Source organism: Thermomicrobiales bacterium, from assembly GCA_041390825.1.
Taxonomy (GTDB): Bacteria; Chloroflexota; Chloroflexia; order Thermomicrobiales; family UBA6265; genus JAMLHN01.
Window position 1 is genome coordinate 171,277 of the sequence record JAWKPF010000005.1, and the last position, 92,875, is coordinate 264,151.

Consider the following 92,875-nt stretch of genomic DNA (forward strand, 5'->3'; position numbering starts at 1 on the left):
ACATCTCGTTGCCCGGCGTACTGCTTGCCGGAGCGATGGTTGGCGCGCTGATCGATCTGGGGTTGCGGGCGAAGGATCGCAATGTGGAGGAGGCCGCCGGCCAGTGGACCATACTCGGCTTGACCCTCCGGGATTGGGCGCTTACGGCGGGCCTGCTTGTGATCGGCGGGGCGTTCGTCTGGATTGCTGCGCCGTTGACCTACGGTGAGTTCCTCGACGTTCCGGATGACTCGATCACACGCCTTCGCCGGGTGGTAACAGAGTCGGCCGCCGATCATTGGTGGTGGCTGGCGGTGCCGTTCCTGCTCTCGGCAGCGTTGATCGTCGGTTGGGTGGTCTGGAGAGGCATCCAGCGCACCGCGCTCGCGGTGGTCGCCGCGGTCGTGATCGGGCTTTCGCTGCTGCAAGTGCACGCCGGTTGGCACCTGAGCATGCATGACGGCGATGTGCCCCAGGACATGCTGATCTATACCCAGACGTCGCCCGATGTTACCCGGGTCATGGACGAAATCGGCGCGCTGTCCGAGGAACTGACAGGCGGAAAGGGATTGGAAATCTGGTACGACAGCGAAGTCTCCTGGCCGTTCCAGTGGTACTTGCGCAATTACGACAACGCCCGCTTCATCGGAGCGTCGCTCACCCAGGATCCCGGGAATGCGCCGGTTCTTCTGCTGGACGGGAACAGCGGGATGTCGTCGCAGTTCCTCTCCAACTACACCGCGACCGACTATGTCTTGCGCTGGTGGTTCCCGGAGGAAATCTACCGAGGGTTTGCTCTTGCTCCCGAGCTTCCGCCTGGGCGAAGCGCTTGGGAGTCCAGCGATCAGCCACACGGACCGTTCGATGTTCTGAGCTCGATCTTCGACACCATCGAAGGCGAGGAGCAGATCGACAATCAACTGCGACTCTACCGGTTGCTGATGTATCGGGATCTCGACTGGCAGATCGGAACCACCGGGTTCCAACTCTATGTGCGGAACGACCTGATTCCGCTCTTCAATTCGATTCGCTATTCGCAATAGCCTCCCCGCCGAGAAAGGTTTCGCGTGGCCGAAGCAACTGCTGACATCACATACGAACGGGACGCCGGGCGATCGATCGATCTCACCTCGGTCTCCTGGTGGAAGGCGAGCGCTGTTGTCCTGACGCTGGTCAGCTTCGCGTTGCGGATGTTCCACCTGGGCAATGTGCCGCTTTCCTCTGGCGAAGCGAACCGGGCGTTCCAGGCGCTCTCGTTCCTCGATGGTCGCCCGCTGGCGCCGGGAGAGCATCTCACCCGTCTCGAACCTGCCATGCTGCTCGCAAGCTGGCTCGATGTTCCTCTTCGGCGCGACCGATAGCGTGGCTCGGTTTGTAGCAGCGCTGGCAGGAGCCGGCATTGTCTTGCTCGCGCTGGCGCTTTGCCCATTTGTTGGCCGCGCGCAAGCGATGGGCATGGCCGTGCTGGCGACCTTCTCGCCGACCATGCTCTACGCCTCGCGTGTCGCGGAAGCTCCTGTCCTGATCGCGTTTTTCGCGATGCTCTTGCTCGTCAGCCTGCTCTACCATGGGCGAAACCCATCTGGTTGGTGGGCCGCCGGCATCGGGTTGGGGCTGGGTGGCATGTTCGCTTCGGGACCCGCCTCGATTTCGGTGCTCTTGTGCATGGTCGTCGGGTTCGTGGCCGCGTGGTTGGTCGACTCCAAAGGCGAAGGCGCCGCGCGAACCGCTGTCGATGGGCTGCGTTCGGGGATGCATGATCTGTTGATCCTCGGCCTGACCTTCCTTGGAACACTGCTCATCTTCTTTACCCACGGGTTCAGTTCGCTCAGCGCGCTGCAAGGCATTCCGGAAACGATCTCGAGCTGGGGACGCATGGTCGTCACCAGCGAGAGCTCGATTCCGACCCAGTACTTCCTGCTCGTGATCTTGCTCTACGAGATACTGGCGCTGGTTTGCGCTCTCGTTGGATTCGCAGTCGAAGGTAAGGAGGGCCCGGGGCGCTTGAGCTCGCTCTTCCTCGGTTGGTTCGTTGCCTCGCTCGTCCTCTTCAGCTTCTCGTCCGGCCGATCGGCCTCGCAGGCGGTCCTGGTGGTCCTGCCGTTGGTGCTGTGGGGCGGTTATGGCGCGGGCGCATTGCTGGAAGCCGTCGACTGGCGGGAGATTTCCGGCCGCAAGGCGGCGATGCTGGTCCTCACCATCTTTGGATGGTTGCTGGCGGTGCTGGCCTTGATCGCCGCGCTCGGCCGGATCGGGAGCAGCAGCGACTCGACGCGCGCCAGTCGAAGCGCTCATGATCGCTGCCATTGCGGTCGCGCCGTTGACATATCTCGTCTTCATCCAGTTACCCCGCGCGGACAAGGACACCGGAACGCGTTCACGGCGGGCATGGCGCACGCCGCTCCTGGCGCTGGCTGGCGCTGTCATCCTGCTCTTGGCGTGCTACACCATTCGCTCGACCGTCATGCTGAACTACTACCGGGCGGATGGAAGCTCGGAACTGCTGGCGGAGCGAACTTCGACACAGGCAGTGGCCGCATTCGCGAACAGGATGACGAATCTTTCGCGTGATCTGGCGGTGACCGGCGGTTCGCCGGAGGATCCCACCAGCGGGCATTCGCTCACGATCGATATCGAACAGAGCGTGAAGAATCCCTTCCGCTGGTACTTCCGCGACTTCCCGCACGTCACCATCGTTCCCAATGGTTCAGCCGGTCAGACCGGCGCCGATCTCGTCATTGTTCAAGACCAGGCAGCAATCGATCAGGCGCTCTACACGCCGCAAGCGATTCCCTATCGCAACCGCGTCCCGCCGCAGTATTCGACGCCGTCGATCGGCAACGTACTCAAGGGGATCTTCCTTCCCAGTCACTGGGAAGATGGCGTGCGATATCTGCTCTTCCGCGAGGGGATTACGCTCCCCGATCCGGAATCGGCGGTCGCCGGCTATGGACCGCGCATTTCCAATCAGCTGTCTCCGAGTTCTGGACCGTATAGCCTGAGCGACCGGCCTGGACCGGGAGCGGGACGCGGCCAGTTCGACGATCCGCGCGGAATTGCCGCCGATATCACCACTGGCAACACCTATGTCGTCGACATGGGCAATGATCGTGTCGAGAGCTTCAGCATCGACGGCTCGTTTGCCGGCAGCTGGGGCGGTCTGGACAGTTCGGTCAATTTCGGAACCACGGAGGACGGTCTCGGCCCCACTGGCATTGCGGTCGGATACGACGGGTTGATCTATGTCGCCGATACGTGGAACCATCGCGTGGTCGTGCTCAACAGCAATGGCGACGCTGTCCGCGAGTTTGGATCGTTCGGAGACACGGCCGATTCGCCCGACGCCCTGCTCGATCCGGGTCTCTTCTTCGGTCCACGCTCGATTGCGGTGACCGGCGATGAGATCTTCGTAGTGGATACCGGCAACGAGCGCGTGCAGGTCTTCTCGCCGGACGGCACCTTCCTGCGCTCGTGGGGCGGTGCTGGCAATGCACCCAATCAGTTCGTCGAACCGGTTGGCATCGTCATTGGGCCAGATGGACGGGTGTACGTGGCCGACTCTGGCAATGGCCGCATCAGCGTCTTCCAGCGGGATGGCACCCCGATCGAGCAATGGCCCGTCGATGCCTGGCAGGGACAGGCGTACTTCGAGCCTTACCTGGCCTTCGACAACAACGGTCTGCTCTACGCGACCTCGTCAGCCACGGGCACGGTCGAGGTCTTCGATATCGAAGGCAACCACCTTGCCAGCCTGGACGGCACCGGATTGGAGCAGTTCCAGCGCCCGATTGGCATCACACAGGGCGCCAACGGGCAGATGATGGTGACCGACGCCAGCGCGAACGCGGTTCTGCAGTTCGCGCCGATTGCCCCGCCGGCCATCGAAGACGTGCCCGCGGCCACTCCCGAGGCATCACCAATCGCATCGCCGGTAGCAGAGGGTTCGCCCTCCGTCGCGGAGCCGACGCCGACCGCTGTCGGGTAGACGGAACGAACCACCTCTCAGAATCGACGAGCCCGCGCGCGATCGCGTCCGGGCTCAATTCGTCATGCGTAATGCAGGAAGGGCGTCACGACTCTGGCTCCGGAGTGCCTTCCGGTGAAAGAATCCACTCCTCGAATTCCACGGTGAGGCGTTCTTCGTACTCCGCCCAGTAGCTCCAGTTCTCGACGAACTGCAACGGTTTGTTGCCGGGAGCGCTCGGCAGGATGGCGAGCCGATCGTTGCGGATCAGCGGGAAGGAATCGATATTGACCGGCCCGTATGGCACCAGTAACGAGAAGTTCGCTTGCGGAATGGCGCGCGTCGCGTAGTTGATGAAGTCGAAGGCGACGTCGGGGTTGGGCGCGCCGCGTGGCACGATCCATGCGTCTGCCGAAAGCATCCCCTGGTACCAATTGATGCGCACGACATCGGTCAGATCGAGCTGAGGAATGCGCACGTTCCAACAACTGGCCGCTCCAACCGCATCCGCCGCCACGAGTTCGGCCGGCTCCTTGCTTTCCTGCCACCACACCAAAACGTTATCGCGGATCTTGTCCAGCGACGCGAAGGCGCGGTCGGTGTCCAGCGGATAGAGTTCCTCGATCGGCACACCATCGGCCAGGAGCGCGAACTCCAATGTGCCGATGGGGTAGCGCCGCAGGCACCGCAGTTCGGATAGTGGCAAGTCTTCCCCTTCGGTCGCTGCGGTGACATCCCAGAATCCCGCCCAGTCCTGAGGGATATCCGTCGAATCGAAGGAGTAGATCATCGTCGTCGAAAAATACGCGACGCCGACGCCGTACTCGAGCGCAATGTCAGGATAGAGCGGGGTGCGGTCGACCACATCGTAGTTCATGGGTTCGATGACACTGTCACGCGCAAGTCGAACCATCTGCTCCATGGGTACGGTCATGACGTCCCAGATGACATCTTCCGATTCGACCTGATCGCGCAGCGCGCCGATATCGGCAACCTTCTCTTCGATCGAGGCGCCAGTTGCAGCGGCGAATGGCTTGAAGAATGCCTCGTTCTGGGCGTTCTGGTAATCACCGCCCCAGGCGGCAATGTTAAGTGTGCGGCCCTGCCAGCGAGTAGGATCGGCGTATCCGGGAACGGGCGAGGCAACGGGCGGTTGGGTGGGCGTCGGGGAAAGCTCGGCTGTTGGAGTCGGCTCAGGGGTATTGGTCGGCGCTCCTGGCGATTCCGAATCATCCAGGGTGCAGCCGGCAAGCCCGGTGACGATCCCCGCAGCTCCGAGTGACATAACCGAACGTCGGGAAAGCCTCACGAATCGACCGCCATCTCCACAAACGGCAGATGCAACAATGCATCCGGATCCATAGACGGACACATCGGTCCGCGTTCCGAGCGATCATAGCGGATCGTGGGGTGGAAAGTATCCCTGATTCGCGTGAAATCTGGAGCTGGCAAAATGCCGCCGGAGAGCATTTTGGCCGATCAGGCCTGATTGAACGAAAAGGTGCGACTCAACGATGCGAGTGTTACTGGCGGGAATCGTCCACGAAACCAATACCTTCGCCGACAAGCCGACGGATCTCGACGAGTTCGAAGCGAACGGATTGTTTCGCGGTGACGAATTGCTCGGTCTGGCAGGGACGAACACGGTCATCGGCGGGGCGGTAGCGGCTGCAAAGGAACTGGGTATCGAGTTGATCCCGGTCATAGCGACGAGCGCGATTCCGGGTGGCCTGGTGACCGATCGTGTGTTCGAGCTCGTGGTCGGCGCCATCGAGGAGTCGATGAGCACGAGCAGACCCGATGCCATTGTGCTCGATCTGCACGGCGCCATGGTGACGGAATCGTTCGACGATGGCGACGGCGCAGTTCTGGAGCGGGTGCGGCGTGCAGCCGGTCCCGACATGCCGATCTTCGCCACGCTCGATCTGCACGCAAATGTCGGTCCGCAGATGCTGAGCAACCCTACGGCGCTGATTCCATTCGATACGTATCCGCATATCGACAACGCCGAGCGCGGCAAGGAGGCGATGCAGCTCGCAGCGCGCACGGCTGCCGGCGAGATCGCCCCGATAATGGCATCGCGTAAGCTGCCCGTGCTTCCCGATGGTCCGCGCCAGTTCTCGGGAGTCGAGCCGACCAGATCGATCATGGCGCTGGCGCACGACATCGAGACACGACCTGGAGTGCTGACTGCTGGCGTCTGTTTCGCATTTCCATGGGCCGATTGTCCGTTTCCAGGCATGACAGTGACCGTGGTAACCGACGGTGACGTGACGCTCGCGGATGCGTATGCCCAGGAAATCGCCGACTACATTTGGAGCCGCCACAAAGAGTTCAAGACCGAGCTTTGGACGGTCGAAGAAGCAATCCATGAGGCGATGTCGACCGAGCTTGGCCCGGTGGTGCTCGCCGACCTTGGCGACAACCCCGGTGGCGGGACCGCCGCGGACGGAACGTCGCTTCTCTGGGGACTGATGGACCTGGGCGCCGAGGGAGCGGTCGTGTCGACGATCCGCGACCCAGCCGTGGTCGCGCTGGCGTTCGAGGCGGGCGAAGGCGCAACCATCGAAACGATGCTCGGCGGCAAGACGGATGAGCGGCATGGTTACCCAATTCCCATCGTCGCAACGGTTGATCGTCTGAGCAACGGGGATTTCGTCTATGACGGTCCAATGGAAGCGGGTGTGCATGACACGCTGGGGCGTACAGCCGTGCTGCGCGTGCAGGGACGCTATGGGCATACGGTGACTGTCATCGTTTGCGAGCGTAGGGTGCAGTCGCTCGACACGGCGATTCTGCGCTCGCAAGGGATCGAGCCAGCTGACTGCAAGATCATCGCGCTCAAGTCAGCTGTGCATTTCCGCGGTGCGTTCATGCCGATCGCTTCACGAATTCTGGAAGTCGATACCCCTGGGCTGACCTCGCTCGACTACACTCGCTTTCCGTATCAGCGGCTGACACGGCCGATCTGGCCAATGGATGAGATCTAGCCTCCCAACAGAAAGGCCTCAACCGTGGAAACGTTCAATCTCTACATGGACGAACTGTCGGGCGATCTGAACGGCGATGCCGATCGGTTCGTCGAGGTGCAGTTCCGCATCGTTCCGGCCAGCGCCGATGAGGGTGATCCCGAAGTCGACGCAGTGCTTGCCGGACTCGATATCTTCGATCTGATCGACCTGCGTGACGAGATTCAGGGCGTGATCGACGCGCTTGCTACTGCCGGGTTCGAAAGCGACGATGACGGCGGGATCGATCTGCCCGCATAGTCCGCTAGCGCAAGCCGGATACAAGTGAAATGAGCGCCATCACAAGAATGATGACGCCAGCCGCCAGGTCGACGCGGGTGATCCAGGTCGGGGTGAGCCGGTGCCGAACGCGCGAGAGCACTCCACAGAGAAAGAGCCACCAGAGCATCGAACCGGCGAACACGCTTGCGACCAGCAGAGCCGAGTCGGCGGTGCTCGACCCTAGAGAGAGCCCCAACCCCCCAAAGATCGCGGCGAACGAGAGAATAGTGGTCGGATTGGAGAGCGTCAGGAGGAACATCGACCCGACGATGCGCCCCAGGCTCTGCGAGGCCGCTGTCTCCGTGCGAGCCTCCACTGGTGAGCGTGCATTCTGCAGAATGCGCCAGGCGATCAAGAGCAACGCGATGCCGCCGGCAATCCGAATGATCCGCTGGTGGTCGATCAACAGGTCGGAAAGCGACGTCAACCCGAACGCGGCAATGGCCCCATAGGTTGCATCGGCCAACGCAATACCGAGACCGGAAACAAGACCAGCGGCGAGACCGCGCTCGATTGCGCGACGCATGGTGAGCATCGACATGGGGCCGATCGGTGCGGCCACCGAGAGCCCGATGAGCACTCCTTTGAGCGCAAGGGAGAGATCCATGCAGATTCCTGGATTCGAGTTACGTGCTAGTGGGTCAAGGGTTGGGCCGCCAGTCCAGACCGAGTGTAGAGTTGCACCATCTCGGCCTGGACGTCATGTTGGGACTCGACCCCCATCGTTCGGAGCATTGTCCAGGCGCCATCGTTGCCCAAGGTCCAGGAATCCTCGACATCTGTCAGATAGAGCGGAATGACTGTATCCCGCAAGTATGCGACCAGGCGCGGGTCTTCGACCGGAAACACCACCTCGATGCGCCGATCGAGATTGCGTTCCATGAGATCAGCGCTGCCGAGATAGATCTCATCGTTTCCACCATTGCCAAAGTAGTACAGGCGGCTATGTTCGAGGAAGCGGCCGATCACGCTGCGAACCCGGATGTTCTCGCTCCAGCCCTTCACGCCCGGACGCAAGCAGCATGCCCCGCGAATGATGAGGTCGATCTGCACGCCTTCTTTCGACGCCAAGTAGAGCGCGCGGATGAGCTCCCGATCGACCAACGAGTTCATCTTGAAGATGAGGCGTCCATTGCCGTTCGCGCGGTGCGCGACGATCTCACGTTCGATGGCGCGCAAGAAGTGATCACGCAACGATCGCGGCGCGACCCAAATCTTGCGGTATTCCTCTTGCTCGGAATAACCAGTCAGCACATTGAAGAGCTCAGAAACATCGCTGGTAATGTCGGCATCTGACGTGAAGATGCTCAAGTCCTCGTAGAGCCGCGCGGTACCGGCGTTGTAGTTGCCAGTCGAAAGATGCACGTAGCGGCGGAGCCCATCGGCCTCGCGACGCACGACGAGCGTCACTTTGCAGTGCGTCTTGAGCCCGGCGATGCCATAGGCGACATGGACGCCATGATGCTCGAGCTGCTGCGCCCAGCTGATGTTGTTTTCCTCGTCGAAGCGCGCTTTGAGCTCGACGAGCACGGCGACCTGCGTGTCGTCGTCACGCGCCTCGATCAGCGCAGGGATCAAGGGAGAGTCTCGGCCGATCCGATAGAGGGTCTGCTTGATCGCGACTACCTCGGAATCGGTCGATGCCGCTTTCAAGAAGTCGGTGAAGATGGCAAAGCTCTGATACGGATGGTGGACGAGGATGTCCTGCTCGCGAATCGCCGCGAAGATATCCGGAACGCCCCATGCGCCCAGATCAGGGTTGCCGCCGAGTGTCGCGGGCGTCGCCGGAGGGTCCTTCAGATCGGGGCGCTCGATGCGCAGCAGCTCCATCATGTCTTCGAGCGCGAGCGGTCCTTCGGTGACATAGAGCTCGCGTTCGGTCGCGCCGAGCTGGGAAAGGAGCCAGTTCACGACCGATGCGGGCATGCGCGTATCCACCATCAGGCGGACGACCGATCCGAATGTTCGCTCGGACAGCAGCTCTCGCATGGCCGCCAGAAGGTCGTGCGCGTCCTCGTCGTCGTCGATTTCGATATCCGAATCACGCGTGAGATGGAATGGATACGCCTCGATTGCCTGGTGTCCCGGGAAGAGCGAGTGGAGATGGGCGGTGATGAGATCTTCCAGCCAGACAAAGCGAATGGTGTTCGAATCGGCCTGATCCGGGATTCGCACCAGACGCGGGAGCACTTTCGGCAGCTTGACGCGCGCCAGCTTGTCCGCGCCGCCCGATCGAAGCAGCACGATCAAGCTCATGCTGTCGTTGGAGATATGCGGGAACCGGCGGGCGTGGTCGATCGCCTGTGGCGTCAAGACCGGAAAGACTTCGCGGTGGAAGAAGTCATTCAGTGACGCGCGCTCGGCTTCGGTGACGTCAGCGAAAGTCGAGATCTCGATGCCGTTGCGCCGGAGCTCTGGCAAGAGCTCTTTCAACAGAATGTTCGTTTGCTCGTATTGCAACCGGCGGGTGCGCTCACGGATGGCGAGGTAAAGCGCAGTTGGCGTTCGACCGTCGACCGTTGGCTCGGTCACGCCGGCATTGATCTTGCGCAGCACCCCGGCCACGCGAATCATGAAGAACTCGTCCAGATTCGACGAGAAGATGGCGATGAACTTGGCGCGTTCGAGGAGCGGAACCAGGGGGTCGCGTGCCTCGGCCAGCACGCGGGCATTGAAATCGAGCCAGCTCAGCTCGCGGTTGATGAACAGCTCGGAGGACAGCGCGGGGAGCGAGTCGGGCGTGAGCACGTGTAACCGATGAGCCGGATTTGCACCGTTGACGTCCGGCACGCTCACCGTGGAAACGGAGGGACGCTCCCGGTCTTTCTTGTTCGAGCGTCGCGCGGTCACGGATGGGTACCCCCCAGAACCGAAACCGCCGCTGAATGGTCAGGCGGCTTCCGACGAGACGTGCCGATTGGCGATTTCGCGGATGTCACGCATTGCCAGGACATGCACGAATTGTGTCACACGCGTCTGCTCTGTGAGGAGTCGTCCGAGCACCAAACTCACCCATGATTGGATGGTGAGATCGTCGGCCACTGCGCCATAGGTTCGGCGGCATTCCGCCAGCACGCGGGCCCGGATCGCTTGCGCGTTCTTGCTGTTGGCTGCTACCGGCTGTTCCGACATCGAAGGTACTCCTGACTGCGTGCGAGCAATGCGCATCGGAGCGCTTCTGGCCGCTATCCACCTACGCCGGCGTAGCGAATACATCAATTCTGCATCAGACATTTCTCGCGCAGCTACCTCATTCGTGTTAACCGCGGGTTAATTTTCAGGTGGAAGGGCCCTGCATACGGTGGAAAGCGCAAACAAGGTTCGTGAAACGAGTTGACATTGACACAAACCCCCGCTTCGCGTAGAACAGGGGCGCAACCGAACCAGTCACGGGGTGCTGTCCAATGCAAGGAGGCTCTATGCGGCGTAACCGGCTCTCGATGCTTTTCGCGGCGTTCGCGCTCATGTTGGCTCCGATAGTGGCCAGCGGCCATGTCGTTGCCCAGGACGACGATCCGATCATCATTGGCGCTCCGATCAACTTGACCGGCTGGATGGCAGCGTATGACCAGCCGCCGTTGGACGGCGCGCAGCTGGCGGTCGAACAGATCAACGCAGCCGGTGGTGTGCTCGGTCGTCCACTCGAAATCAAGGTGGTCGATGGCAAGACCGACCCGGCCACGGTCGGCAATGCCGCGATCGAAGTGATCGAGGGGGGCGCAGAGGTCCTGGTGACCCCATGCGACTTCGACAATGGCGCGCCAGCAGGGCAGGCCGCGCAGGAAGCTGGCCTGGTGGGCGTGTCGTTCTGCGCGTCGTCGCCGTTGTATGGCTCGGCCACGCTGGGAGACAAGCAGTTCACTGTTTCGATGTGGAACCAAACCATGGCTGCGGCCGCGGCGGAGTTCGGGCACACGGTGAAGGGTTGGCAGACGGCAGCGATCATCGCCGACCAGGGGAATGAGTACACCAAGTCGTTGGGCGAGTACTTCGCGGACACATGGGAGCACCTCGGAGGCGAAGTCGTCAGCGAGGATACCTACCAGACGAACGATATGCAGGCGTCGGCGCAAGCGCAGCGCATCATGGAGCTCGAAACGCCGCCCGATGTCATCTTCGTTTCCGCGCTCATGCCGGACTACTCGGCTATCATCCGCGATCTGCGCTCCGCTGGGATCGAGGCGCCGCTGATGGGTGGCGACTCGATGGATACGGCCGATTTCTATACCGCGCTCGGCAGCGAGCTCGGTCATGACATCTATATCTCGACCCACTCGTTCATCGGCCCGGAGGCCGGCCCAGCGATGGAGCAGTTCATCGCCGATTTCACCGCCAAGTACGGCAACCCGCCGGAAGTCTCGTTCAACGCGATGGGCTATGACACGATCCAGATCATCGCCGATTCGATCGAGCGCGCAGGCACAACCGACGGTGAAGCGCTGGCGCAGGCAATGGTGAATCACGAATTCGATCTGCTGAGCGGCAAGCTCACCTGGTCGGACGCGGAGTCGGGCCATATTCCGCAGAAGGAAGCATTCATCGTCGAGGTCGTCGACGGGAAGCCGACCTTTGTGCAGACACTGGCGCCGTCCTGGACGCCAGACCTCTAGCAATCAGTTTCGGGACGCCGGGCTGGCCCGGCGTCCCGTTGTGTGTTCGTGACATTGTGTCGCTCGAGGCAGGAACAGCATGACTGATTCGGTGGGCGGTGATTCTGGAGCACTGATCGTTCGCGATCTGACGAAGGATTTCGCCGGGCTGCGCGCGGTCGATGGCGTCAGCTTCACCGTGCAGCCAGGGGAGATCATGGGGCTGATCGGTCCAAACGGATCGGGCAAGACCACCACGATCAATGTCATCACTGGATTGCTGCATATCACCAGCGGTTCGGTGCATCTCGGAACGCTCGACATGACCGGGTGGCCGCCGCACAAGATCGCGCGCGCCGGCCTGGCGCGTACCTTCCAGATCGTACGACTGTTCAAGGATTTCACCGTTCGTGAGAACGTCGAGGTAGCGGTGGTGGCTTCGGGCGGAGCCCGAGGCGGCGTGGCCGCCGACCGCGCGACCCGCGCGATGCGCCAACTCGGCATTCTGCATTTGGCGGACCTTCCCGCCAGGGTCCTGCCGCAAGGAGAGGAACGTTTGGTCGAGATCGCGCGGGCGATCGCGACCCAGCCAAAATTCCTGCTCCTCGACGAGCCTGGGGCGGGACTCAATGACGCGGAGATCGAGACCCTTCTCCCCACGCTCTTGCGGCTTCGCGAGGCGATTGGCTGCGGAATCGCGATCGTCGATCATGACATGCGGTTGATCATGAATCTGTGCGACCGAATTCACGTCCTGAACTATGGAAAGACGATTGGCGACGGCACCCCCGAACAGATTCGCAACGAGCCGGCCGTAATCGAAGCCTATCTGGGCGCAGAGGAAGCCGCGTGACGCTGCTCTATCTCTCCCAGGTGAATGTCTTTTACGGTGCGAACCATGCGGTGCGCGATCTCGACCTCCAGGTCGAGCAGGGCGAGATCGTTGGTTTGATCGGCGCGAACGGCGCAGGGAAGTCGACCACCATGATGAGCATCATGGGGGCGGTCAAACCCCGCTCCGGCGCGGTGGTCTTCGATGGCCGGAACATCACCGGGTTGCCACCCGAGCAAGTGCTGCGAATGGGAATCGCTCCCGTGATGGAGGGCCGGCGCATTTTCCCGTCCCTCACCGTTGGCGAAAACCTGCGAATGGGAGCGGCCACGATGTCCGACAAGGCGCAGGTTGCCCAGGACATCGAGCGCTGGTGCAACTTCTTCCCGATTCTGGGCGAGCGGTTCGATCGTCCTGCCGGGAACCTCTCGGGTGGCCAACAACAGATGCTGGCTGTGGCGCGCGCGCTCATGTCACGGCCGCGGTTGCTGTTGATGGACGAACCGTCGCTCGGCCTGGCTCCGTTGCTGGTGTCGGAAATCTTCAAGCTCACGGCTGAGTTGAGGGACATGGGGATGACCATTCTGATCGTCGAGCAGAACGTCCGCATGACACTGAACATCGCCGATCGGGCATATCTCCTGAATCTCGGGCGCGTCGAATTCACCGGTACGCCGGATCAGATTCGGGCCGAGGCGGATATCGAGCGAACCTATCTGGGCGGCGGTCAGGTGGGCACACCGGCTGCCGCGCCGACAGCGAGTTGACCATGGATTCCCTCAGCGATTTCGTGCAATACCTCGTCAGCTCTCTTTCGGTGGGAGGGCTCTACGCGCTCATGGCGCTCGGTTTGGTGATCGTCTACGGGATCTCCCAGTTGGTGAACTTCGCCTATGGCGAACTCATCATGGTGGCGGGCTACGGGCTGTTGATCTTCGGGCGAAGCTGGTTGCCGTGGCTGATCGTGGCGGTCCTGAGCGTGATCTGCGCGATCGTGGTGGCGCTCGGAATGGATCAGATCGCCTTTCGGCCGGTCAGGAACGCGAGCCCGACCACGATGCTGATAACGTCGTTCGCGGTCAGTACGTTGTTGCAAGCGATTGCATTACTCGTCATCTCACCGAGACCACGCGCGCCACGATTGCCGTCGATCTTTGTCGAGAGCGCGCAGATCGCAGGAATTCGTGTCAAGGTGGTCGATATCATCGCGCTGATCGTGAGCATCGTTGCGCTGATCGCGTTGCAAGTCTTCTTGAGAAAATCGATCGTCGGCTTGTCGCTCCGCGCGGCCGCCGATGACTTCACGATGACACGGCTGGTGGGTGTCAACGCGAACAAGGTCATTGCGACGGCGTTCGCGATCAGCGGGTTGCTGGCCGGTATCGTTGCGCTCTTCTGGATTGGACGTATCGGCCAGGTATTGCCCACGGTCGGGTTCCAGCCGGTGCTCATCGCGTTCATTGCCTCGGTAGTGGGCGGGTTGTCGTCGATCAAGGGGGCGGTTCTGGGTGGATACATCCTTGGCTTCCTGACGATCGGGCTGCAAACCTGGCTGCCACAGGATGTCAATGCCTATCGTGACGCGATCATGTTCGGCATCGTCATCCTGATGTTGCTGGTGCGGCCAGAAGGTTTGATCAAGCCGGCCTTCTCACGGGAGACCCGCTGATGGGCAACGCCTCGACGCGCGCGCTCGTCTCCAAGTGGTCCACGCCAGTCATCCTGATCGGGCTCTGCGTGCTGATTGCGCTTTTCGCCGTCGTGCGGGATGACGCGGTCTTCCTGCGGGTCGTCACGGTCATGTTCATCAGTGTGCTGTTGACCGTGGCGCTGCAAGTGTTCATGGGCAACTCTGGGCTCGGCTCGTTTGGCCAGTATGCGTTCGCCTCGATCGGCGCGTACGCCTCGCTCTGGTTCGGGTTGACCCAGCAACAGAAGAACATGACCTTGCCGGACATGCCGGAAAACTGGTGGATCCATGGCCAGCACTACCCGTTCGAGGTAGCCCTGCTCATCGCGGCCCTGTTGACCGCGGTGGTGGGCGGTTTGATCGGCGTCGCGTTTGTCCGATTGCGTGGGGCGTCGTTTACGATCGCGACTTTTGCGTTCCTGATCGTCATCAATCGCATCGCGCTGCAATGGGAAGAGATGACGCGCGGATCGCGCGTCGTGATCGGGGTGCCAAAACAGACCACGCTTTGGGTCACCGTTGCCTGGGCCTGTCTCGCGATTCTGGTTGCATTCGTCTTCAAGGAGTCTTCGATCGGGCTCAAGCTGCGCGCCAGCCGCGAAGACGAGGACGCCGCCGCGAGCATTGGCATCAATGTGAAGCTGATGCGCTGGATTGCCTGGACCCTGAGCTGCGGCATGTCGGCAATCGGAGGCGCGCTCTGGGCGTACTTCATCGTCCAGTTCACGCCGAACAACTTCTACCTGCACGAGACATTCCTGATCGTGGCCATGCTGGTGATCGGTGGGGCAGCGAGCGTCAGTGGCGCGGTGATCGGTGCGATCACCGTTGCGCTGTCTTCCGAGATGCTCCGCCAAACCGAGAACTGGTTGAACACCCAGCGCACCGATGGAACGACGATCGGCAATCTGCTGCCGTTTCAACTGATCGGTTTCACGGAAATCGTGCTAGCCGTCGTGATGATCGCGGTGCTGATCCTGCGGCCGTCCGGGTTGCTGAGCGGACGAGAGCTGCGCTGGCCGAGAGGAAAGCCACAGCCCGGAATGACAGACCTGGCGGAGAACATCGATGAGCCGTAGCCTGGTCGAACGCGATGCTCGCTCGGTGGCGGACGCCATCAAGATTCGCTACACGCCATTCGTTGCGGCCCGTGGTGAAGGCGCATACCTCTACGACGAGTCAGACCGGCGATTCATCGACTTCGGAGCGGGTTGGGCGGCCGCGGGGCTGGGATATTCGAACCAACGCGTGAAGGACGCGGTCGCCGCCCAAATGGATCGAGCGACCATGTCCGGGTTGCTTTCCAGCATCAACCAGCCGGCGGTCGAGCTGGCGGAGCGGCTGATCGATCTGGCGCCGGGCCAGATCGAGAAGAAAGCGTGGTTCGGATTGGCTGGCTCGGATGCAGCCGAAGCGACGCAGCGCATGATTCTGCGCGCGACCGGAAAACCACGTATCGTCTCATTCATCGGCGGTTGGCATGGAACGCACGACGCCACCATGGCGTTGAGCGCGCATCCGGCGCTCGGTGCGACGCTTGGCGGCGCGCATGTCACCAAGATTCCCTATCCCAATCCGTACCGCGATCCGTTTGGGGGCGACGGCGCCGATCTGACCGATCGGTGTCTCGGCTATCTGGAACACTATCTCTTCAAAACAATTTGCCCCGCAGATCAGGTTGCAGCCATCTTTGTCGAGGCCGTGCAGAGCGATGGCGGGGATATCGTGCCGCCAGACGATTTCATGCCGAAGCTGCGCGCCCTGTGTGACCGGCACGGCATTTACCTGGTGGTCGACGAAATCAAGGTCGGTCTCGGGCGGACCGGCGAATGGTTCGCCTTCGAGCACGGCGGCATCGAACCGGATTTCGTATTGCTCGGCAAGTCGCTTGGCGGCGGGTTGCCGTTGAGCGCCATCGTCGGCCGGCGCGAAGTGCTCGATTTCGAACCGGGAAGCGCGTTGTTCACTCTGGCCGGCAACGGCGCCAGTTGCGCGGCTGGTTTGGCTGTGCTGGACGAGATCCAGCGGCTCGATCTGGTGCGCGCATCTGCGGTAAACGGGGAACTGATGAAACAGCTCCTGACGAACCGGCTGATGGAGTACGACATCGTCGGCGATGTGCGCGGCAAAGGGATGATCTGCGGTGTCGAGCTGGTCGAAGACCGCGCCGGCAAGGAACCGAACACCTCCCTGCCCGCAAAGATCGTCTATCGCGCCTGGGAACTCGGTATGATCGTGTACTACGCTGGCAATTGGGGCAACGTGCTGGAGATCACTCCGCCATTGGTCATCGAGCAAGAGGCGATCGAGCAGGGGGTCGAGATCCTCGACCGCGCGATTGCCGATGTGCTGGACGGCGCGGTCTCGGATGAAGCGGTTGCCGCCTACGCAGGCTGGTAGCGAGCAAGGAACGCAAGCATGAGCGAACCGATCGTCAGTTGGCTCGAGTCACAAGCCGGGCAGTTCATCGACGATCTGCGATACCTCTCGGGAATCGATTCGGGCAGCTACGACAAAGCCGGCATCGACCAGGTGCAAGACTGGTTTCAGGCGCAGCTGACCGATCTCGGGTTCGAGGTACAGCGCCTGGCCGAGGCAACCGCCGGAGATGACATCCTGGCGGTGCGCAACGGTACTGGCACGCGCAAAGTGATGCTGCTCGGTCATGCCGATACCGTCTTTCCCCTGGGAACCGCCGCGGAACGTCCGGTACGCATCGAAGGCGACAAGTTGCTCGGGCCTGGCACGTGTGACATGAAAGCGGGACTGCTCACTGGACTCTATGCCATCCGCGCGCTCGATCATGCCGGCTGGAATGGGCTCGGAGAGTTGAGTTTCTTCATCGTCTCGGCGGAAGAGATCGACGACCGGCATTCCAATCCGCTTTTGGAAAGCCTCGGGCCGCAGATGGACGCGGTGCTCACCCTCGAAGCCGCTCGTGAGAATGGCGATATCGTCACCTCGCGCAAGGCTGGAAAATGGGTCAACGTCGAGGTGTTCGGCAAGTCGGCGCATGCCGGGGTCGAGCCCGACAAAGGCGCGAGCGCCACGTTGGCGCTTGCGCACATCATCGTGAATGCCGTTTCGCTCAACGCGATGGCGCCGGGTGTGACGGTCAATCCGGGCGCGATCTGCGGTGGAAGTCGTCCGAACGTGGTGGCCGACTACGCGAAGGTCGAGTTCGATGTGCGCGCCTGGTCGAACGCCGAGCTGGATGCGGCCATCGAAGCCATCAGCCGGGTGGCAAGTCAGGCGTACGTGCCGGGCACCAGCGTGAAGGTGTCCATCGACGAAAACTCGGGTTGTCCCGCCATGGAGTACACGCAGGGCACGAGCCGCTTGGAAACCGCCGCCATCGGGATTGCCAACGACCTCGGATTCTCATTGAGTGGAGCCGCCACGGGCGGAGGTTCCGATGTGAGCTTCGCCTGCCATGCCGGCACGCCCGGACTGGATGGGCTCGGTCCCGTCGGCGGACTCGACCACAGCCCGGATGAGTACATACTGGTGAGCAGCATCGTTCCCCGCACTGCGCTGCTCGCGAAACTGCTGCAACGCATTGGAGAAGGAGAGGAATTCGACTATGCCGAGCGCACCGGTTGACGCTGACGAGTTGTTGACCCGCCTGCGGGACGACGAGATCGAGAACTTCTGGGTCACGTATCACGACTACAGCGGCGTGGGCGCGGCCAAGACGATTCCGCCGAGCGGTTTCCGCAGCGCCGTGCACGACGGTCTGGTGTTCGCCAAAGCGAACCTGGAGATGGACATCCTCGATCATTTCGCGCCGACCGCGACCTGGCTTGGCGATTCCGGCGATATCCTGGTCGTCCCCGATCCCGGCAGCTATTCCGTTTTGCCACGCTTTCCGAAGACGGCGATTGCCAATGGCTGGATGCGCGCCACCGATGGGTCGGTGTGGGACGGTTGCCCGCGCACGCGATTGCAGAAGGCGGTCGAAGAATTGGCCAATGAAGGCTTTTCCGCCATGGCCGCGCTGGAACCCGAGTTCTATCTCCTCAAACCCGACGAAAACGGCGCATGGTCACCGATCAACAGCACGCGCATGTTTACGGTCGCCGGATTGCAGGAAGCACAGCAGTTCTGCTCAGATGTGGTGGCTGAGCTGGAAGCCATGAACGTGCCGGTGGGGCAGCTGGGCAAGGAGTACGGTCCGGGGCAGTACGAGATGTCGGTCAAGCATGGCACGCCGATGGAAGCCATCGACCGGTATTGGGCGCTCAAGATGACGGTGCGCGATCTCGCGCGCGCCAACGGATGGGTCGCCACCTTCATGCCCAAGGTCTACTCAGAATGGGCCGGCAACAGTCTGCACGTTCATCTCAGTATCTGGGACAAGGATGGTGAGACCGATCTGACGCTCGGGGCAACCGACAACGAAGGTCTTTCGGAGACCGGACGGTGGTTCCTCGGCGGCCTGCTGGCGCATGCTCCCGCGCTTACCGGTCTCGGCTCACCGACCGTCAATAGCTACAAACGTCTCCTTCCCGGCTCCTGGGCCCCCGCGAATGTCTACTGGGGCTATGGCAATCGCTCGGGGGTGGCGCGCATTCCGGGAGTGGGTGACCGGCGGCATATCGAGTACCGCTCGGGCGACAATTCCTGCAACCCGGCGCTCTTCCTCGCAGGACTGCTCGCGGCCGGGTTGGACGGGATTCGCAAGCAGACCGACCCCGGGCCTCCATTTCAGGGTGATGTCGGCGTCATGTCGGTGGAGGAAATGCTGGACGCCGGCCTGACATTCTTGCCACGCACGTTGCCAGAAGCGCTCGATGCGCTGGAAAACGACGAGGTCGTGGCCGGGGCCGTCGGCGAAGAGCTCTTGCCGCACTTCCTTGGCGTGAAGCGGTCGGAGCTGGCCGCGTATGAGCTGCATGTACATCCGTGGGAACGGGCAACATATCTGGAGGTCATCTAGTCGTCATGGTCGATGTCAGTGGTTTGCCGGTTCTCGATGTTCATGCGCATCCGTTCCTGAACAAAGGCGCGGTTTCGGCCGATCAGTTTGCCGATCTCACCTCGTTCGGGACCGGTTTCGGCGGGTCCTCCGGTGGATCGCAGCTCTACATGGAGCAAGGCGGATTCGCATGGACGTCCGAAATGTCGGACGAGTTCCAGCGAACCAAACGGTCGACGCTTTACTTCACCCGCATGATCAATGATCTGGCCAGGTTCCTGGGCACGTCCCCTGATGTCGAATCGGTCCTGAATGAGCGCAATGCACAGGTAGCCGTGGACTATCGCGCCTATACGCAGCGGCTGTGGGCCGATGCTGGGTTGGAGACGGTGGTGTTCGATTTCGGGGTGCCGCTGCCGATGCTCGATATCGACGAGGTCAGCGCCGAGCTGCCGATCGAGGTGGTTCCGATCTACCGCATCGAGCCGTTGATCGCCGACCTACTGAAGCAGGATCTGAGCTGGTCCGAGTTCAAGGACGCATATGACACCGCGCTCTCTGAAGGGCTGAGCTCCGGTCGGTACAAGGGCGTGAAATCGATCATCGCCTATCGTACGGGGCTCGATGTCTCGCCGCTTTCGCGCACACCCGATCAGGGGTACCAGGCGCTCGACGCCATCAAGCGCGGACTCGGTGGTGGCAGCATGAAGAAGCTGCGCGATCATCTGCTCTGCCGGGCAATCGAGCTCTGCATGGAGTACGACGTTCCAATGCAGATTCACACCGGTATGGGCGATGTCGAAGTCAACCTCGTCATGTGCCGTCCGGCTTATCTGATGGAGCTCCTGCGCTTCCCCATCTATCGCGGCTGCCGGGTGTTGCTCGTGCACACAGGCTATCCGTATCATCGCGAAGCCGCGTACATGGCGAATGTGCTTCCCCGGGTCTATCTCGATGTCTCGGAGGGGATTCCCTTCGCATCCTCGGGCGCCTGGGAAATCTACGAGGGCGTCATGGCGATGGCGCCGCTGAACAAGATTTGCTATGGCTCTGACGGGTATCAGGTGCCGGAGATCATGTACACCAGCGCAAAGCTCGGCAAGCAAGCACTCCAGGAAACACTGAACAGCCTGGTGGCCAAGGGGATGATTGCCGAACCGGACGCGCAGCGCGCAGCGGCGGCCATTCTTGCCGACAACGCCCGGGAGCTTTACAAGCTTGTCTGATGCGATCCTGCTGGAGGGGCTGCGCTTCTTCGGCTATCACGGGCTCCATCCGGAGGAACGCACGCTCGGCCAGCGTTTTCTCGTCGACGTGGTGGTGGAGCTCGATCTCCGCGCCGCGGGGCAGCTCGACGAACTCGATGAGACGGTCAACTACAACAGTATCTACTCCGTCGTGCGTGCGATCGTCGAAGGCGAGCCGATGATGCTCGTGGAAGCCGTCGCAGACCGAACCGCGCGATCGATTCTCGAGAGCTTTTCCCGGGTGACGGCGGCCGAGGTCACCGTGCGAAAACCGTCAGCCACGATTCGCGGCGCGCATCTCGATGCCGTCGGCGCGCGCGTTCGCCGCGTACGCGCTCATGTCGACGCGACACAGCCGGTTTCACCCCCGAAGCCGCCCTTCCTCGGCACACGAACCCAGACGTAACCCGGCAGCCACTCCCGCTCAGTCATTTCCCCTGTGTCGAACAACACAGTTCTCTGGTGTCTCACGAAACAGCTATTGAGAAGCCTGCACTCCATGCTGGTTGGTGTCGAACGTGACACCGCGTCAGGAACTGCAGTGCTTGCGTTCCTGAAACATGGAGGAACTTGCAATGAATCGTCGTACGCTCCTGAAGGGCGCTGCCGTTGGCGCAGGAATGATGTTGCCCTCGCTGCCCGCTGTTCATCGAGTTGGTGCCCAGGGTCCGTCTTACGTGGGAGAAGTGATCTATCAGTTCACGGAGTTCACGGGGACTAAGTACAGCTTGACTAGCGATGGCTTCTTCTCGGGCGTTTCTCGCGACGGTGTGATCGCTGGCCGTGATGTCGTCGGAGGAGTGGCAGTACCGGTCACTTGGGATCTGGCGGGTGAACGCACACTCCTGGACACGACAGGTGTTCTCGTCGCCAAGGCAGGAAGCGTTTACGCGGCAACGAATGGATACGTTGCCGGAACTGTCTACGAAACAACTGGCGCCGACGCGCCAGGCATCGGCGTCCTGTGGACCAATGGCGTGCTGTCCAGACTCGTAGATGAGGACGGGCTGGGCGTGAGAGTGAACGTCGTCAACGAACAGGGCACCGTGGCTGGTTCGATGAACTCTTCACCATGCAGATGGGCTGATGGCAGTGTGGAGCGGTTGCCGCTGCCCGAAGGCGCAACCAGTGCGGAGGTGGTCGACCTATCCGACGCTGGCGATGGGTATGTGGTTGCGCGTGGTTCAGAGGGAATCATTGGGAGTCCGAGTATTTGGAGGAGAGACGGGACGCTCGACGAGATTCAGCTGCCAGCGGAGCTGGTAGCCCCCGAGATCGACACGATCGCCTTCATCTCCTTCCCCGGAGTCTTCCCGGACGGTTCCTTTGTGCTTAGGTCAAGTTGGTCGTCAGGGGATGCTCACCCAAGTGGTAGTTGGCTATACGAGGGTGGTGTCCCGACTCCGATTGCCAACAATGGTGGGACCACGATGGCGGCTGTTAACTCGGCGCTGACTGCTGGCAACATGATCGGCAGCATCTACGCTGGCGACGAGCCACGCGAACTCGCCGGTCCTGCGCAGTGGATTGACGGTGTGCCCTATCTCATCGAACCGGCAACCGCCGGGCTGGGTGAATTGGAGATCGACTCACTGACGGGAATGACGGCTGACGGAGCGCTGGTCGGATGGACGGGCCTTGATCTTGATCCTCTCACACCGCCCAGTATCCTGGTGCTTCGACCGACAACATAGGCCGCAATGCTCGTTGGATCAGATTCTTCAGGGGAGCGTGACTGGTCTCCCACGGCAGAAACCAATCCATCCTGAGCAATCCGGGTTGGGGAGGATCGAGAGATCGATTCGGTCCTCCTCGAGCTTGGCTTTGCGCAAGCCGTTGGGGGCGCATTTTTCGTTTGTGCTTTGATCGTTGCGAAGCCTGAGTTTTGCTTGCCTTGTGGCTTGTGGAACTCGCGCGCTGCGCTACTCATTTCGTTCCAGCGGGTGGAGCGCCCGATCTACCAATCCACGTCGATATCGATTGGCCAAATCGGTCTTGCGACATGCTCGAATGGGAGCCGGGAGAGATCGGCCCCGGTGATGCCGGGGCCTTCGACGAGAACGACCTCTGACGCGATTGGCTCGAAGGCGGCGCGGAAGTGACCCTTGCCTTTGAGCGCGATCAGCGAGCGGGTGGTTGGATCGATCCCATGCGCGCGGAAGACATTCAGGTCGATCGGGGTTTCTGCGCGGCTGGTGACCAGCACTTCGACTCCGCCACCGACTACAACGGCGGTCGGACCAAGATCTACCGAGACTCCCGCCATCATCGGACCGTCGTTGACATAGTGGCCGTCCGATAGCAATCGCACAGAGGCGTCGACCTCGATGGGCGTACCGTGCAGCCGGTCGGTTTTCGCGCCCAGCGTGAGGCGGACCGTGTTGCCAACGCCAGCCGCGATGCATGCCTGAACCGACTCAGGATCCCGTATCAGGGCAAGCGCCGCGTTGCTCACATGCTGGTCCAGCAGGAAGCGCAGCAGTTCGACGCTATCGCCTGGTCCGCCGGTCCACGGGTTGTCGCCGATATCGACGAGCACCAGCGGCATCGTGCCCGGCTCCATGGCCTGAATGGCTTCGCTGGCTTCGGCGAAGCTCGCCACGCCGCCGAGGAATTGGTCCTTGATCGTCCATGCGAGATCGGCGATCTCTTCGGCGGCATCGATGGCAAGTTGGGGATCGTCGTCCGCATAGGCGAGCACGCTCAGGCCGGCTTCCTCGACATCGGCTGGGGGGAACCCGCCGGCGACCGTGACCGCGATCATGCCTGGTTTGGCTTCCCATTCGTGCGCCAGGGCAATCAGGTCGCCCATGGGGGAGCGGTCGGTCGTCATGCGCTGGGAGGTTGGGAGCATGGGTGGCTTGACGAGCGCCGCGGCCGGAAGAATCTCTCCCCGGACCAGCTGGACGATGCGCGCGCATGCCTCCTCCGCACGGGCGGCCATGTCGACGTGCGGGTAGGTGTCGTAACCGATCAGCAGCGTGGCGGCGTCTACCATGCGGGGGGAAATGTTGGCGTGCAGGTCGAGCGTGGCGACCAGCGGGCGATCGTTGCCAATCACCTCGCGCACTGCTTCGAGGATCAGCGCATCGGCGTCGCGGTCCAGATCGGACACCATCGCCCCATGCAGGCCGAGCAGAACACCGTCGATTGGTTCGGCAGCCTGGATGCCCTGCGTCAGTTCCGCGACGAGTGTGGCAAGCGCTTCGCCATCGACCATGCCCGAAGGGGTGGCCCAGACGGAGAGGATCGGGACGAGTTCGACATCCGCTCCTTCTGCCCCGGCCAAGGCTCCGCCGAAAAACGAATTGGTGGCGCGTTCTTCGGCGAGAATCTGGTCTCCACGCAGAATGCTGGATGCCTCGAACGCGGCCATGTCGGTGCGCACCGCGCTGAAGGCATTCGTCTCATGCGAGAGTTGCGCGGCCACGATGCGCATCGGTCAACCCAGTTGCGGAATACCCAGGATGGCGCGCGCTTCGCTGGGTGTGGCGACCGGGCGTCCCAGTTCTCCCGCGATGCGGACGAGCCGGGCGACGAGTTGCGCGTTGCTCTGCGCCAGCTCGCCCTTGTGGTACCAGAGATTGTCCTCCAAGCCGGTGCGCACATGGCCGCCCATGGACATGGCGGCGATTCCCAGCGGCAATTGCGACCGGCCAATGCCGCACGCGGACCAGATCGCTCCCGGTGGGAGCATCTGCACCATGTTGACGAGTTGCTGGATGGTTCCCGGTGAACCACCGCGCACTCCGAGCACCATCTGAAACCAATAGGGCGGCTCGATGGCGCTGTCCTGAATGAATCGCAGTCCGTTCGCGACGTGACCCGGCTCGAAGCATTCGATTTCCGGACGCACGCCGAACTCGATCATCGATGCCGCAAGCTTGCCCAGAAAGCTCGGCGAGTTGACGAAAACACCCGCGCCAAAGTTGAGCGAACCGCAATCGAAGGAAGCAATCTCCGGGGAGAGCGTGACGGGTTCGGCTCGTTGCTCATCGGTCGTTTGGCCGGCTCCGCCACCGGTGCTCATATTGATGATGACATCGGAGCCCGCGGCACGAATGAGGTCGCGCGCTTTCGCGTAGCGCGCCGGATCGCACGTGACTTTGCCATGCTCGTTGCGGACGTGCAGGTGGACGATCGCGGCTCCGGCCGCGGCCGCCTCGACCGCAGCTTCGGCAATCTCTTCCTCGGTAACTGGCAGGTTCGGATTCTGCTCTTTGGTTGGCCAGGAACCGGTGAGCGCGGCCGAGATGATGAGCGGCTGGTTGAGGGCGGGAGGATCGAGCGGTGGAAGCATCAGCCGATCGTCCGTCGTGAGGTGATGACACCGGTGTTCATGCCGACCAGATTGAGCCCTCCAAAGAAACGCGCGTGCTCGATCTTGACGCAACGGTTCATGACGACGTCCATGCCAGCCGCTGGCCCGGTCTGCAGCGTCTTCGTTGACGATGCCGAGCTGCATCCAGAAGACCGGAGCGCCGATCTGGATCGCCTCATCGAGCACCGCAGGCACATCTTCGGGTTTCCGGAAGACGTCGACGATATCGACTTTGCGGTCCTTGGGAATATCGAGCAACGAGGCATAGACGGTTTGCCCCAGGATCTCTTGTCCAGCAAACCGCGGATTCACCGGAATGATGTCGTAGCCCTCGGATTGCATGTAGATCGCCGCGAAATGGCTCGGGCGCATGGGATCGGCGGAAAGCCCGACCATGGCGATCGTCCTGGCGTTCTGCAGGAGCCGCAACCGCTCGTATGCGCCCGCGGTGGCGACGTGCGGATTGGCATTGGTATCGATCATCGTGCGGCTCCCACGCTGTTGAGGTTGGCGGCCTGCGACCTGCGCAACGCGCGGTCGAGATCCCAGACGATGTCGTCGGTGTCCTCGATCCCAACCGAGAACCGAATGAGGTCAGGACTGACTCCGGCAGAGATCTGCTGCTCGTCCGTCAATTGCTGGTGGGTGGTGCTCCCTGGGTGGATGATGAGCGATTTGGCGTCCCCAACATTCGCCAGATGCGAGATGAGCGTCAGCGATTCGATGAAACGGGCTCCGGCGGCGCGTCCGCCTTCGATGCCAAAGGTCATCATCCCGCCACATCCCTTTGGGAGGTACTTCTCTGCGAGCGCGCGATACGGGCTATCTGGCAACCCTGGGTAGCTGACCCAATTGACCAACGGATGCTCTTGCAGCCAGGCGGCCACGACTTCGGCATTGCGAGAATGGCGTTCCATGCGCAACGGGAGGGTCTCCAGTCCCTGCAGGAACATCCAGGAGTTGAATGGACTGAGCGCGGGTCCGAGATCGCGCAAGTTCTCGACTCGGGCTTTCATGAGGTAGCCGTACTCGCCGAACGTCTCGGCGAACATGATGCCGTGGTAGCCGGGTGACGGTTCGGTCATACCGGGGAAGTTGCCATTGCTCCAGGGGAAGCGGCCTGACTCCACGATGACCCCGCCAATCGAGGTTCCGTGGCCACCGATGTACTTGGTGGCGGAATGGACCACGATATCGGCGCCATGATCGAGTGGCCGGCAGAGCGCGGGACTGGCAAAGGTGTTGTCGATGATGAGCGGCAACCCGAATTCATGCGCGATTTCGGCCACCGCGCTGATATCGAACACGTCGATGCGTGGATTGCCGATGGTCTCCCCATAGAGCGCCTTCGTCTTTGGCGTGATTGCCTTGCGGAAGTTCTCCGGGTCGGACGGATCGACAAAAACGACATCGATTCCCCAATGGCGCAGGGTGATATCGAACTGGGTGTAGGTGCCGCCGTAGAGCGCCGACGATGAGACCACCTGGTCACCGGGCGCGAGGATGGTCGTCAGGGCGGTGAACTGGGCCGCCTGACCGGACGCGACCGCAAGCGCGCCGACTCCGCCTTCCAGCGCCGCGACGCGTTCTTCGAACGCGGCTGTGGTCGGATTCATGATTCGGCTGTAGATATTGCCAAACCGCTGTAAAGCGAAGAGCTCCGCGGCGTGATCGGTGTCCTCGAAAACGTACGATGTCGTCTGATAGAGCGGCATGGCGCGCGCGCCGGTGGTGGGGTCGGGCCGTTGGCCGGCATGCACCGCCAGGGTGTCGAACCCAAAGATGTGGTCGTCCTCGGTGCGGGCTTCGTGCGCGGCATTGGCCGGATTGGATACGCGGCCATTGCTGGAGGGATGGGTCTGGTCCACGGTGATCATCCTGCGAAAGCCGTCAGAGCGCGGCGTCGTACAGCAGTTGCTATTGTGCACGACAGCGACAAGCGCGGTAGAGACGACGTCATGGTCCCAGGCTCGAATCTCTTCGCCCGGACGGGCTCGACATTGACCGGAGGGGCGCCAGATTGGTACTATTCGGTCCGCTCAATTTTGGGACCGTGGCGCGTTCGTCTAGCGGCCCAGGACACCGCCCTCTCAAGGCGGAGATCACGGGTTCGAATCCCGTACGCGCTACCAGACGTCAGCCCGGTTCCGCTCGGAACCGGGCTTTTGCGTTCGCAACGCCCCGTTCCCGAGCCAACGACCGCACGGAAGCGACATCGCCGCCGGCCAAGCATCGGCCTCCTCTTCGTGCGTGCTCGATTGGCTTTCCCGTTCGAGTCAAGACTCGATGTTGGATGGGATCAGACGCGTTAGCTGGGCAACTTGGGGCCAGTAGCGTTGCCGCAGTGCATCGAACTGCTCCCAGGCCTGATCCAGATCCGTCGCCACCGCAATTCCAGCCGCGGAGAGTTCCTGCGCGCAGGAGTCGAACTGGAGGCGATCGATGGCCGGGCGTTCCTTGTGCATGCGGAGCGAAATGACGCGATGCCGATAGTGCTTGGCGAGATGAGCGAATGCGATCGAGCCCAATGCGAGGCAACTCGCTGCCTTGTCATCGGGATCTCCTGCAACCAGCGAGTTCCGAAGCGCTGCCGCATCGAGCACCATCGGGCTATCCGCTGACCAGTGGTGGCTCATGTTCGGAGCAAAGAGGAGCAGGTATCCGTCGACCGAGTGATAGGTGCGTTCCAGGTCCTTGAACTCGTCGATCCACAACGACCAAATGGCATCGAGTGAATCGAGACCGCCGGCACGCATCGACGACACGAGCAAGTCAGCGCCGTTCTCGTTGCCAGCCAGAAGCTCGTCTCCCTTGTCGAGCCGGTCTCGGTGCTTGGAATAGGCGGAGAAGACCGAGACCATGTACGCCACCAGGAGAGCGACGAATGTGGGCCCTGTAAACGCTTCGATGCCGCCGATGGTGGCTTCCAGAAGCGTCTTCGGTTCCCCTGCAATGCCAAGCGTTGACATAGAGGAGACGCTGTTCTCATATGCGGTCGAAATCGAGTTCTCCGTCACACCGTACAGCAGCAGCGTGTATCCCAGCGTTGCGAGAACGATCGACCAAGCGAGGATTGCCAGCAGCGACACGGGAATGTAGAGCGACCAAAGCTCGTGGCGCTTGTTCGGATCCGACATCAAGTTGCCAGTGAAATGAAGAGCGTTGCGGCAGGTGCGAACGATGAGCCGCGCGAAATAGGGTGGGTCGGCGCCTTTCACCATCATGATCCGGGCAGCCCAATAGAAGGACACTACGACGATCAGCAGGCCAACAACTGCCAACGCAATCCTGGTGATATCCATCGAGACGCGCTCCGGATTTGGTCAGGCTTTTCTTAGGTTTGGAGCAGGAACGCCGAACAACATCCGCCGAGCCGCGTCCCAGGCGATGGTCCGGGCTCGCTCGACGGCATATGCGCTGACGCCCAATATGCGCACTGAGGCGCCGGCATCGTTGGGCAATGTGCTCACCCCGCTGATGGTTGACTCGTGCTCGTCCAGTGCGTTGCGTAAGGCATTGACCAGCGCGGCACCGGGGATCTTGCGGGTGAAGATGTAGAGCACACCGACTGCGTCCATCTCGCCGAGGACGGCCGGACTCTTGGGCGAACATCGGGATGGCTCCAGCTTGATCGTGTCGGCTACCAGCAGTTTGCCGTGCAAATCGGTAACCTCCAGTTGGGAAAGAAAGAGCGCGTACTGATGTTGCTCATCGTTATGGGCCGTCCGCCCGGGCGCCAGAATGTCACCGACGATGACTGTTGCTGAGGGCTCGACACGTATGGCCATGTGCTGAAAGAACCGCGCGTCACGATAGGGAATCATGGTGTCGGGCAAGAATTCGAGGAAACTCCCGGCCTCGGCGGTGATGCCCACGAATTGAGTGACGAAATTCTCTTCGCACTTGTAAAGCTTGCCATGCGATTGGGTTGTGATATGCGCCGCGGCTCCTGGCTTGCAGTGGATGTCGATCCGGTAGCGATCGCCTTGCAACATGCCGCCGCCGTTTTGCAAGAGCATGGCGAAAGGCATATCCGGCCGATGCGGATCGAGATAGATCGGCTGAAACATCTGGAGCGGCGGATGATAGCTATACCGGGACCGGACGGTGCGCTCACCGCGGCGCTCGAACTCGAGATCCATCAGTCCGCGTTTGCCATGCCCTCCCGCGCCGGCGCCGTAGACCACCGTGTCGTACTGGGCGAACTCGCGCGGTACCGGAACTGGCAAGAAGTACCGGGGATCGTCCCGGGTCAGGCTATTGTTTGTATCCGTCATGGAACTGATTCGATCCCCACTCGACTGCGTCAAGCGTGCGAATGAGCGTGTTCGTGCGTGTGATGATGGTCGTGCTCGTGGCTGTGGTCATGCGGTGGCAGCGCATCCAACAACTGGCGGACTTCTTCAGAACGGCCGCTCTTGCTGGTCTCGACAATGAAGGCCAGCACCTCGTCCAGACCATCGCCAGTCAGGCTGTTGGTCATCACCCATGGTTGACCATCAGGGCGGGCGGCTTCCGCTCCAGAGCGCATCACATCGAGGTTCACACGGACGTAGGGTGCCAAGTCGACCTTGTTGATGACGAGCAGATCGGAGTGGGTGATCCCCGGGCCTTTCTTGCGGGGGATATCGTCGCCTTCCGCAACGTCGATGACGAAGATATACGCATCGACAAGGGTTGGGCTGAACGTGAGTGTGAGGTTGTCGCCGCCGCTTTCGAGAAAGAGGAGGTCGGCGTCAGGGAACTTTTCGATCAACTCATCCATGGCGGCAATATTTGCCGTCGGATCGTCGCGCACGGCGGTATGCGGGCAAGAACCTGTTTCGACGCCCACCACCCGGTCAGCCGAGAGGATGCCATCGAGCGCCGAGCGCACATGCTCGGCGTCGAGTTGGGTGTAGATATCGTTGGTAACGACAACCGGGCTGAATCCGCGTTCGATCACCATGGGAACAAGGGCTTCGATGAGCGCGGTCTTGCCCGAGCCGACCGGCCCTCCCACTCCAACTTTGAAGACGGTGCGTTCCGTGCTGTCAGTCATCGTGTGTACAGAATCCTTTCCTGGGTTCAAGAAGAGAAGAGGCGTAGTTCGGCCGTTTCGTGCCGCATCGACATGAGCTCGACAAACGGCGCCGATCCACCGAGCTCATGCAGCGATCGGTCGAGCGCATCGGCCGTCGCGGACTCGATGACAGGTTGCAAGAGCAGCAGGATGCGCTGGGCATTGCGATGATCGATGACCGACATGCGCACGGTGGCGCTGACGCAACTGGCGGCGAACGAATAGAGTTCGCCAGCGACCGCCTCCGGAATCGGAACTCCGAGCGTCGTCTTCAGCAACGCGAGCGCAATCACCTGATTCCCGGGAGCACGCCGCTCGTTGACGAGTTCCAAGTAGTCTCTGGCGAGTTCACTGTCGAATACATCCCGCGAGATTCCCAGCAACTGCCGGCCAAGGCGCGTGGATGTCTCGCGAGGTTCCCGGCAGATCTTCATAGCGGTCAAGCGATGATCGATCCTGGCAACTTCGTCCATTTGGCCATCACGCGCCGCGCGCATCGCCAATGCCATGCCCGCGGCGTCGGTCGGACCGACACTTGCCCGAAGCAGCTCGGCAACCGTACTGGCCAGAGTTGCCGGTGTCAGCAGACCGGCCTGCGCGAATGTCTCGAGCCCGTGAGATAGCGTGAAGAGCCCGCTCGGGAAAAAGGAGTCGGCCAGTTGCATGCTGCTGAGCGCCGCCCTGAGATTGGGAGGATGCCCGGCATCGCGGTGCGAACTGCCGTTTGGCGAACGTTGGTTCCCCGGAATCATCGATCTATGTCCCAAGACGAACGAGCGTGAGCCCAAGGAATGGGCCCACGCTCGGGACGCCCGCGAGCTAAACGAGATAGTAGAGTTGCGTCAACGGTAGTGCTTCCGCAGGATCGATGTGCGCATGCACGCCGTCTACGGTGACCTTGAACGTCTCGGGATCGACTTCGATCTCCGGTGTCTTGTCGTTGTAGCGCAAATCGTACTTGGAAACGTTACGGCAGCCCTTCACAGCCACACATTGGGATTGCAGGCCCAGTCGTTCCGGCACACCGGCGTCGAGCGATGCCTGAGTCATGAAGTTCACGCGGCCAAGCTGATTCGCCAGGCCAAACGCGCCGAACATCGGGCGGTAGTAGATCGGCTGCGGCGTCGGCAGCGACGCATTGGGATCGCCCATCTGCGCCCATGAGACGAGTCCACCTTTGACGACCAGTCGCGGCTTGGCTGCAAACGACCAGAGTGGCCAGACGACCAGGTCGGCCAGCTTGCCGACTTCGATCGACCCGACGGTGTGGGCGATGCCATGGGTGATGGCGGGATTGATCGTGACCTTCGAGAGGTAGCGCAAGACACGGAAGTTGTCGTTTCCGGACGCGTCTTCCGGCAACGGCCCGCGCCGCTCCTTGCCAAGATGGGCCATTTGGAAGGCGCGAGTGAAGTTCTCGCCGCAGCGGCCCATAGCTTGCGAGTCGGCAGAGATCATCGAGATGATGCCCATATCGTGGAAAACGGTCTCGGCCGAGATCGTCTCGGCGCGCACGCGACTTTCAGCGAACGAGACATCTTCCGGGACCTTCGGGTTGAGATGGTGGCAGACCATCACCATGTCGAGCAGCTCGGCCACGGAGTTCACCGTATAGGGCAAGGTTGGATTGGTCGAGGATGGCAACGCCCAGGGTTGGCCGGCGATCTTGATGATGTCTGGAGCGTGGCCTCCGCCAGCACCCTCTGTGTGATAGGTGTGGATGGTGCGGCCGTCGATGGCGCTCATCGTGTCTTCCACAAACCCGGCCTCATTTAGTGAGTCGGTGTGGATGCACACTTGCGCGTCGTATTGCTCCGCGACGCTGAGCGCGCAGTCGATCACAGCCGCCGTTGTGCCATGGTCCTCGTGCACCTTCAGACCGCAGACACCGGCTTCGATCTGTTCAACCAGAGTTTCTGGCAGCGAGCTGTTGCCTTTGCCGAGGAGCCCGACATTGACCGGTATACCCTCGTAGGCCGCCAGCATGCGCTGAATGTTCCATGGACCCGGAGTGCAGGTCGTTCCGTTCGTGCCATCGGTCGGGCCGACGCCACCGCCGATATGGGTGGTGATCCCGTTCGACAGTGCCGAGAACGCCTGCTGGGGTGAGATCATGTGGATATGGCTGTCGATTCCGGCGGCGGTGACGATCTGTCCTTCCGCGGAGATCACTTCTGTGTTAGCGGAGGTGACGAGATCGGGATGGACTCCCGCCATCACGTCCGGATTGCCGGATTTTCCGATACCGGCGATGAGTCCGTTGCGGATGCCAATGTCGGCTTTCACGACGCCCTGCACTGGGTCGATGATGATCGCATTGGTGATCACCAGATCGAGCGCGCCGGACGCGTGCGTTGCACCGGATTTGAGGCCCATGCCGTCGCGTGCGGATTTTCCGCCGCCGTATTGGTTTTCGTCACCGTAGACCGTGAAATCCTTTTCGATTTCGATGATCAGATTGGTGTCTGCGAGTTGAACCTTGTCGCCCGTGGTCGGGCCGTACATGTCCGCATACTGGCTACGAGGAATCGAAACCATCAGTTGCTTCCTTTCTTCGTCTTGCCAGCGGCCTTCTTTGCGGCGGCGGCGGCGGCTTTGGCCTCCGATTCCATCTGCGATTCTGGCGCGGAGCGGAAGTCGAGCGAGTTCGCCTTGTCGATTGCGAGCTTGACATCCCATTTGCCAGTCGTGCTGCCCATCGTCAGGCCGTTGAACCCGATGGCGCGCTTCATTCCGGAGTATTCGACAAGTTCGACCACGCGCTCCTGGCCCGGTTCGAAGCGGACCGACGTTCCGGCAGGGATATTGAGATGCATGCCCATCGCCTGCGGACGGTCGAACTCGAGCGCGCGATTCACTTCGAAGAAGTGAAAGTGCGAGCCGATTTGCGCGGCCCGGTCTCCGGTGTTCTTTACCGTGAGCCTGACCGTTCGCCGTCCAGCATTGATCTCGATATCGCCGTCAGCGAAGAAAATTTGTCCAGGAATGGTTCCCATCTGCCTACCTCGCTTTCGTCAGGCTATTGGCGTATGGCACGACACCAGTTTCGTGCCGTCCGGGAAGGTGGCCTCTACCTGGATCAGAGGAATGAGCTCAGGCACTCCTGCCATCACCTGATCGCGGCTGAGCACCTTGGTGCCAATCTCCATGCAGTCAGTCACGCTCTTTCCGTCGCGCGCGCCCTCGAGAATCGCTTCCGTGACAAGGGCAACCGCCTCGGAGTAGTTCAGCTTGGTCCCGCGTGCCATGCGTTTGCGTGCGAGGTCGGCGACTTGATAGACGATGAGTTTGTCGATCTCTCGAGGTGCGAGATTCACGAGCGTCTCCTTTCGCGTGGCTTTCTACGAAAGCGATAGTGGTATCGCGCCTGATTCTGAAGCTCCATGTCGCGTGATGTTTGCTAACCTTTCTTTTTGGCCCACCAATGGACTCGGCGATAGAGATTGATTTCCCCTTCGGGCGTGGACGCGTCCGCCGGTGCGACTGCTCGCAGCCGATGCAAGAACGGTTTGGCGGCAATGAATCCGTATGTCGTGAGAACGAACGGGGCAGTGTAGATATGCGCTCCGTACGGCGCGGTGAACGCGGTCAGCGCGATTGCAACCACGACGGAGACAATCACCGCAATAGCCGCGACGATGATCGAACTCGCGTCCAATTCATAAAAGAGCCCGGCCAAGGCGATCATGGTCAATACGCCGTTGTACCCCATCAATCCAAGTGCAAGGGAGTTCTGATCGACGCCAAGGAACCATCCGGCTGAAAGCCCGATCAGGCTGCCCAGCAGGGCCATGGCCGTGTCGATCTGACTCGAGAGAAAGATTCCGATGAGGAAGATGATGCCGACCCAGATACTGTTCTGAAAGAAGACTTCGGAGACGCCTTTGAAGAGCCCTTCATAGAAGTTGGTGAAATTGAGCGATGCGCGGCCGCTTTCCATCAGGGTGGGCAACGCAGGCGCTTGAGAGTTTGGGCCGGCTTCGACCTGGGAAAAGCCATAGATTCCGAGTGCGAAGAGCCAGATCGTGACCACGAATGGTCCGGTCAGGGCTGGAATCTGCCAGGTTCCGAGCAGGTTGCCGATCGCCGCCGAAGCAATGCACGCCGCAAATGCGCCGAGAAGGACATACGGTACGAGCATCCAACTGTCGTCCAAATAGAAGGCGAGCGCGACGCCGACAAGAACGCCGTTATATCCGTAAAGTCCAGCGCCAATAGCATCCTGCGGCACACCAAGCCAATAGGCTGTTCCGGTGCTTACGACGCATGCAAACAGCGCGTAGAAACCAAACTCCCAACCGCCGACAAAGAGGCCGGCCAGGAAGAACAGTCCCGTAATCGGGCTGTTCTGGAACATGACTTGCCCGAAGCCGCGCAGGACGGCATCGACAAATCGGAGGATCGGGTTGGCTGAAGCTACCGATTCCCAGCGCTCCATTGGCGATCGAGATGCACTCAACGTTGCCTGCCTCCTATGTCGTGAGTCGATCTTGATGCACAGTCTTGTGGAAGATGGTTGCCGTCAAAGGGAATGCGCTTGGCGGGAGGGGGCAGGATACGAGATCGTGCCACAATCCCGTAGTCATTCTAGGAATCGGTCGTGATGAAGGAAATACAACCTTCGGTGCAATTCAGCTGAGAATAGTGTCGTCGTGTTGCGTGAGGTATGCTGCGCGATCCGTGCGCAATGCGCAGATAGATCAGGCGACGGTGGGAAACCGAGACCTGTGATTGCCGGGAACGGGCGAACACAGCGCGGCCAGGGAGAATCATGACGGTATCACCAGGAAACCTCGAGCTCTTGGGCTATCCGGCCGGATCCCGGTTGCTCATCGTCAATGCCGACGACTTTGGCATGTGCCACTCGATCAATGTCGCGACAGTCGAGGCGATGCGCAACGGAATCGTGACCACCACGAGTCTGATGGCGTGTTGCCCCTGGGCCTGGGAGGCGATGGAGATGCTCCGGGACGATCCGTCCCTCTCGTTCGGGGTGCATCTCACCCTCGTCAACGAGATGCCGGGGTACCGCTGGGGCCCGGTGGCAGCGAAGGACTCGGTGCCGTCGCTGGTCAATCGGCACGGGTTCTTCTTCTCGCATCCTGAGATTCCCGTGCTGTACGAGCAGGCCGAGCTGGACGAAGTCGAGCGCGAGTTTCGCGCGCAGATTGGGCGGGTGCTCGATTTTGGCCTAACGCCGACCCACCTCGACTGGCATTGCGTGCTCGACGGCGGGCGCCCGGACATTCTCCAACTGACACTGCGCCTCTGCGAGGAGTTTGGGTTGGCAATGCGGGTGAGCGTTCCGAAGCTACGCGACGAGCTGATTGCCGCCGGGAAACCAGCGAACGACACTCCGGTCATCGATGGCTACAGCCTCCCGCTCGAAGAAAAGAATGCTATCTGGGCTCAGAAGCTGCGCGAGCTTCCACCAGGGTTTCACCAATGGGCGGCGCATGTGAGCACTGGAGACGCGGAAGCGCAGGCGATGGAGCCGAACGCATGGCGCGTGCGCAAGACCGACTTCGATTTCTTCACGTCGGCGAACGCAAAGGCGCTCGTCGAGGAGCATGGAATCGTGCTGGTCGATTATCGTGCCGTGCAGAGACTCTGGGCGTCTTGATCGACAAAGAGAAGACATTGCCAAAGAAATGTGGAATGCTTACCCTCGCGAGGAGATGTGTTGCCTCGCAAGGGAGTTGCACGTAATGGAGGAATTCATGTCGAGAATTCGGCTCTTGTTCGCTATGGTGATGATGGCATCGTCGTTACTCGTGCTGGGAGGACGTGGGGTCGAGGCTCAGCGACCAACTGAGATCGTTGTTCCGACAGCAACTGCCGAGGGCTGCGATCAGGTTCCGGCGTATCTCGAAGCACGAACGAAAATCATGAACGAGTTCCTGGTCGACCTGGAGGCGGTCTTCCCGCAGGTGGCCACGCCGATCATGGAACATGGGGATCAGCTCTTCGACGCGATCGTGGTGATGACCCCTGAGCAAGCAGTCGGGCTTGCAAAGGCATACGACACCGTTGCCGACAAGATCGAGAAACTCGAGACGCCCCCGGTCGCGACGTTCTACAACGACCTGCAGGTCGAGCTCTATCGATTGTCGGCTGACGTCTTCGAGGAAGCAGGGAAGACCGACCTGTCGACCGCGGGAGAGAAGTTCAACGATCAGTTGGTCGCGATCGGTGAGGCCGTCGATGCGGCCGGTGACGCGGCGACTGGCGTTTGCCCGGCGTTTGCGGACGTGGTGACCCTCGACAAGACCCAGGCCTCCCTGTAGCGCAACGTCCTGAATCTGGAACGCCAGAACGCCCCGGCCATGTGGCCGGGGCGTTCTCGATCGATCGGATGGAGGCCCGGATTAGAAACTGAACGGGCTGCCGCTGTTCGGCGAACCGTACTTGTTGTCGCCCTCGGTGCCCTTCCAGACGATGAGATAGATCCAGAAGACGAGGTTGACGAGCGGAACGATCGTCAGCAGGTAGAGCCAGCCGGTCTTGTCAAGATCATGGAGCCGCTTGATCCCCATGAAGATACCGGCGATACCGGCAATGATCGAGAGGATCGTGTATGTGATCGAGGTGCCATCGTCGTCGTAAACGCCGAGGATCCAGCCGATGATACCGAGGATGATCCAGATCCCGGCGATCCAAATGATCCAGTCCCTGCGCCCGATGCGGCCGTCCGCGGTGAAGATCTTGCCGAAGTCCATTGAACCGTCCCTTCTCTCCCAGGATAGCGAACCGATGTGACGTTGCGAAAACCATCTGAAACTCGATGCTGCGCAAGACACGGGAATCTGGCAGCGTCGTACGGGTCAATCCGTCAGCTCCGTCAGCCCTCGGCTTTCTAGCGCTTCCTGCCGTAAGCGGATCGCGTTGGGTCCCACGCCGTGAAGCGCAAGCAACTGGGACCGGTCGGCGCCCGCCAGAATCTCGCGGGGACTGTTTCCCCCCGGTGCGAACGCATGCCTGGTTGGCCGCCCGATTCCCGGAACGAAGAGTCCGCTCCGGCGATCGTCTTTGGCCAATGTTCAGCGTGCCTTCATCATGATACGACGAAAAATGGCCCCGACGAACCACTGATTTCGTCCCACCGCCCCCTGGCTTCGGATCGAAACGCGCCCCGCAACGCCCCCGACCCTCCCCCCTGGATTTCGCCATTTCGCTTCCGCCGCTTCGGCGGGTTTTACCCCACCGATTTGTCTTCTGCTGAAACGTGGTGGTCCGACACAGGTGCTCCTCGGGACCATGTACGTACACACTAGCGGATGATTTCCTCGCTGTCAACCCTTTGGCCGAAATTTCCGCAATGGATGCGTAGGTACGCGGGTAAATTGACGTAATCGAGCGGCTCGGGCGCGGCACTCAGACGCAACACCGGGAGACTCTCGCGCGGAGCCCAGGCCGCACGCCAAATCCCCGCCCCGGTGAACGGGAACGTCTACGGAAAAGGCGACTGGGCCAGCAAATCGAGCGACCGGGGCCCTGCCGGAATGCCCATCGCGAAGTCCTTGTCGAACGCGCGCTGCACTCGTTCGATGTTCGACGGAGAGCTGATGACAATGCCGACCTCGCGGTTCTTGTCCATGGAGACGGATGTGTAGTTTTGCGAGCCGATGAAGGCGTGGGTCCCGTCCACCAGCAGCAGCTTGGCATGGATGTACGGGTTCGCCAGGATATGGAGCTGGGCGCCATGGCGGACGAGCTCGCCGACCGGTTCGGAGAGCAGGTCCTGTCCATAGGATTGGGTCATGACGATACGGACGCGAACGCCGCGGTCGATTGCGTTCTGGACTGCCGTGATGAAGGCTTTGTCGGTCAGCACCTCGGCATAGATGTCCAGTGTGCTGGTGGCGGAATCGACCAGACCGATCATCGTGATCCGGCTCGTGTCGGGACTCAGGATCAGGGGGCCCGGGATGCTGCCGTCTTTCCCCTCCCAGTCGTTCGTGAAAATGCGCACCGCATGGTCGACGATGTCGGGGTCAGTGGAAACAACCCCGAGCTCGCGATTGCGATTCAGAGCCGAGTAGGTGAGATTGAGATTGAGAACCATCGCCACCCGTTCGTCGATGACGATGAGTTTCACATGCGAAAAGCGGGTGGCCGCCTTGTTCCAGCGGACCTGGATACCACCCTCTTCGAGCGTGGCAAACACTTCGTCTTGCTGGTTCGATCCGCCATAGGGATCTTCCTCGATCAGGACACGCACGTTCACGCCACGGTCGCGGGCACGAAAGAGTGCCTGGATGACCGAGTCATCGGTCAGCAGATAGACCTCGATGGAAATCGAGTCTGTGGCCGAATCGAGTTCTTCGATGAGCAGCGTGGGACCATCTTCGGGAAGGATGTAGATGCCCTCGGTCACACCCGGCGCGGCGGGAACGTTGGCAAGCGCGGTGGGCGTCGAACGCTGCGTCACCTTGTCATCCACGACAAGCCCAAGCGACACCACAATTGTGATGGTGGCTACCAGGATGAGAATCGATGCGACAACGAGCCCGAGTTTCTTCATGTGGCACCGGCGGGGGCGCGGCAAGCGCGCTACGGTTACCCGCAAAGACTAACGGGAGCGTGACAGATTGTCATGCTCCCGCGTCCAATCGCCACGAGAAATCGAGCACTCGGATCGGATTCCGGGACCTGCGTCTCTGCTGCTCGACCGGCCTGCGCGCTCGAGTCAGCGCATCTCGGTAGCTGGTCGCGCGCTAGATGCCCTGGGAGGACCGCCAGGCGAGGACCTCGGCACAGTGCTCGTCGTAGTGGGGCCAGGTCTCCTCGAGTCTCAATCCTTCGATGCTGGGGAATGCTCGAACGTCCGAACGAAGTCGGTCATGCGCGGCGATCATCCGCGCGGTCTGGGCTTCGAGGGTGTCGTCCTTGTGCGCCGCGTACTCCTGATCGTTCATTGTCTGCCAGTCGTTCGGCTGCACGGCGACTCCGCTGGCCAGCTTGTGCGCGCGGGCAAGATCCTGTTCGTCCCAGAAGGCGATATGCCCGATCAAGTCCTTGATCGAGAAATACCCGCACACGCCGGGTTCGGACGCGCGCTCAGCCGGAATGCCGTCCAGCGCCGCGGTCCATGCCGTCCATGACTTCTCGATGTTCGCGATCAGCTCTTCTTTGCTCATGTACCCTCCTGGACACCAAACGACCGCAGGAAAAACTCCTGCGGTCGCCTGTTGTGAAATCGATCGGTTGCGCGACTAGACCTGCTTGACGGCCGCGACCATTTCCGTAACCACGCCCTTCGCATCGCCGAAGACCATGGATGTTTTCGGGTCGTAGAAGAGGTCGTTGTCGATGCCAGCGAATCCTGACTTCATCGAACGCTTGAGGACGTAGATCTGCTTGGCGTCCTCGACGTTCAGGATCGGCATGCCGTAGATCGGACTCGATGGGTCGTTCTTGGCAGCCGGGTTCGTCACGTCGTTCGCACCGATGACGAGCACGACATCCGCGTTGGTGAAGTCGTCGTTGATGTCGTCCATGTCATAGAGCTGGTCGTATGGCACGTTGGCTTCCGCCAGGAGCACGTTCATGTGACCCGGCATGCGGCCGGCGACCGGGTGGATCGCGTACTTGACGGTGACACCCTTGTCTTCCAGCACATCGGCCAGCTCACGCACCGCATGCTGCGCTTGCGCGACCGCGAGACCGTAGCCCGGCACCACGATGACGTTCTGCGCATAGGCGAGCGAGATGGCGACGTCGTCCGGGGAGGTCGACTTGTATGGCCGCTCCTCTTGCGAGCCCGATCCGCCGCCGGCGCCTTCCGGACCGCCTCCGAATGCCCCGAAGATGATGCTGGGTACTGATCGGTTCATTGCCTTCGCCATAAGCAATGTCAGGTAACCGCCCGAAGCGCCAACGAGCGCGCCGGCGATGACCATCGCCATGTTCGAAAGCACGAGACCAGTGAGCGCTGCGGCAATACCGGTGAGCGAGTTGAGAATTGCGATGACGACTGGCATGTCGGCGCCGCCGATCGGGAGCACGATCGATGCACCGAGGGCGAGCGCGGCGGCGAACATGAGCCACATGAGCAGCTTGGCGGTGGAGCCATCCTGCATCCAGACGATGAGCACGCCCATGACCGCAATGGCAATGCCGAGTCCGGCGTTGACGGCCTTCTGACTCGGGAAGGTAATCGGCCGGCCGGAGATCATCTCCTGCAGCTTCAGGAAGGCGATGATGCTACCGGTGAGCGAAATGGACCCGATGATGGCTCCGAGCACGATCGAGGTGACTTCACCTCGCCCGATGCCTTCTTTGTGCATGAACTCGGCGACAGAGACCAACGCAGCGGTGGCGCCGCCCATGCCGTTGAAGATGGCAACCATCTGGGGCATGGCGGTCATCTGGACCTTGCGCGCCATGAGTGAGCTGACCGCGCCGCCAATGACAATGGCCGCGATGATCAGCGCGATGTTGGTCCAGTTGATGCCGTGGCCAGACTCTTCCAGATCACTACTGAAAAGCGTCGCCACCACGGCGATTGCCATGCCGAGCGCGCCGAGCTGGTTGCCCTTGCGCGCGGTGGTCGGATTCCCCATGAACCGCAGTCCGAGAATGAAGCAGACCGCGGTGACGAGATACGCGATATCGACGAGAGCGTCGCGCCAGTTATCGATCATTACTTCTGTCCCGCTCCCGGTCGTTTCTTGAACATTTCGAGCATGCGGTCAGTGACCACAAAACCTCCGAAGACGTTCGCCGCGCCCAACACCACTGCCAGGAATCCCATGACCTGAAGCCACCAGCTATCCGCCTGGCCGAGGATGATCATGGCGCCCAGCAGAACGATGCCGTGGATGGCATTCGTGCCGGACATGAGCGGGGTATGTAGCGTTGGCGGAACCTTGCCGATGAGCTCCACGCCCAGGAACACGGCGAGGAGCAGCACGTAGATTGCCAGTAAGACTTCCCTGTCCATCTTCCCTTCTTTCCCTGGCGAATTCGCCCGGATCAGTCCGTGTTTACGCCGGCGTGGTGGCCGGAGCGAGCCGCTGCTTGGTTCCTTCGTGGATGACGTTGCCATTCATCGTGATGACGGTGTTGGCAATGATGTCGTCGTTCATGTCGAGCGAGAAGTTGCCTTCCTTGTCGATCATGAGCGCCAGCAGGTTCTGCAAGTTCTTGGAGTACATCTGGCTGGAATGGACCGCCAGGGTGCTCGGCAGATTCAGCGTGCCGACGATCGTAACGCCGTGGCGATGGACGATCTTGCCCTTCTCCGTCAACTCGCAGTTGCCGCCCGTTTCGGCCGCCAGGTCGACGATCACGGAACCGGGCGCCATGCGCTCGACCGTGGATGCCGGGATCAGGCGAGGAGCCGGACGTCCCGGGACCGCCGCGGTCGTAATGATCACGTCCGATTTCGCGGCCCGTTCGGCGAGTCCTTCCTGCTGGCGGCGCAGGATTTCGTCGGTGGCTTCCTTGGCGTACCCACCGGCGCCCGCCAGATCGGCCCCGGTGTCGATTTCGACGTACTTACCGCCGAGACTCTCGATCTGCTCCTTGACCACAGTGCGGGCGTCATAGGCCTCGACCACCGCGCCCAGGCGGCGCGCCGTGCCAATGGCCATCAAGCCCGCCACACCAGCTCCGATCACCAGCACTTTGGCCGGGGGAATGTTGCCGGCGGCCGTGGTGAGCAGGGGGAAGAACTTCGGCAGCTCGTAGGCGGCGATCAGCACAGCCTTGTATCCGCCGACGGTCGCCTGCGAGGAGAGCGCATCCATGTACTGGGCGCGCGTGGTGCGCGGGATCGCGTCCATGCTGAGCGACGTGATCTTGCGCTCCTGCAGGTGCTTGACGTAATCGGTGTCGACCATTGGTGCGATGAACGCGATGAGCGTCGATCCGGCGCGCATGTGATCGACTTCTTCGATCGACGGTTTCTGGACTTTGAGAATGAGGTCGGATTTCTTGTACACGTCGGCGGTTTCGTCGACGATCTTCGCCCCGGCGTTCTCGTAGGCCGAATCGCTGATGAATGCGTTCTTTCCGGCGTCCTTTTCGACGAGCACCGTTAGCCCGGAAGCGACGTACTTCTTGACGCCATCCGGTGTGAGCGCAACACGCCGTTCGTTTGGCGCCGTCTCACGCGGAATGCCAATGGTGAGTTTCTTACCCGATGCGCTTTCTTCCGCCATACCCTTCCTCTGATGCGTGGTCTCCCGGTTCCCGCGGAATCCGGCGCCTCCATTGGCATGCGCCACCAGACCCAATCGGGTCAGGCGACGCAATCCTCTTTCATGGGTTATGGTCGTGTCACCGAGATGACTGACCGGCGTAGCATTCTACACTGTGGCTTTCTGCCGATGCACCGATCTATCTGCCAAAAAATGCTGCACTGATGCGGAAACCCGCCGTTCGACCGATATGACCACCAAGGCTCCCGCCTACAACAGATCGGCGTTCTTCGAGGACATCGCGCGCTACCTGCGCATCGAGCTTCCGGTCGGACTGCGCGACTTCAAGCTGCGCCAGACGTCGTATTTGATGAAACTCTATTACCAGAACGAACGGGTGCATTTCGAGGTGTGGGTCGATACGTTGCGGCAGCAAATCGAGATCGGCCTCGATTTCGAGGACGGAGCGGAAAGCACCGCGGCGTATCTCGCGTTCTTCGACAAGCGTATCGTGGAGATCAAGGCGCAGACTGGGCCGACCGTCGAGCTCGAACGTTGGACCAAGACCTGGGGCCACTTCGTGGAGGTCTATCCAATCGAGCCGCTCACACGCGAGCGGGCGCTGATGATCGGCGACCGGATGGTGACCTTCATGTCCGTGCTGCAACCGCTGATCGAGGAGGCCGATATCGCGCCCGGAGATCATGTCGTCTCCAGTCGTCCCTTTTGGCGGCAGCGACGCAAGCGCGGATGACGCCGGGTATCGCCGACATCAGAGGTCATGCCCAACCGCCACTTGCGTCAGCGATCCAGTAAGCAGTCCGACCCGATCTCGCACGACCCAGGTTGGACGAGGGAACCCACCGTTGAAACGCTGGGCTAGCACTCCTCAGAAATGTCCCGGGTTCTTTGCCGGGCCCTCCCATCGAGGATTGAATCGTCTCAGGGCCCTGGACTCTGGACTCTGGACCCAGAACGCCGGACTCGTCACCCAGGCCATGTTTCCATTTACTCGCTCCTGGGTGGGGCATCGAACGGCGCGCGCTGGATGACTCGGCCACGGCCCGGCGCGCCCAGAATGTCGTTTCGGTTGTAAACGACCTCGCCTCGGCTGAGCGTCATTCGCGGCCAACCAGTGACCTCCCAGCCTTCGAACGGTGAGTAATCGCACGCTGTGTAGAACGTGGCGGCTTCGACCGCGTGCGTGTCGTTCGGATCCCAGAGGACGATATCGGCGTCGGAACCGACCGCGATCGTGCCCTTCCGTGGGTACATACCGAAGAGCTTGGCGACATTGGTCGAGATCAGCTCGACGAAGCGATTCGGCGTGAGTTTCCCCGTTTCGACTCCCTTCGACCAGAGCATGGGGAGCATGGTTTCCAGATCGGCTACCCCCGGGCGGAGCTTGGTGATGTCCATGCCGGGAAAGACCTTGTACTCATAGAGCCACGGAGCATGGTCGGTGCAGAGTGTGTCGATCTCGCCGGTGGCCATTGCCTCCCAGAGCGTGTCGACATCCGGTTGCTCGCGCAGCGGGGGTTGTCCCGCGTATTTGGGTCCATCGGGCTCCGCGAACCGTTCGCTCGTGAAGTAGAGGTAGAGCGGACGGGTTTCCACCCAGAGGGGCACACCGCGTCCCCGCCCTTTGCGCACTTCGTCGAGCGCGCCCTTGCACGAGAGATGCACGATGTAGGTGGGCGCATTGGCGTTCTCGGCAAAGGCGACCGCCCGGGCGGTGGCGGCGACCTCAGCTTCCACCGGTCTCGACTGCGGGTAGAACTTGAAATCGACCTCGCCGCGCTCGACCAGGCGCTCGAGCGACCGGTCGATGATGACCGAGTCCTCGCAGTGAATCATGGTCAGCATGCCATTGGCGGCAGCCAGATCGGTCGCTTCGAGGTATGGCGCCGGGTCTTCCGCGAAACCGGCGTAGCTCATGAAGTACTTGAGTGTGCGATGACCCATTTCGGCGAGCACCGGAATGTCGCTGAGCGGTTGGGTCCTGGGGTCGGTCAAGACGGGGTGGAGAAAGACATCGACCACCGCCATGCGCTCGACCATGCCCATCTCGCGCCGGACGGCTTCGAGCATGGTCTCGCCTGGATGCGGGAAGACCATGTTGCCAATCGACGTAATACCGCCAGCGGCAGCCGATTTGGTTCCGGTCTCGTAGTTGTCGCTCCATTGGGGCGCATCGGGCGGCACGTCTTCCCAAAACGAGCAATGGACATGCGCGTCCATGCCGCCAGGCATTACGATCAATCCCCTGGCGTCGATCTCTTTCGCGCCCTGGAGCCCGGAACCAATCTCGGCAATGGATTCACCGTTGATCCCAACATCGGCGTCGTAGGTCTCGGACGCCGTCACGATCGTGCCTCCGCGAATGACCAGATCGAACGACATGGAATCCTCCTGCAAACGAAAACGGGGAACGCAACCGCGCTCCCCGCATGCTACCGAGTTTTGGTGGTGGACGCCTAGCTGGTTGCGGCTGCGTAGAGCTTGCTGACTTCTGCCCAGTTGACCACGTCCCACCAGGCGGCGAGATAGTCGGGACGCTTGTTCTGGTACTTCAGATAGTACGCATGCTCCCAGACATCGACACCGAGGATCGGCTTCTTCTTCGAGTCCATGATGGGATTGTCCTGGTTCGGTGTGCTGACGACTTCGAGCTTGCCGGAACCGTCGGTCACCACCCAGGCCCATCCGGAGCCAAAGCGGCCAGCGCCGGCCTTGTTGACGGCATCTTTCAGGGCGTCGAGGCCGCCGAAATCGTCGATAGCCTTGTCCAGCGCGGCGCTTCTCCGATTCTCGTCCTTGTTGCCGGTCATCAGCAACCAGAACATGGAGTGGTTGTAGTGACCGCCACCGTTGTTGCGGACCGCGCCGCGCTTGTCTTCAGGCACTTTGTCCAGATTGGTGATCAGCTCCTCCAGCGACATCGCCTCAAGCGCGGCATTGCCGGCGATGGCATTGTTCAGATTGGTGACATAGGCCTGATGATGCTTGTCGTGGTGAATCTCCATCGTCTTCGCATCGATAGTCGGCTCGAGCGCGTCGAATGCATACGGCAGAGGGGGAAGTTCAAAGGCCAATTGTGTCCTCCTTGGACGTGGGTGCAACGACCGATTTCGCGGTTCGAAACCCGCTCGACATTGCGCGGGGAACCGTTCGTTCCAGAAATCCACTTTACCATGCTTCTCTCGGGTTCACGCGGTTCGATCAGCTCTCCCAGACAACATATGGTTCTGCGCCCATTCCCCAGCCGTTCGTCACGATGCGGCTGTCGTCGCCGCCGATCGAGCGGAAGAACGTCGTCTGCGCATGGGAGAAATCGGCAGCGACGGACGGTTCTCCGTCGGCCTCCGCTAGAGCGATCACCTGGTCGAACGCAGAGAGGATGGTTTCCGCCTCGGTGGCGTGCCCAGGCTCGCGCGCCCAGTTCAGAAAGTCGATGTAGAGGGCAGCGGCTGCCTGGGGGTCGCCGTACTCGAGCTCGATTTCGGCGAGCTGGGAAAGACCTTCGTAATAGACCTCGCTGTCGTCGGCATCGCGGCCAGAGATGAGCACGCACTCCCAGAACGTCGCGGCGATCGCATCGTCTTCTACCTCGTTCAGCTCAGCCAGCTCGGATGCGGCCATGGCGCGATCGAAGGGAGAGTGGCTTTCCAGCAATGTCTCGAGCAATGGTTCGAGATCGGGGAGATCGAGTTCGCTGTTGCCCCGGCGCAAGAGCCATTCGGCGGTGCGTTCGACGCCTCGCTGGCGAGCGACCGAGATCCAGCTTTCCCAACCCCTGGCCAGCGCGGCATCGAGCCCGGCATCGAACGAAAAGGTGAGCGGTGAACCGTCCATGGGCGGGACCTCGAAACGACGATCGGCGATTGGTGGTTGACATGCGGCCACGCGGCGGCTAGTGTATCGGTCATGAGCGCTGAGCGACTGCACCATCGCGACGTAATAGGCCTCCCGGAAGTCAGTTCGATTTCCGGCTCCTGGTACTACGTCTACTTTACCCCCCGGCTTTGCTGGCGGGGCGATGGGTGCTGATGCACGAAACGCTCCAGTAGACACCAGCAAAGCCGGGGGTACCGAGGCCACAGGGTCTCGGTTTTTTGTTGTCAGGAATCACCAGGAGAGAGCACCGCCATGATCGTCACTATCGACAAGAGCGCTTCCAACGGAGTCATCGATGCGCTGGGCGCGGCCAGCGTCCGCAGCGGGGCGACCATTCGCGTGATCGATTGGAACGACGGATCGCTCTCGGTCAACGTGCTGGGGCAGATCGAGCCGGACGTCCTGTCGCATCCTGCGATCGCTGGAATTCATCACCCGTCGAAACCGTACCGCCTGGCCAGCAAGGAGCACCGAGAGACGACGGTTGTGCGGGTAGGTGATGTCGAGATCGGCAACGGCAGGCCGGTGATCATGGCTGGACCGTGCGTGGTTTCGGATGTCGAACAGCTCGTCAGTGCCGCAGAAGCTGTCAAGGCTGCAGGAGCAACGATCCTGCGGGGCGGGGCGTTCAAGCCGCGCACATCACCGTACTCCTTCCAGGGACTAGGTGAGGAGGGGCTGCAAATCCTCGCTGGCGCGCGAGCGGTCACAGGGCTCCCCGTCGTCACCGAGGTCATGGAGCCAGATCAGGTCGATGTGACCGCGGCGTATGCCGATATGCTGCAGATCGGCGCGCGCAACATGGCGAATTTCCCGTTGTTGCGCAAAGTTGGAAAGACGCGGACGCCTGTTCTGCTCAAGCGGGGCTTCTCTGCCACCATCGAGGAATGGCTGATGAGCGCGGAGTACATTCTGGCGGAGGGGAACTCGCAGGTCGTGCTCTGCGAGCGCGGGATTCGCACGTTCGACAACTCGATGCGCTTCAACCTGGACCTCAACGCGATTCCATTCCTCAAGGAGCTGACCCACCTGCCAGTGGTGGTCGACCCAAGTCACGGCACAGGAAAGCGATCCCTGGTGGCGAGTATGGCATTGGCGGCAATAGCGGCCGGGGCAGACGGGTTGATCATCGAATCCGAGCCAAATCCCGACTCGGCGAAATGCGACTCGGCGCAGACAATCGAGCCCGAGCAACTGGCAGCGATCGCGCGCAAGGCGATGGCAATTGCCGAACTGATCGAAGCAGACGAACTCGCGCTGGTGTAGAGCATCGAATTCTGATGGCCCGCATCAACCGCATCGAGGTTCATGCAGATTCGGCGCATCGCGCGGTTTAGACTGCCGCCATGAATTCACCCACGTTCGTCGTCGGAACCGCAGGCCATGTCGATCATGGCAAGTCATCGCTGGTTCGTGCGCTGACCGGCGCCAATCCGGACCGATTGGCCGAAGAGCAACTGCGGGAGATGACGATCGACCTTGGGTTTGCGGAGCTGACCACGCCGGGCGGCAACCGCATCCATCTCGTCGATGTACCCGGGCATGAGCGCTTCGTGCGCAACATGTTGGCGGGCGCAGGGGGGATCGACGCTGCCATCCTGGTGATTGCGGCCGATGATGGCCCAATGCCCCAGACACGAGAGCACCTGGCGATTCTCGATCTCCTGGGCATTTCCCACGGTGTGGTTGCGCTTTCCAAGGCGGACCTGGTCGATTCGGAGTGGCTCGACCTCGTGGTCGACTCGACCCGTGGACTCCTCGATGGAACAGCCCTGGCGAACAGTGAGATCGTTCCGGTCTCATCGATCACCGGCATGGGGCTCGACGATCTGCAGAGCGCGCTCGATCGCATGTTGTCGCGTTTCGAGCGGCCCGTTGCCGCGCAGCCGGCACGACTGCCGATCGATCGGGTTTTCACGATGTCCGGGTTCGGCACGGTCGTCACAGGGACGTTGACGGGCGCGCCGATTTCGGTTGGAGACCGTGTCGATCTCCTTCCGGGTGGACAGGCGGCCCGGATACGTGGGCTGCAGAGCTTCGGTCGAGCGGTGCAGCGGGCCCTGCCGGGTTCGCGGGTTGCGGTAAACCTGGCGGGCGTGGACGTCACTGATCTCACCCGCGGTGACGTGCTGACGCTGCCAGGAACGATGGAACCCGCTATGCGCATGGATGTGTCGGTGAGGCTGCTCGAAACGTGCGAGCGTTCGCTGGAACACAATGACGAAGTGATCGTCTTCTCTGGGGCCGCCGAGGTTCCGGCGCGCGCGGCAATGCTGGATGGAGACAGGTTGGAGGCTGGCCGAGATGGTTGGGTCCAGCTGCGTCTTGCCAGACCAATGGTCGCGCATCCGGGAGATCGTTTCATCCTGCGGCGACCGTCGCCGCCGGAAACGATCGGGGGCGGATCGGTGGTCGAGCTCGACCCTCCTCGGCACAAACGCAATCAGCCAGGCGTGGTGGCGCGGCTCGAGCAGCTTGCGGAAGGCGACCCTGCCGATCGCCTGCTGACCTGGATCGGCAATCGATTGCTCGACGAGCGACAGGCGCTGAATTCGCCGCTTGGCGAGGAATCTTCCCGCCGGGCAATCGAGCGATTGGTATCCGACCGGCGTTTGACCCGGCAAGGGATCATGCTGGTCAACACGACGCGACTGCACCAGATCAGCGCAGCGGTACTCGAGTGCGTGGACCGTTTTCACCGGCAGCATCCGCTCGAAGCTGGCATGCCGCTTGGGTTCCTGCGTGATGAGATGGGGCTCGATCGGGTGGCGCTGGATACGCTGCTCCCGACGATGGAGGAAATCGAGGTAGTGGGCCCGCTGGTGCGACGCAGCGGCTTTCGCATTTCATTCGATACCGAGCAGCAAAGGCGCGCCGACGAGTATCTGCAGTTGCTCGATACGCACGGATTTCAGCCCCCCACGCCGGAAGAGGCGGGGATCTCAATCGATCTCAGCCGGGCGTTGGCGCAGCTCGGTTCGATCGTCGAAATTGGAGATGGAATCGTCTTCCTGCCGGAGCAGCTCTCCGGTGCGCATGACCGACTGCTCGAGATGCTGACAAACCAGAAATCGATCTCGCTGGCAGAGTATCGCGATGCTCTCGGAACCACCCGCCGGTTCGCGCAGGCACTTCTGGAATACTTCGACCGGCAACGCGTGACCCGCCGAATCGGGGACCGCCGCGTTGCCGCCCGACCGATCGAACGCCGCGAGGAATCGACTGCCAGATGAACACCGTGGTTTCCCTGTCGGAGCTGACCGCTCCGCATACGCATCTCTTCATCTCCCCGCACTATGACGACATTGCGCTTTCTTGTGGGGGAACCGCGGCGCTGGTGGCCGAAGCAGGGAAAGATGCAGTGGTGGCGCTTCTGTTTGGCGACCATCCCGATCCGGATCAACCGATGACCCCATTTGCGGACCACATGCACGCCGAATGGGGCATGAGCGCGGACGAAGTCATCGCCGGGCGGCGCGCTGAGGAGGCGGAGTCGTCCCGAATTCTTGGGTTGCGTGATGTCTTCTTGCCGTTTCGCGACGCGATCTACCGCGGCGACAACTATCTGAATGACGAACAGCTCTTTGGCAAGCCGCGTGGCACCGATCTCGATCTCCCGGAGCGGGTGGCGGCGGCGATTGCCGCGGAAGGCTTCCGACCCGTCGGATCACGCGCCTATGCCCCGCTTGCGAGTGGATTCCACGTCGATCATCAGCTCGGTTTTCAGGCGGGTGTGCTGCTGGCATCGTACGGATGGGATGTGTGGTTCTACGAGGACCTGCCCTATTCGCTGCTCGAAGGGCGGGTATCGGACCGTCTCTCTCTCGCGGGAGAGCGGCTCGAGGTGGCGGGGGTGGTGGATGTGTCGAGCGTCTGGACCAAGAAGATCGACGCCATCATGGCCTATCCATCACAGTTGAAGGTGATCTTCGAGTCGTATGTCGGGGCCGGCAGCAGCCGCGAGGCCATCGACAATGTCATGTCGGGGTACAGCAAGGACGTGGGGAATGGCCGAATCGGCGAGCGATTCTGGCAGCTTGCCAGTTGACAGGCGGGACCTTGCCGAGTCGGAAGATGTGAAGGAGTCCGCCAATCGCATGTCCGATGTCGCCGAAGGTGCCGGGAGATCGGTGGACTGGTCTGCGCAGATTCGTCGTCCCGCGGTTTGGGGATTGCTCGTCCTGATCGCCATCGTGTTGGCGGTCCAGATCTGGCTGCTCTACCTGTGATCGAAAACGGGTCCAGAGCAGTCGCCCTGGACCCTGAAGTGCGAACGTCGAAGCCGGCAGCTATCGGAACACGCGCACCAGTATGTCGGTCGGTTTGCCGCCGTTGATGTCGTTCTGGTCTTGCGGGCAGGCCGAAACGGCGATCGCGCAGTCCATGTTCGCTTCCAGCAGCACGAAGTCATTGCGTTCCGCAAGCGATTCGCGGAGCTCCAGCTCACCGCGCTGCAAGATAGCGACGTTCATGAACCAGTTGACCGGATCGGGGACGGTCTCATAGCTGATGCCGAACGGCGCCAATGCCCCGGCGAGCGCCTCGCGGCAGTTCGCGTGCCCTTCCAGTCCGTAATCGACCGAATAGCGCTTGGGATCGCAGGCGGCAAAGAGAATGTCGTGCCGCCCAACGGTGTCTTCCACCAGGGTCAGCATCGGATTGCGCAGATTGGAATAGATCGGCATTTCCTTCTGCAACATGATCGAGCTGTTCTTGGCGCGGGTGTGTGCTGTCGACGACACCTCTCTCGGGTCGGTAAGGGAGACGGCGACGAAATCGGCGACCTGCTTCCCTTCCAGGGTCGAGATTTGCACGATCTCGCCCGCGCGCACTTCGAATCCAACTGCCTCGCCGGGTCTGAGCTGCTTCGACTTGACGGCAACCCGGCCGACCAACTGTTCACTCACGAATGAACGCCTCCTCGGCGGAATCGCATGGTTTCCTCGATGACCGGCGCGTTCCGCGCGCCGCGCGCAAATCTAACAGGTTTGCTCCTGAGAAATGCGCGGCTCGATGTTGGCATTCATTGTTCGAGTGGACAGATGCGGACATTGGACCTCAACGTGGGGTGTTCACCTACCTCATTGGGAGTAATTCAGTTGGTTTGCGTCCAGGAAAACGCAGAAGTGACGTTTCGACGGCAATTGGAGCCCGGGTTTCTGCCATACTGCGTGGCATGACGTGGTTCTTTTCAATTTGCGTTTCCAGCTTGACTCGCCCCCGCGAGCGCGTGAAGGGATAGATCGTGGAGACTTGCCCAAACTGCGGACAGCCCATTCGGGCAACCGCCCGCTTCTGCACCAGCTGCGGATATCGCATCCCCGAGCGTGCCCAGGGTTCGACGTCCAGCAGTAGTTCCAGTTTCACATCGACCTGGATCGAGGAGTCGACCGGAACCGCGGCAGCCGCCGCGCCGGTCGATGCCGCATCCACCTGGCCCGCCGCTCCGGTGGCCGAAGTGGTGGAAGAGAAGGTCGACGTGGTCGAGGTGGTCGAGGCGGCGCCAGAGGTGGTGTACGCGCCTCCCGCGCTCGCGGTCGATCCGATCGACGAAATCGTCGCCGCCACTGCCGGGTACAACGACGATCAGGAATCACTGGTCGACATGTCGCAAAACAAGGTCAATATCGCGCTCTATCACATCGAGACGCTGCGTCAGCTGATGCCGGAGCTTTCTGCCTGGTCCGTGGAGCGAGCGCAGTCGGTGAATGAAGCGATTGCCGCGATGGAAACCGCCATCAAGGGCCGTGAAGCGGACGATGACACCTACCACGGTCTGCGCATGACGGTCGCTTCCGCACGCAAGGACCCGCGGGATATCGATGTCATGATTGCGCTCTCTGACCGCGCGACAGACATCGAGGACTTGCTGAAAGCGCATGATGCCTACTCGATCGGCATTCGAAAGGCGTTGATCGATCTGAAGCCCTTGGCAGTCGAGTATGTGCGGGTGCCGAAGCGGCGCACCGCACCAGCGCGAAAGACGTCGACCCCACGGACGCGTTCATCCTCGTCGACGGCGAAAAGCGCCACGGCCGCGAAGAGCACGGCCACGAAGGGCAGCAGCTCTTCCAGGAGCACAGCAGCGAAGAGTTCCAGTGCGTCGAAAAGCACAGCGGCGAAGTCATCATCCTCGAGCAGTCAATCTCGCAAGACAGCCGCTTCGTCGTAACTGCACCGAACAACAAGCAGGCAGGACGAGACGAGCTCCCGAGCAATCGGGAGCTCGTTCTTCAATTGCAGACACCTCGAGGATCAGGACAACGGACTGGGTGATGCGACCGGTGACGCTACCGGGGAAGCGACCGGAAAGGCAAGCGGACTTCCGGACGGTGAGGCGACCGGAGAGGCAACTGGGGATGCCACCAGAGCCGCTGGCGTCTTCGGGCCGGATCCGTTTTCGTCGCGCCAGAGCAGTCGCGTGTCGATGACCGGCACGTACTTGTTCGGCTGATATCCCTGAATATCGTTGCGCGCGAGCACCAGGTCGTTCGGGAAGCCGAACCAGAGCCCGAAGAGGTCTTCGCCATTGACGATCTGCTGAAGCTGATCGAGCAAGTTTGCTTGCGACGTCAGGTTGGGTGAAATCAGGATCTTCTTGAGCAGGTCGTCGACTTCCTCATTGTTGTAGCCGCCCGGATTCCAGCCCTGGGGATTGATCCGGATGTCCCAGTTGGATCCATAGAGATCGTAGTCCGTGAATCCGGGATAGAGCGCGTAGGAGTAGGCGATCAGGTCCCAGGCACGGGTGTTCGCCCAGGTGTCGAAAAAGAGCTCGGGCGGCAGTTGCTGGACCGAAAGGGTGGCGCCAACCTCGGCAAAGTCCTCCACCAGTCCGTTCAGAATCGCGATGAGCGTCGGGTTGGCGTCGTCCCGCACGATCGCGGTCAAGACGAACGGAACCCCGGTCGGATCGTTGAGCAGACCATCTCCATCGGTGTCGAGGAATCCGGCTTCGGAGAGAAGCTGCCGGGCGCGGCCGACATCACGGCGAGGATTGACGACCGAAGGGTCGTTTGCCCAGGGCTGGGCGACCGTGCCCGCAGCAGATTGGTCGATGAGCCCAAGGAACGTTTCGGTTGCGTACTTGTCACGGTCGACCGCGAGGTTTAGCGCCTCGCGGACGCGCGGATCCGACAAGAGCTGGGGATAGGACGCACGGGCGAGGTTCTCGAAGTTGAAAGCCGCAAAGGCAACCTGGGCGCCGGGAGCGGCAAAGAGCCGCGCCTCGGTGTCCTTGAGAGCCGGGACGTCAGCGGGAGAGACCGGCCACAGGAGATCGGCCTCGCCATCGACCCAGCGAGACACCCGGTTCTCCTGCGATTCCGAGAAGCGGTAGACGAGCGACTCGAAGTTCGGTGGCGTCTGCCAATACGCATCGTTGCGCTGAAGGACAATTTCGTCCGCATCGATCTCGGATACGACCCAGGGGCCGGTGCCGATCGGCAAATCGTCGTCGTCCCAACCGAAGCCGGTGAGCGTGCGTTCACCTTCTGGCTGGCCTTCCCAATAGTCGCCGTATTGGCGCTCGGAAAAGATCGGGAGACTGGAGGCGTTCAGGATCCAGTTGTTGTCAGGCACGGTCAGATTGACGCGCAGCGTGCGGTCATCGACGACGTCGACCGATTCCATCGAGGTAAAGAAGTTGCGCACTGCGCTATCGATGTCATCTCGCGCAACGATGAACGAAAAGGCGACATCGTCGGCGGTGAAGCGGCGACCGTCGTGCCAGGTAACGTCGCCGCGCAACGAGAATGTCACCGTCTGATTGCCGTCGTCCCACTCCCATTCTTCGGCCAGCCACGGAATCGGCTCCATGGTGATCGGGTCGATACCGACCAGCGGATCGAGATACGCGGTGGTGATCTGCGCGTCCTGCGTGTAGGAAACCGGGCTGAAGTCGAGATTGTTGTCGACGCCCTGCGCGAAAAGGGTCAGCGTTTCCGAAGGAACAGGATCGCTCTCATAGATCCAGTGATCTCCGTGGAAGACCTCGATATCTCCGAAGGGATCGGGAATCGGAGTTGGACTGGGTGTCGGAGTGGCAGTTTCGACGGGAGACGCAACCGCTGATGCCATCGGAGATGGCGTTCCCGCACCGATCGACGACGGTCCGGTCGACCCTGTTTGGGCGAGACTGGCTGGCTGCGATTTGCCCCTGAGCGCGCCCGCGAACCGGCTGGCGAGGGCAACGGCGGAAACACCGCCGATGACGCTGGCCATCAGGGTTCGCCGTGAAAAGGCATCTGGGGAAAGACCGGGTGGCGGGCCGCCGGCCTGGGCTGACGTCTGTTCGTCGAGCTGATCTGTCATGGCGGAGAACGACTCCAGCGGGTGATGCGAAACGCGCGGACTGCCCAAACATCGGGCGATCTGCTGTAGGCAACGATAGCATAGGAATGCTGTGTACGTACATATAGCCCTGCGTACGTACTAGGGTGTAGTGGGTTCTGGATTGCGCCGAACGAATGACTCGCTAGTTGGCGACAACCTCGGCTGAACTGGAGGCATCGTCCTCGACAGATCGCTTCGACTGAGCAGTTGCGTTGCCCGCGAGCACCGCTCCGGGATCCCGCTCGCCTTTGACGGCATAGCGGTCGACATCCCAGATCATTTCGCGGAACCACTTGGCCACATCATCCGATTCGACCGCACGTCGCAGGTTGTCGGCCCGGCGCCGTCGTTCGGCCAACGGCATGGTGAGCGCGTGATAGATTGCGTCGGCGGTGGCCTCGACATCAGCCGGGGCGATCATGAGAGCATCGTCGCCCAATTGGACAGCGGCGCCCGCGCCTTCGGAAAGGATCAGCACGCCGTTGCGTTCGTTGAGCAAGCATCCTTCTTTCGCAACGAGATTCATGCCGTCGATGATCGAGTTGACCATAAGGACGTCGTACCACTTCATCGCCGCGAGCGCGCGCGGGTAGTTTTCTCCCAGAATCAGGTTGATCGGCTGCCAGCTGGTTTCGACGTTGGCGTAGCGTGCATTGATGCGGCCGGCGATGGAGCTGACATCGTCGAGATAGCTCTGATATTCGACGACGTCCATGCGTGACGGAACCAGAATCGCGACGAAGTTCACGCGCCCGACGAACTCCGGGTGCGCTTCCAGAAATCTCCCGAACGCGCTGAAACCTCGCACGATGTTCTTGCTCGGCTCCGCGCGGTCGACCCGCAGCACGGTGTACTCGTTGTAGAACGAGGGGAGGTAGCGGTCGTGGACGCGGGCTTCCTTCGAGTAGGCGTTTCGGCGAACGGCCTCGACGTCGATGGAGATGGGGTAGTGACGCACCTCGATTCGGCGGTCGTTCCAGATCACCCCACGGCCAGCGTAGTCGACCTGGATTCCCGGCACATACGCCTCGCAAGTGTTCAGGAAACTCCGCGCATGCTCACGGGTCTGAAAACCGACGATGTCGTTTCCCAGCATCCCCTCGCAAATCTGCCGTCTCCAGGCCATCGGCAACAGACGCCAATAATCGGGATCGGGCCATGGAATGTGGACGAACTGCTGAATGATCGCGTTCGGGCGCAGCTCGCGAATCATGCCTGCGGTCAGGTAGAGATGGTAGTCCTGCAGCATGATGATCGGCTCTTCGTCGAGCGCTGCGGCGGCTGACAGGATTTCCTCGGCAAAGAGCTGATTGACGACGACATACCCATTCGTCCAGGCATCGTACGTATCGGCGGTGATGTCTGGCGAGGTTGGAGTGTCCCAGAGATAGTGTTGCAAGAACCAGAGCAGCGGATTGCTGATCTTGTTGTAGTACTTGTGATAGGTGGCGGAATCGGGAAGAACAAAGCGCAACCTGAAGGCCGGGTTGAGCCCTTCTGGGATGATGAACTCTTCTCCCTGTTCCCGGGCTTGTTCGGCGCGCCGGCGGTCTCCAAGCGTCATCGGGCACGCGACCCAGATTGGCTCGACATCGCGCGCGATTCCGGTAACCGCGGTGACTACCCCGCCCGACCCTTTCCTGGATGTGTAGTTGCCGCTGGGTTCTCGTGTGAAGGTGACGGGACCGCGGTTCGAGGCGACGATCAGTGGGCGAGTTTCGACATCCATGGTTTTGCGCCCCCGGTTTCCTCTCTGGCCGCAACCCACGCGCTTGGTCGGCTGCGCTAGCGCCGGCAACCTCGCCGTGGGGTGAGGTCTCGCCGCGTTCCCCATCGATGCGCACACCATCGTGCGCCGTGCGCATAGTATGACCGTTTCGCGTGCGGGAATGCGCCATCGGCATGGGAGCATGACGCAATGCCACTATGTCGCACCCGCACTGCGCGATGAAGTGGGATGCAGCGCACTGGTACAATCAGCAGACGATGGAAGGCACGGGACCGGAGCAGGAGAGACTCTTCTTCATGGCGGCGTCGAGTGGTCCGCAGACTCGAGACTGTCCGTGGTGCGGGAGTCGCAAGACGAAACTGGTGCAGCGGGGGTACACCGGACCCACCGATGAGATCAACCAGTACTACACCTGCCAAAGTTGTGGAAAAGTGACCTACGAATTGGTGTCCAAGACCGCGCGCGAAATGCGGCTTGGGCGGTACCAGTCCGGGGCGGTCTACAAGGATCTCACCAATCAGACCCGCTACCAGATCACTCGCGTGCTGAAAGTCGGCATCAACGAGTTCTTGATCTATCTCAAACCGTTGCCCGGATCGGACGATCTGTAGGGCAGTACCGCCAGCCGGAGGAACACGTTACGTGGCGCAACTCGATCCAGCACCGAATTACGATCACCGGCTCGTCGAGTGGGTCACGCTCTATTTGCAGACCCGGGACAGCCGTGTCTTTCCGTTCACCGAGCGATTCGACGAGGCGCGGCAAGCGGCGTTCGTTCATGACTTGCGGGTTGCGCTCTCCGAGTTGCAAGACAGTGGCAGCGCGCGAAAGACCTCGGCGGTCGGTTTCATCATGAACGATTCGACGTTGCATGGCATCGTGCGAGCGTGGGCGGCCGCCAACGGAGACTGGCCCGCGACCTCGAATCCGGACAATCCCATCGGGCTCGCGGTGGACTGACCAACAGCAACTGCCGGCGAGCGCTCTGATCGAAACGAATTGAACGGGCGGCCGTTTTCGGCCGCCCGTTCTTGCGCGTGTGACGAGTGTTACGCCGGAACGCCCGAAAAACGGTCGATCCGGAACAGCGGAAAACGTTCGGCGTCAGGATCGAGCGCGAGATCGGCCAGCATCTCGCCGATCGCTGGGGTGAACTTGAAGCCATGCCCGCTGAACCCGGCGGCGAGCACGACGTTCGACACGGTCGGATGCCGGTCGATAATGAAGTGGTCGTCAGGGGTGCGGGTGTACATGCAGACAACGCCGTTCAGAACGCGGCGCGTGACGCCGTTCATGGCGGCAGCAGCGAGATCGATGCAGCTGTCAGCCTCTTCGTCCCTCGCTACACGGTCGACGGTCTGAGGCGTGGTCGTTTCTCCTCCGCGGTGCTCCGCCATCTTGATGCCGGGGCGCCGGAAGATCGGGAACCCATACACCTCGCCGATGCTGGAAGCGGTTGCGAAGACAGGAAACACCTCCGGACGGTAGAGCGCCGGCTGGTCGACATCGATCCAGAAGTTGTGCTTCCGGACGACTTCGAGCGGCAACCCGAGCTCGGCGAGCTGTTCGCCTGCCCAGGAGCCAGCAGTCACCACGAGCTTGCCACCGGAATAGACGCCGCGCGCTGTCTTCACCTGCACACCGTCCGGACTGGCGGACCAGGAGATGACCGGTTCTTCGGTGCGGAAGGTCACATCGCCGCGGCGCGCAATTGCGGCCAGGCCGGAGAGCCCCGCTTCGACATCCAGGAACCCGGCAATCGGGCTCCAGCCGCCTTCCCAGCCGTCCGGGGGATCGAACGCAGGCCAGCGCTTGCGAATCTCATCTCCGTCGATCCATTCGACATCGACACCGTTCTGCGCGGCCGCGTCGCGCGCCCGTTTGGCATGGTCGAAGCCAGGGGCGTCCATCTCGAGGATGCCGACACGATGCACGATATTGGTGCCCAGCTCGTTTTCCAGCGCGCACCAGAGATTGTCGGCATGAAACATCAGCGGCACATACTCTGGGCCTTCCGCATAGGCATGCCGAAAGATGCGCGTTCCTCCACCATGCGACCCCATGGTGTGGATGTGGGTGAACTGCTCGAGCACGAGCACGCTGACGTTCCGTTGCGAGAGCGCCCACGCGGCGGCCGTGCCCATCGTTCCGCCGCCAAGCACGATGACATCCCAGGTTCGCTCTGACATGACTACACCTCCGCAGGCGGGAGCGGCTCGAGCGGCGCGTTCGGACCGGGTATGCCGAAGTCGGGCACCGGTCCGTCTACCGGCGCCGCCCATCTCACACCGTTTGCGATGACCTTACGGATCACGGGATCGAAATAGGTTGGATAGGACTCATGACCGGGCCGGAAGTAGAAGATCTTCCCTCGGCCGCGGAAGAAGCAGCATCCCGAACGGAAGACCTCGCCGCCGGTGAACCAACTGATCATGACGAGTTCGTCCGGTTGCGGAATGTCGAAGAATTCTCCGTACATTTCTTCCCGCGGAAGCTCGATGTACTCGTTGATACCCTCTACGATTGGATGGCCCGGTTGAACCACCCAAATGCGCTCCTTGTCAGTGGCTTCTCGCCACTTCAGGTTGGCAGTGGTGCCCATCAGGCGCTTGAAGATCTTCGAATGGTGGCCGGAGTGCAGCACAACCAACCCCATGCCATCGAGCACCCGCCGTTGCACGCGATCGACGATCTCGTTTGCTACGGCGCCGTGCGCTTTGTGTCCCCACCAGATGAGAACGTCGGTGTTGTCGAGCATCTCCTGGGTCAGGCCGTGCTCCGGCTCGTCCAGCGTGGCGGTCCGAACGATGAGGTCGGCCTGATCCTGAAGACCAGCGGCGATGGCGTTGTGAATGCCGTCGGGATAAACGGCGGCGACGATCTCGCTCTCTCGCTCGTGTCGGAATTCGTTCCATACCGTGACATTGATGCTCATGCGACGCCCACCCCCAGGAGGCTCTCGACGGTTTGCACCTCGACTTCTCGACCCTCCTCCGCCGACGCGTAGATGGCATCGATGAGCGCGGTGCGTTCGAGACCCTTGCGGCCGTCCGGCGTCATCGGGACGCCGTCGATGATCGAATCGAGGAACGCGTTGATGATCTCCCCGTGTCCGGCCGACGCCAGCTTCTCGGGCAGGTGCGGTTGGATATCCATCTGCACCCCATCCTGATAAGTGAACATCTTGAGGGTTCCGACGGTGGCGTAGTCCTTCACGTTCAGCTCGGCGCCACCTCTCGACCCAAGGAGCGCGACACCGAATTCATCGGTCCGGCTCGAGAATTCGGCCCAGCTGGCCTCCAGGTAGATGGTCGATCCACGGTCGGTCCGCATGAACGCGGTCGCGAAGTCTTCCACTTCATAGCGTTGTTCGGACGTTGCGCTGAATCGATTGCCCGACCAGTTGCCGATGCCTTGTGTGCCGAGCTTCGCGTATGTGGCTGCGGAGGCGCGCGTCACCAGCGGTTCATCCATCAGCCAGAGGGCCATGTCGAGCACATGGACGCCCAGGTCGATGAGCGGTCCGCCACCGGCGCCCTCTTTGCTGGTGAACCAGCTGCCCAGGCCGGGAATGCCCGATCTTCGATTCCAATAGGCGCGTGCGTGATAAATCTCTCCCAGCTCGCCGCGATCGATAAACCGTTTGAGCACCTGCATGTCCGACCGCGATCGGCGGTTGAAGACGATGCCCAGCACCAGCCCGGCGTCCTCGGCGGCGCGCACAAGCTGCTCGCCTTCCTCGGTGTTGCGCGCCAGCGGTTTCTCGATCAGAACGTGCTTGCCGGCGGCAATCGCTGCGAGACCGATGGGCACATGCAGGAAGTTCGGGACCGCGATGCTGACTGCCTGGATATCCGGCCGAGCGAGCAGATCGCGATAGTCGGTGTAGACATCGGGAACATGGTGCTCGATGGCAAGTTCTTTGCAGCGGTCTTCGAGTCCGGAAATCGCAAGCACCTTGGCGCGGGGTTCCGTGTCGTACCCTTCCAAGTGCCACTTGCCAATTCCGCACCCGATCACGCCGATGCCGACGGTTTCCATCTATTGGTGCGTCCTTCTAGAAAAGCATTGCTAACGGCCACGAGGTCAGCCGGAGCAACCCGGGATGACATGCTTCACGAAGTGTAGATTCCGCGGCGGTGGTGGCTCGCGCTGCATCCGGTCAAGCGATGATCGCCGACGGCAGATGCGAGCGAAGTGTTACGAGCGTGACTTCGGGAGGCGCCAGGAAGCGCACCGGTGGCCGGTAGACCCCCAGACCGCGCGAAATGTACACAGGCATTCCGTCGACCGTGTACAGGCCGAGGTCGCGTTTGCGGCCGTCCGGCGGAAGCCAGATCGAACCGACAAATGGCAGGCGCACCTGACCGCCATGCGTGTGGCCGGATAGCTGCGCGAACGCGCCGAGATGCGCTGCCGCTTCGGCGAAATCAGCTTCATGCCAAAGCGCCAGGACAGGAACTCCCGCTGGGATGCCGGCAAACGCGCGCGCTGGATCAGCGTTGCCCACGACTGTGTCGTCGATGCCGGCGATCGCCAGGTGGGCGCCGTCGACGTCGATGATGATCGATTCATTGCGCAGGACAGTCACTCCAATGCGCTCGAGTTCTGACCGCACACGGTCGACACCCAGCGGAAGGTCGTGATTGCCCAGGACGCCAATTGCGCCCAGACGCGCGCGCGCCGCCAGCGGAGCGATCGCGTTTGCCATGGGCGTGGCGTAGATGTTCGACTCAGAGACGTAGTCACCACCGAGCAGCAGCAGATCGATGGGTTCGTCATCGAAGAGCGCGATCCCGCGACGGATATCATCGGCGCTCGTGAACGGTCCAGAGTGGGTGTCGGTGACGAAGGCGACGCGGAGCCCATCGAGCGCCTCGGCGCCTGAGGGGAGCGGCAGCGAAATCCGCTCGAGCACCGGTTGGTATGGATGCACATGGCGCAACCGCCAGTAGAGAAAGAGTCCCGTGATGACGGCTATCACGAATGCGGCCGACCGCCTGTTGCGAGTCATGAACTACATCCGGTCCAGGAGTGCCCGCATGAGTAGGCCGACAGTCATTGCGACACCAAACTGCAGATGGAGCCCGGCAGTCTTGCGCAAGAGCCGGTTGAGCGAAGGCGCGTCTGGCGCCGCGTAGGCGAGCCGAACGAGTCGGTAGGCAGTTGGAAGGGTCAACGCCACAAGGGCGACCGGCCAGAGCGCAGGCTCGACTGCGATGGTCAAGAGCACCGCCACATAGGACGCGACGATCCATGCGAGATACTCGGTCGACGAACGCTCGCGGCCGAGCAATGTCGCCAGGGTGGCCTTGCCGGCCGCACGATCGTGCTCGATATCGCGGATGTTGTTGGCGTGCAGGGTGGCCGCCGAAATGGCGCCGATGGGAATCGAGAGCAGAAACGCCGTCCAGCTCACAGTTCCGGTGAGGACGTAATACGCGCCGCAGACCATGGCTGGTCCCATGAAGAAAAAGACCGTCACCTCGCCGAGCGCGATGTATCCCAACGCTTTCGAACCTGCGGTATAGAAGAACGCCGCGCCGAGACTCGCCAGCGCCAGCAGGAAGACCCGCCAATCAGTGGCAAGCACGATTGGCACGCCGACCAGGGTCGCAATCGCAAATGCCATGATCATGCCATTGCGAACCTGATCGGCCGAGAGCAAGCCGAGCTGAATGACCTTGTGCGGCCCCAGGTTGCGCTCGTTGTCCACTCCTTTTCGATCGTCGAAGTAGTCATTGGCCATGTTGGCGCCAGCGTGACACGCCACCGAGGCGATGAGCATGGCCATCACCAGCGGCCACGAGATCGACTGGGAGACCAGCGCGAGCGCCGAACCGATCACGATGGGGATGATCGAAGCGGTGAACGAGTGGTAGCGGATTGCGCGCAGCCACGCGCCGAGCGACCCAGGAGCGGGAAGATCTGTGGGCGTGGTGGCCGTGCTCATTGCGTGCTGCGCCAGGGAACGACGAACCGTTCGATCAGATCGAGCACGAGTATGAGGAGCCAACCCAGGATGGCGGTCACGATCAGCCCGACATACATCTTCTTGATCGAGAGGATGCTGTAGCTCTCCCAGATGAGGCTTCCGATGCCGCCATTGGGACGAACGAACTCGGTGCCGACCACCACGATGAGCGCGAAGCCCAGCGCCAATCGCATTCCGGTGAAGATCGCCGGGGTGGCGCCCGGAAGGGCAACCGTGCGAAAGAGCGTCCAGCGATTTCCGCCGAAGTTGAGCGCGACATCCGTGAAAATGGGATCGAGCGCGAGCACGCCGCCCATCGTGCTGAGGGCAACGACGAAAAAGATCGACAAGGCGACGATGACCCAACGTGCAGTTTCGCCAGTGCCGAGCGCGATCAGCACCAGCGGCAGGAGCGCAATCTTCGGGATCGCGTAGATGGCGGTCGCGATCGGCATCAGAAACGCTCGCACCGGCCACGAGATACCCATCAGCAACCCGACGATTACGCCGGGAATGGCGCCCAGCGCAAAACCGGCCAGGATGCGTTCGAGCGAGATCCATATCTCGCCGAGCAAGTTCTCGCTGCGGAACATGTCGCTCGAGGTCCCCCAGAGCGACGATGGGGCCGGCCAGAACCGCTGATCCACACTCCCGCTTCGCGAGATGAGTTCCCAGATCACGAGAAGCAGAATCGGTGAAGCAATGGTGAGCGCGATCTCGGCAATGCGCCGCTGGCGGATGGTCACCGTCCCGCTCCGGCGGTGCGGGCTTCGAGCACTTCTGAACGAAGAGATTCCCAGATACGAGTGAAGAGCCGTCCAAATTCGGGATCGGAACGGAGGGTCGCCTGGTCGCGCGGACGGGCGAGCGGAACGGGCACGACATCCTTGATCGAGCCCGGATGCGCCGTCATGACGACCACCCGGTCAGCCAGGGTAAGCGCCTCGTCGATAGAGTGCGTTACCAGCACAACCGTCTTGCGCGTTTCTTGCCAAATGCGCAGCACTTCGTCCTGCAGGATGAAGCGGGTCTGTTCGTCGAGCGAGCCGAACGGCTCGTCCATCAGCAGGAGCTCGGGGTCGACCGCCAACGCGCGCGCGATCGCGACCCGTTGCCGCATCCCTTCAGAGAGCTGATGCGGATATGCCTTGGCGAATCGACTGAGTCCGACGGTTTCGAGCAGCTGATCGATGACCTTGTTTCGTTCGGCCTGCAAGGTTCCGCGAATCTTCAGACCGTACTCGGCATTTTGGCGAACGGTCATCCAGGGGAAGACCGAGCGCCCCTGAAACACCATTGCATTGGCGGGCCGATCGCTGGGCAGACCGGCTGTTTCGATCGTGCCAGAGGTGGGTGATTCGAGACCGGCAATGATGCGCAGCAAGGTCGTCTTGCCGCAGCCTGACGGGCCGACGATGGTGACGAACTCGCTCTGCCGGAGATCGAGATCGATATCGCGGATGGCGGTGACCGTTCCGGCAGCGGTCTCGAAGTCCCGCCCGAGTCCGCGAATGGAGACCAGCGGCGAATCGGTCCTGACATCCGTGTTGGGCGCAACCACCGATGCATGTGCCACGGCAACCGTCACATGATCCGTCCTGTCTGTCCTCGCGATCGCAAACTAGGAATCGGAGGCATCGATCGACTCCATGGCCGCTGTGACAAAACGATCATCGATCAGCGCGGCAGGATCGAGATCGGTGTCGTACTCGAGCTGGTCGCGCGCTCGCAAGAAGCTTTGCAACGTTGCCAGTCCATCGAGCGAGATCTGTCCGTCAGCGGAGAATACCGGGTGCACTGATGCCGCGACGAGGGCAGCGGGAACCCCCGTGTACTGCTCGATAATCGCCTGTACCGCGGGATCGTTCAGTCCTCCTTCGGCAAGCAGTTTCGACGCGCGCATGTAGCCGGTGACAAATGCTTGCGCCTGATCGGGATCATCGTTCATCCAGCTTTCGTTTCCGATGATGACAGTCGGCTGCATCCCGTAGAGCGGATAGGATCCCACCAGTCGAAGGGCGATGCCATCTTGCTCCGCTTTCGTGGCCAACGGTTCCGATATGAGCGCAGCGTCGATTGCGCCGGATTCGAGCCCGGCAACGGCATCCGGGAAGGGCAGGATCTGCAAATCGATATCGTCGATCGTCAAGCCCCCCGTCGACAGGGCAGCGTTCAGCAGGTACTCGATGGATCCGCGGGCGTTGATCGAAACCTTCTTACCGCGCAAGTCGGAGACGGAGGTGATCGTCCCGTTTTCGCATGATGCACGCGAAATCATCAGTGGCGTGGCAACTGGGTCGCCTTCAGTGTGCCCTGGCGCAATGATTCGAACCGGAAGATCCTGGGCGATCCCGTTGTAGAGGGGTGGGCCCGCCCCCGCAAACGACGCCTCGAGCTCGCCACTGGCGGTCAGGATGACGAGATCAGATCCTCCCGGAAACGCTTCGAGCTGAACGTCCAGTCCCTCATCGGCAAAATAGCCGAGCTCCTGAGCGACATAAAGGGGAGCAACGACCGTGATCGGCACATAGCCAACGTCGATGGTGGTGAGGCCCTCTCGGGGAGTCGATTCCTCCGGGGCGGATACCAGGTCGACGGATTCTGGCACCGGTCGCGGTTCCGGTTCGCATGAGACCAGCGGCGATTGCGGGGTCGCATCTTGTGCCCTGGCGAGTGATGCGCCGATGAGTGGCGCCAGCAGGAGCGTCAGGGCGACGACGAGGGCTATGCACTGCCCGAGCTTGCGGACCATTGGTCGCGTTGCCCCTTTCATGTCGCGAGATGGGAACCACCAAACCGCTCATCGATCGCCGGCCGATTGCTGGCAATCGGCGAATGTGCCGGTGATTCGTTGCCGGAGTGACCCAGCCGCGTGACCCGCATGATGACGGCCGCTTCCTCGCTGGTCCACATGGTTCCGGCACGATTTCTGTCAGGCATCTATGGACTGTTCGGGTTCAGCTCCGACATCGCCGCCATGACGAAGGTTTCATCGGCCAGTGCATAAGGATCGAGATCGGTGTCGTACTCGAGCTGATCACGCTCGCGGAAGAACGATTGCAGCTTGCCGAGTCCCTCGAATGCCACAAACCCGTCCGAGGAGAAGACGGGATGCACCGACGTCGCGATCAGATCGGCCGGCACTCCTGTGTACTTCTCGATGATGGCCTGCACCGCGGGATCGTCCAGTCCGCCATCGGCAAGGAGCTTGGAGGCGCGCATGTACCCGGTGACAAACGCCTCGGCCTGCTCTGGATTGTCTGCGAGCCACTGCTGATTGGCGATGATGGCGGTCGGCTGGATGTCCTGCACCGGAAAGCTGGAAGCGAGCCGAACGGCGATCCCATCTTGCTCTGCCTGAGTGGCCAGCGGCTCGCCGACCATCGCGGCATCGACCGCGCCGGCTTCGAGCGCGGCGACCGCATCCGGGAAGGGGAGCACCTCGAGCTGGATGTCGTCGATCGTCAATCCGCCGGTGCCAAGTGCGGCATTCAGCCAGTATTCGGTCGCTCCACGAGCATTGACCGAGACCTTCTTGCCCTTGAGATCGGCCACCGAGGTGATCGTGCCATCCTCGCAGGACTTCTTCGAAATCATGAGCGGTGTGGCAACCGGATCGCCCTCAGCGTGGCCCGGAGCGACGATCTTGATCGGCAGGTCTTGCGCTACGCCATTCCAGAATGCCGGGCCCATGCCGGCAAAAGCGGCATCGAGTTCGCCGCTCGCAGTCAGCACCACCGGATCGGCGCCGCCCGGGAAGGGCTCGAGCTGGACATCGAGTCCTTCCTCCGCATAGTACCCAAGGTCTTTCGCGACAAAAACCGGCGCAAAGACCATCACCGGAACGAAGCCGACCTTGATCTGCGTAAGCTCTCCGGCGGCTGTGCCGGCCGCGTCAGGAGTGACGGTAGGAGCCGCAGTGGTGTCCGCCTTGGGCGCGACCTCGCACGTGATAGGCGAAGAGGCGGGAGATCCTTCTTGCGCGCGGGCCACAGATGCACCCGCCAGGAACGGCGCGGCCACCATTGCCACCAGTATGGCGAGAGCGGGAAGTAGTCTCAGGAATCGCTGCATGGGTGCGAAGCTCCATTGCTGTTGATCGACAAACGAAATCAGGATCTGGTGAAAACGATCAATCCCTGATCTTTGCCACGATCGGCCATTCTAGCAGGCACATCTGAAGATTGTGCAAAGCTGCACAATCCTCCGGATTCGTATCAGTACGTCTTCCCAACCTTGAAATCGGCCAGGTTGAACTTGTCGCTCTTGATGTAATCCATCACGCGGCGCTCGCGGACTCGGATCTCTTCGACTGCTGCCGGCAGGCCGTCGAGCGTCTCTCGTGGAACGACGACGATGCCGTTGACGTCACCGTGCAAGATGTCCCCGGTCGAAACCCGCTGACCGTCGATCCAGACTGGTTGCCCGACGTCCTGAATGGCGAAGTTCCCATGCGCCACCACGGCAAATGGACAGAAGTAGTGCATCCCGAGCGCGTGGACCTCGTCGATGTCACGGTACCCGCCGTCGCTGACCATTCCCACCGCCCCGAGCCTGGTGGCAAGAGTGGCCATCACCTCGCCAGCGTAGGCGCACCGATGCGGGGCGCCGCTGATGTCCTGCATGACGATGACCGCGGGCTTCGGCATCTGCTCGAGCGCGTCCCACATCGCCCAGTACCCGTCGCGACTCGCGACCGGTCCGGCGGGGTTCGATACCTTTACCGTGAGCGCCTGGCCGACCATGACGCCAAGATCGGGATACAAGCAGCCGATGTTGCCGCCGATGTAGCCGTCGGTGCGGTCGCGCAGCTCGAACGGTTCGATTGCGTTGGCGATGGTCGGGCTATCGACCGACTTCAGGAATGCGAGCTGCTCATCCGAATATGCGCGGTCAGGCGCAACGAAACTGGCCATCGGCGACGTGGTCCCCTCTCGTCGAATCGTCTGGGCTAGACCGATGTCAAAGTGAGCATCGGCTTGTACTGAAACTCGTTCGCAGATTCCTCGACGATGCCGTTGCGGCGATCATCGACGACTTTCAGGATCTCGTCCTTGAGAGCCTGGACCATCTCATCTTCCGGGACAGTTTTCACGATCTTGCCCTTGCGGAAGATGATGCCTTTGGAGTTGCCGCCAGCGAGGCCAACATCAGCGTCACGCGCTTCACCCGGTCCGTTGACGATGCATCCCATGACGGCCACACGGATCGGTTCGTCGATCTTGTTCAGGAAGACATCGATTTCGTTGGCGATGCTGAAAAGATCGACCTCGACCCGTCCGCACGTTGGGCAGGCGATCATCGTCGCGCCTTTCTGGCGCAACTCCAGCGTCTTCAGGATCTCGAAGCCGACAAAGACCTCTTCGGTTGGATCGGTCGTGAGCGAAACGCGGATCGTGTCGCCGATGCCAAGCGCCAACAGTGTGCCCAGCCCAACTGCTGAGCGGACGCTGCCTGCGCGTGGGGTGCCGGCCTCGGTGACGCCAAGGTGGAGCGGATAGTCATTCGGCAACGCGGCAAAGCGGCGATACGCCTCCACCATGACTGGCACTTCGAACGCTTTCAGACTGACCTTGATTTCGTAGTAGTCGAGATCTTCGAGGATCTTGATGTGCCCGAGCGCGGTGCGGACCATCCATTCCGCGCGCAGCTCCGATTGGGTCGCGTGGACCGCGGCCATCTCGTCGACAAACTCCTGTGGCATCGGTGGCACGGACCCGAAGTTGACGCCGATGCGGATCGGGACCATTCGCTCTTTGGCTTTTTCGACGACCTCGACGACGTCCTCATGCTTGCGGATGTTGCCGGGGTTGAGCCGCAGACCGTGGATGCCGGCGTCGAGCGCCTTGAGCGCCAGCGTGTGCTCGAAATGGATATCCGCGATGAGCGGGACGGGCGAGTAGGGGACGATCTCGGGCAGCGCAGCCGCGGCCTTGCGGTCGGGAACAGCGATGCGGACGATTTCGCATCCGGCCTCCGCTAGCTCGGTAATCTGCGCCAGGGTGGCAGCCGGGTCGCGTGTGTCGGCTGTTGCCATCGATTGCACGACGACCGGGTTGTCGCCGCCGATCTTGATGTTGCCGACATTGAGAACGCGAGTCTTGCGGCGCGGTGCGACAAGCATCTTGGGGTACTCCAAACGTTAGCCGAAGAACGAGTCTCCGCTGATGATCCGCCGGACGTCATTGAACATGATGATGAACATGAACCCAATGAGCACGATGAAACCGACGAGATGAACGAGTCCCTCTTTCTCGGGCGCAATGCGGCGCCCGCGGATGAGCTCGATCAGGACGAACATGAGCCGGCCGCCATCGAGCGCCGGCAGAGGAAGCAAGTTGAGGAAGGCGAGGTTGAGCGATAGCAGAATCGTGAGCGAAGCCAGGGTATACCAGACCGGCAGCGCGGTCGTTTCCACCAGTTCGTGTGTGAGCTGCGCCATGCCGACCGGTCCTGCAGTCTGCCGAAGCAGCTCCGGATTGGTGACGAGCTGGACGATTCCGTCGAACATCAGCGTGGTCTGCCGCCAGGCCTCCTCGAAACCGCGAGGAATGACGTGCAGCAGACCGACCTTCTCGAATACTGGCGACTGGTTCAGCACCTCGAAGCCGGCGGCATAGATGGGAGTGACGTCGTTCTGGCGCGGGGGCACAAGGATGGTCGTGGTGATCTCTTCACCGTCGCGCTGGATCACGATTGGCATCTCGCTGCCCTCGAACCGGGTGAGCTCGGTTTGCAGGACAAAGGTGTTCGTGATCGGGCGACCGTTGGCGGAGATGAGTTTGTCCCCGTCTTGAATCCCGGCATCCGCCGCGGGAGAACCAGCCGCGATCGTGGTGACTGCCACGTTGGAAATCAAGGGGTCGGCGAGGTTGATGCCAATGCGGCCCTCTCCCTCGGGCGGGTTTTCGCGGGGGGTCAGAGTGCTGGGGTAGTACTCGCCGCCGCGCTCGATGACGAACTGAACCGGCTCACCCGCCTTCGATCTGGTGTCCTTCACCAGTTCTTGCACGGTTTGGACCGACTCGCCGTCGACTGAGACGATCCGGTCACCAACCTGCCACCCGGCCGTCGCGGCGGGTGATCCCGCGCCGACACCCGCGATGTAGACCTGGTTATGCGGCACGCCCTTGATGCCGACGACCAGGATCATCAGGAAGATCGCAAAGAGGATGTTCATGATGATGCCGGCGGAGAGGAAGAAGGCGCGCTGAGCCGGGGACTTGGCGTTCATGGAATCGGAATCCATGTTCTCGCCGTCTTCGCCCTTGACGCGCACGAATCCGCCAAACGGGATCAGATTGATGGAATAGACGACACCGTTGCGCACCCAACCGAAGACCTTCGGCGGGATGCCCATTCCGAATTCCTCGACCTTGACCCCGCACATGCGGGCGGCGAAGAAGTGGCCGCATTCATGAATGAAGATCAGAAATCCCAGAATTGGGATGATGTAAAACCAGCTCAGGGAAAGCAACGTGTCGCTCCAAAGTGGCGGGTGCTTGGCAACCGCGTCGCCAAGCACGTGACGCAACGCTCAATGGTACCACCGCGCCTGCGGGGCGCTTGGCGGCTGGACCATGTATCAGCCGCCAGAGCCGCTGTCGATCCAGACGTACGGCAGGCTCCAAAGGAGACCGAACCCGTTCGGGTAGAAGTTCTGCAGCTTGGTGGCGTACCCGGTACGGGCGACGCCGAAGCGAAGCGGGCCAACCGGCTGATCTTCCCAGACCAGCTGCGACTGGTCGATCAGCAACTGCGTGCGTGCGTCCGCATCGAACTCAACCCGCTGCCGCTCGTCGATTGTGTCCCATTGCTCGCTGCAGTAGTGTGAGAAGTTCAGACCGGTTGTGGCCGCGTCGCATGAGAAGAGCGCGGTCTGGTTTCCATCCGGCGAGAGGCTCACCGCAAGCAACGCCATGTCGAAATCGCCCGATTCGAGCCGCTCGATGAGCGCGGCGCCGTTGATCGAAGTCAGATCGATCTTGACGCCGATTTCCTCCCACGCTTCTTTCATGTAGGTGACCAGCTGGTCGACCACTGGTTCCCCACCGGAGTAGAGGAAGTCGAACTCCAGCTTCTGGCCATCCTTGGTCATGACCCCGTCGTCGAGCGTCCAACCCGCTTCCGCCAGCAGCGCCTTTGCTTTCTCGGGATCGAAGTCATATGGCGGCTGCATCTGGCTGGGGGCATACGCCGGTGAGATGGGCGGTTGGGTGCCGACGGCGGCCTCTCCATAGCCGAAGTAAATGTTCTGCGTAATCGAGTTGCGGTCGAGCGCGTAGAAGAGCGCTTGCCGGACCCGTTGGTCCTGGAACAGTTCGGTCTGGGCAGGATCGAGATTGAAGGCGTAGTAGGTGAAGTTGAAGAAATCGTAGACATCGACCGCAAGGCCATCGGTCGCCTGTACCGAGGCCATCTGCGCCGGCGGCACGAACTCCATGATGTCGATTTCCTGCTGCTTGAGCGCCAGCACCGAGCTGTCGGAGTCGGGAAGGACGCGAAGTGTCAGACCGTCGATGTAGGGCACCTTGTCGTAGTAGTCGTCGTTGCGCACCACACTGACATGGTCGCCCTGCACCCATTCCTGGAATTTGAACGGCCCGGTTCCGATCACTCGCGCGGGATCCTGACCCGTGCTGCCACCATCAAACGACCAACTCGCGGGCTCGACATCGCCCCAAATGTGCTTCGGCATGATGGTGATCGCGCCGGGACCTTCGTAGAGGAAGGTGACCAGCTTTTCGCGCGCTTTCATCTCGAAGGTGTTTTCATCGATGACTCGGTAGCTTTCGACCGCATCGTTGACGATCGAGCGATAGGGGAAGCCTGTGTTCGGATCGAGCGCGGCGTCGAAGCTGAAGGCAACGTCTTCGGCGGTGAAATCGACGCCGTCATGCCATGTGGCATCCTGGTTGAGATGGAAGGTATAGGTCAATTCGTCATCCGCGACATCCCACGAATCGGCCAGACCAGGCACTGGACGTCCATCGAGCGGGCTGATGCCAATCAGCGACTCGAAAATCGCGCCGGTGATCAGTTGGGTGGTTGTGTCGTTGGTCAGTAGACCGTTCACGGTGCTGATATCGCCGGCTTCCGCAAGCAACACCGTGCCTCCGGTTTGCGCGGCCTCGGACATTGGGCAGGCGGCCAGCAGCTCGGCAGTGAACTCCTCGCGGGTAGGTGGCTCCAGAAGAGAGGGTGAGGCAACGCCGGCGGTGGGGGAGCCGGTCGAAGTGGTGACCGCGGCCATGCACGTTTCGCGCTGGGCGATCGGGCTCGCCTGGGTCTGGGGGGCCGCAGTTGGCGTGTTGTCCTTCTTGTCGCCATCGCCGCCACCGCAAGCGGCGAGCACCAGCAACAGGATCAGACCGACTACCAACAATCGGCTCTGCGCCAACCAGGACGAAATCGCGGTTTCTCCGCTGCGCACGTGCATGAACTCCCTCGGTGATGCCAGGGTCAGCGCGGCGCGCTCGAACCCGAATCTCTCGTGACCCGGCATGATACCCGACACGGCGGAAACGGGGTCTTGAGCCGTGTGTCCTGAGCGGTAGTGTGGGCCATGGCAAACGGCTCGCTGGTTATGAAATCGACGCAGTGCGCGATATGGCGGATTGCGCCAATCCTCTTGCATACTTCCCGGTCGCATGCGCGTGTTTCGCGATGAAGCGGATCAGGAACGCCCGATCTGGCCAACGTGGGTTCGGCTTGGGCGATGAGGAGCCGGAAAGGCAGGGCCGAGATGATCGTTGGCGTTCCCACTGAAGTGAAAGACCGCGAAGGCCGAGTGTCGACAACGCCAGGGGGCGTTGCGGAGCTGGTCGCGCACGGGCATCGCGTGTTGGTGGAAGCGGGAGCGGGCGACGGAAGCGGCTTTTCCGATGGCGCCTACGAGCGAGCCGGGGCGGAGATCATTCCCTCGCATGCCGCGGTGTTCGATCGAGCCGACATGTTGCTCAAGGTCAAGGAACCGGTTCCTGCCGAGTACAACCTCCTACGCGAAAATCAGCTCCTCTTCACCTACCTGCATCTGGCTGCGGACGAGGCGCTCACCCGCTGCCTCATGGAGCGGAAGGTGCAGGCAGTGGCCTATGAAACGGTCCAGCTGCCAAACCGATCGCTCCCGCTGCTGACCCCGATGAGCGAAGTCGCTGGCCGAATGTCGGTCCAGGTGGGCGCCCATTATCTGCAACGCAACGAGGGCGGCTATGGCGTACTGCTGGGTGGGGTTCCGGGTGTCGAACCGGCGAACGTCGTCATCATCGGCGGTGGCATCGTGGGGACCAATGCCGCGCAGATCGCGCTCGGCATGGGTGCTCGTGTGTCGATCATCGATCTCAATGTCGACCGTCTTCGTCAACTGGACCTATTGCTGCACGGGCGGTTGACAACCCTTCCGTCGAACCGGACGACAATCGGTGATGCAGTGGCTGATGCGGATCTGGTGATCGGTGGGGTCTTGCTTCCCGGAGCGCGGGCGCCGAGGCTGGTGACCGCGTCGATGATCGATCAGATGCGCACTGGATCGGTGGTGGTCGATGTGGCCATCGATCAGGGCGGCTGCATCGAAACCGCCAAACCGACCACTCATAGCAAACCGACCTACGAAGTCTCGGGTGTGATCCACTACTGCGTAACCAATATGCCGGGGGCCGTGCCGCGCACCAGCACCATCGCGCTTTCGAATGTCACCCTTCCCTATGCCCTTGCGCTGGCGGACCATGGACTGGTCGCGTCAGCGGAAGCCGATCCGGCTCTGGCGGCTGGGATCAACGTCCTCAATGGACATATTGTGTATCAGGCAGTGGCAGACGCCTTCGATCTGCCATACTCATCGTGGCAATCGGTTGCCTGAGTCGAGGTCTGGTCGGCTCGTATTTGGCCCAGGCGTGTGGAAGCAGAGGCATGCAGTCGGAAGAGTCCCTACACACAACCGTCAACGCGTTCATCGACGAACTGACCAACGAACGGGGCTTCTCCGTCAACACTGTCGCCGCCTACCGCAATGACCTAAGCCAGTTCGCCGGATATCTGGCCGCGCCGCCACAGGAAGACCAGCTGGCTCCGCTCTCCTCATGGAGTGGTTTGACGTCGGAGCATCTTGGCCGCTACCTCTCGTACATGTACGGGCGGCAATACGCGGCCTCCACTGTTGCCCGCAAGACCGCGGCGTTGAAGTCTTTTTGCCATTACCTGACCGACAACGGCGTGCTGCGCGAGGATCCATCGCAGTCGCTCGCTTCCCCGCGGGTCGACCGATACGTTCCACGCGCCATTTCCGAGCAGGAAGTCCGCCAGCTTCTCGACGAGCCCAGGCAGGCCGCGAAATCCCGGCGACCCGATGCGCTCCGGGATCTCGCCATGATCGAGGCGCTCTATTCCTCCGGGATGCGCGTGAGCGAGCTGGTGGCGCTGGATGTCGACGATGTCGATTTCGATTCCAATCAGGTCGCGTGCCCGGGCAAGGCCGGACGGCGCAGACTCGTGCCGTTGCGTGAACAGGCGATCGATGCGATCGACGACTATCTCAAGAACGGTCGCACCGAGTTGGCCAATCCCGATGAAAACGCGCTGTTCGTCAATCATCGTGGGTCCCGGCTGACCCGCCAGGGATTTTGGCTGATTCTCAAGGCGTATGCCGAAGAAGCCAAGATCGACAACATCACGCCCCACACGTTGCGGCATTCGTTTGCGACCCATGCGCTGCGCGACGGCGCGGAGCTGCGCGACGTGCAGCAACTCCTCGGGCATGTCAGCATCTCCACCACGCAGGTCTACAAGCTGGTTTCGGTCGATGACGGTCCCGTGCTCGAGAGCGAGACAATCGTCGTGGAAGAGTTGGCGATCAGTCGCGCCGACGGTTGATTTGTCATAATCGTTTCGCCACGGCGGGGTCACGGAGTCGTGGCCCCGCCACTTGTTTGTCTGGAAAGAGCAGGAGCCGATGAGCACCACCGTCGAACGAGCCGCATCCATGGAGAAGATCGTCGCTCTGTGCAAGCGGCGAGGATTTGTCTATCCCGGATCGGATATCTACGGCGGTCTGGCCAACACCTGGGACTACGGTCCGCTTGGTGTCGAGCTGAAGAACAACATCAAGCAGCTGTGGTGGAAGACCTTCGTTCATCGGCGCAGGGATATCGTCGGGCTCGATGCTGGCATCCTGATGCATCCACGCGTATGGGAGGCATCGGGCCATGTCGTCAACTTCAACGATCCGTTGGTCGACTGCAAGACATGCAAGGCTCGGTTTCGGGCCGACCACCTGATCGAGGAGAAGCTGGGCAAGGAAGCCGCCGGCCTGACCCCCGATGAGATGAGCGCGGTCATTCGGGAGGCGAACCCAACCTGCCCGAAATGCGGAAATCGCACCCTGACCGACGCTCGCCAGTTCAACATGATGTTCAAGACCACGATCGGGCCAGTGTCGGAAACCGGTGTCGAGGTCTATCTGCGCCCGGAGACGGCGCAGGCGATGTTCGTCCAGTTCAAGAACATCGTTGCCACCTCACGGGTGAAACTGCCGTTTGGCGTGGCGCAGATCGGGAAATCGTTCCGGAACGAAATCACCCCGGGCAACTTCATCTTCCGCGACATCGAGTTCGAACAGATGGAGATCGAATATTTCGTTCGGCCAGAGACTGCTGGAGATGCATTCGAGCAGTGGATCGATGCAATGAAGGCGTGGGTGACCGCGCTCGGGCTGACCGACGAGTTCGTCCGCATTCGCGAGCACGAGCAAGCCGAACTCTCGCACTACTCCGATCGGACGATCGACTTCGAGTATCAGTTCCCCGGTCCCATGGGCTGGAAGGAGCTCTATGGGCTGGCCAATCGGACGGACTTCGACTTGCGCCAGCATCAGGAGTTCAGCGGAGAAGACCTCTCCTGGTTCGATCAGGAGTCCGGCACCCGTTTTTTGCCATACGTGATCGAACCAACCTTTGGGGTGGATCGCACGATCCTGGTCGTGTTGCTGGATGCCTACGACGAGGAATCGACGGTCGATGTGAACGGGAAACCGGACACCCGAATCGTGCTGCGTCTCGATCCCAAGGTGGCGCCGTACAAAGCCGCGATCTTGCCGTTGATGAAGAAGCCGGAGCTCACTGAGATTGCGCGCGACATCTTCGATCGGTTGCAGGGGGAGACAGGTTTCCTCGTCGACTACGATGAAACCGGCAATATCGGCAAGCGCTATCGCCGACAGGACGAAATTGGCACGCCGTTCTGCGTCACGGTCGACCCCGATTCGCTCGAGGATCGGAAGGTCACCGTGCGCGACCGCGATACGACCGAACAAGAGCGGATTTCGATTGGCGATGTCGTGAGTTGGGTGGCTGACAAGGTCCAATAGACATCAGGGAATTCCCAGATTTGGGTGGTATCATCGCCGGACTTGACACCCATCCGGCCAGGCGTGGCCAGCGCCAGGCCGGTTTTCTTGGAGAGCAGATCACGAATGGCATCAAGCGGCAAGAAGTCGAACAAGTCGACCAGCTCGAAGTCGACGACCAGCAATACGCCGAAGAAGACCGAGTCGATACAGGAAGAGGCGCACCATCCAGGCGCCAATCAGCAGCATGAGATTCCCGCGACGCGGGGAGAGCGGCGCCGCGCGCAATTCGAGCAGAAGCGGATCGATCGCAAATCTGCTCCAGCCAAGCAGCAGCGCGAGCAGAAACTGCTCAAGCTGGGTGGAATCGTGTTGGCGCTGCTCGTGCTCTTTGGCATCGGCTACGGTGTCTACAACTGGATCACCACACGTGACGAGAATCGGTTGCCGGAGGGTGTTGCTGTCTACAACTACACTGGCGGCGATCACTCGGACGGCGAAGTTGCCTACACCGAGTCCCCACCAGTCGGCGGGACGCACAACCCGGTCTGGCAGACGTGCCAGTTCTATGACGGCAAAGTCGCGAACGAGAATGTGGTCCATTCGCTCGAACACGGCGCAGTCTGGATCACCTACACGTCCGATATCTCTGAATCCGACAAGGAGAAGCTGGAGAGCTGGACGGATGATCGGTCGTATCTGATTGTCAGCGAGTACGACGATCAGGAATCGCCGTTCGTCTTCACCGCGTGGAACAACCAGTTGGCGTTGGATTCACTCAGCGATGTCCGCGCCACGCAGTTCATGAACTACTTCATCCAGGGACCCCAAACACCGGAACGGGGCGCCTCGTGCACCGGCATCGATACGATGGTCGGATAGGCTGCACTCACTCTCGATCGGACCGCTGGCTCACGGAAGTGAGACCAGCGGTTCGTTGTTTTCGGCAGTGGAGTATGTGGCCCTTGGTTCGGCGACCTTGGCGAGTCCATCGCGTTCCAGATCGCGCACCAGACCGATCAGCCATTCGGAGTGTTCGGCTGCATAGTCATCCCGGACCAGAGCCCCCAGCGTGCTGAGGGGGACTTCTCCACCGTCCGCGGCTCGCAGACTATCGACGATGCGGCCGCGAAAATAGCGATTCGACCCGGCAAAGGGTTCTTCGTGCTTCTTGCGGACGCCAATCGGAAGAGCGGCGATGACACTTTGAATCGCCGGGAATGCGGCGCATTGCGTTTGCAGTGGACAGACGATGCACGCGGGTCTGCGAGCCGTGCATTGCAACGCGCCAAACTCGATGAGCGCCTGATTCCAGCGCCAGGCATCGTCCGGCGGCAGTAGCTGCCTCGCATATTCGAGCAGCTCGCGGTCTGTTGCTGTCGGGTGCGGCAGATCCGCACCGACGACGAGGCGATGGAGCACACGCTTCATGTTCGTGTCGAGAAAGACCGCCGGCTGCTCGAATGCAAAGCAGACGATCGCTCCGGCAGTGTAGGGACCAATGCCGGGCAGCTTCACCAACTCGTCCGGAGAGCTCGGAAAGACGCCTGCGAATTGCTCCATCACAGCCTGGGCGGTGCGCTGGAGGTTGACCGCTCGCCGGTTGTATCCCAATCCTTTCCAGAGCGTGATGACGACGGATGGGGGCGTGTCCGCCAGCGCCTGAACCGAAGGGAGGATTGCGAGGAACTCCTCGTAGTAGGGAATGACGCGGTCGACCTGCGTCTGCTGCAGCATGACCTCAGAAACCAGGATGCGATAGGGATCGCGTGTGCGGCGCCACGGCAGATCACGCTTGTTCGTCTCGAACCAGTCGAGGAGCGCGTTGCGAATGGCGGCAACGCGCTCCGGTTGCAGGATGCGTTCTGGTCGGTCGATTGGCTCCGAAATCGGTGCTACTCCGGTTTGTACGGCCGTTTGATCTCGTGGACATACGGCCGGCCTACGACCGTGGCGACGAAATCGTTCCAGACCGTGACAGCGTCTTCTTCCGGCGCTTTCGGACGCATCTTCATGTAGGCGGCTTCGCCTCCGGGGAAGACAAACGTCGGGGTGCCAAAGACACCATGCTGAGCGCGGGCCGTTTCATAGTCGTTGCCAATGTTGGCTAGCAGCGATCGGTCGGCCAGCGCGCGCTCGAATGCGTCCATGTCGAGACCGGCGGTCCGTGCCGCATCGATCACCACGTTCTTGCGTCCAATGTTCTGATCCTCGACGTGACGCGCTTCGAGGATGGAGTAGTGGTAGTTGATGAAATGGTCGGGACCCTGGAGTTTGGCAGCTTCGGCGCCGCGAAGTGCAGAAAACCCGCGGCTGACATAGTTGTCGGCCTGTTCCCATACCTTCCATTCCGGCCCTTCGGCGGAGTTGACCTGTTCCAACGGGAATGAACGCCAAACGAACTCGATCTCGTCACCGAGGGCAGTCTTCACATCGCGCACCCAAAGGGCTCCAGCGTAGACATACGGGCAGACATAATCGTAGTAGACCTCGACAACGAGGGGGTGCGACACGATTTCCTCCAACTTGTGGCTGTTGCAGTATCAGCGGCTTACGTTTCGTAGCCGTGGCGTAAGTATCACCCGACGACCCGGGACGCGCCCGACCGCATCCACGCTGCGCCAACTTGCGCGCGCAGCTCGTCGAGTGTCCCGTCGTTCGCGATGACGATATCGGCCCTGGCGAGTTTCTCGCCCAATGGCGGCTGGGACGCGATACGCCGATTGGCTTCCTCTTGCGACAGGCCACGTGTCGCCACCAGGCGCTCACGTTGCCGTGCGGGATCGCACATGACCACCCAGATCTCATCACACTGGTCTCCAAGACCGCTTTCGATGAGCTTGACGCCCTCGGTGGCGACGACCGGGGTGGGGCCAGATCGATGCGTCGCAGGACCTCGTCGACAACGGCCGGGTGTGAGGTGATCGAGACGGTACAGGGCCTCGGGGTCAGAGAAGACGATGTCGCCCAGCGCTCGGTTCAGCGAGCCGTCGTCATTTGCGATCTCGTTGCCGAAGACATCGGACAGCTGCTGGACCAGCGGAGAGCTGTAGGACTGGCCGATCGCGATAGACGAGATCGCCATCGATGATCGTTGCACCAGATCGCGCAGCATGGACATGACTGCGCTCTTGCCGCACGCAATGTTGCCGGTGACGCCGATCAGATACGGCCGCACAGCGAAACAGCCGCCTCTTCCATCATCTCCTGCAGTTCAGCGCTGGCGGCTTCCCATGCCTCGTAGGCCAACTCCAGCTGCTCCTGCGCCGTGCTCGAAGCGCCCGCTCAGGTCGGCCATCTTCTCGAAATCCTGATCGACCTCGGCAATGGTGAGCGCATCGCTGATTTCGTTGAGCTTGCTTTCGAGCCGAAATCTCCCGCCCCGCATGCGCGACGGCTTTGCGCACTGCGCTCTCAGAACGATTGTCTCGGGAGTGGTTGGGACCGGCTTCGGCGCCAGCTTGACCGCCCTGGCCTGCGGAGGCGCAGCGGCGTTTGCAGCTTTCTTGCGTTGATAGTCGGAATAGTTGCCGAGCGACTGGACGACAGCCTGTCCCACCACCCAGAGTTTGCGGCCAGTTTGTCGATGAAATAGTGGTCATGCGAAACAAAGAGGAGCGTTCCGGAAACCGGACAGCATCTCTTCCATATCTGCGCGCCGGAGACATCGAGGTGATTGGTCGGCTCGTCGAGCACGAGGAAGTTCGCTCGCTTCAGGAGCAAGAGTCCAAGCGCCAAGCGGAACGTCGCCGCCAGAAAGCGCTCAATTGGCTTGAATACATCGTCGTCGGAAAAGAGAAACCGGCCCAGAAAGGTGCGCGATTCCCTGCCCATCGGTTGCGCATCGAGAACGACCGACAAGGGTGTACCGAGAGCGGCAACCGCTCATGCGATTGCGCGTAGTAGCCAACCTGGACGTTGGTGCCGAACTCGAAGTGCCCCTTGAGCACGGGAATATCGCCCGCGAGGGTGCGGAGAAGGGTGGTCTTGCCTCCACCGTTCGGACCGATGAGGCCGACGCGAACTTCCTGCTCGATCAGCAGTTCGGGTGTGCGCACCAGGATGTCCTGCTCGTCGAGATTCCCGCGCAGCTTGTTGGCATAGCCAACCGTGAGCTTCGGGACGTCCGCAGGACGGTTTCGCCGCTCCTGGTCACCGGGGAAATGTTGATGTTGAGTTCCTGATGCTCGCGTGGACGCTCGATGCGTTCGAGCCGGTCGAGTCGCGCCCTGCCGGCCGCGGGCTTCCCGGGGAGCGCTGTCCGGCCCGAAATCGGCGCGGATAAACTCCTCGGTCTTCTCGATGAACTCTTGCTGCTCCTCGTACTCCTTCAATGCCGAGCTCCGCCTCGCGGAGTTTCAGGTAGCCGGCGTACGGAGCGGGATGTCCTCGACACGGCCGAAGGAGAGATCGAGCGTGCGGTGGTGACCTTGTCGAGAAAATAGCGGTCGTGCGAAACAATCAGGCAGGCGCCGCCCCAACTTCGCAGGAAGTCTTCGAGCCAGTCGAGCATCGCAAGATCGAGATGGTTGGTCGGCTCATCGAGCAACAGCAGATCCGGGTCCGCCAGAAGCGCCTTGGCCAGCGCGACACGGGTTTTCTGTCCGCCGCTGAGCTGTTTGACTGGCTGAATGAACTGCTCCTCCTCGAACCCGAGTCCGGAGAGAACTTCCTCGGTGCGATGCTCCATCTCGAAACCACTCATGGGGCCCTGAAACGTTGCTGAAGCTGGGCATACTCATCGATGAGCGCATCGAACGAATCGCCGTCGACGACGCCCATGAGGTGCTCGAGCTGCGCATCCTATCGGCCGCGGCCATGACGGGAGCGAAGGCTTCCTGCGCTTCTCGAGTGACGGTGCGGTCGGAATCGAATCGCGCTTCCTGCGGCAGATAGGTGATCACCGCCGTCGGACTTGACGACGACGCCTGCTCTGCTCTTCGATGCCGGCGATGATGCGCAGCACGGTCGATTTGCCAGCGCTGTTGACGCCGACCAGAAGGACGTTCGCGCTCGGCAACCTGAAACGAAAATACCGGAGAAGATTTGCTCGCTTCCGAATCGCTTTCCGTTGCCGCACAGAAAGAATGGTCGGATTAGGGGCATTGCGCTTACCTGGACAGACGAATATCGGTCGTCTCATGCGAGCCGATCAGCCGGAAAGTATACAAATGCGCGCTCGCGCACCCGGGTGGCTTGTGCGCATCGAGCGGGCATCCCTACACTCACGCGCGGCGGATGACCCATTAACGCGACCAAGGACGAACAATGCTCTGGCCAGAAGGAACCTGATCGCGGCGCCAGAGGCGAACTGGCGATCGGCGGCGTCTCGACCGTTGCGCTCGCTGAAATGTATGGAACTCCCTCTACGTCTTCGATGAGGCGAGCATCGGTGACTGGCGCGGACAGCCGTGGCCGCCGCGCTGTCGGGTGGCCCGGGGAGCCGGGCGGTGTCGCTTCGAAAGCGCTGGAGCTGCCTGCGATCCTGACCATCCTGGCGGGAAGAAGGGCTGGGCATCGATGTCGTCTCCGGGGAGAACTGCCCGTTGCGCTTCTCGGAGCGGGGTCGATCCGAGCGTCATCACATTTCACGGCAACAACAAGAGCCGCCAGGAACTGGCGGAGGCAATCGACGCCGGGATCGAGCTGATCGCCGTCGACAACTTGCATGAACTCGATCTGCTTGCCGAGTTGACACAGGGGCGTGACACACCCGTTCCGGTGATGCTCAGGGTCAACCCCGGCATCGACGCATACCCACGACAAGATCGCCACCGGAGTGCTCGATTCGAAGTTCGGCTTCCCCTCTGGAACGGTGACGCAGCAGAAGCGGTCGTACGCGCTGATCGAGATTCCGGGAATCACGCTCAAGGGATTCCATTGCCACCTTTGGATCTCAGCTCTTCGACGAACACGTTGCGGAGCTGGCAATCGAGAAGATCATCGCCTCTGCAGCAGAGATGCGGGCTGTACACGGAATCGAGGTGGAAGTTGTCTCACCCGGCGGGGATTGGGCATTTCATACCTGGAGGGAATGCCGGAGATGGACATTGCCGAATGGATGGGCGCGACTGCCGACGCGGCTCGAGCGCAGTTGCGCGCATGCGAAACTGGCCGCAGCTTACTGCTCGTGTTCGAGCCGGGCCGTTGGATAGTCGGTCCAGCGGGAGTGGCGCTCTACAGTCGGGTCGCGGAGATGCATCGACGGCGATGTCCGGCACCTATGTCTCGGTGGACGGCGGAATGGCGGACAATATTCGCCCTCTCTACGATGCGGAATACACGGCCGAACTGGCCAACCGAAACGGCGAGGGACGGAAACAGTCACGATCGCTGGGAAATACTGCGAATCGGGCGACGTGCTGGTTCGCGACATCGCGCTTCCTCGCCTGGAAGCGGCGATTTGCTGGCCATTCCAGGCAGGCGCCTTATTGCATTCCTATGGCGAGCAATTACAATCTCGCGCTCAAGCCTGCGGTCGTGCTCGTCTCTGAGGGAAAGGCGACGCTGATACGACGGCGGAGACCTATGCCGATTCGCTCGCGCTCGACATGGTTGCCGTCGGCGCCTGATCTGACCGATGTCACAGATTTGCACGGACTGACGTTTGGTAGTAGCGTTGGGCATCCCCTGACCGACGCTGGAGAAGAAGCGACCGAACCGCGCCTGAGCGCCCAGTTTCACCGAGCGACCTTCCAAGCGTCCGGAGCAATCGATGTCGAATCGCACGCCGCAAGACGACCAGTACGAAGGAGATGAGTCCAACCAATGGCCTCGCTCTGAGGCATCGCAGCCACTTTTCAACCGATCCAGACATTAATAGTTCAGGATGGCGCCGCAATGAATGGCGGGGCGATCGAAGGTAATGGAGGCCATGATTTGAGCGAGGGATGTACTACTCGAGCTCGAGGACGGGACGGATGACGCGTTGTTCGAAGCAATCATCGAAGCCGTCGATACTGAAGCAACCACCAGCTCGTCGATCGAACCGCTTGCCGATGTCGATGCTCCAGCCGAACTGGATGATGACATCATCGAGGCGTTCGAGATCGAAATCGAACAGGTCAACTCTGACGTTGGCCCGGCGAATCTGGACGATTCCGTGCGCATGTATTTGCGGGAGATCGGCCAGGTCAAGCTGCTCGATGCCGCAAGGAGATCGAGCTGGCCTCGGCGATGGAACGCGGGCGTACCTGGCGCAGCGCCGGGCGCAGCTTACCAACGACTTTGGGGAACCTCCTGCCGCCGATGTGCTTGGGCGAGCGCTCTTCCATTCGTTCGAGCAAGGGTGGCCGCACATCGAAGGGCTCTATGCCCTTGCCTATGATGATGATCCCGGACATCGGCAAAGATCGCATGCTTGCCGTGCTTCCGCTCAGCCAGGTGCCGGAGCGAACATGTCAAGGTCATTACGGAGCAATACGAGCTTTCGCCTGGAGGAATTGGGAAGGTTCGATTCGCCAGCGGTTCGTCGAGTGGGAACTCTTCCCGTCGGTGCTGCAAAAGCGAAGTGCGCTCCGCGCCATCAATGGCCGAGCTCGGAACTCGTCGATCAGATCTTCCGCGAGCGATCGAGTCGTCTCGAGGGCGTTCGACTCGCACGATCGAATCGGGCGAACGCGCCAAGATCGCGCTGACCGTGCCAATCTCCGTTTGGTGGTTTCCGTTGCGAAACGCTATTCGCAGCGGGATGAGCATGCTCGACTTGATCCAGAAGGGAACTCTGGGTTGATTCGGGCCGTCGAGAAGTTCGACTACCACAAGGGATTCAAGTTCAGCACCTACGCCACCTGGTGGATTCGGCAGGCAATCACGCGCGCGATTGCGGATCAGGCGCGCACGATCTGCATTCCGGTGCATGGTGGAACGATCAACCGGGTGATTCGTAAGAGCCGCCAACTGCAACAGGAGCTTGGACGCGAGCCAACTGGAGGAGATCGCGAGGTAACAGATGCCGCCGGACCGTGTGCGCGATTCTCAAAATCAGCCAGGATCCGGTCTCGCTGGAAATGCCGATCGGCGAGGAAGAGGACAGCAACTCCAAGGATTTCATCGAGGACTTGAAAGCGCCTGCCCCGGCCGATATCGCCAGCAACGAGGACCTGAAGAAGCGTAACAAGGATGCGCTCGGCATCGCTCGTCGCGCGAGCGGGACGTCATCATGATGCGTTTCGGCATGATCGACGAGCGGCCGCGCACGTTGGAAGAAGGCCGATGTTCAATGTCACTCGCGAGCGGATTCGCCAGATCGAAGCCAAGGCGCTGCGGAAGCTCCGTCACCCGAGCCGGGCAAAGACATTGAAGATTTCCTCGAGTAGCCGGTTCGTTGGCGCCACCCGTCTGCTTCGCGGCTGTGGCCGGGCAGAGAATCGTCGCGTATGCTTGTCAGGTTCGCTCGCTTTGGGGCGAACCTGATTTTTCGATGGAAAGATCGTCCCCAGTGCTCATCGATCGTGCCCAAATCTATGTCAGAGCCGGTGACGGCGGAAACGGCTCCATGTCGTTTCGCCGCGAGAAGTCTGCGCCCAAGGGCGGTCCCGATGGTGGCGACGGAGGCCGCGGTGGCGATGTGGTGCTCAAGGTCGCGTCGAATGTCACGAGCCTGACTGGCTCCACAACCAGAAGTTCATTGCCAGGAACGGTGGCGGCGACCGAAGCGCCAAAAGACGGCAAGTCGGCGCCGCGGCTTGTCATCAGTGGAAGCGCCTCGGCACCGTTGTCTGGGACGACGATTCGGGGAGATCATTGCCGACCTGACCGAGGACGGAGAAACCTTCATGTCGCCGGTGATCGGCGGGCTTGGAAACGTCCATTTCAAGACGTCGACTACAGACGCCGCGTATCGCGGAATTGGGCGAGCCGGGCGAAGAGCGCAGGTTGCGTTTGGAATTGCAGCCGATTGCCGACGCCGGGCTTGTCGGGTTGCCGAACGCTGGAAAGTCGACTCTGCTCGCGGCCTCGACCCGCGCCACGCCGAAGATCGCAGACTATCCATTCACCACGCTGGAGCCGAATCTCGGAGTGGTGCAGATCGGCGGCCGCAGCGGCCCCACCTATGTCATGGCGGATATTCCTGGGCTGGATCGAGGGCGCCGGGGTGGATGGCACCGGATTGGGTCACGACTTTCTGCGCCACATTTCACGCACCGCCGTGCTGATCCATGCTCGATGCCTCGGGCGGACTCGAAGGCTGCGACCCGATGGTCGATTTCGAGACGATCAACAACCGAATTGCGCTCATACGACCCGGAACTTGCCAGGCGCCCGATGCTGGTGGCCCTGAACAAAGCCGACCTGACCGAGGCACAGGAACGCATTCCTGCCCTGGAAACGGCCATTCATGCCCAGGGGCTGCGCACGTTTCTGCATCTCAGCAGCGACCGGGCACGGCGTTCAGACGCTTCTCGAAGCAACCGAAGCAACGTTGCGGGAAGCGCGAGAGGCAGCAGTGCACGAGCAGAAACCGCAGGAACGCCGCCGCTACACGTTGTCCGAAGCAGATGAGCGCGCGTTCAAGGTAACTCGCACGGGTGAAACGACCTACACCGTGAGTGGCGTGGCGATCGAACGGCTCACACGGATGACGAACTTTGACCAGATGGATTCCGTCGAGCGGTACCAGCGTGTACTGGAACGGAGCGGTATCTCGAACGAGCTCGAAAAACAGGGAGTCGAGCCGGGGGACGTTGTCACCATTGCCGATTTCCCGCTGATCTGGGGCGAGGAGTTCGAGCTTCCCGAACTGCCATCACGACGAACGGCCAAGGAACGCCGCTATGGTCCGGCTTCGGCTCCGGACGATCTCGAGGGGCAGGATGTAGAGATCTACGATCTCGACGATGCCGACTACGAGCCGGAGGACGAAGACGAAGATCTCGACGGTGACGACTTCGATCCGGCGGATTTCGAATTGGTCGACGATGACGATGAGGAGTAGGGGATGATCAGCCGGTGTTTCTGCTCCGCCAGCTTTTCCGCGTAGACGCCGCGGTAGCTCTTCGGGAGTAGCCGCGCGATTTCGAGCATGATGATATCGGTCGCCTCGGCGGCCGATATCTTTTTCCCATCGACCGTGCGCGGCAGGTAGAACGGCTCCCCGTAGACGATGTGCACACCTGGGCGATCCGCCTCATGTAGCCGCGCGGTGTCCCCCTTCGACCCGTTGAATGGCAGGCGTTCTGACCCCGAGATTGCCACCGGGAGCACCGGGGCGCCCGTCTTGAGCGCCAGCAATCCAACTCCAGCCTTGGCTTCGCTGAGCGCGCCAGTGACGCTGCGGGTGCCTTCGGCATAGATTCCGACAGCCAGACCCTTCTCGAGACGCTCCTCTGCCTGGCGCAGGGCTTCCCGGTCGAACTTCCCGCGATCGACCGGGAACCCTCCCGATGCTTCGGAGATCTGCCGCAAGACCGGTGTGTCGAAGAGTTCCTGTTTTCCCATGAAGTTCAGCGGCCGCGTGAAGGCATAGAACTCGATGCCGGGATCGAGATTGTGCAAATGGTTCGACACATAGAGCAGCGGGCCGAACGGGGGGATATTGTCGACGCCTTCCTGGGTGATATCGGCCACACGGTGAAGCCAGGGCCAGATGGCCCAGTAGGCGAGCTTGCCGCGCGTTCGGCGACGCGCGCTCTGCGCGAAATACTCGGGTCGAGTCTCGACCGTGAACGGCGCTTGCGCCAGGACTGGCTCGTCGAGCGCTTGGTAGGCATCGACAATGCGGTCGGCAACCTGGTCGACGGAAAGATCGTCTGTGTGAACCACGAGCGCGTCCTTGTGCAGCTTCAGCGGAGAGGTCGTACGTGATGAATCGTGTGCATCGCGCCGTTCGAGCTCGCTACGGACATCGTCGATCGAGACACTGGCTCCAGAACGTTGAAGATCGGCGAAACGACGGCGCGCGCGCTCTTCGATGCCAGCGTCGAGGAACACCTTGAGCCCGGCGTCCGGAATGACCACGGTCGCGATATCACGCCCCACCATGACAACCGGGCGCCCACTGGCGATGTCCCGTTGCACGGGCAAGAGCGCGGTGCGCACCGCGGGATGGGCCGAGACTTCGGAGACCCAGCGATCGACCTCTGGTGTCCGAATCGCGCTGGACACGTCTTCGCCATCGAGCAGCACCGCTCCAGAATCGGAAATTGCGATCGAAATCGACTTGGTCAATGTAGCCAGCGCGGACCCATCGGACGGCGCAATGCCCTGGCGAATCGACGCGAGCGTGACGGCGCGATAGAGCGCGCCGGTATCGAACATGGTGATGCCGAGCCGCTCCGCCACTGCGCGGGCAACGGTCGTCTTGCCGGAGGCTGACGGTCCATCGATGGCAATCACGCGCGCAAATGGGCCAGCGCTCATTCGGATTCACCTTCGAATGTATCGAGGCCGACAGCTTCGTAGAGACCGCCGACCTCGCCGGGACGCAACTCGCGTGACTGGCCAACCCGCAGTGCGCCCAACGAGATCGGACCGATGCGCGTACGGCGTAGCCGGGCGACTTCGATCTCGTGCTGATCCATCATCTTGCGCACAACCCGGTTGAGTCCTTCATGGATGACCAGCTTGAGCTCGATCCCTTCGGCGGTCTCACGCAGAATGCGGAACTCACGCGGAACGACCAGCGTGCCATCCACCCTGGCACCCTTGCGGATCGCCGCCATTGTGGCATTCGCGGGCCGAAGGTGCGTGAGAATCTGGTACTCCTTGTCGATCTCATAGCGCGGATGCATGACACGGTTGGCGAGATCGCCGTCGTTCGTCAAGAGCAGCAACCCTTCCGTCTCCCGGTCGAGACGACCTATGGGATAGACCCGCTCTCTCGTCTCGATCAGGTCCATGACGGTGCGGCGTCCGCGCTCGTCACTGGCGGTCGTGATATAGCCCGAGGGCTTGTTCAGCATGAGATAGCGCTTCTGCTGTTGCACCAGGAGTCGGCCATTGACTTCGATCCGGTCGACGGCGGGATCGGCCTTGGCGCCCAGCTCGCGCACGACCTTGCCGTTGACTTTGACCTTTCCGTCGAGGATGAGCTGCTCCGAGGCGCGGCGCGATGCGATGCCGTGGGCGGCAATGATGCGCTGGAGCCGTTCCATGGGCTAGGCAGTGCCGGCTTGCAGCACCGGCCGCGTCGCAACGACTGTGTCGCCACTGAAGAACAGCACTGTGCCGACCGGCGCATCAGGTTCGGCTGGCGGCCCGAGCTGGAGGAGATAGCGAAGTGAATCCGCACTGGCGGAAGGCAGAACGATGGCGTGGTCGTCTCCCAGCCGGACGTTCCAAACCGCCAATTCTTGTGTGAGTCCCGGGAACGCCGCATCGCCAGGCTGGACCCAGCGATAGCTCTCATTCATGGCGCCAATGACCGTGCTCATATCGTCGAACCGCATGTCGGTTTCGGCAATTTGAACCTGGTCTTCATCGAACTCGATATCGCTGCCGAGCACCACGCCAATCACCATGTTGCCGTTGCCCTCGTCGAGCAGCACGACCAGACAAGCGCCAGATTCCATCAGGGTGCCTGTCTTGCCGCCGATCACCCCGTCTTGCCCGGAAAGATCTTGTTTGTGTTGGTGAGCGTCATTTCGCGGGGATTCGCGCCCTGGGTCGTCAGGGTATAGGTTGGCACGCTGGACGCTTGCGCGATCTGGGGAACGGCGAATGCGTGGCTGGCGATGATCGCCAGGTCGCGCGCCGTGGTGTAGTGATCCTCGCCATACAATCCGGCGGCGTTGGTGAAATGGGTGTTCTGCAAACCCAGATTAGCGGCGGTGGCGTTCATTTCCTGCACGAACCGCTCGACCGGATCCCCTGTCGCGCCTTCCGCTGCCAGCAGGTTCGATCCGATGACTCGTGCCATGGCATGCGCCGCATCGTTCCCGGACGGCAGCATGATGCCGTACATGAGTTGCTCGACGGACAACACGTCACCTTCCAACAACCCCATGAAGGACTCGCCGTCCTCGGCGGTCAGGATGTCGCTCGCGTCGGCCGTCACCAGCGCTTGCCAGTCGGTGGTGTTGTTGGCGATGACGAGCGCGGTCATCAGCTTGGTTGTGCTTGCCGGGGAGCGGCGCTCATCAGCATTGAGAGAAACAAGGGGAGCACCGGCTGTGGCGTCTTCGACGAAGACGGCTTGCGCCGTCACCCCTTCGGGCGGAGCGATGGCCTCGAAGCCAGCTGGCGCGGCATTCTCGGTCTGCGCAAGTGCTCCCGGCGCCAAGAGAACCGTCGAGATCACCAGCGCCGCCAGACAGCGCAGCATCCGCCCATATCCCGATCCCCACACCTTGGACACGACGTGACTCCCAAACAGTCTTTCGAACCCGGGGCGACCGCACCGGGCGTTGCACTCGCGGAGTATACCGACTCGCGCGGTCCTTGCCTCGTTCAAAGCCGGATCAGAGGCGTGCGGTACCATACCAATTGGGCCTGACCATCAGTTCGGCCCTGATTCGACCCGTTTGACAAACCGGTATCATGCCTGATTTCGTCCGCTTTGCAGCCATTGGCGACCTTCACATTCGCACCACAGTGCCGTCGGACTTTGTGCGGCAATTGATCGGCATCGAACGACACGCCGATTTTCTGGTGGTGCCTGGCGATATTACGAATGGCGGTCGGATCCAGGAGGTCGAACTGGCGGCCGAGCTCTTTCGACGCATCGACATTCCCATCGTCGGCGTCATGGGCAACCACGACCGCCGCACGATGCGCCGGCGTTACTTCCTCCAGATTCTGGAGCAGGCCGGTGTCCGAATGCTCGATGGCGACACGTGGGAGTATCTCGGCATCGGTATCGCCGGAGTGTCCGGTTCGGGTGGCGGATTTTGGCCGGAAGAACCAGCCGATCCCGTCTCCAATCGTGCCTGGCAGGCGTTGGCCGTGCGTGCCCGCAGAGAGGCGAATCGCCTGGATGGCGCGCTCAGCACGTTGCAGACTCGACGGCGGATCGCGCTGCTGCATTTCGCGCCAACAACGGCCACGCTGGTTGGCGAACCACCGCTCAAGTACTGGCTGCTTGGCAATTCGGCGCTTGGCAATGTGGTCGAGAAGCACCGCGTCGATCTGGTGCTCCATGGGCATGCACATATCGGCTCGCCCTATGGCCAGACTCCGGGAGGAGTTCCGGTCTTTAATGTCGCCGCCGGTGTCACCGGCGGCGTATCCATTCATGAAGTGCCGCTCGATCCCGAACTGCCGATCTCCACGTCGCCACTGATGTTGGCGCGGGTCTGAGACGATCATGCTGGTGCTGGACGGCTCGGTATCGCCGTATCTCCCCACGAAGGAAATCCTGGCTGCCATGTGCGGCTGCCCGGAGCGTGATCTTCCGGCCGACCGCCTCATCTCCATGCTGCGCGAGCGGCTCGCCATGCTCCATGACGTCTCGTCGGAGCGGATCGCGCTCTTTCCGCACGACGAGCACCGATTCGAACCGCTGCTGGAGCGCCAGCGTGACGTGCCCTGGGTGACCTACTCGCCGGGTGGTCATTCGCTTGGCAGCCCAGCCTCACTCTCGATCGAACGCGATCGTCGTTTCCGCATCGACACAGCCCAGATCGAAGCCACGCCGCGTGGATCGGTCGCATTGGTGATGACACCGAACGATCCGACCGGAAACGCGATTGGGGTCACAACGGCCGCTCAGCTCGGACGACGGTGCAGTCTCTTGATCCTGGATGAACGGTCGGCCGAGATGCAACGCAGATCGATGATCCCGCTGGTGGAGGAGTTCGATTCGATCGTGCTGGCGCGGTCGTTTGCCGATTGGGCAGGTTTGGGAACAGATGCCCCGGGGTATGCGATTACCACCAAGCGGATTGCGAAGACACTCGATCGATCTGGCGACCTCGCGACTGCCGGCGTGCACGCGGCGCTCGCGGCGGTAAGCAATGCGGCTCAGCTCGACGCGATCGCGCATCGGGTGCGACTCGAACGAATGCGGCTCTACCGGATGCTGCGCAAGCTCAATTTCCTCGCGCCGTTTCCCAGCGACTCCGGATACGTGCTGGCGCAGGTCACACGAGGCGATCGGGACACGATCGCTGCTGCCTTGCAGGAACGTGAGATCGCGGTGTTCGCACCCGCCGACGATCGGCTGCGCGAAACCCTGCGTTTTTCCGCGATCTCGCCGGTAGCAACCAGAGCGCTGCAAGACGCCCTGGTGGAAATCAGCCGAACCGCGATCGACTGATCAGAATCTGGCAATCGCTCTTTTCTGACATTCGAAGAGTTGATCGAGGCCAGTGCTGGCGAGGACGAGCAGCTCGGTGAGTGTTCCATGCGAGAACGGCGACTTTTCAGCGGTGCCCTGAATCTCGACGAACGCCTGTTGATCGGTCATCACCACATTGAAATCGACATCGGCGGCTGAGTCCTCCGCATAGTCGATATCGAGGAGCGGCGTCCCGCGAACGACTCCGACGCTCACTGCGGCAACGGCCGCCTCGAGGGGATCGCGCGACATGCGCCCGTCATCGCGCAGTTTCTTCAGCGACTGCGCGAGCGCCACATATCCACCGGTGATCGAGGCGCAGCGCGTACCGCCATCCGCCTGAATGACATCGCAGTCGATGATGATCTGCCGTTCGCCCAGCGCCTTCAGATTGACCACCGATCGGAGCGAACGGCCAATGAGTCGCTGAATCTCGACGGTGCGGCCACCCTGTTTACCCTGAACGGCTTCTCGCTGGGTCCGTAACCTGGTGGCGCGCGGCAGCATCGCGTATTCGGCAGTGACCCAGCCGCTGCCCCGACCCTTCATCCAGCCGGGAACCTTTTCTTCGACGGTCGCCGTGCAGAGCACATGCGTATTGCCCATCTTGATTAGCGCCGAACCCTCGGCATTCGGGGCGACTCCGGCAATGATGTCGACGCTGCGAAGCTCCTCCGGGCTTCGCCCACCGATTCGTCCCGCGCTCATTCTTGCTCCTCTGGTGTTTCATTCGCTGTTTCGTAGATTTCACGCACGCGCCGCAGCCTGTTCGTCAGATCACGCTCGAACCCGCGATCGGTTGGCCGGTAATATCGCCGCCCGGCGAGATTCTCGGGCAAATTCTGTTGTGCCACGATCCCCTCATCAAAGTCGTGCGCGTAGCGATACCCCTTGCCGTACCCAAGATCCTTCATGAGCCCAGTGGGGGCGTTGCGCAAATGGATCGGGACGGGGTCATTGCGCGTCGACTCGACATCCTCGCGCACCGCGCCGTACGCCCGATAGACGGCGTTACTTTTGGGCGCCAGCGCAAGATAGACCACGAGTTCGGCCAGCGCCAACGCTCCTTCGGGCATTCCCAGGAAGTGGATGGCCTGTTGCGCTGCCATTGCCAGTTGCAACGCCTGCGGGTCGGCCAGTCCGACGTCCTCGCTGGCGAAACGCACGAGCCGGCGCGCGACGTAGAGCGGATCGTCTCCCCGTTCGAGCATGCGAGCAAGCCAATAGAGCGACGCGTCAGGATCCGAACCGCGCAAAGTCTTGTGCAGTGCCGAGATCGTGTCGTAGTGATCTTCACCAGACTTGTCATAGGTGGCGGCGCGGCGCTGGGCGGCTTCCTGGACGAGTGCAACATCGATCCGCTTGTCGTCCAGTCCGGCGGCAGCGAACTCGAGCGTGTTCAGCGCGAAACGCGCGTCACCGTTCGCCAGGTTGACCAGCAGGTCGATGGCTTCGTCGTCGATCCGAATGTCTCTTCGTCCCAAACCCCGCTCGGTGTCTGCCAATGCAAGCCGGATGATCCGCTCGATATCGGCATCGGTGAGCGGCTGGAGCACAACAACCCGCGAGCGGGAAAGCAAGGGCGAATTGACCTCGAACGATGGGTTCTCCGTCGTCGCGCCAATGAGAATGACCGTACCGTCCTCGACATATGGCAGGATCGCGTCTTGCTGCGCCTTGTTGAAGCGGTGGATCTCGTCGATGAACAGGACAGTTCGCTGGCCATGCATGCCGAGCCGGTCGCTGGCGTCCTTGATGGCGGCACGCAAATCGGCAACACCCGAGGAGACCGCGCTGACCGAAACGAAATGCGCGCGTGTGGCATTGGCGATGATACGGGCGATGGTGGTTTTCCCGGTGCCCGGTGGACCCCAAAGAACAATGGAGGAGAGTTGATCGGCCTCGATCGCGCGGCGGAGCAGGGCGCCTGGTCCGAGCAGCTTCTCGTGACCGACGAGCTCGTCCAGCGAGCGCGGACGCATGCGCGCGGAGAGCGGCGCCTTGCGGGCGAGCTGATCCTCCTTGTTCGCGCTGAAGAGATCGCCGGAATAGGAGCTGGACGACGAAGGCAACGGGTCGCTCAGGGTGCTTCGACGTCGGCTTCGAGCTCGTCGATCTGCTGATTGAGCAGCAGCATGCGCGCTTCGATTTCCTCGATCGAGGAAACCCCCAGCTCGTTCATATCCTCGAGCAACTCCTCGAGACGATCGAGTTCCTCGTAGTGCTCGTAGAGCTCAGTGGACTTCGCGTTTTTTGGATTGGCCACGGCAAGTTCTCGCAGTGAGCTACATGGTGACGATCAGGACGGCGAGGACGATTGCGGCCACGGCGAGGAACTCGACCAGGT

At 61.5% G+C, this 92,875-nt stretch carries 92 protein-coding genes and 1 tRNA gene (1 of these 93 cut by a window edge); 39 read left to right on the forward strand and 54 right to left on the reverse strand.

The features are described from left to right. The 4 genes in view from R2855_02015 to R2855_02030 are tightly spaced (at most 24 nt apart) and all read left to right on the forward strand, a layout consistent with a single transcriptional unit that may run on beyond the window. Positions 1–1,022 carry the 3' end of a TIGR03663 family protein gene (locus tag R2855_02015; GenBank protein ID MEZ4529781.1) on the forward strand. 1,600 nt of this gene lie to the left of the window's left edge, so 1,022 of the gene's 2,622 nt are visible here — the last part of the coding sequence; the start codon falls outside the window, past its left edge; the stop codon is at positions 1,020–1,022. Positions 1,023–1,046: 24 nt separating this feature from the next. Further along, on the forward strand, positions 1,047–1,340 hold the full coding sequence (locus R2855_02020; protein ID MEZ4529782.1) for a hypothetical protein: 294 nt from the start codon (positions 1,047–1,049) through the stop codon (positions 1,338–1,340). Position 1,341: 1 nt separating this feature from the next. After that, positions 1,342–2,550 carry a hypothetical protein gene (locus R2855_02025; protein ID MEZ4529783.1) on the forward strand — a complete coding sequence of 403 codons (1,209 nt, stop codon included), beginning with the start codon at positions 1,342–1,344 and terminating at the stop codon, positions 2,548–2,550. Continuing rightward, complete coding sequence (locus R2855_02030; GenBank protein ID MEZ4529784.1) at positions 2,531–3,964, forward strand: NHL repeat-containing protein; 1,434 nt, start codon at positions 2,531–2,533, stop codon at positions 3,962–3,964. The genes R2855_02025 and R2855_02030 overlap by 20 nt, the downstream gene beginning before the upstream one ends. An 85-nt stretch (positions 3,965–4,049) precedes the next feature. Here R2855_02030 and R2855_02035 read toward each other — a convergent pair whose 3' ends face one another. After that, a complete protein-coding gene (locus R2855_02035) occupies positions 4,050–5,228 on the reverse strand; it encodes an extracellular solute-binding protein (protein ID MEZ4529785.1) in 1,179 nt (392 codons plus the stop codon). A 229-nt stretch (positions 5,229–5,457) separates the two neighbouring features. On the opposite strand from R2855_02035, the gene R2855_02040 reads away from it, so the two are divergent. Beyond that, positions 5,458–6,933, forward strand: coding sequence for a M81 family metallopeptidase (locus tag R2855_02040; GenBank protein ID MEZ4529786.1), 1,476 nt, complete (start codon positions 5,458–5,460; stop codon positions 6,931–6,933). A gap of 24 nt (positions 6,934–6,957) precedes the next feature. Further along, positions 6,958–7,212, forward strand: a complete 255-nt coding sequence (locus tag R2855_02045) for a hypothetical protein (GenBank protein MEZ4529787.1) — start codon at positions 6,958–6,960, stop codon at positions 7,210–7,212. A 4-nt stretch (positions 7,213–7,216) separates the two neighbouring features. Here R2855_02045 and R2855_02050 read toward each other — a convergent pair whose 3' ends face one another. Genes R2855_02050 through R2855_02060 form a run of 3 tightly spaced genes read right to left on the reverse strand, consistent with a single transcriptional unit; the run spans position 7,217 to position 10,365 of the window. Beyond that, positions 7,217–7,840: a LysE family translocator gene (locus R2855_02050; GenBank protein ID MEZ4529788.1), complete on the reverse strand. Its 624-nt coding sequence runs from the start codon at positions 7,838–7,840 to the stop codon at positions 7,217–7,219. Between the two features lie 26 nt (positions 7,841–7,866). Next, positions 7,867–10,083: a polyphosphate kinase 1 gene (gene ppk1, locus R2855_02055; protein ID MEZ4529789.1), complete on the reverse strand. Its 2,217-nt coding sequence runs from the start codon at positions 10,081–10,083 to the stop codon at positions 7,867–7,869. Positions 10,084–10,122: 39 nt separating this feature from the next. Continuing rightward, entirely contained in the window at positions 10,123–10,365 is a 243-nt protein-coding gene (locus R2855_02060) for a hypothetical protein (GenBank protein MEZ4529790.1), read from the reverse strand. Positions 10,366–10,652: 287 nt separating this feature from the next. Between R2855_02060 and R2855_02065 the strand changes: the two genes are divergently transcribed. From R2855_02065 to R2855_02115, 11 genes are all read left to right on the forward strand, one after another. After that, complete coding sequence (locus tag R2855_02065; protein MEZ4529791.1) at positions 10,653–11,843, forward strand: ABC transporter substrate-binding protein; 1,191 nt, start codon at positions 10,653–10,655, stop codon at positions 11,841–11,843. Between the two features lie 79 nt (positions 11,844–11,922). Next, positions 11,923–12,675, forward strand: a complete 753-nt coding sequence (locus R2855_02070) for an ABC transporter ATP-binding protein (protein ID MEZ4529792.1) — start codon at positions 11,923–11,925, stop codon at positions 12,673–12,675. Further along, positions 12,672–13,421 carry an ABC transporter ATP-binding protein gene (locus R2855_02075; protein MEZ4529793.1) on the forward strand — a complete coding sequence of 250 codons (750 nt, stop codon included), beginning with the start codon at positions 12,672–12,674 and terminating at the stop codon, positions 13,419–13,421. The genes R2855_02070 and R2855_02075 overlap by 4 nt, the downstream gene beginning before the upstream one ends. A gap of 2 nt (positions 13,422–13,423) precedes the next feature. Continuing rightward, positions 13,424–14,323, forward strand: coding sequence for a branched-chain amino acid ABC transporter permease (locus R2855_02080; protein ID MEZ4529794.1), 900 nt, complete (start codon positions 13,424–13,426; stop codon positions 14,321–14,323). Then, positions 14,323–15,423: a branched-chain amino acid ABC transporter permease gene (locus tag R2855_02085; protein MEZ4529795.1), complete on the forward strand. Its 1,101-nt coding sequence runs from the start codon at positions 14,323–14,325 to the stop codon at positions 15,421–15,423. The genes R2855_02080 and R2855_02085 overlap by 1 nt, the downstream gene beginning before the upstream one ends. After that, a complete protein-coding gene (locus tag R2855_02090; GenBank protein MEZ4529796.1) occupies positions 15,413–16,744 on the forward strand; it encodes an aspartate aminotransferase family protein in 1,332 nt (443 codons plus the stop codon). The genes R2855_02085 and R2855_02090 overlap by 11 nt, the downstream gene beginning before the upstream one ends. A gap of 18 nt (positions 16,745–16,762) precedes the next feature. Further along, positions 16,763–17,947: a M20 family metallopeptidase gene (locus R2855_02095; protein MEZ4529797.1), complete on the forward strand. Its 1,185-nt coding sequence runs from the start codon at positions 16,763–16,765 to the stop codon at positions 17,945–17,947. Next, a complete protein-coding gene (locus R2855_02100) occupies positions 17,928–19,283 on the forward strand; it encodes a glutamine synthetase family protein (GenBank protein MEZ4529798.1) in 1,356 nt (451 codons plus the stop codon). The genes R2855_02095 and R2855_02100 overlap by 20 nt, the downstream gene beginning before the upstream one ends. Positions 19,284–19,288: 5 nt before the next feature. Continuing rightward, a complete protein-coding gene (locus tag R2855_02105; GenBank protein MEZ4529799.1) occupies positions 19,289–20,488 on the forward strand; it encodes an amidohydrolase family protein in 1,200 nt (399 codons plus the stop codon). Continuing rightward, a complete protein-coding gene (gene folB / locus R2855_02110; GenBank protein ID MEZ4529800.1) occupies positions 20,481–20,915 on the forward strand; it encodes a dihydroneopterin aldolase in 435 nt (144 codons plus the stop codon). Before R2855_02105 ends, folB begins: the two co-directional genes overlap by 8 nt. Before the next feature lie 169 nt (positions 20,916–21,084). After that, positions 21,085–22,203: a hypothetical protein gene (locus R2855_02115; protein MEZ4529801.1), complete on the forward strand. Its 1,119-nt coding sequence runs from the start codon at positions 21,085–21,087 to the stop codon at positions 22,201–22,203. A gap of 263 nt (positions 22,204–22,466) precedes the next feature. Here the strand turns inward: R2855_02115 and R2855_02120 are convergent, their stop codons facing one another. From R2855_02120 to R2855_02130, 3 genes are read right to left on the reverse strand one after another with little or no spacing between them, the layout of a single operon-like run. Further along, on the reverse strand, positions 22,467–23,948 hold the full coding sequence (locus R2855_02120; protein ID MEZ4529802.1) for a M81 family metallopeptidase: 1,482 nt from the start codon (positions 23,946–23,948) through the stop codon (positions 22,467–22,469). Between the two features lie 3 nt (positions 23,949–23,951). Beyond that, positions 23,952–25,313: a 3-keto-5-aminohexanoate cleavage protein gene (locus tag R2855_02125; GenBank protein ID MEZ4529803.1), complete on the reverse strand. Its 1,362-nt coding sequence runs from the start codon at positions 25,311–25,313 to the stop codon at positions 23,952–23,954. Continuing rightward, entirely contained in the window at positions 25,310–26,698 is a 1,389-nt protein-coding gene (locus tag R2855_02130; protein ID MEZ4529804.1) for an O-acetylhomoserine aminocarboxypropyltransferase/cysteine synthase family protein, read from the reverse strand. The genes R2855_02125 and R2855_02130 overlap by 4 nt, the downstream gene beginning before the upstream one ends. A 187-nt stretch (positions 26,699–26,885) precedes the next feature. Between R2855_02130 and R2855_02135 the strand changes: the two genes are divergently transcribed. Further along, positions 26,886–26,962: transfer RNA gene (locus R2855_02135), tRNA-Glu, on the forward strand. A 144-nt stretch (positions 26,963–27,106) separates the two neighbouring features. Here the strand turns inward: R2855_02135 and R2855_02140 are convergent. The 8 genes from R2855_02140 to R2855_02175 all read right to left on the reverse strand — a co-directional run bounded on the left by R2855_02140 (position 27,107) and on the right by R2855_02175 (position 34,351). Then, positions 27,107–28,132 carry a hypothetical protein gene (locus R2855_02140; GenBank protein MEZ4529805.1) on the reverse strand — a complete coding sequence of 342 codons (1,026 nt, stop codon included), beginning with the start codon at positions 28,130–28,132 and terminating at the stop codon, positions 27,107–27,109. 21 nt (positions 28,133–28,153) lie between these two features. After that, complete coding sequence (locus tag R2855_02145) at positions 28,154–29,107, reverse strand: urease accessory protein UreD (protein ID MEZ4529806.1); 954 nt, start codon at positions 29,105–29,107, stop codon at positions 28,154–28,156. Between the two features lie 29 nt (positions 29,108–29,136). Then, positions 29,137–29,871: an urease accessory protein UreG gene (ureG, locus tag R2855_02150; protein MEZ4529807.1), complete on the reverse strand. Its 735-nt coding sequence runs from the start codon at positions 29,869–29,871 to the stop codon at positions 29,137–29,139. A gap of 26 nt (positions 29,872–29,897) precedes the next feature. After that, a complete protein-coding gene (locus R2855_02155) occupies positions 29,898–30,557 on the reverse strand; it encodes an urease accessory UreF family protein (protein ID MEZ4529808.1) in 660 nt (219 codons plus the stop codon). Between the two features lie 154 nt (positions 30,558–30,711). Next, positions 30,712–32,430 (reverse strand): urease subunit alpha, encoded by a 1,719-nt coding sequence (gene ureC, locus R2855_02160; GenBank protein ID MEZ4529809.1) that lies wholly within the window; start codon positions 32,428–32,430, stop codon positions 30,712–30,714. Next, entirely contained in the window at positions 32,430–32,888 is a 459-nt protein-coding gene (locus R2855_02165) for an urease subunit beta (GenBank protein MEZ4529810.1), read from the reverse strand. Before R2855_02165 ends, ureC begins: the two co-directional genes overlap by 1 nt. Before the next feature lie 18 nt (positions 32,889–32,906). Further along, the gene (locus tag R2855_02170; protein MEZ4529811.1) at positions 32,907–33,209 is read right to left on the reverse strand and encodes an urease subunit gamma; all 303 of its coding nucleotides are present in this window, start codon (positions 33,207–33,209) and stop codon (positions 32,907–32,909) included. An 83-nt stretch (positions 33,210–33,292) separates the two neighbouring features. Then, the gene (locus R2855_02175; protein MEZ4529812.1) at positions 33,293–34,351 is read right to left on the reverse strand and encodes an urea transporter; all 1,059 of its coding nucleotides are present in this window, start codon (positions 34,349–34,351) and stop codon (positions 33,293–33,295) included. Positions 34,352–34,663: 312 nt separating this feature from the next. Here R2855_02175 and R2855_02180 point away from each other — a divergent pair, with 312 nt between their 5' ends. Both R2855_02180 and R2855_02185 read left to right on the forward strand, forming a co-directional pair. Further along, complete coding sequence (locus tag R2855_02180; GenBank protein MEZ4529813.1) at positions 34,664–35,515, forward strand: polysaccharide deacetylase family protein; 852 nt, start codon at positions 34,664–34,666, stop codon at positions 35,513–35,515. 97 nt (positions 35,516–35,612) lie between these two features. Then, on the forward strand, positions 35,613–36,179 hold the full coding sequence (locus R2855_02185) for a hypothetical protein (protein ID MEZ4529814.1): 567 nt from the start codon (positions 35,613–35,615) through the stop codon (positions 36,177–36,179). Between the two features lie 81 nt (positions 36,180–36,260). Here R2855_02185 and R2855_02190 read toward each other — a convergent pair whose 3' ends face one another. The 6 genes from R2855_02190 to R2855_02215 form a co-directional block, all read right to left on the reverse strand. Continuing rightward, a complete protein-coding gene (locus tag R2855_02190) occupies positions 36,261–36,611 on the reverse strand; it encodes a DUF805 domain-containing protein (GenBank protein ID MEZ4529815.1) in 351 nt (116 codons plus the stop codon). A gap of 731 nt (positions 36,612–37,342) precedes the next feature. Beyond that, positions 37,343–38,416: a phospholipase D-like domain-containing protein gene (locus tag R2855_02195; GenBank protein MEZ4529816.1), complete on the reverse strand. Its 1,074-nt coding sequence runs from the start codon at positions 38,414–38,416 to the stop codon at positions 37,343–37,345. 193 nt (positions 38,417–38,609) lie between these two features. After that, positions 38,610–39,032: a maleylpyruvate isomerase N-terminal domain-containing protein gene (locus R2855_02200; GenBank protein MEZ4529817.1), complete on the reverse strand. Its 423-nt coding sequence runs from the start codon at positions 39,030–39,032 to the stop codon at positions 38,610–38,612. A 75-nt stretch (positions 39,033–39,107) separates the two neighbouring features. Further along, positions 39,108–40,538, reverse strand: a complete 1,431-nt coding sequence (locus R2855_02205) for an NAD(P)(+) transhydrogenase (Re/Si-specific) subunit beta (GenBank protein MEZ4529818.1) — start codon at positions 40,536–40,538, stop codon at positions 39,108–39,110. Further along, positions 40,538–40,837: an NAD(P) transhydrogenase subunit alpha gene (locus tag R2855_02210; protein ID MEZ4529819.1), complete on the reverse strand. Its 300-nt coding sequence runs from the start codon at positions 40,835–40,837 to the stop codon at positions 40,538–40,540. Before R2855_02210 ends, R2855_02205 begins: the two co-directional genes overlap by 1 nt. A gap of 43 nt (positions 40,838–40,880) precedes the next feature. Further along, positions 40,881–42,059, reverse strand: a complete 1,179-nt coding sequence (locus tag R2855_02215) for a Re/Si-specific NAD(P)(+) transhydrogenase subunit alpha (protein ID MEZ4529820.1) — start codon at positions 42,057–42,059, stop codon at positions 40,881–40,883. A gap of 229 nt (positions 42,060–42,288) precedes the next feature. On the opposite strand from R2855_02215, the gene R2855_02220 reads away from it, so the two are divergent. Next, complete coding sequence (locus tag R2855_02220; protein MEZ4529821.1) at positions 42,289–42,792, forward strand: hypothetical protein; 504 nt, start codon at positions 42,289–42,291, stop codon at positions 42,790–42,792. 254 nt (positions 42,793–43,046) lie between these two features. On the opposite strand, the gene hydA is transcribed toward R2855_02220, so the two are convergent. The 3 genes from hydA to R2855_02235 all read right to left on the reverse strand — a co-directional run bounded on the left by hydA (position 43,047) and on the right by R2855_02235 (position 45,893). Beyond that, positions 43,047–44,441, reverse strand: a complete 1,395-nt coding sequence (gene hydA, locus R2855_02225) for a dihydropyrimidinase (GenBank protein ID MEZ4529822.1) — start codon at positions 44,439–44,441, stop codon at positions 43,047–43,049. Between the two features lie 74 nt (positions 44,442–44,515). Continuing rightward, entirely contained in the window at positions 44,516–45,133 is a 618-nt protein-coding gene (locus tag R2855_02230; GenBank protein ID MEZ4529823.1) for a superoxide dismutase, read from the reverse strand. A gap of 127 nt (positions 45,134–45,260) precedes the next feature. Next, on the reverse strand, positions 45,261–45,893 hold the full coding sequence (locus tag R2855_02235) for a hypothetical protein (GenBank protein MEZ4529824.1): 633 nt from the start codon (positions 45,891–45,893) through the stop codon (positions 45,261–45,263). Positions 45,894–46,187: 294 nt separating this feature from the next. On the opposite strand from R2855_02235, the gene aroF reads away from it, so the two are divergent. The 4 genes from aroF (at position 46,188) to R2855_02255 (ending at position 50,164) form a co-directional block, all read left to right on the forward strand. Further along, positions 46,188–47,201, forward strand: a complete 1,014-nt coding sequence (gene aroF, locus R2855_02240; protein MEZ4529825.1) for a 3-deoxy-7-phosphoheptulonate synthase — start codon at positions 46,188–46,190, stop codon at positions 47,199–47,201. 80 nt (positions 47,202–47,281) lie between these two features. Next, complete coding sequence (selB, locus tag R2855_02245) at positions 47,282–49,168, forward strand: selenocysteine-specific translation elongation factor (protein MEZ4529826.1); 1,887 nt, start codon at positions 47,282–47,284, stop codon at positions 49,166–49,168. Further along, a complete protein-coding gene (locus tag R2855_02250; GenBank protein ID MEZ4529827.1) occupies positions 49,165–49,983 on the forward strand; it encodes a PIG-L family deacetylase in 819 nt (272 codons plus the stop codon). The genes selB and R2855_02250 overlap by 4 nt, the downstream gene beginning before the upstream one ends. Positions 49,984–50,032: 49 nt before the next feature. After that, positions 50,033–50,164 (forward strand): hypothetical protein, encoded by a 132-nt coding sequence (locus tag R2855_02255; GenBank protein ID MEZ4529828.1) that lies wholly within the window; start codon positions 50,033–50,035, stop codon positions 50,162–50,164. 60 nt (positions 50,165–50,224) lie between these two features. Here R2855_02255 and R2855_02260 read toward each other — a convergent pair whose 3' ends face one another. Next, a complete protein-coding gene (locus R2855_02260; GenBank protein ID MEZ4529829.1) occupies positions 50,225–50,842 on the reverse strand; it encodes an urea carboxylase-associated family protein in 618 nt (205 codons plus the stop codon). A gap of 338 nt (positions 50,843–51,180) precedes the next feature. Here R2855_02260 and R2855_02265 point away from each other — a divergent pair, with 338 nt between their 5' ends. Next, positions 51,181–52,107 carry a zinc ribbon domain-containing protein gene (locus R2855_02265; GenBank protein MEZ4529830.1) on the forward strand — a complete coding sequence of 309 codons (927 nt, stop codon included), beginning with the start codon at positions 51,181–51,183 and terminating at the stop codon, positions 52,105–52,107. An 83-nt stretch (positions 52,108–52,190) separates the two neighbouring features. Here R2855_02265 and R2855_02270 read toward each other — a convergent pair whose 3' ends face one another. Together R2855_02270 and R2855_02275 are read right to left on the reverse strand one after the other, a co-directional pair. After that, positions 52,191–54,248, reverse strand: coding sequence for an ABC transporter substrate-binding protein (locus R2855_02270; GenBank protein MEZ4529831.1), 2,058 nt, complete (start codon positions 54,246–54,248; stop codon positions 52,191–52,193). 163 nt (positions 54,249–54,411) lie between these two features. Beyond that, a complete protein-coding gene (locus R2855_02275; protein ID MEZ4529832.1) occupies positions 54,412–55,998 on the reverse strand; it encodes a trehalose-6-phosphate synthase in 1,587 nt (528 codons plus the stop codon). Positions 55,999–56,294: 296 nt separating this feature from the next. On the opposite strand from R2855_02275, the gene R2855_02280 reads away from it, so the two are divergent. Then, positions 56,295–56,609, forward strand: coding sequence for a hypothetical protein (locus tag R2855_02280; GenBank protein ID MEZ4529833.1), 315 nt, complete (start codon positions 56,295–56,297; stop codon positions 56,607–56,609). A gap of 31 nt (positions 56,610–56,640) precedes the next feature. Continuing rightward, positions 56,641–56,958, forward strand: a complete 318-nt coding sequence (locus R2855_02285; protein MEZ4529834.1) for a hypothetical protein — start codon at positions 56,641–56,643, stop codon at positions 56,956–56,958. A gap of 89 nt (positions 56,959–57,047) precedes the next feature. On the opposite strand, the gene solA is transcribed toward R2855_02285, so the two are convergent. From solA to R2855_02355, 14 genes are all read right to left on the reverse strand, one after another. After that, entirely contained in the window at positions 57,048–58,187 is a 1,140-nt protein-coding gene (gene solA / locus R2855_02290) for an N-methyl-L-tryptophan oxidase (protein ID MEZ4529835.1), read from the reverse strand. Positions 58,188–58,189: 2 nt separating this feature from the next. After that, entirely contained in the window at positions 58,190–58,933 is a 744-nt protein-coding gene (locus tag R2855_02295) for a ThuA domain-containing protein (GenBank protein ID MEZ4529836.1), read from the reverse strand. Continuing rightward, positions 58,930–60,039, reverse strand: coding sequence for a Gfo/Idh/MocA family oxidoreductase (locus R2855_02300; protein MEZ4529837.1), 1,110 nt, complete (start codon positions 60,037–60,039; stop codon positions 58,930–58,932). The genes R2855_02295 and R2855_02300 overlap by 4 nt, the downstream gene beginning before the upstream one ends. A 121-nt stretch (positions 60,040–60,160) precedes the next feature. Then, complete coding sequence (locus R2855_02305; GenBank protein ID MEZ4529838.1) at positions 60,161–61,012, reverse strand: metallophosphoesterase; 852 nt, start codon at positions 61,010–61,012, stop codon at positions 60,161–60,163. Between the two features lie 3 nt (positions 61,013–61,015). Then, on the reverse strand, positions 61,016–61,951 hold the full coding sequence (gene menA, locus R2855_02310) for a 1,4-dihydroxy-2-naphthoate octaprenyltransferase (GenBank protein MEZ4529839.1): 936 nt from the start codon (positions 61,949–61,951) through the stop codon (positions 61,016–61,018). Next, the gene (locus tag R2855_02315; GenBank protein MEZ4529840.1) at positions 61,948–62,718 is read right to left on the reverse strand and encodes an ABC transporter permease; all 771 of its coding nucleotides are present in this window, start codon (positions 62,716–62,718) and stop codon (positions 61,948–61,950) included. The genes menA and R2855_02315 overlap by 4 nt, the downstream gene beginning before the upstream one ends. Next, a complete protein-coding gene (locus tag R2855_02320; protein MEZ4529841.1) occupies positions 62,715–63,560 on the reverse strand; it encodes an ABC transporter ATP-binding protein in 846 nt (281 codons plus the stop codon). Before R2855_02320 ends, R2855_02315 begins: the two co-directional genes overlap by 4 nt. A gap of 33 nt (positions 63,561–63,593) precedes the next feature. Then, a complete protein-coding gene (locus R2855_02325; protein MEZ4529842.1) occupies positions 63,594–64,724 on the reverse strand; it encodes an ABC transporter substrate-binding protein in 1,131 nt (376 codons plus the stop codon). Positions 64,725–64,741: 17 nt separating this feature from the next. Further along, on the reverse strand, positions 64,742–64,912 hold the full coding sequence (locus tag R2855_02330; protein MEZ4529843.1) for a hypothetical protein: 171 nt from the start codon (positions 64,910–64,912) through the stop codon (positions 64,742–64,744). Beyond that, on the reverse strand, positions 64,913–66,046 hold the full coding sequence (locus tag R2855_02335; GenBank protein ID MEZ4529844.1) for an ABC transporter substrate-binding protein: 1,134 nt from the start codon (positions 66,044–66,046) through the stop codon (positions 64,913–64,915). It abuts the gene before it with no gap. 143 nt (positions 66,047–66,189) lie between these two features. After that, positions 66,190–66,888, reverse strand: coding sequence for an RraA family protein (locus R2855_02340; protein ID MEZ4529845.1), 699 nt, complete (start codon positions 66,886–66,888; stop codon positions 66,190–66,192). A gap of 35 nt (positions 66,889–66,923) precedes the next feature. Continuing rightward, on the reverse strand, positions 66,924–68,096 hold the full coding sequence (gene ispG / locus R2855_02345) for a flavodoxin-dependent (E)-4-hydroxy-3-methylbut-2-enyl-diphosphate synthase (protein MEZ4529846.1): 1,173 nt from the start codon (positions 68,094–68,096) through the stop codon (positions 66,924–66,926). Between the two features lie 18 nt (positions 68,097–68,114). Then, complete coding sequence (locus tag R2855_02350; protein MEZ4529847.1) at positions 68,115–69,497, reverse strand: site-2 protease family protein; 1,383 nt, start codon at positions 69,495–69,497, stop codon at positions 68,115–68,117. A gap of 60 nt (positions 69,498–69,557) precedes the next feature. Continuing rightward, positions 69,558–71,405: an ABC transporter substrate-binding protein gene (locus tag R2855_02355; protein MEZ4529848.1), complete on the reverse strand. Its 1,848-nt coding sequence runs from the start codon at positions 71,403–71,405 to the stop codon at positions 69,558–69,560. 312 nt (positions 71,406–71,717) lie between these two features. Here R2855_02355 and ald point away from each other — a divergent pair, with 312 nt between their 5' ends. The 4 genes from ald (at position 71,718) to R2855_02375 (ending at position 76,193) form a co-directional block, all read left to right on the forward strand. Further along, a complete protein-coding gene (gene ald, locus R2855_02360; protein ID MEZ4529849.1) occupies positions 71,718–72,830 on the forward strand; it encodes an alanine dehydrogenase in 1,113 nt (370 codons plus the stop codon). 50 nt (positions 72,831–72,880) lie between these two features. Then, complete coding sequence (locus R2855_02365; protein MEZ4529850.1) at positions 72,881–73,840, forward strand: tyrosine recombinase; 960 nt, start codon at positions 72,881–72,883, stop codon at positions 73,838–73,840. A gap of 79 nt (positions 73,841–73,919) precedes the next feature. After that, the gene (locus R2855_02370; GenBank protein MEZ4529851.1) at positions 73,920–75,332 is read left to right on the forward strand and encodes a glycine--tRNA ligase; all 1,413 of its coding nucleotides are present in this window, start codon (positions 73,920–73,922) and stop codon (positions 75,330–75,332) included. Positions 75,333–75,437: 105 nt separating this feature from the next. Continuing rightward, complete coding sequence (locus R2855_02375; GenBank protein ID MEZ4529852.1) at positions 75,438–76,193, forward strand: DUF3105 domain-containing protein; 756 nt, start codon at positions 75,438–75,440, stop codon at positions 76,191–76,193. A gap of 30 nt (positions 76,194–76,223) precedes the next feature. Here the strand turns inward: R2855_02375 and R2855_02380 are convergent, their stop codons facing one another. From R2855_02380 to R2855_02405, 6 genes are all read right to left on the reverse strand, one after another. Further along, positions 76,224–77,048 carry a hypothetical protein gene (locus tag R2855_02380; GenBank protein ID MEZ4529853.1) on the reverse strand — a complete coding sequence of 275 codons (825 nt, stop codon included), beginning with the start codon at positions 77,046–77,048 and terminating at the stop codon, positions 76,224–76,226. Positions 77,049–77,206: 158 nt separating this feature from the next. Next, positions 77,207–77,824: a DsbA family protein gene (locus R2855_02385; GenBank protein ID MEZ4529854.1), complete on the reverse strand. Its 618-nt coding sequence runs from the start codon at positions 77,822–77,824 to the stop codon at positions 77,207–77,209. Between the two features lie 65 nt (positions 77,825–77,889). Further along, positions 77,890–78,489 carry a dephospho-CoA kinase gene (gene coaE / locus R2855_02390; GenBank protein MEZ4529855.1) on the reverse strand — a complete coding sequence of 200 codons (600 nt, stop codon included), beginning with the start codon at positions 78,487–78,489 and terminating at the stop codon, positions 77,890–77,892. A 36-nt stretch (positions 78,490–78,525) separates the two neighbouring features. Then, positions 78,526–78,873 carry a hypothetical protein gene (locus R2855_02395; GenBank protein MEZ4529856.1) on the reverse strand — a complete coding sequence of 116 codons (348 nt, stop codon included), beginning with the start codon at positions 78,871–78,873 and terminating at the stop codon, positions 78,526–78,528. 151 nt (positions 78,874–79,024) lie between these two features. Further along, complete coding sequence (locus R2855_02400; protein ID MEZ4529857.1) at positions 79,025–79,645, reverse strand: ATP-binding cassette domain-containing protein; 621 nt, start codon at positions 79,643–79,645, stop codon at positions 79,025–79,027. Beyond that, positions 79,642–80,016 (reverse strand): ATP-binding cassette domain-containing protein, encoded by a 375-nt coding sequence (locus tag R2855_02405; GenBank protein MEZ4529858.1) that lies wholly within the window; start codon positions 80,014–80,016, stop codon positions 79,642–79,644. The genes R2855_02400 and R2855_02405 overlap by 4 nt, the downstream gene beginning before the upstream one ends. Before the next feature lie 2,223 nt (positions 80,017–82,239). Between R2855_02405 and R2855_02410 the strand changes: the two genes are divergently transcribed. The 5 genes from R2855_02410 to cgtA all read left to right on the forward strand — a co-directional run bounded on the left by R2855_02410 (position 82,240) and on the right by cgtA (position 85,248). Further along, positions 82,240–82,638: a sigma-70 factor domain-containing protein gene (locus tag R2855_02410; protein ID MEZ4529859.1), complete on the forward strand. Its 399-nt coding sequence runs from the start codon at positions 82,240–82,242 to the stop codon at positions 82,636–82,638. A gap of 29 nt (positions 82,639–82,667) precedes the next feature. After that, positions 82,668–83,375: a sigma-70 family RNA polymerase sigma factor gene (locus tag R2855_02415; protein MEZ4529860.1), complete on the forward strand. Its 708-nt coding sequence runs from the start codon at positions 82,668–82,670 to the stop codon at positions 83,373–83,375. Next, positions 83,321–83,476 (forward strand): hypothetical protein, encoded by a 156-nt coding sequence (locus R2855_02420; GenBank protein MEZ4529861.1) that lies wholly within the window; start codon positions 83,321–83,323, stop codon positions 83,474–83,476. Before R2855_02415 ends, R2855_02420 begins: the two co-directional genes overlap by 55 nt. Positions 83,477–83,733: 257 nt before the next feature. After that, a complete protein-coding gene (locus tag R2855_02425; GenBank protein MEZ4529862.1) occupies positions 83,734–84,594 on the forward strand; it encodes a hypothetical protein in 861 nt (286 codons plus the stop codon). A 57-nt stretch (positions 84,595–84,651) separates the two neighbouring features. Next, on the forward strand, positions 84,652–85,248 hold the full coding sequence (gene cgtA / locus R2855_02430) for an Obg family GTPase CgtA (GenBank protein ID MEZ4529863.1): 597 nt from the start codon (positions 84,652–84,654) through the stop codon (positions 85,246–85,248). Here the strand turns inward: cgtA and cmk are convergent. The 4 genes from cmk to R2855_02450 are packed head-to-tail and all read right to left on the reverse strand — an operon-like array spanning position 85,158 to position 88,608. Beyond that, positions 85,158–86,672: a (d)CMP kinase gene (gene cmk, locus R2855_02435; GenBank protein MEZ4529864.1), complete on the reverse strand. Its 1,515-nt coding sequence runs from the start codon at positions 86,670–86,672 to the stop codon at positions 85,158–85,160. The two genes, cgtA and cmk, sit on opposite strands and share 91 nt — an antisense overlap. Further along, positions 86,669–87,406 carry a pseudouridine synthase gene (locus R2855_02440; GenBank protein MEZ4529865.1) on the reverse strand — a complete coding sequence of 246 codons (738 nt, stop codon included), beginning with the start codon at positions 87,404–87,406 and terminating at the stop codon, positions 86,669–86,671. The genes cmk and R2855_02440 overlap by 4 nt, the downstream gene beginning before the upstream one ends. Before the next feature lie 3 nt (positions 87,407–87,409). After that, positions 87,410–87,850, reverse strand: coding sequence for a hypothetical protein (locus tag R2855_02445; protein MEZ4529866.1), 441 nt, complete (start codon positions 87,848–87,850; stop codon positions 87,410–87,412). Beyond that, positions 87,847–88,608, reverse strand: coding sequence for a serine hydrolase (locus tag R2855_02450; protein ID MEZ4529867.1), 762 nt, complete (start codon positions 88,606–88,608; stop codon positions 87,847–87,849). Before R2855_02450 ends, R2855_02445 begins: the two co-directional genes overlap by 4 nt. Before the next feature lie 182 nt (positions 88,609–88,790). On the opposite strand from R2855_02450, the gene R2855_02455 reads away from it, so the two are divergent. After that, positions 88,791–89,549, forward strand: coding sequence for a metallophosphoesterase (locus R2855_02455; GenBank protein ID MEZ4529868.1), 759 nt, complete (start codon positions 88,791–88,793; stop codon positions 89,547–89,549). Positions 89,550–89,556: 7 nt separating this feature from the next. Next, positions 89,557–90,507 carry a hypothetical protein gene (locus R2855_02460; protein ID MEZ4529869.1) on the forward strand — a complete coding sequence of 317 codons (951 nt, stop codon included), beginning with the start codon at positions 89,557–89,559 and terminating at the stop codon, positions 90,505–90,507. On the opposite strand, the gene rph is transcribed toward R2855_02460, so the two are convergent. From rph to R2855_02475, 3 genes are read right to left on the reverse strand one after another with little or no spacing between them, the layout of a single operon-like run. Beyond that, positions 90,508–91,236, reverse strand: a complete 729-nt coding sequence (rph, locus tag R2855_02465) for a ribonuclease PH (GenBank protein ID MEZ4529870.1) — start codon at positions 91,234–91,236, stop codon at positions 90,508–90,510. After that, complete coding sequence (locus tag R2855_02470; protein ID MEZ4529871.1) at positions 91,233–92,600, reverse strand: replication-associated recombination protein A; 1,368 nt, start codon at positions 92,598–92,600, stop codon at positions 91,233–91,235. Before R2855_02470 ends, rph begins: the two co-directional genes overlap by 4 nt. Positions 92,601–92,608: 8 nt before the next feature. Further along, positions 92,609–92,794 (reverse strand): hypothetical protein, encoded by a 186-nt coding sequence (locus R2855_02475; GenBank protein ID MEZ4529872.1) that lies wholly within the window; start codon positions 92,792–92,794, stop codon positions 92,609–92,611. Positions 92,795–92,875 lie beyond the last annotated feature (81 nt).

What these genes read in the sequence shown, in the direction of transcription:
- R2855_02030 (MEZ4529784.1), top strand. Translation starts at nt 2,531, where the DNA reads ATGACGAATCTTTCGCGTGATCTGGCGGTGACCGGCGGTTCGCCGGAG.
- R2855_02035 (MEZ4529785.1), bottom strand. Translation starts at nt 5,228, where the DNA reads ATGTCACTCGGAGCTGCGGGGATCGTCACCGGGCTTGCCGGCTGCACC.
- R2855_02040 (MEZ4529786.1), top strand. Translation starts at nt 5,458, where the DNA reads ATGCGAGTGTTACTGGCGGGAATCGTCCACGAAACCAATACCTTCGCC.
- R2855_02050 (MEZ4529788.1), bottom strand. Translation starts at nt 7,840, where the DNA reads ATGGATCTCTCCCTTGCGCTCAAAGGAGTGCTCATCGGGCTCTCGGTG.
- R2855_02060 (MEZ4529790.1), bottom strand. Translation starts at nt 10,365, where the DNA reads ATGTCGGAACAGCCGGTAGCAGCCAACAGCAAGAACGCGCAAGCGATC.
- R2855_02065 (MEZ4529791.1), top strand. Translation starts at nt 10,653, where the DNA reads ATGCGGCGTAACCGGCTCTCGATGCTTTTCGCGGCGTTCGCGCTCATG.
- R2855_02070 (MEZ4529792.1), top strand. Translation starts at nt 11,923, where the DNA reads ATGACTGATTCGGTGGGCGGTGATTCTGGAGCACTGATCGTTCGCGAT.
- R2855_02080 (MEZ4529794.1), top strand. Translation starts at nt 13,424, where the DNA reads ATGGATTCCCTCAGCGATTTCGTGCAATACCTCGTCAGCTCTCTTTCG.
- R2855_02085 (MEZ4529795.1), top strand. Translation starts at nt 14,323, where the DNA reads ATGGGCAACGCCTCGACGCGCGCGCTCGTCTCCAAGTGGTCCACGCCA.
- R2855_02090 (MEZ4529796.1), top strand. Translation starts at nt 15,413, where the DNA reads ATGAGCCGTAGCCTGGTCGAACGCGATGCTCGCTCGGTGGCGGACGCC.
- R2855_02095 (MEZ4529797.1), top strand. Translation starts at nt 16,763, where the DNA reads ATGAGCGAACCGATCGTCAGTTGGCTCGAGTCACAAGCCGGGCAGTTC.
- R2855_02100 (MEZ4529798.1), top strand. Translation starts at nt 17,928, where the DNA reads ATGCCGAGCGCACCGGTTGACGCTGACGAGTTGTTGACCCGCCTGCGG.
- R2855_02105 (MEZ4529799.1), top strand. Translation starts at nt 19,289, where the DNA reads ATGGTCGATGTCAGTGGTTTGCCGGTTCTCGATGTTCATGCGCATCCG.
- R2855_02115 (MEZ4529801.1), top strand. Translation starts at nt 21,085, where the DNA reads ATGAATCGTCGTACGCTCCTGAAGGGCGCTGCCGTTGGCGCAGGAATG.
- R2855_02120 (MEZ4529802.1), bottom strand. Translation starts at nt 23,948, where the DNA reads ATGCGCATCGTGGCCGCGCAACTCTCGCATGAGACGAATGCCTTCAGC.
- R2855_02125 (MEZ4529803.1), bottom strand. Translation starts at nt 25,313, where the DNA reads ATGATCGATACCAATGCCAATCCGCACGTCGCCACCGCGGGCGCATAC.
- R2855_02140 (MEZ4529805.1), bottom strand. Translation starts at nt 28,132, where the DNA reads ATGGATATCACCAGGATTGCGTTGGCAGTTGTTGGCCTGCTGATCGTC.
- R2855_02145 (MEZ4529806.1), bottom strand. Translation starts at nt 29,107, where the DNA reads ATGACGGATACAAACAATAGCCTGACCCGGGACGATCCCCGGTACTTC.
- ureG (MEZ4529807.1), bottom strand. Translation starts at nt 29,871, where the DNA reads ATGACTGACAGCACGGAACGCACCGTCTTCAAAGTTGGAGTGGGAGGG.
- R2855_02155 (MEZ4529808.1), bottom strand. Translation starts at nt 30,557, where the DNA reads ATGCAACTGGCCGACTCCTTTTTCCCGAGCGGGCTCTTCACGCTATCT.
- ureC (MEZ4529809.1), bottom strand. Translation starts at nt 32,430, where the DNA reads ATGGTTTCGATTCCTCGTAGCCAGTATGCGGACATGTACGGCCCGACC.
- R2855_02165 (MEZ4529810.1), bottom strand. Translation starts at nt 32,888, where the DNA reads ATGGGAACCATTCCTGGACAAATTTTCTTCGCTGACGGCGATATCGAG.
- R2855_02180 (MEZ4529813.1), top strand. Translation starts at nt 34,664, where the DNA reads ATGACGGTATCACCAGGAAACCTCGAGCTCTTGGGCTATCCGGCCGGA.
- R2855_02185 (MEZ4529814.1), top strand. Translation starts at nt 35,613, where the DNA reads ATGTCGAGAATTCGGCTCTTGTTCGCTATGGTGATGATGGCATCGTCG.
- R2855_02190 (MEZ4529815.1), bottom strand. Translation starts at nt 36,611, where the DNA reads ATGGACTTCGGCAAGATCTTCACCGCGGACGGCCGCATCGGGCGCAGG.
- R2855_02195 (MEZ4529816.1), bottom strand. Translation starts at nt 38,416, where the DNA reads ATGAAGAAACTCGGGCTCGTTGTCGCATCGATTCTCATCCTGGTAGCC.
- R2855_02200 (MEZ4529817.1), bottom strand. Translation starts at nt 39,032, where the DNA reads ATGAGCAAAGAAGAGCTGATCGCGAACATCGAGAAGTCATGGACGGCA.
- R2855_02205 (MEZ4529818.1), bottom strand. Translation starts at nt 40,538, where the DNA reads ATGATCGATAACTGGCGCGACGCTCTCGTCGATATCGCGTATCTCGTC.
- R2855_02210 (MEZ4529819.1), bottom strand. Translation starts at nt 40,837, where the DNA reads ATGGACAGGGAAGTCTTACTGGCAATCTACGTGCTGCTCCTCGCCGTG.
- R2855_02215 (MEZ4529820.1), bottom strand. Translation starts at nt 42,059, where the DNA reads ATGGCGGAAGAAAGCGCATCGGGTAAGAAACTCACCATTGGCATTCCG.
- R2855_02220 (MEZ4529821.1), top strand. Translation starts at nt 42,289, where the DNA reads ATGACCACCAAGGCTCCCGCCTACAACAGATCGGCGTTCTTCGAGGAC.
- hydA (MEZ4529822.1), bottom strand. Translation starts at nt 44,441, where the DNA reads ATGTCGTTCGATCTGGTCATTCGCGGAGGCACGATCGTGACGGCGTCC.
- R2855_02235 (MEZ4529824.1), bottom strand. Translation starts at nt 45,893, where the DNA reads ATGGACGGTTCACCGCTCACCTTTTCGTTCGATGCCGGGCTCGATGCC.
- aroF (MEZ4529825.1), top strand. Translation starts at nt 46,188, where the DNA reads ATGATCGTCACTATCGACAAGAGCGCTTCCAACGGAGTCATCGATGCG.
- selB (MEZ4529826.1), top strand. Translation starts at nt 47,282, where the DNA reads ATGAATTCACCCACGTTCGTCGTCGGAACCGCAGGCCATGTCGATCAT.
- R2855_02250 (MEZ4529827.1), top strand. Translation starts at nt 49,165, where the DNA reads ATGAACACCGTGGTTTCCCTGTCGGAGCTGACCGCTCCGCATACGCAT.
- R2855_02255 (MEZ4529828.1), top strand. Translation starts at nt 50,033, where the DNA reads ATGTCCGATGTCGCCGAAGGTGCCGGGAGATCGGTGGACTGGTCTGCG.
- R2855_02270 (MEZ4529831.1), bottom strand. Translation starts at nt 54,248, where the DNA reads ATGACAGATCAGCTCGACGAACAGACGTCAGCCCAGGCCGGCGGCCCG.
- R2855_02275 (MEZ4529832.1), bottom strand. Translation starts at nt 55,998, where the DNA reads ATGGATGTCGAAACTCGCCCACTGATCGTCGCCTCGAACCGCGGTCCC.
- R2855_02280 (MEZ4529833.1), top strand. Translation starts at nt 56,295, where the DNA reads ATGGCGGCGTCGAGTGGTCCGCAGACTCGAGACTGTCCGTGGTGCGGG.
- solA (MEZ4529835.1), bottom strand. Translation starts at nt 58,187, where the DNA reads ATGTCAGAGCGAACCTGGGATGTCATCGTGCTTGGCGGCGGAACGATG.
- R2855_02295 (MEZ4529836.1), bottom strand. Translation starts at nt 58,933, where the DNA reads ATGAGCATCAATGTCACGGTATGGAACGAATTCCGACACGAGCGAGAG.
- R2855_02300 (MEZ4529837.1), bottom strand. Translation starts at nt 60,039, where the DNA reads ATGGAAACCGTCGGCATCGGCGTGATCGGGTGCGGAATTGGCAAGTGG.
- R2855_02305 (MEZ4529838.1), bottom strand. Translation starts at nt 61,012, where the DNA reads ATGACTCGCAACAGGCGGTCGGCCGCATTCGTGATAGCCGTCATCACG.
- menA (MEZ4529839.1), bottom strand. Translation starts at nt 61,951, where the DNA reads ATGAGCACGGCCACCACGCCCACAGATCTTCCCGCTCCTGGGTCGCTC.
- R2855_02325 (MEZ4529842.1), bottom strand. Translation starts at nt 64,724, where the DNA reads ATGGTCCGCAAGCTCGGGCAGTGCATAGCCCTCGTCGTCGCCCTGACG.
- R2855_02330 (MEZ4529843.1), bottom strand. Translation starts at nt 64,912, where the DNA reads ATGCCTGACAGAAATCGTGCCGGAACCATGTGGACCAGCGAGGAAGCG.
- R2855_02335 (MEZ4529844.1), bottom strand. Translation starts at nt 66,046, where the DNA reads ATGCAGCGATTCCTGAGACTACTTCCCGCTCTCGCCATACTGGTGGCA.
- R2855_02340 (MEZ4529845.1), bottom strand. Translation starts at nt 66,888, where the DNA reads ATGGCCAGTTTCGTTGCGCCTGACCGCGCATATTCGGATGAGCAGCTC.
- ispG (MEZ4529846.1), bottom strand. Translation starts at nt 68,096, where the DNA reads ATGCTTGTCGCACCGCGCCGCAAGACTCGCGTTCTCAATGTCGGCAAC.
- ald (MEZ4529849.1), top strand. Translation starts at nt 71,718, where the DNA reads ATGATCGTTGGCGTTCCCACTGAAGTGAAAGACCGCGAAGGCCGAGTG.
- R2855_02365 (MEZ4529850.1), top strand. Translation starts at nt 72,881, where the DNA reads ATGCAGTCGGAAGAGTCCCTACACACAACCGTCAACGCGTTCATCGAC.
- R2855_02370 (MEZ4529851.1), top strand. Translation starts at nt 73,920, where the DNA reads ATGAGCACCACCGTCGAACGAGCCGCATCCATGGAGAAGATCGTCGCT.
- R2855_02375 (MEZ4529852.1), top strand. Translation starts at nt 75,438, where the DNA reads ATGGCATCAAGCGGCAAGAAGTCGAACAAGTCGACCAGCTCGAAGTCG.
- R2855_02380 (MEZ4529853.1), bottom strand. Translation starts at nt 77,048, where the DNA reads ATGCTGCAGCAGACGCAGGTCGACCGCGTCATTCCCTACTACGAGGAG.
- R2855_02405 (MEZ4529858.1), bottom strand. Translation starts at nt 80,016, where the DNA reads ATGAGTGGTTTCGAGATGGAGCATCGCACCGAGGAAGTTCTCTCCGGA.
- R2855_02415 (MEZ4529860.1), top strand. Translation starts at nt 82,668, where the DNA reads ATGCTTGCCGTGCTTCCGCTCAGCCAGGTGCCGGAGCGAACATGTCAA.
- R2855_02420 (MEZ4529861.1), top strand. Translation starts at nt 83,321, where the DNA reads ATGCCGATCGGCGAGGAAGAGGACAGCAACTCCAAGGATTTCATCGAG.
- R2855_02425 (MEZ4529862.1), top strand. Translation starts at nt 83,734, where the DNA reads ATGGAAAGATCGTCCCCAGTGCTCATCGATCGTGCCCAAATCTATGTC.
- cgtA (MEZ4529863.1), top strand. Translation starts at nt 84,652, where the DNA reads ATGCCCAGGGGCTGCGCACGTTTCTGCATCTCAGCAGCGACCGGGCAC.
- cmk (MEZ4529864.1), bottom strand. Translation starts at nt 86,672, where the DNA reads ATGAGCGCTGGCCCATTTGCGCGCGTGATTGCCATCGATGGACCGTCA.
- R2855_02440 (MEZ4529865.1), bottom strand. Translation starts at nt 87,406, where the DNA reads ATGGAACGGCTCCAGCGCATCATTGCCGCCCACGGCATCGCATCGCGC.
- R2855_02455 (MEZ4529868.1), top strand. Translation starts at nt 88,791, where the DNA reads ATGCCTGATTTCGTCCGCTTTGCAGCCATTGGCGACCTTCACATTCGC.
- R2855_02460 (MEZ4529869.1), top strand. Translation starts at nt 89,557, where the DNA reads ATGCTGGTGCTGGACGGCTCGGTATCGCCGTATCTCCCCACGAAGGAA.
- rph (MEZ4529870.1), bottom strand. Translation starts at nt 91,236, where the DNA reads ATGAGCGCGGGACGAATCGGTGGGCGAAGCCCGGAGGAGCTTCGCAGC.